The organism is Roseateles sp. PN1 (genome assembly GCF_038419725.1).
Lineage (GTDB): Bacteria > Pseudomonadota > Gammaproteobacteria > Burkholderiales > Burkholderiaceae_C > Paucibacter_A.
Genome location: NZ_JBCARA010000010.1, coordinates 113,532 through 228,874, shown reverse-complemented (window position 1 = coordinate 228,874; position 115,343 = coordinate 113,532). Strand labels below are relative to the sequence as shown.

The following is a 115,343-nucleotide window of genomic DNA, read 5'->3' as shown; positions in this document are numbered from 1 at the left end:
TCGTTCATGGCCTTGTCAATCATGGCCGGCGTGGCTTGGCTGACGTCACGGGTGTATTTCTTCAGCAACAGGCCGAAGCCGAGGTCACCCTTGGTGAGTTCGAGTGTTTTGCGTGCCTGGAGGTCGTCGCGGTGCTTGCGCAGCGTTTCCAGCGCCATCACGGCACTGATGCCATTCACAATGCGTTCGCGATTGCGGGCTTTGATGTCATGGATGCCCGGGATTTGCTTGCTGAGCGAGCGGGTGCCGATCATGCCCATCACATAAGGCACTTCGAGTGCCCAGTCGTTCTTTTGCTCGGCTTCGTTGATGCCTGCGATCACATTGAAGCTGGCCGGCGCAGGCTCGGTTTCCCACATGGCTTCCATGGCCGCCATCTTGGTCTGCTGGGCCTCGCCAACGGTGTAGCCGCTTTCATCGCCAAGCACGATGACCGAACAAACGCTGGCCAGCCCGAAAGCAGCTGCAACACGGAAACTGCGCTTCGCAAACTCAACATCGCGTCCGCGCAGCAAGTACCAACTGGAGATGGACAGCACAAACATGGCACCGGTCACATAGCCGGCCGACACCGTATGCACGAACTTGGCTTGCGCATCGGGGTTGAAAACGATGGCCCAGAAATCCACCATCTCCATGCGCATGGTCTGCCAGTTGAACTCAGCGCCGACCGGGTTTTGCATCCAACCGTTAGCGATCAAAATCCACAGTGCCGATAGATTTGTGCCGACAGCCATCAAGGTAGTGACCAACAGATGCTGAGTCTTGCTGAGGCGATCCCAGCCGAAGAAGAACAGGCCGATGAAGGTGCTTTCGAGGAAGAAGGCCATGAGGCCTTCAATAGCCAATGGCGCGCCGAAGATGTCGCCGACGTAGTGCGAGTAGTAGGCCCAGTTGGTACCGAACTGGAATTCGAGCGTGATGCCGGTGGTTACGCCAAGGGCGAAGTTGATGCCAAAAAGCTTGCCCCAGAACCGGGTCATATCCTTCCACACTGCCTTGCCGGTCATCACGTAGACCGTCTCCATGATCACCAGCAGCCAAACCATGCCCAGGGTCAATGGCACGAACAGGAAGTGGTACATCGCAGTGGCGGCGAACTGCAGCCGAGAGAGATCGACGAGTTGTTCAGAAATCATGGCTGAGCTCCAGAAGCGGGAAATGCGGAAACAGCAGTTCCAGCTAGGTGAGCAGCAGTACGCTGTGGATCAGTTGCGACCCGAAGCGGGCGCACGAAAAGGCCCCAAATCAGCAACAGTGCCAACAACTTGATGGCAATTGCTAGGGCGAGGTGATGGGTCAATGGCTTGTGCTTCATGCCTTCCCATTCGCAAGTGCCATGCCACCCCATCGCCCCTTGGAAAAGCCCGCTCACAGAGAGTGCTTTGCCCATAGAGGCGCATGGTGGGATCAAGCGCTTCTGCCAGAATTGCTGAATTGACAAGTGCCATAAATGGCAGTCAACTGACATTTGTGGCAGTTGATCGGTCGACGGCCGGGTCGAGCGCAAAGACAGTTGCAGCCAGTTCAGGGAGAACGCCATAGACAAGTTCACTACGCCAACGGTGCCGGCAGGCGCACCATTCGAGTTGCTGTCTTTTTTGGAGGAGATGCCCGAGCCACATATCCTGCTCGACGATCAATACCGCATCGTGGCGGCCAATCTGGCCTACCGACAGCGCTTCAGCCCCCACAACTCGGTGATCGGCCGTCACTGTTATGAGGTTTCGCATGGCATCAGCGTGCCCTGTGACCAAGCCGGTGAGTCCTGTCCATTGGCCCGTGCTCGCACCAGTGGCCGCCGCGAGCGTGTATTGCATCTGCACCATACGCCGCAAGGCGAAGCCTATGTGAACATTGAGCTGTCACCCCTGCGAGATGCCAGCGGGCGGCAGGTCTACTTTGCTGAAAAGATGGAGTCGCTGCCGGTGGCGCGCGGTGTGCCTGCGTCCGAGGGCTTGGTGGGGCGTTCCCCGTCGTTTCAGCACATGCTGGGCTTGGTCGCGCGGGTGGGCCCCTCCCCAGCCAGTGTGCTGCTGCTTGGTGAATCTGGTACCGGCAAGGAGCTGGTGGCCCGTGCGGTTCACGACGCCAGCGTGCGGGCGGCCAAGCCCCTGGTTGTTGTTGATTGCGCCAGCCTGCCCGATGCCCTTTTTGAGAGTGAGTTGTTCGGTCACGAAAAAGGGGCTTTCACCGGCGCCCATGGGGTCAAGGCGGGCTTGGTCGAGTCGGCGAGCGGTGGCACCTTGTTCCTCGATGAGGTGGGCGATATTCCACTGACCATGCAGGTCAAACTGCTGCGCTTTCTGGAGAGTGGCACCTATCGCCGCGTCGGCAGTACAGACTTGCGACACTCTGATGTGCGCTTGGTTTCGGCCACTCACCGTGACCTCGCCGCGATGGTGGCTGATGGGCGCTTTCGGCAGGATCTGTTCTACCGGCTCAGCACCTTTCCTATCCATCTGCCACCACTGCGCGAGCGGGGGGCCGACATTCCCTTGCTGGCGGAGTCATTGCTGGCCCGTGTTGCCGCCGGCCGCAAGCTAGTTTTAGGACCCGGGGCACAGCGTGTGCTGGCTGACTACGCTTTCCCTGGCAATGTGCGGGAGTTGCGCAATGTGCTGGAGCGCGCAGCGCTACTCAGTGACGGTGAGAAAATCGATGCGCTCACCATTCTGGCTGCCTTGCAAGTGGGCGCAACTGCTGGCGGCGGTTCGTGTTGCGCGCCGCAAGCGGCAATTAATGGTCGCAAGCTGCGTCAGCTCGAAGACGAGGCCCTACGCGCCGCCTTACAGCGGCATGGTGGTAGCCGCGACGACCTAGCGGCAGATCTGGGCGTTAGCGTTCGAACACTGTACCGGCGGCTAGCTAGATTGGACGCGGTTTCCTGAGGTTTGCTGCGGGGAGGCTATGGCGAGGGTGGCACAACACAAAAAGGGCGTTTCCAGAACGTGGGGCCGTGTGCCTATGCCAACGCAAGCGGCTCCGAGTGACGCCGGCGCCAAGACCCTGGCGGCATTGGTTCTGACGAGTACCCAGTAGACGCAGTGCGACGCCACATGACACTCCGAGCGGGGTCAGGCCCGGATCGCTACAGGCCTTGCCATGCTGCATCGGCAAAGTTGTTGCTCCAGCACCCTTTTGCTGACAGTGATGTTCAGCGTTTCTGCCCAAAAGCAGGATCGCATGGCCATTCTTGGAGGATGCGGAAATCGCCCTGGGTCAGCGCCTGATCAAGAAACATCGCTGTGCCGATTGCCATGCCGAAAGTTCGGCGGGGACAGTTCAGGCGTTTACCGAGCGATGGAGCGCGCAGAGACGGCGGGGCTTCGCATGGCTTGGTCGAGCAATGCCATACCGAAGCGAGTCCTCGGCATGTTCCCGGAGGAGTCATCAACGGCCAAGGCCGCAGCCTTAACAAGAAATTCTGCAGCTGCAAGTGAGCACGCTATAGGTCCCTGGGCGGCTATATCGTTAGATGCGAATATGATAATTCATCGGTCACCACAACAACAGAGAGCTATGGACCCGCGCAAAACCGAAGACAAGGTTTTTGAATCGGTCGCTGAACTGTTTTCACTCCTGTCCACACCGATTCGGCTGAAGATCATCAGCGCCGTCTGCCATGGCGAGAAGAATGTTTCCGAGTTGTTGAGCGAAATTGACACCACACAGCCGAATATGTCGCAGCACCTGTCGACGCTGTACCGCAGTGGTGTGCTGTCTAAACGCCGTGAAGGCACCCAGATTTATTACAAGCTGCAAAGCGACCGGGTCGCCGCGCTGTGCAGGGCGGTCTGCACCCAAGTGGCTGCCGAACTTGACCCTGAGACCGAAATCGAGACCAAGGAACGCTTGATGCCGGCGGTGGCACGCTAAAGGCTAAGCCTTGCTTGATTGCTGCAGTAAAACGGTTAGCCCGCCAGGGCTCTTTGCCCAAAGGCTCCTTGGTTTGCCTGCGCCAGGTAGCGCAGAAGATGATCGGCTCCGCTGCCGACAAGAAACCAAGCTGAACTAAAGACACCATGCAATCCGTCGCACTCGGTCCCCTGGCAATTCCACTTGCGCCACTGTTGATACTGCTGGCCGCGCTGCTTTCGCTTGGGATAAGTCACTTGCTGCTCCGTCGCCAGGTAGACGGGCCGAATCTAAGCAAGTTGGCTGGCGACGCGCTTCTGAACGCGGCCTTCATCGGGCTGCTATTTGCTCGGCTTGCTTACGTGGCGGAGTATGCGGGAGCCTATTTGGGCAGCCCTTGGGCACTACTTGACATTCGCGATGGTGGTTGGAACGCCATGGTTGGATGGCTTGCAGCAGCGGCCTTTTTGCTATGGATAGGACGTCGGCAAGCGGCCTTGAGGCCCACACTTGCTATCGCGGGTCTGGCTGCGGCAACTCTCTGGCTGACCATAACCGGCTTGATCCAAGCGTCCCTGTCGGACCGGCCAACCGAGGGCTTGTTCCAAACCTTGGATGGCGGGCCTGCAAAGAGCCTTGCTCAAGCATCACAGGGCAGGCCGATGGTGCTGAATCTCTGGGCCACTTGGTGCGGCCCCTGCCGGCAAGAAATGCCGCTGCTGGCTCAGGCCCAAGTCGAGCATCCTGAGTTGAGTTTTGTATTCGTCAATCAGGGGGAGTCGGCCACAGCGGTACACAGCTATCTTGCGTCCCAGCGTTTTGCTTTGAACGGCGTCCTGCTAGACCCCGCCTCTGCATTGGGACCCGCGTTAGGTTCACGAGGCCTGCCAACCACCATTTTCTACGATGCAAACGGGCGCTTGGTCGATGCGCATATGGGCGTACTGAATGCGGCGGCCCTGAACATAGCTCTGCGAAAAATTCAGAACTAAGGCAGCCGCTAGGCGAGGGCTCTTCGAAAGGGTCAAGGTGCTTCTCACGCACGGTGCAACAGTCCATTGCCGAGTTTTCCGGCCACGGTGGCCTGAATGGGCTGAGCCGAGACGGCTGGGACATTGCCCGACCCAAATGGCGCTAGGCCATCCTGCGCACTAAAGCCGAAGCTGAGCCACGATCAAGCTCTGCTGTGCTCCACTTCGTCGAACCCGCATGCTTCCGCTTGGCCGCTAAGTGGCTCTTCGGTCTGGCTTAAATCAGCGGCGGCTTATGGACGTTAATGACTGCAGTGGGTGGTGAGCCATGATGGCATCTGGCAGCTTCTGGGCGACTGACTTTGCGTGTGCGACCGACTGCTCCGGGCATGTTTCTGACGGTGGCGGCCGGCTGCAAGGTGCCCATAGCAGTCGACCATTGCATCAGGTAGTCCCACTCTGGACGGCTCTTTGCATATGCTCTTTCGCCACGCACCAAAGACCGTCGTTACCAGCACCGACCATTGAATTCTCCTTGCCGGAAGTCCGGTGCACTGCCCAAAGCCGAAGTTCGCTCAACTTCAGCTTTGGTTTATGTCTGCCCGGGCGGTGGCGCGCCTGCTGGCGATTTACTTGTGTCCAAGTTGATTTTGGATTCAAGGCGATAGAGATTCAATGAAAGTGGGCAGTGGCCGCCCCGAACCCTGTGCGCCGACGGCGGGAATCACCGTCCAGCTGTCTTGACCGAATTGGGCACCAAAAGTGCCGGGCGTCACCAGGCGAGTGCGGTCACCCGCGTGGCCGTTCAGCAGCCGCAACTCCGGGTGGTCAAACGGGGCCCGTTCATAACGCACACGCTCATCGGTCAAGGATTTCAGGAACTCCAGCAGGTCGCTGCGGGCCTGCGCATCCAACTGCAATTCAGACTGGCCAAAGATGGTTCCGAACTGCTTGGAGGTGCCCGCGAAATTGCCGCCGCGGGCATAGAACTCGATCACCTGTTCTAGCGTGGCCATGCTGCCGTTGTGCATATAGGGTCCGGTCAACTCCACATTGCGCAGCGTGGGGATCTTGAAGGCCGCGTCCGTCACCAGCAGCATGCGCTTGTTATTCACGCCTGCCGCCAATTCGGCCTGGGCTGCGGCAGCGGTGGGCACAAAGGCGCCGCTTGGATTGATGCAGCTTTGTGTGCTGTGCGGCTGCGGCTGCACGCCCTGGGCTTGCGTGAACACACTGGGATGAGGCTGTGGCCGGTTCAGCGCAATCGAGGTGGGTAAGTCGCAGGCCCGCACGCTCAGCACCCGGCTGTCTTTGACGGCGCTGCTGTCGCCGGTGAGCAGCTTCAGGTACTGGGTGGCATAGGCCAGCTCGTTGCCCCAGTCGTCCTTGCCGGCCAGGCCTATATCCCATTCATCACGGCCCACGCCAGTGGCGGCAAAGCCGGTGTCGACAAAACCAAAGCCTTTTTTGCCGGCCATGCGGCTGACGATATTGCTGGACGTGGTGTTGCGAAAGCCCGGGCCACTGAAGCCCCAGGGCTTGCTGGCCACCAGAGCGGCATTGGTGTCCACCGCTGCCGAGGTGAAGTTGGGCCCGATGTGGCAAAGCGCGCAATGGGCGCGGCGGAACACCTGCAAGCCGCGCGCCTGTGCCGGGCTCAGTTCCAGCGGCAGCCCATTGGTGTCGCGCGCGCTGCGGTCAAAGGGCGAGTCGTCCGAGACCAAGGTGGACTGGTAGACCTGCAGCGCCAAGCCGAAGAAGAGCCCGAAGTTGGCTTCCACCTGGCTGTAGGGCTGGCTCATCGGGCCTCGGGTGCTGACATTGGGCTTGCCAAAAGGGCCGCGCTGTTTGGAGGACCAAAAGCGAGGATGAAAGGCCTGTTGCACCAGGGCGATGTAGTCTTGGGTCAGACCGGCTTGACCTCGGCCGGCTGCGGACCAGGGGCCAAGCACGCTGTCTTGCGGATGTACTTGCTGGGTTTCCAGCGCACTGCGGTAGAGCAACTTGCGGCCAATGTCGGCCAAGCTGCGGCCCTGGCAGCTCATCTCCTTGTCGTTCAGCGGGGCGGTCATGGCTTGCGAGGCCAGGGCCGAGTTGACGAGCGCGAGCTTCTCGCGCTTGACCGTACCGTCGGCCTGCTGCACCCAGACGCCTGCGGCCGCATCGCGCTCGCCGCCTGCGCTGCTGCCATTGAAAACATTGCTGGCGCGGCCGTCCCACAGCAGGCGGTGGTTGAAAACCGCGTTGATCACGCTGGGGGCATTTCGATCGCTGACCCGGCGCGCGCCAATGCCGGCCACATGAAAGCTCGGGTCAGGGCTGCGCTTGCAGTCGTCATTGCTGCCGAGGGCGGCATCCACCGCCTTCAAGCCACCACCGAAGCTGCCGGCCGAGCCCGTGACGGTGGGCGAGATGCGAGCCAGCAGGCGCTCGTCCACATCGGCCAAGGGCTGGTAGGGCTGAGTGAAGGGGAAGTCGCTTTGCTTGAGGGTTTGGTTCGGGCCGCGTTGCAAACCATCGGGCCCGATGTCAAAGCTGGGCGCCAGCTGGCTTTTGCCGCCGGGCGCCAATTGATTGCGCACGCGCCGGTCGGCGCCTGCTGAGAAGTGGCATGACGCGCAGGCCATGCCATCGCTGCCCACATTGCTGTCCCAGAACAGCGCCTTGCCCAGGATCAGGGCTTTTTGGCGATCCACGATGATGGGCTTGGCGCCGTCACTCAAGCCGGGCACCGCCGGCAGCGGCACGCCTTTCAGGGGCATGGGCATGGGGCCGATATCGGCCTGGGCCGAAAGAGCGCTCAAGCCCAAGGCGAAAAAGAGCGCGCAGCGGTGACGCATCAAAGTGGACAGCATGGGGAGGACTCCAGATTCAAAGGGGCGACCGGGCGTTGCAGCAACCCTGCACACGCTCAGTCGCCCGGTACTGCGGGGCGATCAGCCCTCGTGGCGACGACGGCTGCGACGCAGGGCCAGCAAGCCCATGCCTGCCAACATCAGACCCAGCGAAGCGGGTTCCGGCACGGCCGCCACGGCACTCACGTCAAGGTTGTAGCTGGCTGCGGTCTTGCTGTTGTCGGTGCCACCGATGTAGAGGGTGTACCAACCGGCCTGCAATTGCTTGACCTGCAGGTGAATCTGGTTGCCGTTGGCTGTGCCGGTCACGCCTTGCTCGAAGGTGTTGTCGGTGCTGATGTCATTCACGCCTTGCTTGATGACCTCGCCCCAGCCGGTGGCGTCAGTGTCGGTATGGGCCGGGCCGGTTACGGCATAGGCCAGGGTCTGCAGCATATTGCCGTTGGCGCCGCTCATCCAAGCCGTGCCGAAGTCGCCAATCTGGCCGACCACATTGAAGGAGTGCGGATCGCCCCAGCCATTGTTGCCAGTCTCAATGCCTTCGCTGCCGCCGTCGAATTTTTGATTGCCCGAGGCCCACAGAGTCAAACCAGGTGCAAAGTTAGCGCTGGCAACTGCTGGAGTCAGGTTGATCGTGACGTCGGTGGTGGTGGCCAGTTGGAATGTGTACCAAGGCGTGCCACCTGCATGAGCCCAAGCGGAGAACATCAGGCCTGGGTTGTCCGAGTAATTGCTCTTGGCCATGGCTTGTACCGCGTTGATGCTGCCGCCAGCGGCCAGCAGCGGGGCGCTGCCGTCGGTGCCCCAGTTGCGGAAGTCGACCGCGTCTGCAGCCAGGGTTTGGCCGGCTGCGCTCAGCAGTGCGACGGCGCTCAGGATGTGCTTGATCGAGTTCAAGGTTTTCATCTTCAAGATCTCCAGTTCAGGTTTACGAGGTCAGGGAAAAAATGAAAGTCATGCGGCTCAGCGAGTGCGTGCTTCCGGTCGAAAGAGGTCTGGGTTTTCATGGTGATCACCAGTGCCAGGCCCAGAGCTGGTCGGGCGTCCAGACCAGTCGCAAGGCGCTGAAGTTGTTGCGCTGAGTGCCTTGGCGGTCGGTGCCTAACTCGGCAAACAAGCGCAGGCTGGGCCAGGGGGCGTAGCTGGCACTGGCGCTGGCGCGCCAGATGCGGGTGCTGCCCAGCAGGCCGGCGTCACGGGCCAGGGCCAGGGCGTTGGCGCTTTCCAGTGTTTGCACGCCGCGCACGGTTTCTCCGCGCAGGGCCAGGCCGATTTGCGGGCTGTACTGCCAGATCAGGTCCAGCCAGCCGCCGCCGGTGCTTCCGCGGTAATCGGTGTCGCCATTGAGGGAGTAGAGCTGGCCCCGGTCGCGGCGCAGCAGGCCGGCCAATTCCAGACGCAAATCCGCCGTGGTGGGCAAGACCCAGGCCAGGCTGCCGCTGAGCACCTCGCTGCGGCCATCGAAGCAGAAGATGCCGGTCAGGCCGCCGCGGCAGTCGGGGCGGTCATGGGTGTGGGCGGCGGTCGCGCTTTGCACATGAGCGCCTCGCAATTGCGGGCGCAGCAGGGCACCAAAACCGTCGAAGCTGAAATCGCCCCAGCTCAGGCGCAGATGGGCAGCAGGTGCGGCCGGGCCTTCAGCGCCGCCGGGGAAGCTGCGGGCGCGCCAAACGCCCAGGTCCAGCGTTTCCAGCGCCGGCCAGGGGCCGTCGTGGCTGCGCTGCCAGCGCAGCGAGATGCCGTCGTCGATCCAGTCGCCGCCCAGCACGGCCCGCTTGGCCAGCGGCATGCTGGCGAAGCGGTCAAAGTGACCACCGCCTTCTAGCAGCCGACCCATAGGCAGGCGATTGCGGCCCAGGCCGAGCAGCAGTTGGTCTTGACCCCAGGCGGTTTCGCCTTGCAGCCAAGCCGCTTCGACGTGCACGGGGTCGCGATCATGCCAACCCAGGGCCAGCAGCGCACCGAAATGCGTGCCCAGGCGCAGGCCCGCATCCAGGGTGCCGTGCTCCAGCGCGCCCCCGCGACGGTCCACCGGGGTTTCGCCATTGCTTAAGATGCCGGGCAGCTTGATGGCCGGCCAGGCTTGATCGGCCTGCGCTTGGCTCAGTGCCAAGCCGGCGCCTACGCGCAGGCCGGTACTCTCTGGCAAGGCTTTGGCGCCAAGCTCATGGGCCAGGGCGCTGCCTATTGCCAGGACGCTTGCCAGGCAGCTAGCCAGCGCGCAGGACAGGGCCCGCACGCTGGCACGGCGCAGCAGCCCGCGCGGCTCAGTTGCCTGAGGCTTTGGCGAAGGGGTCGGCATGTTTGGGATTGCTGAGGAATTCATGGTCGGTGAGGGTGCGAAGGAAGGCGACGATGTCGGCGCGTTCTTGCGCGTCCAGGCTGATGCGGGCCACCAGCGGGTCTTTGTTGGGGTTGAGGCGGCCGTCGCCGGCGTGCGGGCCGCTTTCGATGTTTCGGCCGCCTGCGGCATAGAAGTCCAACATCGCCTCCAGCGTGGCGATGGAGCCGTCGTGGGTATAGGGCGCTGTCACCTCGACGTTGCGCAGGCTGGGTGCGCGGAACTTGCCCATGTCCGAGGGCTTGGCGCTGAGCTCAAAGACCCCGCGGTTGGGCTCCGGGAAGGCGCCGGTGCCCCCAATATTGAAGAGCCCGGTGTTGTGGAAAGGTGTTTCCGCCAGGCGGCTGGTTTTGTGCACCACCTGGTCGTTGAAGTTGAAACCACCGTGGCAGTGAAAGCACTCGGCCTTCTCGCCGAAGAAGAGGTTGAGCCCGCGCTCTTCGGTGGCCGTCAGCGTGGCTTTGCCAGCAAGGTATTGGTCGTACTTGCTATTGCCCGAAATCAGGCTGCGCTGAAAGGCTGAGATGGCCTTGATGACGTTGTTCCAACTCACCACATCGGCGCCACTGCCAAAGGCCTGCGCGAACATGGCCGGGTAGGCTGTGTCACTGCTCAGGCGTGCCAGTACCGTGGCCTTGTTGGCGTCGTTCAGACCCATCTCCACCGGCCGGGTGCCGAACAATGGCACCAGCATCTGGGTTTCTAAATCCGTCAAAGCCGGGTTGGCCCAGGTCAGTGTGGCGTTGTAGGCCACATTGACGATGGACTGGGCATTGCGCGGATGCGCCTCGCCGGTGGAACCAATCGCGGTGAGCTTGCCGTCTGTGAAGGCCAGGCTTTGCACATGGCAGCCTGCGCAGGCCTGCGTGCCATTGCCAGAGAGGCGGCGGTCGTAAAACAGAAAGCGGCCTAGCTGCACTTTGTCGGCTGACATGGGGTTGTCGCCCGGCACGCGGGGTTCAGGGTACTGCGCGGGCAAGGCCCAGGCCCACAAGGCATTGGCCGATGGGCTGACCTTGACCTCGGTGCTGCTACCACCGCCACAGGCAGTCAGCAAAACCGCACAGGCCAGCAAAGCAAGAGAGGTGCATTTCATTTGTTGATGACCTTGAACACAGTCTGGCCGCGGCCTTCGTTGATGGGCAGGCCGCTGCCGCTGCCGTCGGTCTTCCAGTCGATGGCCAGGGCTTCAAAAACCTTCAGGCAGTCTGTGTCGGTGCCGGCCGACATGCAGCCTTGGGCGCCGCCCTGGTTGATGGTGATGTTGGTGCCGGCCAGCAAGGCCGCGATGTCGACCGCGATCTTTTGCGCCGCCGGGTCAAAGCTCGGGAACTGCAGCGTGGCGCGGTTGGGTTTGCTGCAAACCACCGTGCCCAAGCCCGCATTGCCGGTACAGCCGGTGGAACCGAGGTGGACGAAGAAGGAGTCGCTGCTCCAGGCGCCTGCACTGGACTGGGTCACTTCGATCTTGGCGAACTTGCGACCGGCCTGCCAGCTCCAGCCCATGGCGGCGCTGTCCAGCGGCGGAGGTACGGCCGATGTCTGGCTGTGATTGAGCGACTCCGGCACTCCCAGCGTGGCGCGCATGCCCACATAGCGCCCGGCTGGCACGGTGCCGCTGAGGAAGGCGTTGCTGGCAGCAGTCGTTTGCTCGGGCGATTCGGCGCAACTGGCGCTGCCGTCCTCCAAGTCAATCAGCGTGACGGCCGCGCCGCTGGCGGCGGTGTAGTTCCAGGCGTTGTTGGCGCTGAGTTTGATGGGCACGGCCGTGCCATCGGCGCGAATCATCGCGGCTTCAGAGAGGTAGAAACGGAAGTCCAAGAGCTTGGCCGGGGTTTGGGTGCTGCCCAGGGGCGGCAACAGGTTGCCGCAACTGACTTGGGTGCTGCCGGCCATGGCCGCAAACTGAACCGAAACCTGGCGGTCAGCGTTCAACATGGCGGGCAGGCTGCTGCGAGCTGCTGCGGTCTGGATGGCTGCGGCCAAGTTGCTCACCCGGTCGAACAGCAGCTGATTGAACGTCTGCATCAGCTGGCTGTCGCTTTCTCCGGCGCGAATTGGGCCTGCGAACAAATCGGCGGCGGGGCTGGGTAGGCTCAAGGCGCTGAGCTGCGTGCGCAGCCAGGTCTTGCCGGCCTCCAAAGCGCTGGCGGAGGGCACATCTGCCGTGCTGGCAAAGCGTGCAAAGACATTGGCCGGGCTGTCAGCAAAGGCATAGGCCAAGCTCAATTCCGACAGCGGGCTGAGTTGCACCGTGCCTCCGAGTTTGTCGACCCAACCGTGCAGCACCTGGGTGTTGGCCTGGCTGCCGACTTGCCCGCCGCGCACCTGGAACAGGCAGGGTGCGCTGGCGTTCAAGAGCTTGGCCGCAAAGCCCCCGTTGGTGTCGGTAATGAGATTGGCTGGCGTGCTGCCGCTGACGCAGCGCACCAGCACTTGGCCGCCTTGAACTGGCTGGCCATCAGCGGCCATGCCGGTCACGGTGGCGGCAACTTCGAGTGCGGCCAAGCGCGCAATTTCAGCCAAGCGGGCAGCTTCGGCCGCAGCGGCCTCAGCCTCAGCGCGGGCCTTGGCTTCGGCGGCAGCTATGGCGGCATCTGCAGCAGCCTTGGCTGCTGCAGCTTCGGCGGCGGCTTTCTCAGCGGCGATGCGGGCTTCTTCGGCGGCTTTGGCGGCGGCGGCGGTGGCTGCCGCCGTCGCTTCGGCCTGTGCCCGCGCGGCGTCGGCTGCGGCCTTGGCGGCGGCGTCCGCTTTGGCTTTGGCTTCGGCGGCATCCGCTTTGGCTTTGGCTTCTGCAGCGGCTGTCGCCGCCCGCGCTTCTTCCGCTGCCTTGGCTGCGGCAGCCGCAGCGGCCGCACGCGCTTGCTCGGCGGCCAGGGCTTCGGCTGCGGCTTGGGCCTGCTGGCGGGCGCGCTCGTCAGCGGCAGCCTTGGCCGTGTTCAGCGTGGTGGCAAAGCTGCTGGCGCTTTGGGCGCTCTCACGCAGTTGCCCCAGGCTGGCTTGGGCCGCGCTGAGCTTGGCGCCAAGTTGGTCCAGCAATAGATCGGATTCAGAACCCAGCACCAAAGCTTCGGAGAGCAGGTCCTGGCTGGGAGGCTTGAGGCCCAGAGCGCTGATTTGCGCGGCGATGAATTGCTGCGCGGCAGCCAGCTTTTGGGTACTCGGCAGATCGACTTGACCTGCAAAGCGGCTGAAGACCTGCGCCGGGTCCGCCCCAAAGGCGTAGGCCAACTGCAGATCAGTCAAAGGCGTGATGGCGGCAGCACCGGTGGATTGGCTGAGGCCATGCAAGTTGGTGCTGACCGGTGTGCCCAGGGCGGTGCCTCCCTTGGCTTGCAGCAGGCAGGGTGGCTTCAGGCCGTTCAACTCGATGCTGTACGCGCCTTTCACATCGGTGGGCGCCTGAGCAGTCGTCGCGCCGTTCAGGCATTTGGCATTGATGCTGGCGCCGATCACCGGTGCGCCGACCGCCACGGTGCCGTTGATGGAGGCACTGAAGGCCTGCGGTGTGGGCAGTGGTGTGGGCACTGGCTCGGTCACCTCGGGAGTGATGATCTTGTCTCCGCCTCCGCCGCCGCATGCGGCGAGCAGGGTGGAGAGCAAGGCGGCCAGCAGGGCCCCGTAGGACTTGCTCGTCATGACCTCGCTGGTCCATGTTTTCATGGTTCAGCCCCGGTTGCCGCGACGACGACTGAGCAAGCCGATGACGGACAGGCCGGCCAACATCAAGGCCCAGCTTTGCGCCTCAGGCACCGCCGCAGCCACGCTCAAGGTGGCGCTCAGGCCGTAGGCCTTAGCCAGGTCGGGATTGCTGGGGTTTTGCGCCCAGTAATCGGCGCCGCCGATGAAGATGGTGTAGTCGCCTGCGTCCAGCAAGAAGCTGCCCGCCACCTTGCCGTCGGCTAGGCCGCCGCCTTGCAGGCTGGGGCTGGCATTGCTGAAATTGGCGGAAGTACCGTCGACGGCATAGCCCTTGAAGACGAAGCTGCTCAGGGCGGCGGCGTAGTTGGCATTGCCGTCGTTGCCGACCTTCCAATCGCCAGTGGCGACCCACGCGCCTTCCTTGGCTTCGCCGGGCAGGCTGGCCAGATAGCTTTGGCTGATGGCGGCAAAGTCATGGTCGGCCGATTGCGGCGCCAGATGAGCTAGGCCTTGATAGATCGAGAAGCCGGGCAGCAAGCCGCCAATGCTGGTGGCGGTGGCATCGGCCTTGGCGGAGACTTGCAAGCTCACCGTGGCGGCATTGTCCAGGTGGAAGCGGAAGGCGCGGCCCTTGTGGCTGTCGCCGAAGTTGTAGTCGCTGGCATCGGCCCAGCCATAGTTGCCGGTGACGGTTTGGCTGCCGATGGTGACGCTTTGGGCGGCGAGGCCGCTGAAACTGCCGAAGTCGCGACCGCCGTAGCCAATATGGGCTTGAACGTTGGCGGCGGCCAGGGATGCGGCGCAGAGCGCGGCCAGACGGAATGAGGAACGAAGGTCCATAGATTTCTTTTGCTGCTGAGGTTGAGACGAGCTCACGTTTGCACAGCGAGTGGGCAGAGGCCGTCCGAAGGCGTTCTGTAGCCGCTGCGTCAAGCCTTGTGGGGGGCTCTGTCAGAGCCTCAGCAAGGACGAGCGAGCAGGACTTCAGGCTCGGCGACGCGCAAGCGCAGGCGGGCTGGGGGCGTCGAGGCAGGCTTCAGAACGGACGAGCCTATGCGGAGCAGCTCAGTTCGATCATTGGCTCAAGGGGTGCGGAACTCCGCCTCAAGGTCGAGGTTGGTTCCGGCTTAGACGAACCCGCAGCAAGGCTTGCGAGCCGCATAGACCGTACAAGCGCTGTTCAGCGCTGGCAAGGGCAACGCGAGCCCGACGACTCAGGCGCGGGTCGGTGGGGCGCGCGACTGCGCAGTGCTCCAGACATGGAGGCGGCGCGGCGCTTGGAAGAAAAGCGGAGGGAGCTGCGCATGGCGCAGCGGCAGGACCAGCACTTGTGGCACTGCGGGCAGACCGGGCGTGGTTTGCGATAGCGAGCAGTAACTGCAGTGGTCCAGTGAGCCAGTCAAGGACAGACCATCGTCAGGGACGCTGTCGCCATCAATGGCCGATGCAGGGGCAACGTCATTGACGGCAACCCAGCGTGAACCTTGTGCCGAGCAGATTTCGATCCAGCTCTTGCCACCGGCTTGAGAAGCCAGCGCACGCGACATCACCGGCATCAGCACAAGCGCCAGCATCGCGACGAGCGCGAGCCAAGTGCCGAAGCGTTGATGACGGGATGAGCGTGACATGGTTCGCGGATGTTAACTTGAAATTCTGGCGGTAGTCTTTGACCTGGCTCCAGAACAGGGCCTCGAATGTGGGGGCACGCTCAGCGGGGCTGCTCCACCCAGACCTGCACGCGGGCTTCTCCAGCACGCTCAAACTGCAACACTGCTTCGAAACGGTCGCCCGCCAGCAGCGGCTTGGCCAAGCCTCGCAAGCGCAAGCATTGCTTGTTGCTGTGGCGCCATTGCTGCGCGGTGCCGCCGGGCAGGGTCAGAGGCAAGGCCTGACCCTCGGGTGCGGCCACGCCTTGCGCTTGCTCTACTGATGCGGACAGCAGGCGATCCGCTTCGCTGCCGGTATTGCGCACTTCGCGGAAGCACAGCCAGCCTTGCCCGTCTTGCGAGGGCGGGGCGTAGGGGTGATCCATGCGCAGTGCACCGACCCGGAAATCATGAGCCTGGGCCGAGGTGATGGCCAGCATGGTGCACAGGCCGCCCAGGCGAGCGGCCTGCATGAACAGCCTGCGCATCAGTGCTTGTGCTCGTCTTTGGCGGCGGCAGGCGTGCTGAGTTGCTTGGCTTCGGCTTTCACTTCCACGGTTTCGCGCTGCTTGGCCGAGTTCTCGAACACCAGCGTCAGATCGACCTTGTCACCGGCCTTGATGGCCCCCTTCAGGTCCATCAGCATGATGTGATAACCGCCCGGCTTCAGTTCAACGGACTTGCCGGCTGGCAAGTCCAGGCCAGGTACGGCTCGCATCTTCATCACTGAGCCGTCCATGGCCATTTCATGGATTTCCACCACGCCGGCCACTGGCGACCGGGCTTCGACCAAGCGACTGTCACTCTTTGCCTTCAATTGCAAAAAGGCGCCCGTGGCCTTTTGCTGCGCCACGGTGGCGCGCACCCAGGCCTGGCTGACGTCAACTTGCGCAGATGCTTGGAGGGAAGCAACTAGCAAAGCGCAGCCAAACAGTACCTTAGCTATGTGACTCTTCAAAACGATCATCATTGATTCCTAAAGTGGGACGGCCAATTCGAGCGACGATAGCTCGTAGACGGCGATCAATCAAGATGACTTCCGGGCCACCAATGGCGCCTTGCCGGTGGCTGGGTGAGATCATCTCCACATGAATCGGGCGAAGCAGTTTGCCCGAACGGCAGTAGGACGTTCGAGACCGGACGTTGAGGTAGGAGTCCTGCCGCCTCAGCCGATGACGGCTTCATTTGACGAACAGTGAACTTGGTAATCATGCTGTTCATGAAGTCTTGACTTAAAGGCCGCCAACTTGAAAGTCCGCAATGGGCACGGAGCTGCCCGACGGCCATCTGCCTCGGATTTGCTCGGCCTATTGCTATCGGCAAGGTCGTAGGCGCGCCACCAAGCCGCAACTCAAAGGGGAATAGTTGCTAGCCGAGGTCAATCCGCAGGCGATCTACACGGGTGGCCAAGTCGATGGCGAGAAAGACGGTCAAGAATCTGGCGCATGGCCAATCGGCAAAAGCAACACCGCAATTGCTACTCGTAAGTTCGACAAAGTTGATTATGTCGAATTGAAAATTTCACTTCAGCCCAAGCTGCTGGTTTGTAATCGCGCTGCCTTCAGCCAGAAAGATATGCCCAATCAGCGTTGGAGATTTGCTCCCCTGCCCAAGCCACCAAAGGCTCAAAGCGTCCTGCGGCTTGTAAGTGTCATCCATGGCGACGCTTCCCCGCGATCTGAAGCACCAGCATCTCTTGCGCCAAGGCCTGCGAATCGCTTTCCGGAGCCGCCAGTTCCCGCAACGCGTCAGTAATCGAGGGCCTACTGACAGGGGAGCTTTCTTCACCGCAAGCCTAGCATTGCCGGCGCCGGCTCAATGCAAGCGGTATTGGTGAGCGTCTTCCCGGTTCCCGCGCACATTGACACCTTGCGCCTTCCAACGGGCAATATGCGGCGCCAAGCGCTTCACAAAGGCCTTGGGCTCGCTCTGGGCTTGCTGGCGCCACGCCACCTCGGCCACCGCCGCCATGCGCGGGTAAAGCATGAACTCCAGATAAGACTCGCTGCGCACGTTCTCGGTCCACAAAGGCGCCTCGATGCCCAGCACCTTTTCCTGCTGCGCTTCGCTCAAGCCCACCGGCATCGGCTCCCAGGCGACGATCTTCTCCACCGAGACCGGTCCGCCGGTATTGCCCTCCCAGGGTGCGCCCGGCTCACCCAGGCCGGCGGCGTAGTCTAGATACATGCGGTCCGAGGGCGACAGAATCACAGCCTGGCCTTGCTTCAGCGCGGCCAAGACCATCTCGGGGTGGTCCATGCGCCACCACTGCACGATCATGTTGTCTTGCAGGCCGGCAGCGATCACCTCATCCCAGCCAATCGGCACCCGCTTGTGCTTTTGGATCAGCTGCACCATGCGGCGCGCAAACTCGGCCTCGACGAACTTCATCTGCGGCGCCTGCCCGGCCGGGGTCAGGTCTTGCGCCATCGCCAAGACCTCGGGCATCTGCGCCCAACGGGTCTTTTCCACCCAGACCTCATCACCGCCAAAGTGGATATAGCGACCCGGGAACAGCTCGACCAACTCGCCCAAGAGGGTGTCGATGAAGCGGTAGGTCTCAGGCTTGGCTGGATTGAAGGTCACCAGGCCGTCGAAGAACTCCGGGTAAGCGCGCGCCGCAGCGCCGCTGTGGCCGGGCATATCGATCTCGGGAATCACCTCGATATAGCGCTCGGTGGCGTAGCGGACGATGCTTCGGATGTCTTCGGCGCTAAAGAACTGCGCCGGCGCATCGGGGCGCGAATGGTCGCCGCGCCCACCCACCGTGCTCAGCTTTGGGTAGGCCTTGATGGCCAAGCGCCAACCCTGGTCATCGCTGAGATGCAGGTGCAGGCGGTTGAGCTTGTAGAAGGCCATATTGTCGATGACCCGCTTGACGCGCCGCACATCATGGAAATGGCGCGCCACGTCCAACATGATGCCGCGCCACTCAAAGCGAGGGGCGTCGTTGATGTCTACGGCTGGCAGCTCGAAGCCAGCGGAAGCGGCGGTCAACTTGGCCTCTTGCGGCAGGAGTTGCAACAGCGTCTGCGTGGCGTAAAAGGCGCCGCTGTTTTCAGCGGCCTGGATGAGGATCTCATCGGGCTTGATTTGCAGCCGGTAAGCACCCGCCACCTTGCCCACCGAGGGGTCTTGCTCGAAGCGAATCCGCGCTGCACCCGCCGTGCTCGAAGGCGCAAGCTTCAGCCGCAAACCCAAGGTCTGGGCCAGCGATTGCGCAGGTCCAGCCAAACCCTCTGGGGCCAGCACCGGCACCTGGGCGTTCAAGAGAAATGGGGCTTGCCCCGTACCCGCCTTCACCATCTGCGGTTGCGGCAGCAAATTGCCCAGCGGAATGGGCACCGGCAGCGTCGCCGCCGCGGTCTTGGGCGTTGCCGCAAGGGCTGGCGTCAGACCACCCAAGCCAAGCTGCAAGCCCAGGGCCAGGGCCAGAGCGCTGAGCGCCAGGGCGCGAAACATGGCACGTGGCCGCGAGCACAAAGAATCAAAAGGCATAGCGTGCCTGCTCCGTCAGGCGCGGCCAGCGATCGGTACGGAAGGGCACCGCCGGCAGGCCCGCGCGGTTGAACAAGTTGTTGTGCTGCGGGTTGTCCACCCAACCGAAACGCACGGCCACCGGGTCTTGAATTGAATTGTGATGCACCCGCAGCGTCGATGGCCCCATGATTCGGGCCTGTGCCGGCTGAAACTGGCCGGAGGCATCGGCGATGGTGAAACCTTGCAGCGCGCCGCCCCCGCTCATCAAGCCGGGCAGCGCATGATCGAAATGCAATTCGATCTCGTGGCCAATCCGCTTCATGCGGCGGTAGACCGGGCCTTGCACTTGACCTTGGGCTTCCCATGCCTTTTTGACCTTGGGCTGCAAGGCCAGGCCGGCCAGGCGATCACCGACCACCTTTTTATTGCGGGGGTGCAGATTGCCATCGTCGGCCACATCACTGGTCACCACCAGGCCGGTGTGCGGCAGTCGCAGGGCCTGGGTCTGGGCCTCGCGCAACTCGGCCCAGGCGCTGCCACTCAAGGCGTTGAGCGCCGCGGGGTGCTCTGCTGCGATTTGCACCAGATGAAAGGGAAAGTCGCCCTGACCCCAGCGGGTGCGCAGGTCGGTGATGAAGGCGGGCAAGAGGCGTTCATATTGCGCCGCACGGGCTACATTGCTTTCGCCCTGGTACCAAAGCATGCCGCGTAGGCCCACACCCAGCACCGGATTCAACATGCCGTTGAACAAGAGCGATGGCAGCTCATTGGGGCCGGGCGCGGTTTTCCCGAGCAAAGACTCGACACGAGCCTGCCAGGGGCCGGCCAGGGTCAGGTCTTGCGCCCCGAGTTGAAGCCGCAGTTGCTCCGGCGTGCCGTGGATGCCGCCGCCCATGCCCTGGTCGGTCACGCGCACCGCGATCACATTGGCGCCGGCACGTAGGGTCCCAGCGGGCAATGAGTAGTGGCGCGGCCGGTCCCAGCCGCACTGGCTGCCCACGGGCTGGCCGTTGACGAAGGTCTCGTCGCAGTCGTCCACCTGGGCCAGGTGCAGCACCGCCTCGGGCGCTGCCGCCTGGGCTGCGCTGAGCTGCAGAGTCTTGCGATACCAAACCTTGCCGTCCAGATTCGCAAGGCCCTGGGTCTCCCAAATACCGGGGGTTTGCAAGCGCGGCCAGGCGCTGTCATCCAAGTCCGGCTTGGCCCAGCTTGCAGCCTCGGCGGCACCGGCCGGGCCTGTGCCCTGCCAGGCCTTCATTCGGCTCAGCATGCGGTCCTCTTGCTGGGCCACAAAGTCACGCTCCGAGGTCGGCAGCGGCGCCGCCAACAGCGGCGCGATATCGGCCAAGGTCTTCAAAGCCGCAGGGCTCATCCAGGCCTCGATCTGGGTGCCGCCCCAAGACACATTGAGCAGCCCCACCGGCACGCCCAACTCACGGCGCAGGCGCTTGGCAAAGTGATAAGCCACTGCGCTGAACTCGGCCGCATGGGCCGCAGTGGCGGGCTGCCAGGCCGCGGGGGCTATATCGTCCTGTGGCTGCAAAGCCGCGCGGTGGGCGACCTTGATGTGGCGGATGCCGGGGTCATTGGCGGCAGCGGCTTCGGCAGGGCCGTCCAGCGAATCCCGCAAAGCCCATTCCATATTGGACTGGCCCGAGCACAGCCAAACCTCGCCCACCAGTACATCGCCCACGGTCAGGGGCGCCCGACTCTGGTTGCCCTTGACCGTCAAGGTATGCGGCCCGCCGGCCGCCTCAGGTTTCAGGCGAAGGCGCCATTGGCCTTGCGCATCGGCCTTGACGGTTTGGCGCTGCTGGCGAAAGCTGACTAGCACCGTCTCGCCCGGTGCCGCCCAGCCCCACACGGGGATCGCCTTCTCGCGCTGCAAGACCATGTGCTCGCCGAACAGCCCATGCAGCCGTACCTCGGCATGCGCTGCAGCGCTCAGACCGGCCAAGCACAGCAGCGCTGCCGCGCGCCAGCTCATGGCTTGGACGACCAAGTGAAGGTCACCACGCTGTGCTTGGGCAAGCTGTAGGTGAAGCGGCGCTCGCCACCCTCCGCGCTACCCACACTGAAGCGACGGCTGCTGGCCTCGCCATTGCTGACGATCAGCACGATGGATCCATCATCGGCATTGCGAAACGCCACCGTCTCCATGCCGCCCACCTTGGCTGGCGAAGCAATGCGCTGGGCGCCGCGACGCACAAACTTGCTGGCGTGGCCCAGGGCGTAGTACTCCAGATTGCGGGTGACCGCGCCGGTCTTGCTGTCGATGGTGACCACGCCGCGGCAGTCATTGCAGCCCCCCAGATGCGGGCCGTATTTTTCATCCAGAGCCAGGTTCCACATCAGCACGCCCTTGGCCCAGCCGCGGGTGCTGCCAATGACCAGATTGCTCATCATCCAAGGCAAGGTCTTGTGCCACTCGGGCGCCCATTCGCCGCCCGAGCATTCGGTGAACCAAGTCTCTTTGTCGGGGTGGGCGGTGTGCACCACGGTCTGGGCGAACACATCACCCGCATAGCAATGCCAGCCCACGCCATCGACATAGGACCGCGCCACGGGATCGGACAAGACCGCCAGCGGCGACTTCACTTCGTCCCAGTTGTGATCCCAATCGATCAACTTGACCTTCATGCCGCGCTGCTTGAGCAGCGGGCCCAGATGCTGACCAAAGACGGCGGCACGCTCGGCCGGGTCCACCCGCATGCCGGGGTAATCGCCCGGCTCGTTATGCGGCTCGTTCTGAATGGTCAGCGCGAAGATAGGCACACCTTCGGCGGCAAATGCGTCGACGTAACGGACCAGATACTCAGAAAACACGCCGTACATCTCGGGCTTCAAGCGGCCCTTGATCATGCTCTCGGTCTGCTTCATCCAGCCCGGCGCGCTCCAGGGCGAAGCCATCACCTGCAAGCTGGGGTTGATGGCCAGGGCGCTTTTGACCACCGGCAGCACATCCGCCCGATTCGGCTCGATCGAGAAGGCCTTCAAGCCCATATCGGTCTGTCCGGGGGGCAGGTCCAGATAGCTGTAGTGGCTGCGCGAGAAGTCCGAAGCGCCTATGGTCAAGCGGGTCAGGTCGAAGCCCACACCGTTCGGCCCGCGCCCGAACAATTCCTCCATCAAGGCTTTGCGCTGCGCCTCGTTCATGCGCTGCTGGATCAACCAGGCCGAAGCGTCGGTGATTGCGGCGCCAAAGCCTTCCATGGTTTGGAAGCGCTGGCTCGCGTCGACCTCAATGTGCAGGGGCAAGGCTTTCTGCCCAGTTTTGAATCTGCTGTCAGGTTCGCGGGCCAAGAGGCGGCTGCGGTCGGCGCGGGTCTGCCAAGAAGATGCCGTGTCAGCCGCCTGGACCAGACTGGCCAGACTCAGCATGCACAAGCTCAGCGGAAGCGCGCGAAGACGTGAAGTCGAGAGTTTCATGAGAGGAAGCCTTGAAATAAAAGGAGCAGATCAATCCAGCCGCGCACGCAGCAGCAGCGGATGGTGGTCGGATGGGAAGCGGCCCGCCAGCGAATCGCTGAGCACGCCGTACTTGAGCACCGTGATGCCGGGGCTGAGGAAAACGTAGTCGATGCGCGCGTCCATGGGTGCGTCGATCTTGAAGCCATTGAAGGTGCCCACCGGCCCATAGGGCGGGCTTTGGCTGACCAGATAGGCATCGCGCAAACTGGCCTGCATCAGGCGGATCTGCTCGGTCTCCGGCGTGGAATTGAAGTCGCCGAGGCAGAACACCGGCGCCGCGCCCGCAATGGCCTTGACCTTTTGCAGCAAGAGCTTGGCCGATTCTTTGCGCGCCACTTCGCCTTCATGGTCAAAGTGCACCGAGAACACAAAGAAGTTGCGGCCGCTCTCTCGGTCGCGCAGCTGCACCCAAGTCGCCAGGCGATTGCAGCAACGGGCGTCCCAGCCCTTGGAAGGCTGATCCGGCGTCTGGCTGAGCCAGAAGTCGCCATGGCTGAGCGCTTCAAAGCGGGTCTTGCGGAAGAAGATGGCCGAGTGCTCACCGCCGCGCTTGCCGTCATCGCGGCCCACGCCCACAAAGGCGAACTCACCCATGGCGGCCAGCTCATCGATCTGCTCAGGCATGCCTTCCTGGGTGCCGAAAACATCGAACTCGTGATAACGGATCAAGGCCTTGACGGCCTCGGCACGTTTGGGCCAGGCGTTAGGGCCATCGGAGGCCAGATTCAGGCGCAGGTTGTAGCTGGCGATCTGCAGACTAGGGCCGGCGGCCAGGGCCGGTAGCGCGAGCGTTGTGCTCATCAGCACGGCAAGATGAAGCGCACAGCGAGAAAGAAATCGTGCGATCAACATGCCTGCTTCTCCATCGATGCCGCTTGGCAGTGCTCAGCAATGAAGTCGGCCTGTGTAGGCATCACCTGCACGCAGCGGGTGATAACCTGCTTGATGTGATCCAGCAGCTCTTGCGCCTCGGCCAGCGGTGTTTCCTCGGCCAGCGGGTGGTAGCCCTGGGGCCGCAGGCCTTGGCCGTTCATCACCTGCAACCAGCTGACCTCGGCGAAGAGCTCCTCGCCCTCGCGGAAGATGCGGCCATTGCTGCGGTAAAGGTCCATCTTGCGCTGCAGCGTCTCGGGCACCTCCATCTGGCGGCAATGGTTCCAGAAGGCGGAGTCATCACGGGCCGTGGCCTTGTAGTGCAGGATGATGAAGTCGCGGATGCGCTCCAACTCGAACTGAGTCTGGCGGTTGTACTCATCGATGTCGGCCGCACCGAGCCCGCCATGCGGGAAGAAGCTGATCAGCCGCGCCAGCGCGGTCTGGATCAAATGAATGCTGGTCGACTCCAAAGGTTCCAAAAAGCCCGCGGCCAGACCCACAGCCACGCAGTTCTGCTGCCAAGCCTTGTTGAGACGACCGGGCTGGAACTTGATCACCCTTGGCTCGGCCAGCGGCTTGCCGTCCAGATGGCGCATCAGCACGGCTTTGGCTTCAGCCTCGTCCATGAAGCGGCTGGCGAAGACATGGCCATTGCCGGTGCGGTGCTGTAGCGGGATGCGCCACTGCCAACCGGCGCTGTGCGCCGTCGCCCGGGTGATGGGCAACAAGGGGCCGGCGGACTCGCAAGGCACGGCGATGGCCCGGTCACAAGGCAGCCAGTGCGACCAGTCTTCAAAGCCCACGCCCAAGGTCTTGGCCATCAGCAAGGCATGCATGCCGGTGCAGTCGAGGAAGAAGTCGCCCTCGATCAAGACGCCGCTGTCCAGACGCAAGGCTTGAATCCTGCCGTCTGCTACAGCTTGCTGGACTTCAACGATGCGCCCCTCGCTGCGGCGCACGTCGCGCTGCTCGGCATATTGACGCAAATACTTGGCATAGAGCGAGGCGTCGAATTGGTAGGCGCTGGCAATATCGGCTAAGGGCGAGCCCACCATCTCGGGCCGGGCGCGCATGAACTTGGCTTGCAGCGGCGCCATGGTGTTGATCGAGTACTCGCCCAACTCCGCTGCCAGCCCAGCACGGCGTAACCTCAGCCATTGCTGGTGAAAGCTGACCGAACCAAAGTCCTGGCCAAACTTGCCAAAACCGTGGATGTAGCGCTCGCCGATGGCACCCCAATTGACGAACTCAATGCCCAGCTTGAAAGTGCCTTGAGTCGCGCGGATGAAGTCGTCTTCATCAATGCCTAAAGCGGCATTGAAGTTCTTGATATTGGGAATGGTGGCTTCGCCCACGCCGATCGTGCCGATCTCTTCGGACTCGACCAGATGGATCTCGTACGCGCCGGGCAGCAGGCGGGACAGCGCCGCAGCGCTCATCCAACCCGCCGTGCCGCCGCCCGCAATGACGATGCGGCGCAAGGGTGGAAGGCTCATCTGAAAACTCTCCGGTGATGGGGCTCTGGGCTTTGGTCTTAAAGCCGCTGCTCGCTGCGCTGATCAAACAGCGAGGCGCGCGCCAGGTCGAGCTGGAAGCTGACCGTTTGATCCGGCTGCAACTGCACATGGTCCTCGACGATGGCGGCCAAAAGCTGCTCGCCGGACTTCAGCCAGACCACCTGGTGGTTGCCCATGGGCTCAATCAGATGGACGACACCGCGCCAGGCGCCTTGCGGGTCCAAGCGCACATGCTCGGGGCGAACGCCCAGCAGCACTGGCTGATTCGCCTGTGGGCGATTCTGGAAGGGGTAAGCGCTGAGCTCGGCATTCAGGCCGCCGCGCAAAGACACCGCGCCATCGGCTGCAACGTCCAGCGTGCCCGGCACCAGATTCATGCCCGGCGCGCCCAAAAAGCCCGCGACGAAGAGATTGGCCGGTCGCTCATAGACCTCGGTCGGCGCGCCGATTTGCTGGATCACGCCGCCCTTCATCACCACGATGCGGCTGGCCAGGGTCATGGCTTCCACCTGGTCGTGGGTGACGTAAATCATGGTCGAACCGAGGTTTTTGTGCAGCAGCTTGAGCTCGCGGCGCAGCTCGGCGCGCAACTTGGCGTCCAAGTTGGACAGCGGCTCGTCAAACAACAGCACCGCCGCCTCCCGCACCAGGGCGCGGCCGATGGCCACGCGCTGGCGTTGGCCGCCGGAGAGCTGTCCCGGCTTGCGCTGCAGCAGCGGCTGCAACTGCAGCATGGTGGCCACGCGCTGCACGCGGCGCTGCAACTCGTCCTTGGGGCAGCCGCTGACGCGCAGGCCGAAGGACATATTCTTCTCCACCGTCATGGTCGGGTAGAGGGCATAGGACTGAAACACCATGCCGATGCCGCGCTCGCTGGGGTCGGCGAAGGTCATGTCCTGACCGGCAATCTCCACGGTGCCTTCGGCAATGCTCTCAAAATCGGTCAAGCCGGCAATGCTGTGCAGCAAGGTGGACTTGCCACAGCCCGAGGGGCCGAGCAAAACCAAGAACTCGCCCTCATGGATCTCCAGATTCAGGCCCTTGATGACCTCGTTGCCATCGAAGCGTATGCACAAGTCGCGGATGCTGACTCCACTCTTGGGCTGTGGGCTCGTCGTCGTCATCATTTTTCTCTCAATCAACCTTTGACCGCGCCGGCCGCAATGCCGCGCACAAACCAGCGTCCGGAGACGAAATAAACCAGCAAGGGCACCATGGAGGTGAGGATGGTGGCCGCCATGTTCACGTTGTAAAGCCGCTCACCGGTGGTGGTGTTGATCACGTTATTGAGCTGCACCGTCATCGGCAGATGCTCGCGGCCGGCGAAGACCAGGCCGAGGATGTAGTCGTTCCAAACCCCGGTCACCTGCATGATGGCCGCCACCACGATGATGGGCGTGGACATGGGCAACATCAGCTGCAAGAAGATGCGCCAGAAGCCGCCACCATCGATGCGCGCCGCCTTGAACAGTTCTTGCGGAATGGCGCTGTAGTAGTTGCGGAACAGCAGCGTCATCACCGGCATGCTGAAGATCAGGTGCACGAACACGATGCCGGGCAGCGAGCTGTACAAGCCCAGCGTCGCCATCACCTTGACCAGCGGATAAATCATCACTTGCACGGGAATGAAGGCGCCCAGCATCAAGATGCCAAACAGCAGGTTGGCGCCGCGCGGCCGCCAGAAGCTCAGCGCATAGCCATTCAAAGCCCCGATGAACACCGGCAGGATGGTGCTGGGCACCACGATGGCGACCGAGTTCCAGAAACCCGCGCTGATGCCCTCACAAGACACGCCCGTGCAGACCTCGCTCCAGGCTGCTCGCCAAGGGTCCAGCGTGGCCTGCATGGGCAGCGCGAACAACTGGCCCAGGCGAATCTCTTCCATGGTCTTGAAAGAGGTGACCAGCATGATGTAGAGCGGGGCCAAGAAGAACAGGGCGGCCGTCACCAAGAAGGCGTAGATGCCCCAGCGGGCTGGATTGAATTTCCCGCGTGCCTTGGCGCGGCGTGCGGCTTGTGTTTTCATCACAAGAGCTGAGTGGCTCATGCGCCCCTCCCCTTCATCGCCTTGCGGCTGCGGGCGTAGAAAAATGGCGCCACCAGGGCCAGGACGGTGAGCAGCAGCACGATGGCGCCGGCCGAGGCCAGGGCCACATTGGCGCGGCCGAACAGGTGGTCCATGATGAATTTGGCCGGCACATCGCTGGCTGTGCCGGGGCCGCCCTGGGTCATGGCGGCGACGGCGTCAAACACCTTGACCGCTGCGGTGAACAGCAGCACGAAGACGGTGGCAAAGGAGGCGCCGAGCATCGGCAAAACGATAGACAGGTACACACGCCAAGGCTTGATGCCGTCGATGCGCGCAGCCTTCCAGATGTCTTCATCAATGCCGCGCAGGCCGGCCAAGAGAAGCGCCATCACCAGGCCCGAGGCCTGCCAGACCGAAGCGATCACCACGGTGTAGATCACCTTGTCTTGGTCAATGATCCAGTCAAAGGTGAAGTTCTCGAAGCCCATTTGACGCACCGCTTGCTGGATACCGTCGGTGGGATTGAGCACCCATTGCCAGACCAGGCCGGTGGCCACGAAAGACATGGCGTAGGGGTAGAGAAAAATAGTGCGCAAGAGGCCCTCGCCCCTCACCTTTTGGTCGATGAAGACGGCCAACAAGAAGCCGATCACCATGCAGGCCAGGATGAACAGAACGCCATAGATGGCCAGGTTCTCCAGCGAGAGCAACCAGCGTTCGTTGCCAAACAGGCGCTCGTACTGGGCCAGGCCGACGAAGTCATCCTTGGGGAAGGTGCGCGAGCTGCTCAGCGAAACACGCAGGCTCCAGAGCACAGCGCCTAGATAGCCCAGCAGGACCGTCAGCGCCATGGGTAACAAGGCCGCCCAGGGCGTGAGCCTGCGGAAGATTGAAAGCCGTGGTTTGCTCGACATCAGTGGCTTGTCATCAGTTGCCATTGAGCGCCGCGATCAGGTCTTTTTGCACCTTCTCGACCGGGATGTTGCGGTTCCAGTAGGCAGTGACGATGTCTTGAATGGCGCCGTTTTGATCCGGCGTCAGGTAGACCTCGCCATTGCCCAGGTGGCGCGACTTGTCCTTCATGATGGCCACCCCCTGCTGACCGCAGATGTCCAGCTGACTTGCATCGATATCGGTGCGCGCCGGGATCGAACCCTTCTTGATGCTGAAAGCGATCTGCGTGGCCGGTGTGGTGGCCACGGTGGCAAGTAGTTTCTGCGCCTTGATGGCCTCGGGCTGATTGGTCTTGGGGAAGACCAAAACATCGCCCTGGATGATGTAGGGCGAGTTGGGGCCGAAGCCGGCGATGCAGCCGTAGTCGCGCCCGGCTTCTTGCTTGGCCAGGGCGAACTCGCCCTTGGCCCAGTCACCCATGAACTGCACGCCGGCCTTTCCATTGATCAGCAAGGCGGTGGCGTCATTCCAGTTGCGGCCCGGCGAGCCCTTGTCCACATAGCTCTGCAAGCGCTTGAAGCTCAGCAGCACGTTCTTGAACTCGGGCGACATGATGGCCTTGGGGTCGCGGTCGCGCATGACCTTGAGGTAGAGCTCGCGCCCGCCCACATTGCTGAGTACGGCGGCGAACACCGTGTTGTCCTGCCAGGGCTGGCCGCCATGAGCCAGGCCGATCAGGCCGGCGGCCTTGAGCTTGTCGAGCGCCGCGAAGAGCTCGTCCATGGTCTTGGGCTCGGCCGTGATGCCGGCCTTCTTGAAGGCGGCCTTGGAGGTCCAGATCCAAGCCGGCATATGGATATTGACCGGCGCGGCGTAGTAATGGCCCTTGACCTTGATGACCTTGAGCACAGTCTCGGGCAAGACCTGATCCCACTTGCCGGCGGCAGCGGCCTCGTCGATATTGTTCAACAGGCCTTGTTCCACCACATCCAGAAACTGCTTGGAGGTGTTGAACTGCGCAGCGGTTGGCGGGTTGCCGCCGACGATGCGGTTGATGGCCACCGAGCGGGCTTGCTCGCCCAGGGCCACGGCCGTGTCCTTCCAGGCGCCACCGGCGGCGCTATACGCATCGGCCAGGGCTTTGACGGCGGCCGACTCGCCGCCCGAGGTCCACCAGTGGATGACTTCGGCCTTCAGAGGCGCCGCCGGAGCAGCAGCAGGCTTTGCCTGCGCCTGTGCAATACCGGCGCTCCCGAGGGCTGCAAGCAAGCAAGCGAACTTGCGCAGTACAGGGCGAAGAACGGGGCGAGAAAGGGCTTTCACTTTTCAGCGTCTCCAGGCTGCAGGAACTGGGCGTACCACTGGCCGCTGGCCTTCAGGGTACGTTGCTGGGTTTCAAAATCAACATAACTCAGACCGAAGCGGCGCAGATAGCCTTCGGCCCACTCGAAGTTATCGAGCAAGCTCCAGGCAAAATAGCCCTTCAAAGGCACGCCGGCAGCCATGGAGCGCCGCGCGGCCGCCAGGTGGCGGGCCAGGTAGCTGCGGCGCTGCACATCCTCAACACGGCCGTCGGGCAGCATCTCGTCCTCGAAGGTCGAGCCGTTCTCGGTCAGGTAGACGCAATTCGGCGCGTAGTCGCGCTGGATGCGGGTCAGCAGGGTCACCATGCCCTCGGGGTCAACTTCCCAGCCAAAGGCGGTGCGCTCGACGCCGGGCGTCTCGACCACGCGGGTGGCGATGGGGGCCACACCGGGTGCGTTCTCAATCCGCTCAGGGAAGTAGTAATTGACGCCCAAGAAATCGGTCGGCGTGGCGATCTCGCGCAGATCGGTGCTGAGCGCGTGCGGCGCATCGTCGCCTAAGAGCGCCAAGATGTCTTGCGGATAGCCACGGTCATGCAAGGGGTCGAGGAACCAGCGATTGCGCAGACCGTCGTGGCGCTCAGCCGCGGCGGCATCGGCGGCGCTATTGCTGGCCGGCGAGATCGGGTGCAGGCTCAGCGTGATGCCAACTTGCGCATCAGGCACCAGACGCTTGATCAGCGGCACGGCGCGGCCATGCGAGAGCAGCAGATGGTGGCAGACCAGCAAGGCGGTCTTGTGATCCTTCAAACCCGGCGCGTGGTTGCCTTCGAAGTTGCCGAGGAAGGCGGTGCAATAGGGCTCGTTGTGGGTGATCCAGTGCTTGACACGGTCGCCCAGGCGGCGCGCCACCAGTTCGGTGTACTCAAGGAAGGCATCGATGGTGGCGCGATTGGCCCAGCCGCCTTTGTCTTGCAATGCTTGCGGCAGATCCCAGTGGTAGAGCGTGGCCCAGGGTTGCAGGCCGCGCTCCAGCATGCCGTCGACCAGGCGGGAATAGAAGTCCAAACCCTTTTCATTGGCGGCACCGCGCCCTTGCGGCAGCACGCGCGGCCAGGCGATGGAGAAGCGGTAGGCGTTGACGCCCAGTTGCTGGGCCATGTCCAGATCTTCGGGCCAGCGGTGGTAGTGGTCGCAGGCCACCTCGCCGCTGCTGCCGTCACGAATGCGACCGGGCTCGTTGCAAAAGCGATCCCAGATCGACTCGCCACGGCCGTCTTCATGGATCGCGCCTTCGATTTGGTAGGAGGAGGTGGAGCAACCCCAACGGAAGTCGCTGGGGAAGTCGCTGCGCACAATCAGCGGCATGGCGGTAGCGGCGCTCAGTTCGGAGTTCAGTTCGGCGTTCAAGGGCGAGGAAGTCGGCAATGTCATGGTTGAGAAGCGTTGGAAAACTGAGTGCAGCTGAGTGCGTCGGCATCGCGGGCAGCCCCCGAGACGACGCGGATGTTGGCGATGGCCGCAGCAAAAGGTGCGTCGGCACTGAGGCTGAAGGGTGAGCCGATGCGGCTCAGATTGGCGCCCTGTTCGGCAAAGCAGGCGAGCGGAATCTTCAAGCTCTGGCGCTGACCGACGGGCCGGCCGGCCAGGGCCGTATTCAGGTTCAGCGTGCCGGCGCAGGCGGGAGCGCCGGAGCCGCATTCCATGCGCAAGCGCACCGGCTGGGTGGCGGCTTGCTCGACGATCAGGTCGAACACCAGCGCTGGCGCGGGGTAAACCATCAGATCACTCAGCTGGTTCGCACCGATATGGAAGGTGGCCGGTCCCATCCAGACCAAACGCTTGGCGTCTTGCTGGGTGTTGACCTGGCTGCTGGAGACTCGAATAGCGGGCTGTTCGGCCGGCACCTCCAGCACCGCATTCAAATCCGAACCCAGGCCGCGATTCGGCCATGCCCCCGTGGGGCTGCCCACATGCATTTGGAAGGGGCCTTGACCGGTCTGGCGGAAGATCAAGAGCTCTTTGGATACATCGCAGCCGCCGCTCATCTGCCGCACAGGCAATTGCGACACATGGCCGGGCTTGGCGTAGCTCAGGCCGTAGCCGGCTTTGAACAAAGGCTTGCTCTTGGCGCTGACGCAAGGCGCGGCCGGCCAGGCAAACGGCAGCTTGGCGCGGAAGTCATGGGCCGGCTGACCGTTCGCGCCTTTGAACAAAACATCGGCCACGCCGCCGGCTTCGCTGCCTGGCAACCAGGCGGCCACAAAGGCGTCGGACAGGTTCAGCAAGTCGTGGGTGTAGACGGTGCGGCCACTCATGAAGACGGTGGTCACCGGCACGCCCTTGCCGCTGACGGCGCGCAAAACGGCCAAGTCTTCGGGGTAGCGCTGGCTGTGCTGCAAGCTGCTGGAAGGCGAGATGTCACCTACGCCTTCGGCATAAGGGGTTTCGCCAATCACCGCGATGACGGCATCGAAGCGGCTCACATCCACATCGGCGGCGTTGGCGCTGAAGGCAACTTCGGCCGCGCCGGCCACTTCGCGGATGCCCGCCAGCAGCGATTGTGAAGACGGGAAATCGGCGTATTGCGTATCGGTGCCCTGCCAGGTCAAGCTCCAGCCGCCGGCCTGGTTGGTCAGGTTGTCGGCGCTCTTGCCCACAACCAGGATTCGTTTGCCTTGAGCCAAGGGCAGCGTGCCACGCCCGTTCTTCAAGAGCACCAGGGTCTGGCGCACCGCACGGCGGGCCAAGTCGCGTTCCAGCAAGGCTTCGGACTTGCCGGCTACCGCGCTTTGCTTGGGGGCGGTTTCGAACAAACCGGCGCGCAGCTTGACGCGCAGGATGCGGCTCACCGCATCGTCAATGCGAGCCATCGGGATCTCGCCGCGCTCGACCTGGGCGATGGTGTTCTTGATGAAGGCGCGCCAGTCCTCGGGCACCATCACCATGTCCACCCCGGCCTTGATGGCCTGGGCGCAGCTGTTGTCGCTGCAGCCGGGGACTTGGCCGATGCCGTTCCAGTCGGAGACGACAAAGCCGTCAAAGCCCATTTTCTGCTTCAAGGCCTCGGTCAGCAGGGCGTGGCTGCCGTGCATCTTGCCGTAGTCATGGCCATTGGGTTTGGCGGCTGTCTTTGCGCCGACATCGGTCCAGCTGTGGAAGGAAGCCATCACCGTCTGCACGCCGGTGGCCAGGGTGGCGTAATAGCCCTGGCCGTGCACATTGATCATTTGCGCGCGGCTGATCTTGCTGTGACCCTGGTCGCGGCCAAACTCGGTGCTGCCGTCGCCGATGAAATGCTTGGCGGTGGCGACCACCTTGCTGTCACTCTTCAGGTCACCTTGCAAGCCGCGCACCGAGGCGGCGCCCAGACGGGCCACCACTTGCGGGTCGGCCGAAAAGCTCTCATAGGTGCGACCCCAGCGGGCATCTTGTGCCACCGCCAAGGTCGGGGCGAATACCCATTGAATGCCCGTGGCGCGCACTGCCTTGGCGGTGGCCGCGCCGATAGCTTCGACCAAGGCGGCGTCATTCGCAGCGCCCAGGCCGATATTGTGTGGAAACAGGGTCGCGCCACGCACATTGCCGTGGCCGTGGACCGCGTCGGTGCCCCAGATCAGCGGGATGGGCGTGCGCGCGCCGCTGGCCATGGAGGCCTCGTAATAGGCTTGCGACAAGGCCAGCCAATCGGCAGCCGAGGCATCGCGCTTATTGCCAGGCCAGGTGCCGCCGCCATTCAGCACCGAGCCAATGTAGTAACGCCCCACTTCAGCGGGGGTGATGGATTTGATCTCCGGCTGGGTCATCTGACCCACCTTTTCGGCCAAGCTCATGCCCGCCACGATGGCCGCAATGCGCGCCTCCATCGCCGGGTCTTGCGCTACCGCGCTTTTCACGGCGGGCCAGTCGCGCAAGGTGGGCGCGGCCTGGGTCTGCGCCGCAGCACAAACCAAGAAGGCCGCGGCACTCAGGCAAGACAAGAGCGATGGAAGTCGGGTTAAGTGCGTGGGCATGGGCATGGCGGCCTCAAACAATTTCGTGACTCGGCTGTGGCGCCGTGGGCAGGGGGATGAAGACAGCCTCCATCGTCAATCAAGGCTGAGTTCACCCCACCTGCCCAACGTTTCTTCCCTAAGGCTCACCGAAGGCGAGCGCTTTGGTGCTTAGAACTTGTAGTTCACTCCCATCATGATTTGACGGCCGTAAGTGGTGTACCGCTCGGGCATCAGGTTATCCGGGTTCTTGCCATTGCCGACGCTGACACTGGTCCGATAGGGCTCATCCGTCAGGTTGTTGACCTGCAAGAGCAGACCCAGACCCTTGAACATGCCGGCATCGAAGCTGTAGCCCACTTGCATATCGGTCACCGTTTCTTCGTTGATATTGCTGATGGCTTCCGAGTAGAAGATCCCGCGGGTCTTGGCGCTGAAGTCCGAGCGATAACGCTGGCCAAGTCGCGCCGAGAAGCCGCCCTTCTCGTAATAGACCGACAAGCTGCGCACGACGCCGGACAAGCCATCGATGCCGTTCTTGAAGCCGTCGTCCTTCACCGTGCTGCGGGTGTTGGAGTAGCTGGCCACCACGCCGAAGCCATCCAAGGCCTTGCTCAGCATCGACGCTTCCAAAGAGGCGGCCAACTCGTAACCCGCCACCATGCCGCCATTGCCGTTTTGCAGCGTGCTCAAGATACCGATGTTGGAGATCGGCTGCACCGGCGGCTTGCCGTTATTGGGGAAGCCGGTGAAGTCATACAGAACTTTGCCCTCGCCAATCCAGTTGAGCAGCTTCTTGTGAAAGATCGCGTAGGAGATGTAGCTGCGCTTGCCGATGTACTTCTCGATCGACAAGTCCACCGAGTCGGCGAGCCATGGCTTCAGAGTGGGGTTGCCACCGCTGCCGGTCCAGGTCTTGATGACGGGGTCCACGCTCACGCCGGTGAAGCCGGCACGCATATCGTTCATGCGCGGGCGAGCGTTGGAACGCGCCAGGCCGAAGCGCACGATGGTGTCAGCCGGCAACTCGGAGACCAAGTTCAAACTGGGCAGCCAGTCGACATAGTCGGTGCCGCCGGTGATGGGCACCGACTTGCTGCCGTCCCAAACAAAGCCGTTCGACTCCTGATGGGTGCGCACATACTGCACGCCCATATTGCCGCGCAGGGGACGACCGAACAGCGTGGTGTCGATATTGGCCTGCATATAGGCGGTGGAGACTTTCTCCGACACACCGTAGTGACGGGCAAACGTCTTGTCAGCACCCACCTCGACCTGGTTGTAGAGCGCATCCTTGGCGCCCACCACATCGTAGGAGAGCACCGCCGGAATGCCACCAAAGGCCAAGGAGGTGTTGCCCAACAAAAGGTTTGAGGGCACGGCCACCGGCACGCGGCCGTTTTTCAGATTGAGCTCGTACTCCATCATGTCGACGTCTTTGCTGCGCTGATTCAGGTTCAGCCCCAGCTCGACGCTGCTGAAGAAGCCTTCCAGATCACGCTTGGCCGAGAGGCGCAGCGCCTTGATCTCGTCATTCGACATCGGGTAGTTGCTGCGGCCGTCGCGGCCCCAGCCGCCCGGATCGCTCAACAAGATCTTGCTGGGGTCCGAATAGTTGAAGGGCGTGGTGATTTGCGAGATGCCGCTGCCGGTCTGCACATTGACGTCCAGCGTGGTCGGTAAGACCGAGCCAGCGCTGAGCTCCATGAACTGCTCTTGACGCTTGGCGCGCGAGTAGCTCAGGTCAGCCGCCGCGACCCAGGAATCGCCAATCTTCAGCTTGTTGTTCCAACCAAAGGCGCGGATGTCGTCATCGCGGGTGTTGAACTGGCTCAGATGCACCGGCTTCAAATTGCCGACGGTGGCGCTGGTCACGAACAGGTCGCCATTGACCTCGCCCGTCTTCACATTCGAATAGACCGGCTCGGTGGCATCATTCCAAGTGGGGCCGAGGTTGGACATCAGCCCGCGGTAATTGCGCTCTTGCTTGAACTTGCTGTAGTACAGGTCCAGCACGCTGTGGAACTTGTCATTGGGCTTGTATTCCAGCGCGGCCATCAAACCATTGCGCACCTGCTTGGAAGCGGTAACAGTGTCTTCAAAGCCGTTCAGCGTGGCCGCGCCCTTGGGCACGCCAGCGATCTGCTTGCCCCAAGGGCCGGTGTCGGCCCACCACCAGGATTTGTAGTGCTTCTCTTGGCCGGGGGAGTCCAGATGCGCAAAGCCAATCGCCACGCCGATGGTGCGATCGGCGAATTGATCGATGTAAGAAGCGCTCAGGCGGTTGCCGTTGGCGCCGGGTCCGGGGGTGACCTGGCCGTTCGAGTTTCTTTCGGCGCGGGCGTTGAAGACCAGCTGGCGGCCGCCGAAGTTCAGCGGACGCACGGTTTGCATGTCGATGGTGCCGGCCAGACCTTGGCCCACCAAGCTGGCGTCAGGCGTTTTGTAGACCTTCACCGCGCTCAGCAACTCAGAGGGGAACTGGTCGAATTCGACGCCGCGGTTATCGCTGGTGCTGACCATTTCACGGCCATTCAGCAAGGTGCCGGCAAAGTTGCCCGCCAGACCGCGGACCTGGATGCCTTGGGCACGACCGTCGACGCGCTGCGCGGTCAGACCTGGCAGGCGCGACAGCGACTCGGCAATGCTGGTGTCGGGCAGCTTGCCGATGTCTTCGGCCGAGATCACTTCCACGATGGAGTCGGAGTTGCGCTTGGAGGCCACTGAGGCCTCGATGCCGCGCCGAATCCCGCTGACCACAACGGTTTCCAGTTGCTGCGCGTTCTCAGCCTGTGCCTTGGTCTCTGCAGCAGTTGCAGACTGGGCTTGGCAGACTTGGGCTGTAAACAAAAGCATGGCGCAGGCGGCCGCGACCGGACTGATCTGCAAGGCCAAACCACGCCGGCGCACTGCGCTTTGCTGCGTGTCGCTGAATTGCTGGGAGTTCTTCATCTCGGGTTGTCTCCTGTGACTGTCCTGGGGCAAGGCATCGGCATCAGCGAACGGACATTACACTGCCCTGTCATAAAGCGCTGAAACTGGCATGCATTCTTAACGATGTTAATGTTTCGTTAATTTGGTATTAACCCTTGAACTGATGTTTTAAAACCATCACCTACGGCCAACCGCCTGACACCCCATGAACCTATTGCTAGCCGAAGACGATGCCATCCTGGCCGACGCCCTGACCGTGCAGCTGCGGCGCTCTGGATTTGAGGTCGAACATGCGCCCAATGGGGCGGTGGCCGAGTACCTGTTGCTGAAGTCGCCCTTTGATATCGCCATCCTGGATCTGGGCTTGCCCATGGTCGATGGCTTAACAGTGTTAAAGAAACTGCGTGCAGCGCGGCGTAATCTGCCGGTCTTGATCTTGACTGCGCTGGACAGCCTGGACGACCGGGTCTCCGGCCTGAACGCTGGCGCGGACGACTACCTGACCAAGCCTTTTGACTTCCCGGAACTGAAGGCGCGGCTGCACGCCCTGTTGCGCCGCGGCCGGCCGCTGACCGCCGGGCAGGAGCTGGGCAATCTGAACTTCGACCGCAATGCCCGGCGCGCCAGCGTGCACGGTGAATCGCTGGAGTTGAGCCCGCGCGAATGGCTCTTGTTAGACCTGCTCTTGCTGGAGCGCGACCGGGTCGTCACCAAGGAGCAGATCGTCACCGCCTGGGCTCAAGACCGTGGTGAGAACGGCGGCGGCAATTCAGTCGAGGTCTATATCCACCGCCTGCGCCGCAAGCTGGAAGGCACCGGCCTGCAGATTCGCACCGTGCGCGGCCTGGGCTATTTGCTGGAAGCCGAAGCCGGCGGCGGCTTGCACACACCGACTTGAGCCGCCCGACATGAATGCCCCCGAGACGGTGAGCGAAGCCCCCCATGTGAGCACGGCCGCCCGCTCGCTGCATCGGCAGCTGTTTGTCTGGCTGCTGATGCCGCAGGTGGTCTTGTGGTTGGCCGCTGCCTTGTTCACCTACAAGCTGGCCGAGCATTACGCCAATGCGGCCATTGATGCGAGCTTGTCGCAGACCTCGCGAACGCTGGCCCGGCAGGTCAAACCGCTGGACAACGGCCTGTTCATCGATTTCCCGCGCGCCGCGCAAGACATTCTGGAAGCCGACCCCAGTGACCGGGTGCTCTACACCGTCAGCATGCCGCCCGGCCAATTCATCCTAGGCAATCGCAATCTGCCTCCGCTGCCGCGCGGCGCCAAGCCGGTTTACGGCGAGCCTTTTTTCTACAACGGCAAGCTGGCCGCGCATGAGGCTGCGGCCTCGCCCGAATCCAGCGCCAGTGGCGCGCCGGCTAGCTCAGAGCCGCAGCGCCTGCGCGTGGCCGCCTTGCTGTTGCGCTACGGTACGCCCGACTCTCCCGGCCAGAGCATGCTGGTGCAAGTGGCCCGCTCCAGCACCAACCGCGAGTTGCTGGCGCGGCAAATCCTGCTCGACACCGTGCTGCCGCTGTCGGCCCTGATGGCCTTGATGACCATGATCGTCTGGGCCGGCGTACGTACCGGCCTGAAGCCGCTGGCCCTGCTGCAGCGCCAAGTGGAGGGGCGCGCCGCCAATGACCTGACCCCCATCAAGATCAATGCCGCGCCGCCCGAAGTGCGCTCGCTGGCCCTGGCCATGAATAGCTTGCTGGTCGAGGTGAACCACAATGTGGTGGCGCAAAAGCGCTTCATCAGCGACGCCGCGCACCAGTTGCGCACTCCGCTGGCCGGACTGAAAAGCCAGACCGAGCTGGCCCTCTTGGACGCTAAAGACCCGGCCCTGCAAGCCCGGCTGCAACTGGTGCACAGCAGCGCCACCCGCAGCGCTCACTTGGTGAACCAGTTGCTGAGCCTGGCGCGGGCCGAGCCCGAATCGGCCAGCCAGCAAGCCCGCAGCCGCTTGGACCTGAGCCAGCTGGCCCGCGAGATCAGCACCGAGATGGTTCCGCGCGCGCTGGCGGCCGGGGTGGATCTGGGCTTTGAGCCCTCGGAGCAAGGCGGCAGCTGCCCGGTGCGCGGCTTTGAATCCTTGTTGCGCGAGGCTCTGGTCAACCTGATCGACAACGCGATCCGCTACGCCGGCCGAGGCGCCAGCGTCACCGTGCGCGTCTATGCCAAAGATGGCCAAGCGTTTCTGGAGGTGGAAGACAACGGCCCCGGCGTGCCGGCCAGCGAGTCTGAACGCGTCTTCGAGCGCTTTGTGCGCGCCACCCATGACGGCACCGGCTGCGGCCTGGGCCTGGCCATCGTGCGCGAGATCGTCGAGCGCCACGCCGGGCGGGTCCAGTTGCTGCCAGTGCAACCGCATGGCGCACTCGCCCGCGTCAGCCTGCCGGTTGCTGCCCAGGGATAGCCCCCAAACCAACGCGTTAATTTATTGTTAATAATCCATAGCTTCCCTGCGCCGTCAGCGCCGGGCTCACGCCAGGAACTCATGCATCAATGAAGCCCACCCAAGCCTTGGAACGCCTGCACGCCGGTGAGCGGCAGGGCCTAGGAGCACCCATCAGACAAGTTTTGAAAGCAAGGCCGCAAACCCGCGCTGCCCTGCTGCTGGCCTGGGCTTGCTGTTCGCTGTTTGGCGTCGGCTCGGCTCGGGCGGGCGAAATCGAGGTTTTGCACTGGTGGACCAGCGGCGGCGAAGCCCGCGCCGCGCAGGCGCTGAAGGCCAGCATGCAAGCCAAGGGGCACAGCTGGAAGGACTTTGCGGTGGCCGGCAGCGGCGGCGACTCGGCCATCACCGTGCTGAAGTCGCGGGTGGTGTCGGGCAATGCGCCGGCCGCCGCGCAAATCAAAGGGCCCTCGCTGCAAGCCTGGGCGCATGAAGGCGTGCTGGCCAGCATCAATGATGTGGCCAAGACCGAGCGCTGGGACGAGCTGCTGCCCAAGGTGGTCAGCGAGCAAATGAAGTACCGCGGCGACTACATCGCCGTGCCGGTCAATGTGCATCGGGTCAATTGGCTGTGGGTGAACCCCGTGGTCTTTGCCCGCACCGGCGCCAAAGTGCCCAGCAATTGGGACGAGTTCTTTGCGGCGGCTGAAATCCTCAAGAAAGCCGGCGTGATCGCCTTGGCTCATGGCGGCCAGAGCTGGCAAGACCTGACCCTGTTTGAGACCGTGGCTCTGGGCGTAGGGGGGCCGGAGTTTTATCAGCAGGCCTTGGTGCAGCGTGATCTCGAGGCCCTGAGCGGCCCGACGATGGAAAAGGTCTTGAGCACTTACAAGCGCATCAAGCCTTACACCGATAAGAACTCCCCGGGTCGCGACTGGAATCTGGCGACCGCCATGGTCATCCGCGGCGAGGCGGGCATGCAGTTGATGGGCGACTGGGCCAAGGGCGAGTTCCTGGCGGCCGGCAGCCTGCCGGGCAAGGGCTTTATTTGCGCGCCGGCCCCGAGCACCAGCAAGGCCTTCATTTATGTGATCGACTCGTTTGCGATGTTCAAGCTAAAGAACCCGGCCAACACCGCCGCCCAGAAAGACCTGGCCAGCGCGGTCATGTCACCCGAGTTCCAAGAAGTCTTTAATTTGAACAAGGGCAGCATCCCGGTGCGAATGGGCATGAAGATGGACAAGTTCGACGACTGCGCCAAAGCTTCGACCCAAGAATTCACCGCGGCGGCCAAGTCGGCCGCCCTGCTGCCCTCGGTGGCCAATGGCATGGCCGTCACTTCGCCAATTGAATGGGCGCTGAAAGACGCGATCAGCCAGTTCTGGAACAGCGACAAAATGAGCAATGCCGAGGCGATTAAGCGCATTGTGGCCGCCGCTAAATCGCGTTGAAGCCGAAGCCGCAGGTCGAGTTGGCGGGCGGAAAGCTAGCGTAGTTTTTTTTCGACTTTGTACGCCCGCAACATCGGGCCAACTGCTGCAGGGCTTTCGCCGCAACAACAAGAATGCCAATGCCAATGCCAATGCCAATGCCAATGCCAATGCCGGCGACGGCGGCGGCGGCGGCGGCGGCGGCCTGAGCCTGCTGTGACGGTTCAATCGCCTCCCCCTTGCTCGCTGACATTGAGCAAGAGGCTGCAGCTGCAGATCAAGTCCACGCGGCCGACGGCGATGCCGGCGATCCAAAGCATGGTGGTGGCAATATTGCTGCTGGCCAGAGCGTCCAGCTGGGCCATGGTGGCTTAGATGTCGCCGAGGTAAAGCCCGGTGCCAATCATGCAACCCCAGCGCTCCAGTGGCGCCACTTAGCCCTTCAGCTCGGCGCGGCAGGAGTCCATATAGGCGCGCTCCACCAAGGCAGGCTCGCGTTGCATTAACTCGCGCACCTGTTGCCGAACCGCCAAGGCGATAGGGATGAGGCTGGCCACCAAGGCCAAAGTGGCGAGGAGGATGAACTCGGCGCGGAGCTGTAGGGATGGCAAGGACAGTGCCTTGCCTAATCCCCGCTGAGCAGCGCCGCAGCTCTTAGGCTTAGCGGCGCCGCAGCCCCCCAACCACAGCCAGCAGGCCAAAAGCCATCAAAGCGTAGCTCGATGGCTCGGGCACGGCAGAGGTGATGCCCACCTGAATTTGGCCAGCATCCCACTGCCCATCAGGCAAATCGGGGGCCAGGTCTTTCATGGTCTCGGCGAACTCCACCCGCAAGATGCCGTCGGACTGCACGTTAAAAGCCAGCCCTGCATCGAGCAGATTGACCGCGCCGATGTAGCTCATGGTGCCGGCCGAGCCCTCGCTGCCAGGCGTCAACCAGACCCCGTCATTGCCCGCGCTGCTGCTGAAGCGCACCTCCATATCGCTGAGCCAACTGGCGCCAAAAGCGCTCAGGGTCACGTTCCAATCCAGCGAGCTGATCAGCGCGCCGCCACCGACCTGGAAGTTCAGCACCGTGTTGCCGGGTGTGCCGGCCAAGCCCACGCTTTTTGCCTCAGCCACGTCAATGGCCAGGCTGCTGATCGATGCTTGGGGTGTCGACGTTGGCGCTGCGATCTTCGCGATCGAGGGTGCGGCGACCACTTGAGCCGCTTGGGCATGGCCTAGAGCCAGCAAGCTGGCGAGGGTCAAGGCGGTGGCCTGGAACATTTTCTTTTGCATGAGTTTCATGGTTTGAATCCTTGTGTGCGCTTGATTTGAAAGAGGCGAAGGCGTGACGAGCGATAGGCTCGCCCGCCTTGCTTAGGCCACGCTTCAGTTCACCTTCTTGACGATCAGATGGTTGATGTTCCAGCCGCCGCCGACGGCCTGCAGGCGCAAGCGATGTGGGCCTGCGCCCAGATTGAAGCTGGCGCCGCTGAAGGTCTTCCAAGACTGCCAGCCGCCGGTGTCGGGCACCGCCATCGCATCCACCTTGACGCCATCGATCAAGACCTCAAAGCCCGTACTGCCGCCGCCGCTGGCCAGGCGATAGTCGATGGCGAACTTGGCCGCGCTCGCACTGGAGACTTCAAACTCGATGTAACGGCCCGGCTCGAAGTGGCCGACGTCCTTTCCGCCACCGGTGTCGGAGCAGTCTTCCAGCTGTATGCCCAACATGGCGGAATAGTCCTCCGCTTCAATCTTGGCCGGCAAAGCCACGCTGTAGTTCGGCAGATTGGTGACTTCTTCGCTGCGATAGCTTTCGTCCTCAGCATCGATGGCACTGACCGTGTAGAAGTACCTGACGCCGGGCTCGACAGTGGTGTCCGTGTAGGTATTCAGTTTGTGCCCGCTGACCAAGCGAGTTGCGCCGCTGGCATCGCCACGCAGTCGGCTGCGGTAGACACGGTAGCCGGCCAGATCCAGCTCGCCATTGGCGGCCCAGCTGAGTTCTGCGCCGTTGGCGACGGGCGTGACTTTCAAGCCTTTGGGCTGGGCAGGCAAGCTGAAGATGCTGACGCCGGCCCCCGGCAAGTACTTGGCCAGACCTTTGTGGACCTCGTAAGCCTGGCTGCCATAGCTCTTGAACAAGGCCTCGATCTCTGCCACCGGCGCGCGGGTGAAGTCCACCTTGCCGGCTTGGTCCACCACGTCCACGCCCGGCGTTGGCTCTTGGGGCACCAGATAGACCTCGGCCCAGGCTTCCGTGCTGTTGTTGCTGCGGAAGCTGCCGCTCAAGCTGTAGCTCTGCCCACCTTGCAGGGTGACCGCTTGGTAGACCGCGCCATTGATCAAGCCACTTACACCGGCCGGGCGAGAAGCGCGCAAGACTGGACCATCGCCGCCCACCGGCGTCTTGTCGCCCACTCGGTAGTTGAAATCAAAGTTCTCTCGGCCGTTGATGGTCAGCGTGGTCCACCCGTTAGCGCTGCCAAATCCGCCATTGACCAGCATCTCGGCCTTGCTGGATTCATTGACCAGGCTGATATTGTCAAAGCTCACATCGGTTGAACCGCCGCCGGTGGCGCCGGTCTTGATCACCAAGTAATAGGTCTTGGCGCCGCTGCCGCCAATCTTGATGGTGCTGGGCTTCTTGGCGCAGGCGTCGGCGAAGCGGGCGTCCCATTTGGCGCAATCCCAGGTGCTGGCCTTGACCGCTAGGCCCAGGCCGGTGTCACGCTTGGTATCGACCGCATTGGTCACCATGCCCCAGGTGCCCTGCCCTTGCCCACCCGCGGTGCTGACAAACTTATAGGCCCAATTGGTGGCTGCCCAGCCATAGGAGCCATAGGTGTCATAGGTCGCGCGCCCGATGCGACCGCCCAAGTCCAGCCCGGCCGATTGCCAGGGTTGGAACTCACCCATCAGCATCGGTGTGTTGCTCGCCTTGACGCGCAGGTTCACATCGCAAACCCCGCCCGTGCCCTGCGGGCCGCAACGCAGCCAATCTCGATGGATGTCGTAGGGCGCGTCATTTGGCCGGTCGCCAAACAAGCCTGGATAGGGGTGCAGCTCAAAGGCCACATTGCTCATGCCCTTGGCTGCAGGGTCGCCATAGACCTCGAAGTTGCCGTAATGCGCTGGGAGCAAGACGATGTGCTTGTTGTCGATCCTTCGGATCGTCTGATAGAGCTCGGTCACGCGCGTGGCCATGTCTTCGGCGGTGGAGCCCCAGGGCTCGTTAAGCGGGTCGTAGGCGGCGACCGCCGGCTCGTCCTTGTAGCGCGCAGCGATCTGCTCCCACAGCCAGCGGGTGCGCTCCTGAAACTCAGGGCTGGTCCAGTACTTGTTCTGGCCCGAGCAGCCTGTGTGGTCATTGGGCGTTTGGCCACCTACCGCACCGTGCAGATCAAGAATTAGGTAGATGCCGCGCTTCTTTGCCTCGGCAATCGACCAGTCGATGTACTTCCAGGCATCGGCGCGCAGTGTCTTTGGCTTCTTCTCGTCCTCAATGACGCTCCAAAGAATCGGCAGCCGCACCAAGTTGAAGCCGAAGGCCTTGATCTGGTCCCAATCACGCTCTTTGATCCAGTTGTCGCGGTAGAGCTGGATCAGGCGCTCTTTCTCGGCGTAGCCAAAGCGAGTGGTCAGTTGCGCTTCTAGCGTGCATTGGTCGATGACACCATTGCCGCCCTGACCCATCATCCAAAACTCTTGCACGAGCCAATTGCCCAGATTGGTGCCCTTGAGTTGCACCGCCTCGCCATTGGCCTTGACCCACTGCGTACCGCTGCTGCGCAGAAAGCCCAACTCCGCAGCGGGCGGCGTGACCGGCGGAGTGATTTTGCCGATTGAAGCTGCCAAGGCTCGGGCATTCGCTGTTTGAACCTGGGCCGATTCATCCGGGGCGGATGAGCCGCCACAAGCAGACAAGCTGAGCAAGGCCATCACTGCCAGCCAGCCGGACGGTCGACTCGGCACAAGAGGGCTTGATTGGGTCGCAGGGACGTGACGCGCCAGGGCGCGGATAGGGCGGGATGCAGGCATGGTTTCAGTCCTCCGTTTGAGGCCCATCCCGATGACAGGCCGCTGGCGCTTTCGCCGGCGGATTATTGAAGTCGTTAATTTATTGTTAAACCCGCATTAACCCTGAATTCAATTCTGCAGGCCGCTCTGACGGCAACCGGGCAGCGTTTCACAAGGATTTCAGGCCACATGCTAAGCAGCCAAAGCCCCATTCGTTCGCAAGAGTGGATGAGGCAACTGACCTTAGGGTTAAAACGAAGTTAATAAAAAGTTAATTTCAATAAGATCAATTTCAACCCCATGCTTAACGAACTGCGGATCGGTCGGAACCGGGGTCTTGCGCAAGCGGCGCAAACTGATCTTGTTCGCTCTTCTAGGAAAGAACGCCCGATGAACTCAAAGTTTTCCCTTTGCCTCCTGGCTGCCGCGTGCATGGCGACCGCTGGTGCCGCTAACGCCGAATCACTGCTGATCGATGGCGACTTCAACAATGCGGCCTCATGGAACAAAAGCGCCGAAGGCGGTGGCTGGGCCAATGTGGAGAGCAACGCCGCCGTCAGCATGAATGGCTCGCAGTACCTGGTGACCGGCGCTGCCGGCAACGGCGGCGGTGGGCGCTTTTGGCAAACGGTGGCAGCCAGCTCCGGTTTGAACTACACCTTGGAAGTCTTCAGTGGCGCCGATGCTTGGTGGCTGCCCACCGGCACGATGACGCTGTACTTCCTGAACAGCGATTCGACGCTGCTGGGGACCGCATCCAGAAACACCGTCGACCCTGCCGTTTACGGGCCGAACTACGACATCCCCCACCCCTGGGAGGCTTACTCGCTCAGCGCCGTCGCCCCAGATGGCACCACTGCGGTGAAGGTCGAATTCGCTGCCAACAACGCCACCGGCAGCGTCTGGTTTGAGAACGCAGCGCTGAACGTCAGCGCCGTGCCCGAACCGAGCTCCTGGCTCTTGATGGGTCTGGGAGGAGCCGCCTTGCTTGGTGTTCGCCGCCGCCAGCTGGCCTCGCAGAACTGAGTTTCAATTAGGTTCGAGTATGAAAAATGGGCGCCCAGGCGCCCTTTTTCGTCGTCGAAGAGATCAATCGCTGCAAGGGCTTTGATGGGAAATTTCGACTGGCGGTGCGGTTCGGCCTGAGCCTCAGTGCACTGGACGATGTGTTGTCAGAAATACAGAACCGCCCTGACGTACGCGGTATTGCTATGGCCGACGCCGTGACTGCGAAACAGTGACAAGCGAAGCCAAGAACTAGCAGGCGCCAAATCGACCGGAGGTCGGACACACCCGAGAACTGCTGTCCTCCGCCACAAATGCCGCCTTGAAGTTCGACCCAGCGCTCAGCCGATTGAAGTTCAAATGAGTCCGGTTTAACGGTTCGTTACGTTTTCCGCTAACGACCCAAAGATCGCACTTTGCAACTACAGCTTGTGATTGGCAATCTTCGAGTACAAATCACAAGCTGTAAATTGTGTTTACAAATCAAAGACTGTATGCCGCCATTTACCGTCCGGACTGCTGAGCAGTTGCCACCCCTTTCGCAAGGAAGCTGGCCTCACCCAAAGCGAGGTCGCTTTGCGCCTGGGCGTCTCGCAACAGACCTATTCCGCCATGGAGCGCAACGCAGATAAGGTGGGCTCCGCGTGGCTGCTGAAATTGCTCAACATTCTTGGGGTCGAACTAAGCCTCGGGCAGACCTCGACCCAGCAGGCGCCTGATGCCTGCGGTCAGCCTTCGGCGACAGAAAACCCCATCTGGTAAGTCATGGGCCGCCACTCTCACACCCGCACACTGAATCTCTGGATGAACGGGGCTTTTGTTGGCACTTGGAGCTTGGCACCGAACGCCCCTGATACGTTTCAGTATGACCTGGCCTGGACCCGGTCAGAGCAGGGGCGGCCCCTGTCCTTGTCGCTGCCCTTCACCCCGGGCACCGCGGCGACCGGGTCCACGCCTACTTTGAAAACCTGCTGCCTGATAGCAAGGAAATCCGCGAACGCATGGCGCGCCGGTTCAGAACTGGCTCAAGCGATGCGTTTGAACTGCTGACCGAGATCGGCAGAGATTGCGTTGGCGCGCTCGAAATCCTCCCCCAGGGCGCGGTATCCGCCGGCACAACTGCGCTGCAAGCTGAGGCCTTGAACGAAGCAGGCGTTGCCCAAGTCCTGCGCGGTACAACGACCTCGAGTACCCGGGGCTGGGCGGGCGAAACCGAGAACTTCCGCATCTCCATTGCCGGGGCTCAGGAGAAAACCGCCCTGCTGCTACGAGACGGTCAATGGTGCCTGCCGCGAGGCAAGCTGCAGCCACTCATCTAGCACGCTAATTCCAGGCGGCAATATTGAATTGCTCGCTACGATTCAGTGGGCATAGCTAAGCTGCGCCGAAGCTAGACAACTTTGGTGGGCGCAGGAAGCACTCTCATGTACCGTGCCATGACGGCGGGGTCGGTGACACCAAGCCATTTTGCGACTTCAGCTGGTGCCGTGCCACGGCGAAGTTGGCGGAGCGCGAACGTGTGCCGCAGCCGAAAACTTCCTCCCTCGACGTCGTCAACGCCGGCTGCAAGCAGAACCTCTTTAGTTGCGTTGTATTGCGAAACCTTGCTCCAAACTTTGCCCGTCCTGGTCGACGGAAAGAGCGCTTTCCCTGGAATTTTCTGCTCAGCCCTGATATCGAGCCAGTACAACAGGAGCTGGCCAGCCCAGGGCGCTAATGGTGTCTCCCGCGTGACTGTGTCTGTGTGGCCAGAAACGCGCAGCTTCCAAGGAATGCCCTTTGGTCGGCCTCTATCGATGATCACATCGTCAATCTCGAGCGCCCTGACCTCTCCGGGCGTGACGCCGGCGCCGAGCATGAGCGCGACGGAAGCGCGATTTCGCACTTCCTGCCATGCCTGATTTATTGCTGAACGGCCGGGCCGAACAGCAGAGATGAATGTGAGCAAACGCTTCGCTTCGCCAGTTTGCAAATACGGCGGTAGCGGATCCTTTTCGGCCGCATTGGCGTAGCGATAGTCTGGACGTTGTTCGAGCAGTTGCGCGGCCGCTTGATTCGGCCTCACGCCAAGTTCTCGAGCTCGAAAGGCCAGTATGCGATCAACAAGGCGTAAAAAGCGCCAAGCATGACGCGCAGAAATATTCTCTTGGCCGCCACGTGAAGCCAGAAATCGTTCCAGACTCTCATCCGTCAAAGCGTCGATCGTGACACCTTCGGCGAGACACCATGCACTTAGCGCCGACCACATGTGCTCGTAGACGGTCACGGACGAATCGAGTTGCAAGCGCCCTGCCCTCTTCTCTCCATCCAACCAAGTTGAAAAACCTGTTGAAAACGACTCAGTGGTTGGTAGGGAAGTAGAGAGGTCCGGGAAGAGTTCGTAGTTGGCCACAAAAGTGAACTAACGGCATGGGATTTTTAAATTATAAAACTAGATCACCAGACTTTTACCAACTCCACTTGCAACACCAATGTCTAGACTAAAGGCTTCTGCTGTTAGTTCATTTTCTTGGTGGTTGGCTTGACCTCATCATCGGTTCTTGGCGACTCCTACGGAAATCGGCCACAGTCAGGCATTGGACGGTCGTAGCGGGTTTGGCGGCAATCTCAAACACATCAGCGGTACGGCAAGCTGAACGTGTCGAAACCTCCTGGAGCAATCGCCCCGCAATGGACGCCCTGTCCTCCTCAGACAGAAGATGCCTGGAGAGCCAGGCTCAACTCAACTGCTTGTTGAGCTTCACACCGCATGGTGTGTTGAACGGGCGGTTGGAACTTGACGGCGAACAACTGAGCCAGGATTACCCGGTTGATTTCGAGCAGAGCACTTCGGGGACGGCCCTGCCCTTCTTGTGCACGATCAACTCAATGCCCAAATACATTTCGGCGGCGCTCATTTCTTCTAGCGAGGCTTAGAATTTTCTCCACTCACGGCGCACTTTTGGCACGCAGCCTCAGTTAATGCCGCCTTTTTTAAGCATCTCCCATCTCAGCAGCAATTTCCAACAATTGCTCGCTCGTCGGCTTGTCCCAGCCATCACCGAAGGCTCCCGCAGCGTAGTACTTAACCATTTCATTGACGACCATCGGATGTTTCCACCCGCTCGTTTGCAGTCGCTTACGAATTGAGGGATGCACACTGCGAACAATCATGTCGTGCAGTAGATCCGTGACCAGTTGATCCTGTTCGGCGGTCGACATCTCAGCGATGGCTTTGACAGCTTTCTCCCGACCGCGCCGTATCCACTCTTCTGTCCATCGCGCCTGCCGCTTAGATCGATCGACACGACGTGCTTCGGTCAGTTCTTCAGGAGTCTCAATCTTGACTTCGACCTCAGCAGCGGCCGGTTGAACGGTTGAACCAGTGACCAGTGATTTGAAATAGCGATATGAGTCTCGCAGCGGAGCTGGGAACGAAGACGCGAGCCGCTTCTGCAGAGCGCCCAGTGCAGGCTCGAAGACTTTTGCCCCATGCTCGGCCAGAAGCTCTTCTGCCTTTTCAGAGTCGATGCCAAGCTCTGTTGCCTTTTGCACCAGTGACAAATCAATGGGCTCCGGAGGCACCTTCAATTGCAAGGCCGCCTGTCGTTTCGGTCGAACCAGAAACTGAATGTCGGCGATGTACCGGCCCTCTTTGTGTTCAACCAGTTCAATTTCCAAGTCGCTGATAGCCGAGACCTCGGCAATCGCAGTCTTGAGAGTGTCCCGTTTGAAAATCCGGTACTCAAGCTTCGCAGTCTTTTCTGTTACAGGCTGGCCGGACAAAACGGGATACCACCACCGCCAATGTTGACGGGCAGTTCGGCCGATGTCTTTGTACCTGGTGCAGATCTCATAAAGCGCGATGCCAGCATGCGATCGAAGTTGACTGATCACCTCCAACTTCAGCTTGGCAAAAACTGTCGGCTCTAATAACTCTTGCTTGAGGTTGACCGCGTAGGACCACTCGACCCAGACCTGGCCACGCTCTTTAGTGAGCTTTGCATGGGCCAGCAGACCGCTGACGTTCCACGCCCCGCCCTCACCTGACGTCGGTGACTGCCACTCGACCGTGGTCGACACCATGGCACGCAGGTGCTTTTTAATCAGGTCATGATCGTTGGAGCCAAAGTCAACGCCCTTCACGATCCGATCCAAAGGCGTTCGAAAAACGTCTTTCTCAAGTCCCTGTTCTTGCGCATCAAACAGCAGAACGTTGTAGGCCTTCCGCCCCAACGGTGTAATGCGAGCCGACCTAGGGACAATCGCCAAAGTGTTCACCGGCTTACGAAGAACGTCTTGTTGGATCGGCGCTATGGTGGTGACGGACGTCTTCCTCTTTCGGGTGGTCGCGGCTTTCTGATCTAGCGAAGAGTCCATCCTCGAATGTTACACGACATGTGAAACGTGAATTCACCTGAGAGTGAACTCAATGTGATCCTGATCGCGATCCCGAAAACTTGCACTTGAACACCAAATCCACCCGGAAAGAACATGCTGGGGTGCAAATTCAGATTCCCGAAAACTTGCACGTGAACACCGTCTCCTGCCAGATGGAGCGCGCCTTGCGGCAACTATTAGTTCCTGAAAACTTGCATGTGAAGAGCGCGAGCTGGCCAGGAGACCTTGCACTGGGTGTGCCTGGCTAAGGAACCGGCCATTCCAGCAATGAGGAATCACCCATCCCTCCAGCTTTCGCCCTTCCAAGAGACAAAAGCTCCCGAAAACTCTCACATCAAGGGCGTGCAATCACAGGAAATCCAAGATCAGGCCGCCGCAAGACAATGGCAGCGCCAAATCCTGTATCTACTCCCCTTCGATCCCGAAAAGTCTCCGCTTTGTCCTAAGTCCCCTCCAAGTCATCCCGAAAAGTCTCCAGATCCTCCCGTATCCTCTCACGCAAAAGCCGTTAAGTTGTTGATTTTAAAAAGGAAATTCGACCCTAAAGGTATTAAAGGGTTTGAAGAAATTGAATTTCTAAAAAACCCAGAAGGCGAACTTCAATCGTCAAACAAAGAAAAAGCAGCTGCCTTGACTGTCAAAGCTTTGCGGACAAAGAACTTTTTGACACAATGCTGGTTGAGCGTTCGATTTTCGTAAAATCTCTGAAAATCACGCATTGTTCCAAGGAGTCTAGAGTTGGACAGAATCAGTTTCAAAGCATCACAGTCAATTAGTCTCGGCGACATCAAAGACCAAGCAGAGCGCGCAACGTCGATGATGGGTCAAATCCGAGAAGCCATGTTGAATCCGACGTCTCGCAAGGCGTCCCCTACTTTCAACTTGTCCCAGCTCGCTGCCATGTGCGGCATTGAAAAAGGCTCTTTGAGCCATCGCTTGTCTCGAGGAGACCTGCCGGAGGGAAGAAAGAACGAATCCGGAAATCGGCGCGAGTTCAATCTCGCTGAGGCACGCACCTGGATTCGTGAGTACCGCAAAGACAGACTTCGACCAGAAGGTGCCGAAGCTGTCACCATCAGCATTGGCAACTTTAAGGGTGGCGTGGGTAAGACCACTACGGCCATGACACTCGCCCAAGGCTTAACGCTACTCGGGCATAAGGTGCTTGTCATTGATACTGATCCCCAAGGATCATTGACGACCCTCTTTGGAATTCTGCCCGACACAGAGGTAGAAGAAGAAAGCACCATCCTGCCTCTTGCGATGGGGTCGGAGACTTCAATTCGGTATGCCATCAGGTCAACATACTGGGACGGCATTGATCTTGTTGCCGCAGCACCAGTCCTGTTTGGTGCTGAATTCGCCCTCCCCGCTCGGCAGACAAATGAACCGGGCTTTGAATTCTGGGATGTTCTGAATCTGGGAATCGACGATGTTCGCCCGGACTATGACGTCATCGTGATCGATACGCCCCCGTCCTTGAGTTACACGACCATCAACGCCTTTATGGCGTCAAACGGCATTGTGATGCCCCTCCCCCCCAATGCCCTGGATTTCGCGTCAGCGGCGCAGTTCTGGTCGCTATTCTCCGACCTCACCAATGAACTGCTTGCTCAACGAGGACTTACCAAGGAATTTGATTTCATCAGCATCTTGTTGTCACGCGTTGACTCGTCGGACTCAACCGCGGCAATTGTTCGTCAATGGATTCAGTCCACCTATACCGACAAAGTCTTGCCGGTTGAAATTCCAAAAACGGCGGTAACAGCAACAACCTCAGCAGAATTTGGCACGGCCTATGACGTCAGTCGCTATGACGGAAGCGCCAAGACCTTTAAGAGAGCTAGAGATGCTTACGATTTGTTTGTCAGCTATGTTGAGGGATCGGTTCGTTCTGTGTGGCGCAAGCAAGTTGATGCCCTTGTGGCTGATGGATCTGGGAGCGTGAAATGAGCAAACGACTTCTTGAAAAAGCCGGGCTGATTGGTTTGCCGTCGGGTGGCAGAGATGCGGTGTTGAACCGTTCAACACCTCCGATTGACGCCAATCGTCCGAAGACTGCGCCTGGAACAATGCTGGGCTTTATGTCGGCACAGTCTGCGGCGGTGCAGGAGGTGGAGGCTCTCAGGGAGAAAGTAAAGGAGTTTGAAGGCGCATCGACAGTTCGCCCTCTCGATCCGAACAAGATCGCCCCATCAAAGTGGGCCAATCGCCATGATGCGAATTTTCATTCCCAAGAATTTTCTGATCTGAAGAATGAGATTCAGCAAGCCGGTGGAAACGTGCAGGCCATTAAGGTTCGACCGATCCAGGGTCTGTTGAACGGTTCAACATCCAAATTTGAGTATGAGGTGGTTTTCGGGCATCGCCGTCACCGTGCCTGTTTAGAGCTGGGACTTCCAGTCAACGCGATGATCGAGTCGCTCACCGATCTGCAATTGTTCGAGCAGATGGAGCGTGAGAACAGAAATCGCAAGAACTTGAGCCCTTGGGAGCAAGGCAATATGTATCGGCAGGCCTTGGACGATGGTTTGTTCCCATCCCAAAGAAAGCTGTCTGAGGCTCTTGGTGTTGACGTGTCCATGGTGTCAAAAAGCATCTCTCTCGCCAGGTTGCCGGTGCGAGTTGTTGAAGCCTTTCCTTCACCGTTGGACATTCAATACCGCTGGGCACAGCCTTTGGCCGACGCAGTTCAGAAGGACCCCGACGGCACCATTGCCAAAGCGGCAGTCCTCAAAGCAACAACGCCACGGCCAAACGCGTCCAGCGTATTTGCTTCGTTGACACAAGAGCCGTTGAACGGTTCAACACCTCAGGCTCCAATCACTGTTGGTGTCGCAGGAAAGAAACTGGCTTCGATTGAAAGCGACGCCAAGGGCAGAACGTTTGTGCGATTCGAGGCGGGGGTACTTCCGGACTCGAAGCGAGTGGCTTTGGCCAAGCTCATTGAGGACTTCTTAGCGAAGTAAAGTCCAGGAAGGCTAAGCACAGAAGGGGAAAGCGAAACGCTCTCCCCTCTTTTTTTGCCCAGCAAACCTGCAGTTGAAGGAACGGGCTGCCCAGAGCAATCTGCTCACAAAGAGCGTTGTGCAGTCCAACAGCACAAGGGACGCCCATTATTGGCACCGAAGCCTTGGCGCTCAAGTTCTTGTCCAAAGAGCCATGAATGCACCGCTAGGACCAGGCGCAGCGCATTGTTTGTTGGCCCATGCCGCAAGCACATCAATGAATGTTGACTTCAAGCCGCCGCGAACGGCGCGCTAGCTTCTTCGGAATCCACAGAACCACGAAGCAGGTCTGTGTGTTCATGGCTACCCGTTATTGAGGGGTGATGCTATCCAGGCGAGACCTGGGACCATCATGGGTAAAGAGCCACACTCCACTGCGTGACATGTTCGTGGGCATCCTCAAGATCGAACAGTCGTACTGTGATATCCATTCAAGGCGCCCTCCTCTATCAACGCCGGCTCCGTGCGTGCTCAACTGCGGCGCGTCGGAATGGGTGTACGTGGTGTGTTTGCCTTGAGTAGATGCACGGTTCTGCGGCGTGGCGAGGATGTAGTCCGGCCTGCTGCCACAAAGAAATGTTTGAGGTTTGTGGCGCTGCGCCGTGATCTGCGGCGACGTTTGCTTCACGTGGTGTGACGGCATTCCTATTCCCAGCGTGATGCCTGGAGCCTCGCGAATGGCGCTCTCGCTCATACAGAGACGTCGGCACGTATGTCCATCCTCCATCTGCTGCTCCTGCATGTCGTCATCGACCAACCCTCGTAGCGATGTTCGGGAACTGTGAGTGGTGCATGCATCGCCCGCGCCAGGCGCTCGCGCGGCGTGATGTTCAGCTTGAGCGCCAACTGCCCGTAGTCCGTTAGAGACAAGCCACTGCGCGACGAGCCACCGGGCACCAGCCCGCCAAAAACCAAGTCAAAGTGGCTCAAACCCTAGCTGCAAGATGGGCAGAGTCTTGATGAACAGCGCAGCAGTAAGGCCTGCGAGACTGAGGTCTTCAAGAGTCCAATTCCCATGGGGCCATCGTGCACGATGCAAAGAATCTCCGATGCTCCAAACACTGCGTGTTGACTCATCAACGGTCGGGCTTGAATCGGCAGCAAAGCCCGCCGGTCTGAGCAAGAGCCTTCAGTTGCCGAGCGAGTCGGGTGTTGGCTTTGATGGCTCGGTGGAACTTCAATGTGCCTTTGTCGATCAGAACGAAGCGGTTGTCGAGACCCGTTCCAGAGCTTGATGAACGTGACCTTCAGCCCCTTTGCCCGGGTAACTGGTTCGTCCGTGGCCCCGTGCGAGCGCGTGCGCGATCTTGCGCCCACAGGCACGAAAAAGGGTACTCGACGTCTCAAGCGCTCAAACGCGGGTAGTCGAAAACGCGTCTATGGAGGGACTAGACCCACGCTGACCCTCCTTGGACCAGGTGCCAGAACGGGGCGTGTTGAACGGTTCAACACGAGGGTCGCCCTGACCTCTAACCGTTCCGGTCACTGGTGAATGGGCTGCCAACGTGTGAGGCCGGTCTGCTCAAGAGTGCTACTCCACATCAATGAGGCAAGGCGTCTGTTGATAGCCAGACCAAGTTGCGCAGGGCAACATCAGTGCATACAGGAGTGGAATTCAATGGGCGTGTGATTCAAGATCGACTGCTGCATGGCCTTTCGATCGCGGGGGAGGGCATGGCTTTTTGCCTAAGCACCACCACGCTGAACTTCACGGAACCATGACGGGAAACCGATAGCAAGCTCTGCTGGGAGCGACTCCAACGGAAGTGCTCCAGAACATCGACACCGACCTTCGACACTCCTGCACTGGGGCCCCAGAAGACAGCGCGACGCGAATCATTCGGCCTGATGCCCAGTCAAACCGCCTCGCCGAAATGCCAGATTTGGCACACCAATTGTTCCGAATCAATGCAACCTGAAACGAGCTAGATGGCCTGTGGAGCTCAACTCATTTCCACTATCGTCACCTCGTAGGCGTCCTTTCCAATTCGAGCTTTCTGCGGGCTGTAGGTGAGGGCGGATGCGCCGATTTGGCTTGCCGTGCTTGTAGATGGCCGCCATAAGCGCTGGTCGTCAGGAGCGAATTCGAAGCAGCTGAAAAATGGCGAACAGTTCCGCAAGCCAGATCTCTTTAACCCGCCATCTGGTGGTCAAGGAGGTGAGGGCGCGCCACTCTCACAACTTGTGATTGCAGGGGCCGATGGGCCTTGCATTTGCCATCGAAAAAGCACAATTTTGGCTAAGCTGATCTGTACCACTGCATCCATCTGCCTATCGTCTACGACGACCTGCGAGACATCCGTAGCCCAGACTTTGTTGCCGAATTGAATGAGCCTGCACCGACGAAGTAGGTCTTCCAATCGACGGAAAGTGAAGGGGAGGGGAGTGCGAAAAAGCCGGAGCTCGCCTAGTAGGGCTTCGCGTTCGGAAGTCACTGTCTCTTGAAAAATAACCTTCCGCGGCTAATTCGGCGGGTACCGAACCTGCTGTAGCAGGCCACCTTGGACGTCGACCTCAACGCCAGTTCGATGTACTCCTGATGGTCTCGTCAGGCTGACACGATCACTGCAATGCTGAAGCAGGCGGCCAAAGCAAGGAGTAATACAAGGCGAACGAGAACATGAAAGTGAGCTCTCATTCCATTGGCCAGGTTCTTCGTCGTTGGGCCATTCAGGCCCTGAGGCTTCAATCGGGTCCAGAAGTTGGCGAATTGAACCGTCTAGATTTTGTTGACCAGGAAGGGGAGGGGGGCTCTACATGACAAGAGGATTTGACTTTGATCTAAGCGTGCGAGTCCTCCTACGACATTGCGGAGTACTCTTCAATCCTCTTCGAGGACCAAGACGGCTACACCTTACGAAGCCAATTCGCGCTCGTTCAACTCAAGGCGCGCCGCACAACTAGCCTTGACGTGCATTGACTTTTCCTCCGCAGCCTCGCGCTGTTCCTTTCCAACCAAGCTGATTTACGCGGATGGCTGTCGCCGGTTGATTAAGTGTCGTGAGGGCGGCACGCACCAGGAAATTCTGTAATTTCGTCGAGGCTCGCCTATCCACACCAGCGCACCACCTCGAGCCTCAACTCCTCCAGCTTGGTAGCCAGTTGAATCTGCCGTCTGATCAAACGGCCTAGCCTGAACTTACAGTGGCTCAACCCAGCCAAGTCAACTGGCGGTGATCGTGTAGCGGTTTGTTCCAAGGAACAGTGAAACCGGTTGATGAAAATCCGGACGACGAATTCAAGGATCGATTGGCGCCGGGAATTTGTACGAAGAAGCTCCAGGAGCTCGTTCTTCTAGGATGTGTGGCCAATCCAAAGGTCAAAACCGCTCAAAACGCCTTGTACGGGCTTTTGTGGTGTTGTGCAGCCCGACGCCTTGGTTGGGTCGAGAAAATCGATTCTGGGGCGTTCTGAGAGGTCGATTTTCGCCGTTGAGAAGGTCTAAAAAGGCTGTTTAGCGGCCCCAAAGCTCAGCGTGTACGAGCTCTAAATCCCCGCTTCATTCCACCTCCAGAGTTCGGAGACCAGGTGCGGTGAATGACCGTTCATTGACCGCCCTGGCGGGACGGTTGTGTGACAGCTGTGAGCGTGGCTGGAACATTGGCGTCTCGCAGCCACCCTGCCAAATCCATGCGCAGACACTTGCTATCAGGGAGAGCAGGGGATGGGCTTGGTGCCTTGCCACAAAAGGAGGCAGCCCAGCTCTAGCCAGCAATGACGCGGGATTGCGGCCTGGAGTGCCTGAGATATGCACAGCAAGTGTGGATATCTCGCTGGCCCAAGACTCACTCACAAAGGGATGTGGTCAAGACGGGGTTCAGGGCTTCAAGAAAAGTCCGGTGGCAAACAGACGGGCAGATGACAGATGCCTCCCTGTCAAAACATGATCGCAGCTGATACCGAATGCGGCTGATTGTTGGTGCAGCGCTGGAGGGCCGAGCGGCCGCAAACTCGAACTCAGATTCACGTTGATTCCGTCGATGTGGCGACGACAACCAATGAGTTGCCTACGGGTGGTCACACCGCTGAACGGCGCCACGAACCCTGCAACAGCAGGCAGATCAAAGTTTCCACGCACCAGACAGGTCAATCGTAAGGGCGTGATAACGTTTATTATCGCCCCTGCAATTTTTGTCTTACAAAACGGCATAAACTGAATAGCATCAGTCCAAGTTCTTGATTCGTAAAGAAATTCCAGCGCGGGCCCGTACGGGAATTGATGTTCACTAAGAAGTTAAGTTTTCAAAGTCAGTCCCGGCAAAGCCGCCGGCCATTGCTGTTTCCGTCGTCGGCAAGGGGCACGCGATGAAATCCGTCACGCGCGCGCCCAAGGTGTCAACCTGGGACTTCCGATTCCTGAGCGCCTTTGTGCAGGGGATCGACGTGAAGGAGGCCTGGGACCGTTACATGGGTCACCGCGGCTCGAACGATCTGCGCCATATCCGGTCCACTGTCCGCACCATGCTCGATGTGCTGGCGGCTGCGGCCAAGCGTCATGGTGATGCGGCAACGGCCAACCTTTTGAGGCGCGACCCACTGCGTATCAAGGCCTCGGCTGTCATGAACGCCCCATCAGCAGAAGGCGTCACTCTTTCGTCGCCAGCTGTGAGTTCATCGCACCTGGCTGTGAAGTCCAACGCACCACCTACCCTCGAAGCATTTCGCGAGGAGTTTGACGACCCAGATTTCTTTTCAGAGGCTGAGCTGATCGACCTCTGGGAGGAGCGCTACGGCATGGCCGGCGCACCCACCGCGGAGCCTGGCGTCGGGTCGGTGGCTAGGCCACGTGATAACCCGGAGTCTCGGGCTCGTAAGCGGCGAGGGCGCCTGGTTAAGCGGCAACTCGATGCTTTGCGGCGATTGGAATCGCTGGTCGCAGCGCCGCCCTTCCCGGCAGACCCTTTGGCAGCATGGCTCGACATTGAGCACTGCCGGCGACTCTCCGCGGTCGGCATCAACACGGTTGGCGAGCTCGTCGCCTATCTGAATGCGCACGGCTTCCGCTGGTACCGGAAGGTGCCCCGGGTGGGCGAGGAGGGCGCCAGACGGCTAGTGGCATGGCTCCAGCACCATGAGGGCAGCGTCGGTGGCCTGGACCCCTTTGCGCTGAAACCCGTAGACCAACTCGACATTGCCGCCTTGACGCCGCGGCCGATGGCAGACCTTGTGCCCTTGGAGCGACTGGTGGTGCCGCAGGCTCTCTCTGGTTTCGATGGCGAAAACAGGAAGCCTCTCGCTAGGTGCCGCATCAAGGCCTTGAATGACTATCAGGCTGTGGTCGCCTGGCTCGACATGTACCGGCCACGAACTGCTGCGGATGCCGCCGCCGCTGGAACGAAGCCCTTGTTGCTTTCAAGGGGCGCCGATGTGCCTTCACCAAAAGCCGAGATCGTCTCTGGCAACAAGCACACCTGGTCGGCCTACCGCAAAGAGGCTGAACGATTCCTGCTGTGGGCCATTTTCGAGCGCGGCAAAGCGCTGAGCTCGCTCGACTCGATTGACTGCGCCGCGTACCTGCACTTTCTGCAAGCGCCTGGTGCGCGCTGGATTGCGGGAAAAGGGATGCAGCGTTGGTCGCAAGACTGGCGGCCATTCGAAGGGCCGCTTGGCCCGCGATCACTGCGTTATGCCGAGACCGTGTGCAAGATGATGTGCAAGTGGTTGGCCAGTCAGAACTACCTAGACACCAACCCCTGGGACGGTGCGCCAAAGGGTTCGAAGAAGACGCCCTTGCGCGTGCTGCGTGCGCTGACTCAGGCTCAGTCAGCCGCGCTCAATGCTTGGCTGTCGGGGCTGCCGCGCACGCCGGCCAACGTGAGGCTGCGTGTCCTTTTTGAGTTGGGGCTGAATGCTGGTCTGCGCAAAGAGGAAATAGCCAATGCGGAATCGAGCTGGCTGAGGCAGGACCCAGATGCAAGCGGGCACGCAGGATGGTGGCTGCAGTTCTACGGCAAGGGAGGGAAGGAACGGAAGGTACCTCTAGACGAGATCTCGGTTGAAGCGCTAATCGACGCCATGGAATTCAAGGGCTTGTCGGCGCGGGATGCGAGGGGTGACATCGACCTTGAGTTGTTTGGGGCGTCGATACCGCTACTGTCCCGTTTGGACAATCCTTTTACCCCTTTGCCGCCAGCTCGCATCTACAACTTGGTGAAAGATGGCCTAGCAAAGTGCGCTCAGACGATTGAAGAAGCCAACCCGCGTATGGCACGGCAACTCGCCGCAGCTTCAACCCATTGGTTGCGACACACATTCGGCAGTGAGTGGGCCAAGACGGGGGGGGACCTCCGAGTTCTCGGCAGCATTCTTGGGCATACGAACCCTGCTACGACGGCTATCTACACCCAAGCTGAAGACAAGCTGATGCGGAGTGAACTTGAAATGGTTTCACGAAGGCGAAGAACTGGCGTGTGAGATCTGAGCTATTGGCGGAAGCTAAAAATTGCGTCAAGGTGTCATGTAAGTATTTACTTACTCATACGAACTTGTTTTAAACGAGAGGCGTAGAGCAGTGGCCTGGCCCGAGTTGACGAATTAATTGCTCGACCGGAACGTCGACATGTCCGTCCGGATCTTCATGCCTCATCAGTTTTCGGCCCATTCATCCGAGGCAAGGGGGGACCGTTCCAACCCCCCCCCTCACTGACTTCGGAGCGCGAGCCCAAGGTGATTCCGATCAAGCGCCCTTAACTGATTAACCAGTTGTAGCTGCAGGGTGACCAACTCGTGGCCAGCCGCGTGGCCAATGTGCTGCGCCAGTCGAGGTACCTGAACAACCTGATCGAGCCAGACCACCGCGCCATCTAGCGACGAACCCGGCCCATGATGGGTTTCAAGTCGTTCTGGTCGGCGCGCCGTTTGATTGCGGGCATCGAGACCATGCACATCATTAAGAAGGGGCAGTTGCGCAGCCTTGCGTATTGAGTTGCGGCGGTGTCAACGCCTTGCCGCGCCGTTACTTCGACTGAGCCAAGCAGCGCAGATAGGCGAAGTGCTGGGGCCCTAGCTTGGGAGGGAGCATGCCTTTGTCCACAAACGGCTTCGGCTCTTCCTCATAAACCGGTACGCGGCGGCGCCCCAGCGACTGTCCGCATGAATTGGCGCCCAGGGGAGGTACTGGACCGGGTACCAAAGGTCTTTGATCTCTGGCCAGAGCTCTCCAACCGTGGCCTCACGGTCGAGGCCTTGCTCGCTTTCGCGCAGGCGCTGACTTGGTCCCAACGGATCCATTGCCAAGTCGTCGTAAGTGCTTGTCACGCTGGGAATTTAGGGCAGGGCGCTGCTAACGGTTGGTTTTTACAGCAGGATTTTTCCTATCAACAAACGAAGTTATCTGTAGGCTGAATTTGAAAAGTTTAACGTATTAAACTTTTAGGGCGATGGCAAGACGGGGAGGGCGGCCGGGGCCGCCTGGCGGTGGTTTACGGTAAACCACCCTGTGCCAAGCAGCGCCTGGGTGAACCGCGTGATGGGGGTCGAGAAACTGACTCGGGCAGGTTTACTGTAGTAAACCGGGCGAAGGGGGTCGCCTTTTGGCGGAATGTGCTTTACGGTAAAGCGCTCATGTCGGAGCGTGCTTGGCGGGGCGGGCTAAACCCGAGCCACCCGTTGATTTCCAAACAGTTTAGTTAACTAAACCGGACTTCATCCGTTACATCTCGCCATGTAGGGGGGGCTAGGGGGCGCCGGACGAGTTGGCCACGTGCACTCATGGCGTCGTCCTGGGCCATACAGGGCCATCGGGGTGGCGGCAGGGTGCTCATTTCCGGCCTCCAAAGTGCGGCGCTCTATGTGAACGGTGCGAGCTATGACGCATTCGTCGGCTCACCGCCTAGAAAATCTCGACAAATTGAAGGAATGCAATGAGCGGCGAAATAGAAGAAGAGAAAAGAATGCTTCTCGAACTTTTTGAGACTGCAGAGGATCTGCAAGCCAGGGGAGTGATATCGGATCAGGAGTTGAAAACGCTTCATTTTCTCTGCTCGGTCCCATTCAAGGAACTAGACCAAGGGGCCCAAACAGACTGATCAATCCTTGCCGCCCATGCATCGCGTAGGGCGCCGAAGTAGTTGCACCTCGCGCCACAGGTCTGCGACTGGCGGGCGATAGTTGTTGTGACAGTCGTGCAAGCGATCCGGCTTCATTGATCGGCCTGAGCCAAAGGAGCCGGTCTGTCATCAGGCCTCAGCGGCAGCAACGTGCCCAAAGCGGTAAATTGCCAGCTCCCCGTCCGCTCATGCCAACTTCAGCCTGCCTAGTTGCTGTTACCCCTCAGCTCTGGAGCCGAACATGATGACCACCATCCCAAGGAAGCAAAGGCCGACACCGACCCAGTCGGTAGTGGTCGGGGTTATCTTGTCTACCAGCCACAGCCAAAGAATAGCTACGCCGATGTAGATGCCGCCGTAGGCGGCATAGACCCGGCCTGCCGCCGTCGGATGCAATGACAGCAACCATGCGAACAGCGCCAAACTGATGGCGGCCGGCACAAGCAGCCAGGCGGACTTGCCCTGCTTTAGCCAGAGGTACGGTAAGTAGCACCCGACGATTTCCGCCAGTGCCGTCACCACGAATAATCCGAACGTCTTGATGAGCTCCATAGGCAACATTGTCCCTTGCCGCTTCGGCAGAAAGAGCTTGCTCCTCAAGTGGCTTGAGGTTCTACCTTCTGGGTCTCACCACTCACGGGACATCTCATGAAATCATGGAAAGCAGCATTGGGCCTCGGTGCCGCCTGCGCGGCCTGCTGTGCCATCCCACTGCTGGGCCTGGCCGGAGGGCTTGCCGCAACGGGCTCGGCCCTGCTGGCCTGTGCCGATGAGTTGCTACCGCTGGCGGCGGCACTCCTGGCCGTTGCGTTGGCCGTGGCCACGGTGTGGTGGTGGCGTCGGCGCGAAGCGTCCCGAAGCGCAACGTGCGGCTGCGCCAGCACCTGTTCTACGAAGGCAATTGATGTCGGCAACTGAACAAGCGCCAATTGCCTGCACCCTTGGGCCGGCCGACATGGGCCCTCGGCTGGCTCGCATCCGCCAGCTTACGAAGCAGCACCTGCGCGCGCATCGCCTGGAAGACAGTTCGCTCCACCTGAGCTATGACGGTGCCGCCGCTTCCGAGGTCGAGCACATCGTCAAGCTGGAGCGCGAGTGCTGTGCGTTCCTCGACTACGCGTTAAGCCGGCGAGGCGATGACGTGGAACTGACCATCGTGGGGCCAGAGCAGTCAGGTAGCGATGCACAGCGGCTGTTCTCGCAGTTCTTGCCGGAGAACATGTCAGCGGCACAGCCGCCGGGGTGCGGTTGCCGCAAAGGCTAAGCTGTCGCGCATGAACACCACGGCATCCATCTCCATCGGCCTGCTGGCCCGGCAGGCCGGCTGCTCCGTGCCGACCATCCGTTACTACGAGGAAATCGGGCTACTGCCGGCGGTGCCACGCACCGATGGTGGACGTCGGGTCTACGGCACGGAGACCGTTCGACGGCTCAGCTTCATTCGGCGCTGCCGGGACTTCGGCTTTTCCATCGAGCAAGTGCGCGAGTTGGTAGGGCTGGTTGACGAGCCCAACCGGCCCTGTGTTGAAGTGCGGGAGGTGGCCGCCAAGCACTTGTCGCAGGTGCGAGACAAGTTGGCCGAGCTGCAAGCGCTGGAACGAAACATGGCGGCCTTCGTCGGGAGCTGCGACACGGCCTGCGCTGGCGGTGCGGCTGTCGATTGCACCATTCTTGAAGACCTGGCCTCACCAGGCGACGCGCCGATGCTGTCTGCATCGGAGTCACCGAGCGATAGAGCAAGTGGATGCTGCCGTTGATTGCTAGAAAACCTAGATTCGATGCAAGCGCCCGACGGATGAATCCAGCCTGGTAAGTTGGAGCGAGTCTGCGAACTCCAACAAAGCTGCGCGCCACCGACCGTTCTCACGGCCGAGACCGATGCTGGGGGGCATGGTGCTAAGCACCTACTTTCAAATCTGTCGATGACGGTTCATGGCCGATTTCGCGAGCGTACTTTGTGAATGCAACCGACCGCTTTGGGCACAGAACTGCCCTCCACAGCTACGCGTGTCGCCGCTGCACCACGTGGTCCAATCTCCTTTTGTTGCAGTAGCCCCTCAAATTCTCCCGTGCGTTCGTTCATCTCCCGGTCTCTGCTGACAGCAGCACTTGTTTGTGTTTCTACCTGGCATCTGCCTGGAAGCGGCGCTTCCATTGCTGAGCAGGTGGCCCAATTGCCTACCTCTTTCGCACGCTGCCCTGAGTTCTTTGTGCAACGGAAGGCTCCTGCCGTCGCTCCCAATCCGCGTCAGAGCGAGCTTTGCTACGACAGCTTTGCGGTGCTGCATAGCGGTGATACAAAGACGCCTATTTTTTCGGCTCAGCGACTCAATAAGCGGGCCCTGGGCGGCATCAAACGGCAGAAGTCAGATCGATTCTTCGCCGATGCGCGGCTCCCTCGGGCCGAGCGGGCCGAGCTCGAAGACTACAAGAGGTCTGGCTACTCCCGCGGGCACCTGGCGCCTTCGGGCGATATGGCCACCGAATTGGCGCTCGCACAATCATTCTCGTTGGCCAACATGGTGCCGCAGTCGATTCGGCACAATTCCGGCGCTTGGTCCAAGATCGAGCAGGACACGCGCAAGTACGTGCAGCGCGCCCAGGGCGATGTTTACGTAATCACCGGGCCTGTGTTTGATGCGAGCAGTCCGCAAATCGGTGACAACAAAGTCCGTGTGCCAAGCCACCTGTTCAAGCTGGTGTTTGACGGTCAAACTCGACAAGCCTGGGCTCACTGGCAAGCCAATCGTGATGAAGAAGTTGCCAGCAAGCCGATCAGCTACGAAGAACTAGTGAGACGCACGGGCGTCCAGTGGCTACCGCCAGGGGCCGTGAGACCTTGATCGAATTTGGCCCGCAGCACTGCGCCCTGCGGTAATGGAGGGCCTTTACCTTCATGCCAGGTCGCGGTAGGTTGCTGCCACCGAAGAAGCGGGACGCCGTCGTGCCGCAGGCGCAGACACCAGAGTCGATTAGGTTGCACACCTGCACTGTGCACACATACAGCCGCCCAAGTTGAAGCCTAGGCTCGGACATGCACCAGACGGCTCGGCCATAAAATATGACATCGGGCCTGGATAGATGGCGTGGGCCTATGCGCAACGGACAAAGGTATGACCGTAACCAAGGGCATTCTCGTAAAGGAAACTCGCGTGATGGCGTGGGCGACCCGCGCTATTGATCACTTGCCGGTTCATGTCCAAACGCTCGGGAGAGAGCAGACAGGGCTGGCGTGCGGGTGCGTTTGCCCAGGCTGCGGAGCGCCGGTTGAGGCCGTCAATGCGGGACAAGATGCCGCGCATTTTCTGAAGCCCAATTCGCACGGTATGTCTTTTCGACACAAGGCGGGCAATCAACGGGGCGACTGTATGGCCCTCGCGGCAAGGGCCGCTTTGATGCATCAATGGGTCAGTCAAGACTTCATCGAACTGCCGGCCGTCAAGGCCACGTCGTTTCTACGAGGTGTGAGTGGGCGAAGGTATAGCGCAAATGTCTCGGGTGAAACAGGGCTAGTGCAGGTGGTTGAGCGCCGGTGGTTGAACAGCCAAAGCGCCGAAGTGACGCTGGCTGATGGGCGAGTCATTCATATCCAGATCCGGTCTATCGTGTCGGTAGCGCCGGGGGCTGATGCGGTGCTGACGCTAGAGATTGACCATCCGGCGTTGGCGGGAATGGAGCCTGAGGAACTGCTCGCCTCAACCCGCCTCATTGGTGACAGCTCGTGCTGGGAAAGCCACCCGGACTTGGAGCGAATACAAGCTCTGGCGGAAAAGGCCGTCAAGCAGCAAGGCGCTGATGCCTTGGACGCGATCGAGCCGGACATGGATCCGACTTTTGATCTGTCATTGCTCGACGGCATGACCGCAGTGCAGCGCGGTGAAACTGCCTTGCACCTAGCGCTTAAGCGAATCTTGGAGCGTGCAGACAATATCCGTGTCGCCGGCGCAGTGTTCGATGTGGATTGCGGGCTCAAGGGTGGACGGGCAGTGGTCCCGCTAAGAATTCCGTCTTGCAGCTTCGAACTGAGCGATGTCCGCCTAGAACAGCACTTAGGAAACATCGTGCCAGATGTCCTGTGCTCGGCCTCTGAGTTTGACCGGGAGTTCGATGATTCGGAGCTGATGATTGAGGTTGCCGTGACTCATCGTGTCGATGCTGCCAAACTGGCCAAGATCAGAGAGCGCGGCACGGCTTGTTTGGAACTGGATGCGCAGCGGCTTTACGGATCTGGCCGGATGAATCACGCGGAGCTTGAGGAACTGGTGCATTCATCGCCGAACGCTTTCCGATGGGTTTACCACCCTGAGATTGAAAGCCGCATCAAAGCGGTTCAGGAAGCGGCCGAACGTAAGGAAGAAAGAAGGCGAAGGCTCGAAGACCTTGAGCGACAGGCCAAGGTGCGCCAGGCACAAGATATCCAGAGATACGCTGACCGCCTGTCAGCTCTCAAATTCGCGCCGCTACTGCAGAAATATGTATCCGATTTGCGCCCGGGCTTGCGCGGCGATCTTGTGGAGCCGCAGGCTTCGGCCTATCAGCAGTTGTTCCAGAAAATCAAGAAGCCTGAGCTGGCGACGGCAGAGTTTGCTCATCTAGTTTGGTGCTTGGATTGCATCCGATCAGCGGGGCTTGGTCACATGGCTCATCCAGGTTTCACGGGCGTCGCGGTCATCCTGACGCACAAAAAACTCCTCAGCTATGCACCTCTGATGCTCGCTGCCTATCGAACCTATCGGCCAAACCTCACGGACAGGGAAGCTCAAGAGCTGGCTCGCACGCGAACGCAGGTGCTGGAGTCCTTGGCGCAGGCAGAAGCGACCTATGCGCGAAACCCGAAAACCGACGAGGCGTTACGGCTGATATTCCCTGAGCTATCGCAGGCTTTGGGCCCGAACGCGACGGGCACGCTGGCGGGTGTCGAACGGCAGCGGCAAATCCTGCAGCGCAAGGCACATGAGGCCCGAGAAAGAAAGCTTGCAGAGCAAAAGAGGGAGGAAGAAGAGTGGCTGGAGCTACAGCGGAAGCAGCTCGACTCTCTCGTGGCACCTGCGAAAGCGCGCAACTGGACCCGAGGCGGGGGAGTTGCCTTCGAAAGGTGGTCTCGTTTCGACTCTGTGTCGAAAAGCTGCGGCCGCGGCCAATTCGAACTGATTCGACGCGCCTATCAGGCGCGAGAGTCTGGGGCCACGCCCGCTACATTCATCGCGTCAGAGAAGCCAGAGTCCGCCCAGCGTGTAGAGAGCCTGTTGGCCAGTCTGGATCAAGCGTTTCTACTCGCCTAGGGGCGGACTATCTCCTCCTCATCCAGCCTGTACGCCCATCACAAGCCAGGGAGCAGACGATGTTGCATCCGGTAATCCAGCGGTTTGAAGCGCAGGCAGAACTGCTCGAAGTGCAAGAAGCACGTGCGTCGTTGGACGATGCCGTTGTTCGACTGGCCGCGTGGATTGGGCTCGCGGAAAGCAAGCTGACCGAGGACGACATAGCGGCCTTGGTCGAGGTCGGAGGCATCCTCTACCGAGAAGGGCTTCGCAAGCGCCAAAGCTGAGACCAAAACAAGCGTGCGACTTTGCTTGCTGAGTTCAATGACTTCGACACGCATTTGGTCACTGTTGTGACTGTCTGGCTCTATGGAAGAGCTAGGAAGGGCAGGGCGATCACCCCTCGGTCTGCAGCCCGAGTGTGTCCGGCGTGCACATTGGCGAGCCCTTGGCCCTGCCCCGAGGCAAGCTTAGGTGTACTCAGAGGTAGCCGCAAGGACTTCCAGTAGCCTAGGTTGGCAACTAGCTTATACGGTGAGCTTCAATCGATTCAAACGGCAGGTGACTGGGGAGTTTCGTCATCACTGGGGCGCCAGACCTGCTCCGCTTCGACCGTGACAACGGCAATGGTCTGCAGGTCAGCTGCTAGGAACTCGACTTCATAGGCCTTGCCCTCCTGGTGAACATAGACCACCACGCCGCCATCACCTTTCCTCAAGCCGTGCTCAATCAGAGGCAGCTTCAATACGACATAGCTATTGATCTCGTACAAGGACACCTCCTGCATGCGTCAAGGTCGACTGCTCCTGCTCAGCTATTGCGCGCGCGGCAATGGCTTGCTGCCAGTCGTCAATGCGACCGAACTGAACGACTACATCGAGCCCCAAGTTTTCCAGCAAGCCGGCCAGCAGTTCGGACCTTTCAGCTTCACTGGCACACAGCTTCCCATCCAACAGTTCGAGACGCCCAGGCAGTCGGTCAAGTTTGGCTAGGCCGTCCTTGCCTGTCCACTGTCGGCCCGCGCGTCCAATATCCCATTCCATTTGCAAAGCCCCCCCGTTCAGCCTTGAGACGTCCTGATAGCTTTTCAAGTCTTCGATGGTCTCGGACAACTCGCGCAGCATCCGCGACTCTTCATTGCAATTCTTCTGCGCCATCGATTTCATTGCTCATGCTCTGTGGTCAGCATCAGTTGCCAGCCTTCAACTCTTACTCCAACCCCTGTTAGCTGCTTCATGCGAAGGTGCCTGGAGTGAGATCGTTTGGGGCCGGCCTGAATGAGCAAGTCCGTCACATGCCCTCCTGGTTGCCGGGCCCAAAACCCCCTCTGAATCCGGGGCGAAAAGCGACGCGCCACACGGGTCCAGTATCAGATCAATACCGGCCCCATAACGACAAATGTTACGTAAACCATTGATTTATATAGACATTATGATAGAGGAGGGTGTCTGAGTCACCAGCACCCGGCCAAAACCCATCAGCCGTCGGAGCTTTCATGCAGATCAAGGACGTACGCCCCGAATCCTTTGTCAAGCAGATCCGCTGTGATCGCTGCGGCCGTCTGGCCGACGTGAGCGAGGGCGAGGGCGAGTATCAGGAATTCGTCAGCATCGACTTGAAGGCCGGCTATGCCTCGATCTTTGGTGATGGCCGCGACGTCCAACTCGACCTGTGCCAGCACTGTTTGAAGACCGCCCTGGGCGCTTGGCTGCGGGTGAGCGATGCCGATGACCGTCGGCGACAGCTTGAGGATCGGCTGATGCAGTTCGATCCGGACAAGCATGGCGGTGAGTTCCCGACGGTTGCAGATTTCCCACTGCGAGAACCCAACAACTTGCCGCCACAAGACCGTCGTTCATTGAACTCGCCACTTGAGCACCGTCGTCGCCTCGCCCAAATGCGTCGAATCAGGCGGCACGGCATGCACCTGTTCTTCATGCCTACGACCCGTTCGTTTCGTGACAATCGGCAGCAGCAACAACGCTCGGCTTGTCTTGACCGGGCTCGCCAGCGCAGGCAAGCCGAGTTCGTGCGCCGTCGCCAGGCTTCCGACGAGCAGAGCGTCGATTCGTCATCCAGCACTGGTGCATCCCACCATTCAGAGGAATAGCCATGGCTGATTTCGCCAAGTGGCTTTTATGGACATGCCTGATCGGACTCAGCGCGGACGCGCCTGCCTTGGCCGACGAAATGATCCGCGGCCAGATTGTCAGCGTCTCAGGTGGCGATGTCCTCAAACTGGTCGACGCGCATAGTCGCGAGTACAGGTTGAGGCTGGCGTTCATTGATGCGCCGGAAGCCGGGCAACCCTTTGGGGATGAGGCGCAATCAGCGCTCTCTGCCATGGTCTTAGGCCGACAAGTGACTGCTCAACTGCACGGCCAAGGCGCAGACGGGCTCACCTTGGCCGAAGTGGTCGAACCCAATGGGCATCTGGTGAACCTGGAACTGGTGCAACGGGGGCTGGCTTGGCACGATTACTTCGATATGCAACTCAAGTCCGAGCAAGGCAAGTACCAGGGGGCAGTAGCCTCCGCTCAACAAACTCGCCAGGGCATCTGGACGCTGGATCTTCTTGAGCGCCCCCGAGATTACCGAGACCGCGCTGGGCAGGCCTTGCGCTGGTGGCTCTACGCTGTAGGTGCACTGTCGAGCGTTACCCTGTTGGGACTCATTTTTTCCGCATATGACACGCGCATTTCGGCCTGGATCGAAAGGCAAGATGAACTCATAAAGTCGTCTGCAGAAGCCCATCGCCTAGCCCGCATCCAGGATGACGCGGAGCAGGTGGAAAGGGATCGAAATCACAAGATTGCTAACCGCGAAATGGAGCGTCTTGCCGCACTACGACGGGCTGCCGAGCATCAGCGCTCAGGTTAATCCACGAAGCTGGCTGTCATCCGAACACCATAGTGGGTCCTGCTGAAGGACGCCAAGCCCTGTTCGATGCATTGGCCCCAGTCGGGCCCAATTCGAAGTGCTTCCAACCGGACTTCGCGGAGACGGCCCTCGCGGCCGTGATCAAGATGCCACTCGATCAATGCAGCCGCCTGCTCCAGTTCTTTGGCCGAGCCCCCCCGCTCGGAGGCCGGCAACTGGGTCGAAACTAAGATCATGTGCAGCGCCATGCGCGCTGGATCTGGAAGGTTGACTAGGCAGGCGCCGGACTTCCCGAAAACCACTCCTTGCGCGGTGTCCTCAAGCAGGAGTTCCAAGAACTTCCGTGGCTGCAACGGTATGCCCATCCCTGGCCTTGCGCCCACTATATCGCCCCTGAAGTCGGGAGTCAGAAAGTCGACTTGCAGGGCGCCCTCGTATGGCGCGCGCTGCGACCCCTTATAGCCGCGGAACTCCCGTACAGGCATCTGCCCCATTTCTAGGGCGGTGATCGTGTCGTGGCTGACAATCTCAGAAGCGAGGGGAAAACCGATGGTGATGTTGTGGCCAAGCTCTGCAGGGTCGCTGGCCCACCGTACGCCCAGCATGTTGCCAATGCTCAAAAACGCGTGCTGGCCTACTAGCACCCCGCCCGCTCGAAAGAATCCATAGCTGGCCAGTTTGTTTATGCCCCGAAAACCTTTGTCGGGCAAACCGAAGCAGCCAAGAGCGATGCAGGCCTTGGAGCGTTGAGAGAGTGCCTCTCTGCCGGCAAGAGCCTGGGATTTCTCGATCTCGCCGACGAGGCTCGCGACCTTTTCGGTTTCTGGGCCGACATATGTCGAGCGCCCCCGGCCATCAATGTCTCGGAAGTTGAAATAGACGTAGGTCTTGCCCTTGATCCGCCTCCGGTGAAAGGATCCCCGCAGCGCTGCGAACTTCGCTCTTGCGGCTGATTGGGCCATATCAAAGAGCTCGGCGTAGGAAGTCTGGGCGCCAAGCGAAAGAGGGGCGTGAAGACTGGGCATGATTACTATACGAAAGTCATTTACGTATAGTAACTTTCGAGAGTTGTTTGACCCGGGGCGGTTGCTGGCGATCCTCTGTTTGAGCCTGAACCTGATTGCTGGAGGTTTATACTGTATAAAAAAACAGTATGCAAACCATCGATTCGAATCAACCCACTGGCCTCGCTTTTGTCGAGGCTTCTCCGCTTCTCGTGCTCGAGCTGGGCGCGGTGGTGCATGCAGGCTTCCCAAGCCCGGCTGAAGATCTTGGCGCAAAACGAATTGATCTGACAGCACAGCTGATAAAACATCCCCAGGCTACGTTTCTCCTCCGTGCCCGAGGCGAATCGATGCGTGAGGCTGGAATCTTCGATGGTGATGTGCTGATCGTTGACAAGGCTGTGCCGCCACGGAGTGGCCACATTGTCATTGCGGTCGTCGATGGTGAGTTTGTGTGCAAGCAGTTGCACCTACGCGCCGGCCGCATGAAGCTCAAAGCAGCCAACCCCTGTTTCCCAGACATCGTCCCGCGCGATGGCCAGGTTGTGGAGATCTGGGGCGTCGTCACGGCGGCGATCAAAACCATGCGGCTGTAATTGCATGATCGCGCTACTCGACATCAACAACGCCTACGTCAGCATGGAGCGAGTTTTTCGCCCCTCCCTGAATGGTCTGCCAGTCGTGGTCCTGTCCAACAACGACGGGTGCGCAGTGGCCAGGTCGGACGAGGCCAAAGCGCTGGGCGTGAAAATGGGCCAGCCGTTCTTTGAGTTCCGCCACCTGGTGGACAACGCCGGTCTGGTGGCCCTGTCCGCGAACTTCGCGTTGTATGGGGATATGAGTGACCGGTTCATGAGCTTGGCCGCTGGCCTCGGGCCTGAGCAAGAGATTTACAGCATCGACGAGACCTTCATCTCGCTTGATGGAGTTCCCGGCGAACTTGTGGCGCGGGCACGCACGGTTCGCTCCCGTGTTCTGCAATGGCTGAGCCTGCCCTGCTGCGTCGGGATCGGCCCAACCAAGACCCTGGCCAAGTTGGCCAACCACATTTCCAAGTCCGCAGAGCGCAAGCCCGGCAGCTACCCGGCGGAGCACGCCCAGGTTTGCCATCTCGGCTGTCTATCTCCTGATGATCTCCATGAGCTGCTGGTGGGCACACCAGTGGGCGAGGTTTGGGGCGTTGGCCGCCGGATTGAAGAGCAGCTCCGTGCTGCCGGCATCGTGACGGCCGGCCAGCTGGCCCAGCTCGATCCAGTAACGGCGCGCACACGCTGGTCCGTCGTATTGGAAAGGACGGTGCGCGAGCTGCAGGGTGTGCGCTGTATCGATCTCGACGAAGCATCGGCCCCGCGGCAGCAGATCGCGTGCACCCGGTCCTTTGGCGCCCCGGTGCGCGATCTGCGACTGCTGGTCGAAGCCGTCACTTCGTTCGCCACGCGGGCGGCCGAGAAGCTGCGGCACCAGGACAGCCACGCGGCTCAAGTCCTCGTGTTTCTCAGGACCTCACCGTTCAGGAGGAAGGATGCGCAGTATTCGCGATCGATCGTCATGCCGCTGCGTCGGCCCTGTGCGGACACTGCGGCAATCGTGGCCAGCGCGGTGGCCGGGGTGCACGCGATCTACCGGCCGGGCTTCAACCTAGCCAAGGCAGGGGTGATGCTGCTGGACCTGCAGCCCGCGGCAGAGAGACAACTCGAGCTCGGCCTGCAGGATTGCGAGCCTGCGCGTGATCGGGTGGAGTTGATGAAGGCGCTCGACGCCATTAACGGTCGTTGGGGCAGGGGCACGATGCTCGTGGGCCAGGCTAAAGCGAACGACGCGACTGCCGGCGGTTGGCAGATGCGTCAGGAGCGGCGCACACCGGCCTACACAACCGAGTGGGCCTCAATGCCTTCGGTCCGATGCTGACCCTACGTATTCCGGTGAACGTGAGCATCCAGTTCATCGGCACCGGCGGCTGCCCCGCATCAGCGGCAGCTCTGCTACGAAAGCTGACAAGGTGTGAGGTACGCCTTAGCTAGCGGGGTCCTGAAATCTAGAATCCGCCCAGCGCCTTGCGGGCGGCTTGGTGCATCTCTAGATTTTTACGCGCTTCATCCACCGCTACTTGAACGGCATGCAGCGTTTGGTCGGCGTCGATGATTTGTTCCTGGATGGACTGAAGATCCTCGTTGCGGGTTTGAAGCCTTGCTTGCGCATCTTTGATGCGCCACTCCAACTCGGCCAACTCGGCCTCGGCTCGCTTGATGTGATCCTTTTCCTGCGTGGTGGCCCGGTCGATGATGTTCAAAGCCTGTTGGGTCGCGTCGAGGATCGTTGCAGTTGCTTCGTTCTTGGCCTGGTCCCGTTCGGCTCGCGCGAGGCCAACCTCCCGCCAGGCGCGACCACCCCAAAGAAGCCACCCAAAGTAGCCAAGAAGCAGCCCCATCAATGGAAAAACAATAACTGCGATGGCCTTGCCTACAAGCCAATAGTGCAGCTTCTTTTCATTTGGTAGTACCCCAGCCGTCAGCAATTCCCGGCCAGGTTTGGAAAGTGCTGACGGACATATTGGCACTAGAAAATCACATGAAGTTGCCAAAAGGACTGCTTTCTCTTGTTCGGCCTGCTTGAGGGCCTTCTCTTCAAACTGAGCCGCCCATTGGCGCAACTCCAAATTCTCTTTTTGCAGAGTTGCTATTTTCTCTTCTTGTTGCGCAATCTCTGCGCTGCTCTTTATTTCACAACCACTCAAAATTAGAGTAGCCACTATGATTACCGGCAAGATGAGTTTCATAGATCAATCTTGTGATAGATGAATTTCTGAGAGATCGACGCAGGAATCGTCATATTTCCAGATTCGACCCATTTCCGCTGGGAATCCCTCGTGTAAAGGCGAAGAGTTCGATTTGGTTTCAGCAGTTCTTTATAGGAGTCCAATATCGCATTTGAGTGGCTAACAATAATCACCATGTCCACCTTGCCATCACCCGGCTCTGTACTGATCGAACTCACCAGAGCGGCTACGGTTTGACTTTCTTCGAGTCCTGGTTTCTTTCTGGTTAGCTCCAGCTCGATGGCTGCACGCTGATCAGTATCCAGAATCCAGATCGCGTCAGGTTGTTTGATACCTGCACGAGATTGTTGTGAAACCTGTTTTGGGCTAAGCGCATCCTTAATCCGGCCGCCCTTGATCGCGCCGACCGAGGCCTGTTGCACAAGGTAGTCGTGCCGCAGTTGCCTCCACGGAATGTCATCCGCACGCTTCTGCGGCAGCAGGTCATGTCGGGTATCGAGGTAGCCCTCGACAAACGACTGGCCTTTCTCTGTCAGGCAGATTGCTTGCCTTGGATTACCCTTATCACCGCCTCCAGCAGGGTTCGGATAGCTCTCCAAGTAGCCCTGATCAACCAGCCCCTTGACCAGCCCACGCCGGCCAGGTGAGACGTAATCGTCCAGCAGCGTTGGAGAGGACCAGCCCCAGCGGTAGACCCAGCTCAGCGCCTTGGCCCGCTTCTCGGCGCCCAACTTGCGGCTTGTCGTTCCAGCATCCTTGATGCGTTGCGCAATGCCGACAATGTTCGGGCTTATTGCCTTGTTAGATTGCTCTATCATTCGCGCTCACTATTGGTTGTGTGGGTGCAATATTTGAGTCCATTATACTGGACTCGTCTGGCCAGCTTGGCATCCTTCAAGAACCACCGGCAAGGCGACGCCCTGCGGGGTCGTCTGGTGTCGCAGATTCCCTTGCCTGTCAGGGCTGAAACCCCCCCATCTCGCCTACGGCTCGACGGCTCCCCCGCCACCCCTGCGCAAGCGCAGGGTACCCTTCTCCCGCGGGTATCTATGCGCACGGAGTGCGCGTAGGTGGATCTTCGACCCGGCTGGACGCCGCCCTAAGAGCAGGGTTCCCTGCGCTTTGCTCGGGGTGGTGGCTTCGTCCCCAACCTCAACCGGGCCGCTGGGGCGCCTCCGAAGCCAGCCCGGGGCCTGCCGGCCTGACCGCTGGACGCGATCACCCTGTGCGGGTCGTTGGCAGGTTTCTGGCTGTCGGCTCCCTGTCCCTCGTCGTGGCCTCGGGATACTCGGCCTGAACGCCGTCGTCCCGCTGTCCATTGGCACCGGCGAATTCACAAATAGACGTTCCGAGTCTGCCGAATTAATTTGAATTTTGGCAGTTTTCCAATATTTTTAAAATTCTGAAGCGGGATTGCTAGACCTAGTACTTTTAGTGTGGTGGCATGCTGCGAACGAGGCTGCATCGGATTACAATCATCACGTCTGATGGTATTAATATATTTACCTAACATGACCTGCTCGGATTTTTCGAGCTAGTTATTCATGTAAAACGGCGGGGTTGGGGTGAACTGGCTTGGGTAACTTGAATTCATTTGCGGTAATGTAGTTGAGGCTGCTGTGTGGAATTATGAAATTTTATATTAAGATAATATGGCACGAGCACGAGCGTATGAATTATTGTCGTTCTAAGAAAATGCATCATTTCCTAAGCGCTCACTCAAATTAATATTATGAAGCTTCGGCACCACAGCGACAGGGAGATATAGCCGCCAGACCGGCTCTGCCGAGCTTGGGTATTCCCTTCGAAGCATCGACCAGGCTCTCGCACATGAGAGTAACCGTTCAATTGATTACTATTTTCGTACTTTGAGTAGTCTTTCAGCTGCGCGACTTGCGCAATAGGTTTCGGTCGACCACGGGTCAGCCGCTACTTCCACTTTTTTATTCCACCAGGGTGGTATCTCAAGCATTCAACGCCGGCTACGTTGTTAACATACTGAGGGCCAATGACAGCGGTCAGCAATTGGTTGGCTTGCGCCGTAAAGCCCTACTTGATGGCTACCTTTCTACAGGCGGATCCACGCGACGCTGTGCGATCAGTCGATGAATTTCTCGGAGAAGGTGGTGCTCCGTCTGATGAAGCAGGAGTGCTTGGTCGTCTCCACAGGCAAGCGCCGACGATATGGCTCGTACATGGGCGAGATCAGTCCGGCACCAGAAAACCTGCTAAACCGCGACTTCAGAGCCGCGGCTCCAAACGAGAAGTGGCTCACCGACATCACGGAGTTTCAGATCCCGGCGGGCAAGGGTTACTTGTCGCCCTTGATCGACTGCTTCGACGACATGGTCGTGATTTTTTCGATCGTAACGCGACCGAATGCCGAGTTTGTCAACACAGTGCTGGACGCCGCCATCGACTAGATCTATGTCGCTGGCGAGTGTCCCGTGGTTCACTCGAATCGCGGCGGGCACTATCGCAGGCCAAACTGGATCGTTCGATGTCGCGCACGGTCTGCTCACCGGACAATGGCGTATGCGAAGGCTTCTTCGGTTGACTGAAGGCCGAGATGTTCTTGTCGCGCGACTGGCTCTCCACGAGCATTGAGGAGTTTGTGACTGCCCTAGACGCCTACATTCGCTGGTCCAACGGCGCACGGATCAAGAGTTCACTCGGCTTATGCAGCCCGATTGAATACCGCAAACGCCTAGGGAAAGCTGTTTGACCAGTCCAAGAAATCATCCGCATCCCCGCCATGCCGTTTGAATCGTGAGCCAGGGACGGAAGCCGACGAGGTGATGGTCGGCTGTGGAAAGTTGTGCGGTGTGATTGGTCAACTCGGCGTTGAGATGCCATGCGGCCTCACCAAATTTGCCTATCCCGGCACTCGCGAGGCTTGGTCCAGGGCAAATATTTGATCTACCGGTGCCCGCCTCGCATCATGTCCATGAAGGACTGGCTTGCTATGGGCACCTGCACTTGGTGTTTGTCGTAGGCATAGACAGGGGGCGCCGTCTGGGCCTTGAATTCGTCGGTCGCTCTGTGTGCCTGAGTGGTGTTACCACTAAAGCCATAGGAGAGGAGCCCGATCGCAAGGAGTGCGAGGCATGTCCGACCGAGTCGGCGGGTTTTTCTGCTGTCTGGCATGGTTGTCTCCTCTTCCGTGTTTCAGCCCCTCGCGTTCGCATCTCTGTGCGGACTTTGTCTTTGTGGGTGCCGGCTTCGGAAGTGGGGCTAGATTTGCACTCATGCCGGGGTGCCGCCTCGTCCAAACGGACTAGATGGCGATTTGCTCGCCTTCGGCAACCCGGCCCAAAGCCGCCGGCTGCGGCAAACATCAACTGGCTCAATCAACGCTGAAACCTCCAGTCCCTGAATTTGGGCTGCCCCTATCGCTCTAACCTTGGCTGGAACTGCCCGCCGATTTAGTCCCCTCGGACGATGGCGCGCCATAGCGCGTTCGTTAGTGTGACCGTCATGACCCCAGGCGGGATGACATGGCAAACGAGCGAGACAAGGATATGAAGCTGACAGGCAAAGTGGCGCTGGTAACTGGCGCAGGGCAGGGCATGGGCCGCGCGATTGCGCGCCGATTCGTGGCTGAGGGGGCGACCGTTGTCGCGCTGGATTTGAATCTGCAGGCGGCCCAACAGAGCTTGGACGGACTGCCCGGGCCGCACTTGGCACTGGCTCTGAATGTGGCGGACTCCGCCGCTGTCAATGCGGCCGTGGAGGAAGTGCTTGCGAAGTTTGGCCGTATTGACGTGTTGGTCAATAACGCAGGCACTGGCGGCGTCGACAGCTTCACCGAAATCAGCGACGAGTCCTGGGCGCGCGTGATCGGCGTCAACCTCAATGGTGCCTTCTATTGCGCCCGCGCGGCGGTGCGGGCCATGCAGAAGACGGGTGGCGGCGTGTTGATCAATCTCGGCAGCACGGCCGCCGTCAGCGGCGACGGCCCGGCGCACTATGTGGCCTCCAAAGCCGCGCTGATGGGCTTGACCCGCAGCATGGCCAAGGAATTGGCCAAGAGCGGCATCCGCATCAACACCCTGGTGCCGGGCCCCACCAATACGCCCATGATGCAGGGCATCCCTCAGGAGTGGGCTGACGCCATCGTGGCCGGCGTGCCCATGGGGCGCATGGGCGAGCCGGACGACATTGCCAAGGTGGCTGTGTTCTTGGCCAGCGATGACAGTGGCTTTGTCACCGGGCAAAACCTGGCCGTCAACGGCGGCAGTGCCTTCATCTGAGGAGCCACGCAATGAGCAATAAACGCATGCAAGGCAAGGTGGCCTTTGTTTCCGGTGGTGGCAGCGGCATTGGTGCTGCCACCGCCATTCGGCTGGCGCAGGAGGGTGCCACGGTGGTGATCTGCGGTCGCCGGCAGGCGCCGCTCGACGAGGTGGTGGCGCAGATCCGCGCGGCCGGTGGCCAAGCGGAGGCGGTGCTGGCCGATGTCGGTGACGAGAGCCAGTACGTTGGCGCCATCGAGGCCGCGGCGCAGCGCCATGGCCAGCTGGACGTGTTGGTCAACAATGCCATGGCCTATACCTGGGGTGCCATCGACGCCACGTCGACGGCCGATTGGCTGGCCAATTTCAAGACCACGGTGGACGGCACCTTCTGGGGCACGCGCACTGCCCTGCAGTTGATGAAGGCGGGCGGCAAAGGCGGCGCCATCGTCAACGTCTCCTCGATCTGCGGACAGTTGGGCACGTCGTGGATGGCGGGGTATTCGGCGGCGAAAGCTGCCGTCGACAATTTCTCTCGTGCGGCCGCGGCTGAAGGCGCGGCGTTTGGCGTTCGTGTCAATGTGGTGATTCCGGCGGTGGTTGAAACCCCGGCCACGGCGGGCATGTTGGCCGACGAGGCCAGCCGCAAGAACACCGAACGATTGATCCCCATGGGGCGAGTCGGTCGGCCCGAGGAACTGGCCAATGCCATCGTGTTCCTGGCCAGCGATGAAGCCAGCTACATCACCGGGGCTGCACTGCCGGTCGATGGTGGCCGCTCGGCCGTACTGGTGACGGCGCTGTGAGCGAGGCCAAGATGAATTGGCCCACCACGCTGGAAGAGCGCATCGACAGGCTGGAGTCACTGGACGCGATTCGTCAGCTGGCGGGCAAGTATTCGCTGTCGCTGGACATGCGCGATATGGACGCGCATGTGAACCTGTTCGCGCCGGACATCCGCGTTGGTCGCGACAAAGTGGGGCGCGAGCATTTCAAGGCCTGGCAGGAAAGCACCTTGCGTGATCAGTTCACCGGCACCTCGCACCATCTGGGCCAGCACATCATCGAGTTCGTCGACGCTGACCATGCCACAGGCGTCGTCTACTCCAAGAACGAACATGAGTGCGGCCCTGAGTGGGTGATTATGCAGATGCTCTATTGGGACGACTACGAGCGCATGGACGGCGTGTGGTACTTCCGGCGCCGCTTGCCTTGCTATTGGTATGCCACTGACCTGAACAAGCCGCCCATCGGCGATATGAAGATGCGCTGGCCGGGCCGTGAGCCTTACTGGGGGACCTTTCAGGAACTCTTCCCGAGCTGGAAAGAGTTCTGGGCCCAGCGCCCCGACAAGGACCAACTGCCCCAGGTGGCACCCGCCGCGCCGCTGGAGCAATTCCTCAAGACCATGCGCCGCGGCACGCCGGCGCCCAAGATGCGCGTGCGCTGAAAGCAAACATGTCCCTGAGCAAAATTTTTGAGCCCGTCCTGCTGGGCGATTTGCAGCTGGCCAATCGAATCGTGATGGCGCCGATGACGCGCAATCGCGCCGACGTTGATGGCACACCCAATGCGCTGATGGCGGAGTATTACGCGCAACGCGCCGGCGCGGGCTTGATCGTCGCCGAAGGCGCTTGGCCCAGCCCTGAAGGCCAGGCCTATTGCCGCCAACCCGGCATCGCCACGACCCGCCAGGTTGAAGCCTGGCGTCAGGTGACCGATGCGGTGCATGCCAAAGGTGGGCGCATCGTGCTTCAGCTGATGCATTCGGGCCGCATTGGTAGCCGGCACATCAAGCCGGGCGGCGTTGAAACCTTGTCCTGCTCGGCCCTGCAGGCCAGCGGAGAAATCTGGACCGACGCTGCTGGTATGCAGCCCTTTGACATGCCGCGTGCGCTCAGCACCGATGAGGTTCGCGCGGTGGTGAGCGAGCATGCGCAGGCGGCGAAGAATGCCTTGGTGGCTGGCTTCGACGGTGTTGAGTTGCACGGCACCAGCGGCTATCTGGCCATGCAGTTCCTCAGTTCGGCCACCAATCAACGAAGCGATGAATACGGTGGTGCGGCGCCAGCGCGCGCGCGCTTTGCTCTTGAGTGCCTGCAGGCGATGGCGGCTGCCATCGGTGCCGGCCGCGTGGGCCTGCGCCTGAACCCAGGCAATACCTATAACGACACGGCCGATGAAGACTCGGCGGCCACCCATGCCGAGCTGATGCGTCAGGCCTCGACCTTGGGCCTGGCCTATCTGCATGTGATGAAGGCCCCGACGGTCGAGATCGATGCCTTTGCCTTGGCTCGCACGCATTTCAAAGGGCCGCTGATTCTCAACGACGGCTTCGATGGCGACAGCGCCGAGGCGGCGGTGCGAGCCGGGCAGGGCGAGGCCGTGTCCTTCGCGCGGCACTTCATTGCCAACCCGGATTTGCCGGCACGGCTGGCGCGTGAGCAGGCGCTGGCACGCTTTGATCGCAAGACCCTGTACTCGGCCGGCCCGGCCGGCTACACCGACTATCCGCAGGCCTGAGGGCCTTTTTGCGGTCGCATCGGCGGCTATGCCGCAAGCTCGTTCCGGCGCGATGACGCGTTAGTCTCAACGGACGATGTTGTGTCTGACCTGCCTCAACAGAATGCGTCTTATGGGGTTTCTCTGTGAAGCCCGTTGGGGACAAGCAATGATGGACATTCGCGGACTGGCTTATGTGGTGGCTGAAACCACCGATCTGGCCAAGTGGAAGAACTACGCCGAGAACGTGCTCGGCATGATGACCGTCGCAGCACCTGATGGCGGCTTGTATGTGCGCATGGACGAGCGCCAGTTCCGATTCGCCATTCAAGCCGGCCAGCGCAATGCCTATGTGGCATCGGGCTGGGAAGTGGCGAATCAACAAGCCTTCGACGCCGCCGTTCAGACCTTGCGTGATGCCAAGGTTGAACACACGCTTGAAGACGCCGCCCTCTGCGCGCTTCGCCGCGCTCAGCAGGTGGTCAGCTTCCAAGACCCTTCCGGCAATCGGCATGAAGTCAGCTGGGGTTTCACTTCAGACTTCGCGCACTTTGCTTCGCCCGCAGGTGTGTCCCGCTTTATCACCGGCAATATTGGCATGGGCCACACCGTGCTGCCGGCGCCGAACTTTGCGCAGACGGCCGAGTTCTTGAAGGCGGTGATGGGCTTTGAGCTCTCGGACATCTTCAACTTCAAGCCGCCTGGCACCGAAGGCCTGGTGCTGCCGATTCACTTCCTGCACTGCAATAACGCGCGTCACCACAGCCTGGCCATCGCGGGCTTCCCAGTGGAGAGTGGTTGCGTGCATGTGATGGTCGAGGTGGAGGACATGCCCGAGGTGGGTCGCGCCATGGATCGCATGGCCTCCCACAAGGTGCGCCAAAGCGCCACGCTGGGCCAACACACCAATGACCGAATGACTTCCTTTTACATGCGTACGCCGTCTGAGTTCGACATCGAGTACGGCTATGGCGGCGCGGTGGTGGATTGGCAAGAGCACATCGTCCATGAGTTCACCCGTGTGAGCCTGTGGGGCCACGATTTCAGCGTTTCACAGAGCGATCTGCTCAAGCAAGAAGGTTGACTCGGCGATGGCAAATAAGCAGATGAGCGCAGCGGCAGTCGTTGCGCAGCTCAAAGACGGCATGACCATCGGCATTGGTGGTTGGGGACCGCGGCGCAAACCCATGGCTTTGGTGCGCGAGATCCTGCGCAGCCCCCTCAAGGACCTGACCATCGTGGCCTATGGCGGCGCAGATGTCGGCATGCTGTGCGCGGCAGGCAAGGTTAAAAAGCTGGTGTTCGCCTTCGTTTCGCTGGACTTCATTCCGCTGGAGCCTTACTTCCGCGCCGCCCGTCAGTCCGGGCAGCTGGAGGTGATGGAGGTGGACGAAGGCCTGTTCATGTTGGGCCTGAAGGCCGCAGGCATGCGGGTGCCCTTCATCCCAACGCGGGTGGGTCTTGGCACCGATGTGCTCAAGCGTAACCCTGAGCTGAAGCTGACCGGCTCGCCCTATGACGGCAAAGACTGGGTTGCTATGCCGGCGCTGCGTTTGGATGCCGCTTTGCTGCATGTGGACCGCGCCGATGTGCGCGGCGTTTGCCAGATCAAGGGCCCCGATCTGTACATGGACGATCTGTTTGCGCGTGCCGCCAGACAGACCTTCGTCAGCTGCGATGAGTTGGTCGACAGCAGCTTCTTCGAGACGGGGGACGAAGCGCGCTACGCGTTCTGGGAGCGTTCCGAGACCAGCGGCGTCGTGCATCTGCCCTTTGGCGCACATCCCAGCTCTTGTGCGCCCTTGTACGGCTTTGACCTCAAGCACTTCAAGGAGTACGTGGCCAGTGCCAAGGAAGAGGGCGGTTGGCAGAGCTACGCAGACCGCTATGTGAATTGCTCGGAGGCCGAGTACATCGATCGCGTCGGCGGTGCCGAGGCGATCAAAAAACTGCCGCTGCCGGTGTTCTGAGGGCTGATGACGATGAGTGCTGAATTCTCTTTGGTTGACCGCATCATTTGTGCGGCAGCCCAGTCCTGGAAGGACGACGGCGAAGTGCTGGCTACCGGCATTGGCATCGTGCCTCGCCTAGCGGCTTCGCTGTGCATGCTGTCGATCAATCGCGATTTGATGATGACCGACTCCGAGGCCTGGTTGGTCAGCGAGCCGGTGCCGGTAGGCCCGCGCAATGGCTACCAGCCCAAGCGTGAGACCTGGATGGGCTTTTCGCGCATCTTCGACAACGTCTGGGGCGGCAAGCGCCATGCCATGGTTGGACCGACGCAAGTGGACCGCTTTGGTCAGGCCAATATCTCCATGGTGGGCAGCGACTACGCCCGCCCCAAGTCGATGATGCTGGGCGTGCGTGGCTTCCCCGGCAACTCGATCAACCACGCCAACAGCTTTTTCGTGCCCAACCACAGCCCCAAGGTGTTTGTGGCGGGTGAGGTCGATATGGTGGCCTCGGTGGGCTATAACCCCGCGCGCTTGGAGCGCGGCTGGAGTCTTGAAGAGACCACCGATATTCGCTTCATCTTCACCAATCTGTGCGTGATGGATTTCGGTGGCCCCGAGCATCAGGTGCGCTTGGTGTCGCTGCATCCGGGCGTCACGGTCGAGCAGGTCCAGGCCGCCACCGGCTTTGCGCTGCACATCCCCGCCGATGTGCCGCTGACGGCCGATCCCTCGCCTGCGCAACTGGCCTTGCTGAACCAGCTCGACCCCAGCCATCTGCGCGCCAGCGCACTGGGCTGATCGCCAAGGAGCCGACATGAGCAGCAGCACCGACCCGGGCGACGCTTTCGTCCAGCGTGAGGACAAAGCCGTCTACGAGACCGATGCACCGGTGCTCTATGAGGTCAGCGAGGGCATCGCCACGCTGACCATGAACCGGCCCACGTTCAACAACGCGCAGAACTCGCAGATGACTTATGCGCTGGACGCGGGCTTTCGCCGCGCCGTGGACGATGACAGCGTCAAGGTCATCGTCTTGCGCGGTGCCGGCAAGCACTTCAGCGCCGGGCACGATATCGGCACGCCGGGGCGCGACATCAACAAGCCCTTCGAGCGCGAGAGCCTGTGGTGGGACCATACCAACAAGCCGGGCGCCGAGCAGCTCTTCGTGCGTGAACAAGAGGTCTATCTGAGCATGTGCCGGCGCTGGCACGATGCGCCCAAGCCCACCATCGCCATGGTGCAGGGCGCCTGCGTTGCCGGTGGCTTGATGTTGGCCTGGGTGTGCGATCTGATCGTTGCCAGTGACGACGCCTTCTTCCAGGACCCCGTGGTGCGCATGGGCATCCCGGGCGTCGAGTACTTCGCGCATGCGCATGAACTCAACCCCCGCGTGGCCAAGGAATTTCTGTTCCTGGGCGAGCGCATGACGGCCGAGCGCGCCTACCAGATGGGCATGGTCAACAAGGTCGTTGTGCGTGACGCGCTAGAAACAGCTTGCTACGACTGGGCGCGCAAGATCGCCCAGCAGCCACGCCTTGGCTTGGCCCTGACCAAGACCGTCATCAACCGCGCCGAAGAGCTGCAAGGCTTGCGCACGACGATGGATGTGGCCTTCGGCTACCACCACTTCGCCCATGCCCACAGCCAAGTGCTGGGTGCAGGTGCTCTGGGCGGGCATGACGCCAAGTCCATGGTGCAGGCCAATAAGAAAGACGAGAGCCAGGCGTGAACTCCGAACAAGTTATCCGTACGCCCCTGTGCGATCTGCTGGGCTGCCAGTACCCAATCGTTCAAACCGCGATGGGCTGGGTCGCTGGCTCATCCCTTGTGGCTGCCACGACCAACGCAGGCGGCTTCGGCTTTCTGGCCGGGGCCACGATTGCGGCTGACCAGATCGAGGCTGAGATTCTGCGCGTCAAGGCACTGACGAATGACAAGCCTTTCGGCCTGAACTTCCATATGTTTCAGCCGAACGCGCAGCAGTTGTTGGACCTGGCGGTGAAGCACAAGCTGCGTGCGGTCAGCTATGGCCGTGGGCCCGACAAGAAGACGATTGCGCGGCTGCGCGATGCTGGCATTCATTGCATGCCCACGGTGGGGGCGCTCAAGCACGCGCAGAAAGCCATCGAGATGGGCGCCAACATCATCACCATCCAGGGTGGCGAGGGCGGCGGTCATACCGGTAGCGTGCCGACGACGGTCCTGCTGCCCCAGGTGGTGGATGCGGTGCAAGTGCCTGTGGTGGCCGCTGGCGGCTTTTACGATGGCCGCGGCCTCGTCGCCGCCCTGGCCTACGGTGCCCAGGGCATCGCCATGGGTACGCGTTTTCTGATGACGCGCGATTCCGGCGTACCGGAAGCGACGCTGCAGCGCTATCTGGCGACCAAGGACGCCGAGAAGATCCAGGTCTCCTATCTGGTGGACGGCATGCCCCAGCGCATGATCCCGAACGAATACCTGGCCATGCTGGAAAAGGCCTCGGCCTTCAAGCGCCTGCGCATCGCGCTGAACCTGGCCTTGCAGTGGAAGGCCCAAACCGGCATGACCCTGGGCCATGCCTTCGGCGTGATCTGGCAGGCGATGCGCGAAGACTCAGCCAGCGTGGCCCAGACCGTGATGGCCGCCAACGCGCCCATGCTGCTGCAGAAATCGATGGTCGACGGCAAGCCCGCCGAAGGCGTGATGTCGGCCGGCCAGGTGGCCGCGCTGATTGGTCGGCTCGATAGCTGCGATGAACTGATCGGCGCCATGGTCAAACAGGCCAGCGAGCGTCTGGCAGGCCTGCAAACCCTGGCCGCCTGAAGAAAGAAGCGAATGACAAGTACAACTCAGCAGTTTTCTTCCCTCTTGCACGATAACGGCGTGGCCGAAGTTGTCATCAACAGGCCACCCGTCAATGCGCTGAATGCGGCCGGCTGGTACGGCTTGGCGGCCGAAATCGAGGCCCTGGGTCAACGCGCCGAGGTGCGCGTGATCGTGATCCGTGCCGAAGGGCGCGGCTTCTGCGCCGGGGTCGACATCAAGGAGTTGGCCGCCAATGACAAACTCATCGTCGACGTCAATGCCGGCAACTACGCCACCTTCAAGGCGGTGCATCTGAACAAGGTGCCGGTGATTGCTGCGGTGCATGGCTTCGTGCTGGGTGGCGGCATCGGTATCTGCGGCGCGGCCGACATCGTCATCGCGGCTGAGGACGCCAGCTTTGGCCTCCCCGAGGTGGATCGCGGCGCCATGGGCGGTGCGGCGCATCTGCAGCGCATGTTCGGGGTGCAGAAGACGCGCTATCTCTTCTTCACCGGCGACATGATCGGCGCGCCCGAGGCGCTGCGCCTGGGGGCCATCGAACGCGTGGTGCCCAAGGAGCAATTGCGCGATACCGCCATGGCTGTTGCCGCCAAGATTGCCGCCAAGAGCCCGGCCATGATCCGCATCGCCAAAGAGGCGCTGACCGGCATTGAGGACGGCGATCTGGAGGCCAAGTACCGCTGGGAGCAAGGCTTCACTCTCCAGGCCTATATGAGCCCGGATTCCTCTGAAACCCGCCACGCCTTCGTCGAGAAGCGCGACGCCAAGTTCTGATCGAGGCCGCTGCATGCATCTGAGTTACACCCCTGCGCAAGAGGCCTTCCGTGCCGAAGTCCGCGACTGGCTGCGTCAACATGTCCCGCGCCAAGCCTTTGCCAGCTACGACACCCGCGAAGGCTTTGAGCAGCACCGGCAATGGGAAGCCACGCTGGCCGAGGCGGGCTGGAGCAGCGTCACCTGGCCGACCGAATTGGGCGGCCGCGGCTGCGACTTGATCGAGTGGCTGATCTTCGAAGAGGAGTATTGGGCCGCCGATGCGCCGATGCGGGTCAACCAAAACGGCATCCTGCTGCTGGGTCCGACGCTGATGGAGTTCGGCACGCCCGAACAGAAGGCCCGCTTTCTGCCCGCCACCGCACGCTGCGAGGCCATGTGGGCGCAGGGTTGGAGCGAGCCCAACGCCGGCTCGGACATGGCCGCGATCAGCAGCCGTGCCATCCTCAGCGCGGATGGAAGCCACTACGTGCTGAACGGCCAGAAGACCTGGTCCACCCGCGCCCTCTTTGCCAACTGGTTGTTCGGCCTGTTTCGCAGTGACCCGGCCTCCAGTCGCCACCATGGCCTCACCTATTTGATGGTGCCTTTGGATGCGCCCGGCATCACCATTCGGCCTATCCAGGCCCTCAACGGCAAGCAGGCCTTTGCCGAAGTGTTCTTTGACGATGTGCGGGTGAATGTGGACAACCGCCTGGGCGAGGAGGGCCAAGGCTGGAATGTCGCCATGGCCACCGCAGGGTTTGAGCGCGGCCTGCTGCTGCGCTCGCCAGCCCGCTACCAACGTACCGCGCAAAAGCTGATGCAGCTCTACCGCAAGCACCAGGCCGAAGCGGACCGCGATCCTTCCATCCGCGATGCGGTGCTGCGCGCCTGGATGGGCGCGGAGGCCTACAACCTGGCTTCGCATCATGTGGTCGGGCGCTTGCTCAAAGGCGCCCATATCGGCGCCGAGGCCAGCACCAACAAGATCTTCTGGTCAGAGCTGGATCTGGAGATGCACGAAACCGCGATGCGCATTCTGGGGCCGCGTGCCGAGCTCTGCGAGGACCCCGAAGTGGAGGAGTGGCTGGAAGGCTTTCTGTTTGCGCAAGCCGGCCCGATCTACGCGGGCAGCAACGAGATCCAGCGCAACATCATTGCCGAGCGTCTGCTCGGCCTACCCAAATCCTGAGCAGGCGAGCGAGACATGGATTTCACCTTCAACGCGGACCAGCAAGCCTTCCGCGACTCGGTCAGTCGCTTTCTGATGGTCGAGGCCGCGCCGGAGAAGCTGCGCGACATCTGGCAAACCGATGTCGGCCGCTCGCCCGAGATGCGCGCCAAGATCGCCGAGCAGGGGCTGACGGCGCTGTCGGTTCCTGAGGACTTTGGCGGTCTGGGCCTGGGCGATGTGGACTGGGCCTTGATGACGCAGGAGCTGGGCTATTTCGCCATCCCAGACTCACTCGCAGACAGCGCCTATTTGGCGACCGGCTTGCTGAACGCATTGCCCGAAGGCCATGAGCTGCGCCAGACCTGGCTGCCGCGCATGGCAGATGGGAGGGTCCGCGTTGCCGTGGGGCATGCGGTCAACCCTTGGGTGGCCGACGCCCACTTGGCCGATCTGCTCTTGTTGCCCCATGTCAGCGCGGCCGGCACGCAGTGGCATGCCTTGACCCCGGCGCAAGCCCGCATCACGGCGCTGCCCAGCATCGACTCCTCCCGGCGCTTAGCCACAGTGGAATGGACGCCGAGCGAGGCGACCCGGATTGCTGATGCCGAATCGGGTCAGGTCTTGGCCGACGAACTGCTCGACCGTGGCGCGCTGAATGTCTCGGGCCAGTTGTTGGGTCTGGCTCAGCGCATGCTGGACTTGACGGTGGACTATGCCGCCCAGCGCAAGCAGTTCGGCAAGGCCATCGGCTCTTTCCAGGCCGTCAAACATCAGCTGGCCGATGTGGTCACCAAGATCGAATTTGCCAAGCCGGTGTTCTATCGCGCGGCCTGTGCCTTGGCCAAGGGCGAGCCGAATCGCGCTGTGCGTGTTTCGCATGCCAAGCTGGCTTGCGCCGAGGCTGCTTGGCTGGCAGCGCGCAAGGGCATTCAGGTGCATGGCGCCATGGGCTACACCTGGGAGGTGGACCTGCAGATGTTCATGAAGCGGGCCTGGGTGCTGGACTCCGCCTGGGGCGACCGCACGTTTCACAAGGCCCGCCTGGCCGACGTGCTGCTTGCCGATGGCGCGCCGCTGGGGCCCGGCAATACCTTCCTCAACCTCTGATTCGAGCGAGTACCCTGATGGCTCAAGCCTATATCGTCGACGCGCTGCGCTCCCCCACTGGCAAGCGCAAAGGTTCATTGGCCGATGTGCATGGGGCCGATCTTGGCGCCCATGTCATCAAGGCCTTGGTCGAGCGCAATGACATCCCCCCGGCCGACTATGACGATGTGATCTTTGGTTGTGTGGACACCATCGGCGCCCTGGCCGGCGACATCGCCCGCACCAGTTGGCTGGCCGCCGGCATGCCGCTGAATGTGCCCGGCACCACGGTGGACCGCCAGTGCGGCAGCTCCCAGCAAGCCGTGCATTTCGCGGCCCAGGCGGTGATGAGCGGCACTCAGGATGTGGTGCTGGCCGGTGGTGTGCAAACCATGAGCGCCATCCCGATTTCTTCGGCCATGCTGGCCGGCCAGCCGCTGGGCTTCACTACCCCATTCGCCGAAAGCCTGGGTTGGCAAAAGCGCTTTGGCAATGCACCCGTCAATCAGTTCTATGCCGCACAGCGCATTGCCGACCATTGGGGGGCCAGCCGCGAGGCCATGGAAGTGTTCGCCAAAGAAAGCCATGACCGCGCTCTGCGCGCCATCGCTGAAGGCCGCTTTGACCGCGAGATCGTGCCCTTTGTGCGCGCCGACGGCAGCGTGTTCAGCATGGACGAAACGGCGCGCGCCAGCACGCTTGAAAAGATGGCGACGCTGCAGCCGGTGGACCCGGCCTATCCCGGCATCACCGCAGCGGTTTCCAGCTCCACTTGCGATGCGGCCGCCGCGGTGCTGGTGGTCTCGGAAGCCGCTCTCAAGCGCTACAAGTTGACGCCGCGCGCGCGCATCCATCACCTCAGCGTCTTTGGCGATGACCCGATTTGGCATTTGACGGCACCGATCCCGGCGACCGCCCGGGCGCTGAAGAAGGCCGGCATGAAGATCGAGGACATCGATCTGGTCGAGATCAACGAGGCCTTCGCCTCGGTGGTGATGGCCTGGCTGAAGGAAACCGGCTATCCGCATGAGCGCACCAATGTCAATGGCGGCGCGATTGCGCTGGGCCATCCGCTGGGCGCTTCCGGGGCCAAGCTGATGACCACGCTGCTGTATGAGTTGGAACGCCGAAGCGCCCGCTATGGCCTGCAAACCATGTGTGAGGGCGGCGGGCAGGCTAATGTGACCATCATCGAGCGCCTATGAGGAGCTCGGCGGGTGAGGCGGCGCTGGCAATTCCAGCTCTGCTCTACCGATATGCCGACGCGATCGACAGTGGCAGATTTGCTGAGGCCGCGGCACTGTTTGAGCACGCGAGCTTGTTGGTCGAGGGCCGGCGCATCCAAGGCGCCGCCGCCATGGAAGCCATGTGGCAGCGGTGGGTGCGCATTTATGAGGATGGCACGCCGCGCACGCGGCACCTCATCAGCAACCCCTGCATTGAACTCGACGCTGACCTGAAGGGGGCGAGTTGCCGATCGCAGTGGACGCTGCTGCAAAAGGCGGGCGCGGCACTGCCGCTGCAATTGCTGGCGACTGGCCGTCACCACGACCGATTTGCCTATATTGATGGGCATTGGCGTTTTACCGAGCGCTGCTATGCCGGCATCGACCTTGCCGGCGATTTGAGCGCGCACTTGCTGCTACCGCCTGAGGGCGGGAAAGGAAACTGACTATGCGAATTTGCGAAGCACGAACAGTCATCATCACAGGCGCCGGCGCCGGCTTGGGCCGCGCCTACGCCCTGGCCTTTGCGGCCGAGGGCGCTAACGTGGTCGTCAACGACATTCGCCTGGACGCGGCCGAAGCCGTCGCCGCCGAAGTGCGTGCAGCCGGCGGCCACGCCCTGGCCAATAGCGGCGACATCTGCAGCATTGAGGGTGCCCAGGCCATCGTCGACGCGGCCCTCGCCGCCTTTGGCGAAGTGCACGTGCTCGTCAATAACGCCGGCATCCTGCGCGACCGCATGTTTCTTTCGCTGACCGAGGATGACTGGGATGCCGTGATGCGCGTGCACCTGCGCGGCCACTTCTGCCTGGCCAATGTGCTGGGGCGGCGCTGGCGCGATGCCGCCAAGGCCGGCCAGAAGGTGGACGCCCGCATCATCAACACCAGCTCCGGCGCTGGTTTGCAGGGCTCAATCGGGCAGAGCAACTATGTCGCGGCCAAGGGCGGCATCGCTGCCTTGACCCTGGTGCAAGCCGCAGAGCTTGGGCGTTACGGCATCACCGTCAACTGCTTGGCCCCGGCGGCACGCACGGCCATGACCGAGGCAGGCATGCCCGATATGGTCAAAAAGCCGGAGAGCGGCTTTGATGTTTGGGACCCAATGAACGTGGCCGCCATTGTGGTCTGGCTGGGCAGCCCCTTGTCGGCACGCGTCAGCGGGCGCTGCTTCGAAGCCAAGGGCGGCGAGATCTCCGTTGCCGAGGGCTGGCGCACCGGCAAGATCCGCGACAAACGCGCTCGTTGGGAGCCGGCCGAGCTGAGCCAGGTGGTTGAGGAGCTGATCAGCGAAGGCATTCCCCCGCAAAAGGTCTACGGCAGCTGAAGGGCGGGCGCCAGGTGGCCCAGGGTGCGCCTTGGTGGCCGGTGGGTGGCCACCGCGCTGGCGCCTAGGCGACGTGAATGCCCAGCTCTTGGACCAGGGCGGCAGCCTGACGTGCCGAGATCGTTGCGCCTTTGAAGAGCGCGGCGTTGGCGAGTTTGAGGCCGCCTAAGTCCGCTTCCCGCAGGTCCGCGCCTTCGAAGCGCGCGAGTTTTAGATGCGCATTGCGCAGGCTGCCACCCTCGAACACCGTCTCGCGGAAGTCGCAGGCCGACAGCTCTGCTTCTGAAAAGTCCAGCGCTTGCAGTGTTTGCTTGCGGAAGGAGAAGCCGCGCAGGTCGGCGCCTATCAGCAAGGACTCCTTGAAGGTGAGGCCGAGGCTGCTGTTGTCGCCAAACTGCGCGCCGGTCAGCTTCACGCCGGTGAAGCTGGCGGAGGCCAGCTTGGCGCGGCCCCAGCGGCTATTGTTCAGATCACAGTTGAGGAACTGCGCGTCACTCAGATCAGCCAGGCCGAAGTCGGCCTGACGGGCGCGGCAATTACGCCAGCGGCTGCCAGCCAATTGGGCGCGGCTGAGGTCAACTTCGGCCATCTGGCAGTCCATGAACTCGGCGCCCCGCAGGTCCAGGCGGCTGAGATCCAGGCCTTCAAGATCGCAGCGCTGGAACCTTGGTGCCTGCTCGCCTCTTGTGTTCAATAGCGCTTCGATGGTGGCGCGGCTCGGGTTTTGGTCAAGCAGGACGCAGGATGTGATGGGGCTCATTCTTTGGGGCGATGGAAGGTGTTGTGCGTTGCGGGCCGTGCGGCTTGGGCCGACAGCATGCCATGTCGCGCCTGGCCCCGGCGCCAGTTCGCGCTGCACTGTGCCTCGCTAGTCTCATCAGACGATGAGTGTGAAGGCGCCAGTTGTGACACTGGGCAGCCCAGCAGTGCCGCCGCTTGCGGCCACTGTTGCTCGCTCCACTTTTTGCGTCGCAGCCAAGGCCATCATGAATTTTTCTTTGACAGACGACCAGCGCATGATTCGCGATGCGGCGGCCGACTTTCTGGCACAGACCCACGACAGCGCCGCCTTGCGTGCCGCGGCGGACAGCGCAGGCGGCTTTGATGTGCGCCTATGGACTCAGATCGGTGCAGAGTTGGGCTGGTGCGCCACCGCCATTCCCGAGGCCTATGGTGGCCTGGGCTTAGGGCAGGTGGAATTGGCGCTACTGCTTGAGCAAATGGGGCGGCGCCAACTCTGTTCGCCGTTTTTCTCTAGCGTGGTGCTGGCGGCCACGGCCTTGCAGTCGCTCGGCAGCGCGGCGGCGCTGAGTCAATGGCTGCCCCCAATCGCGTCTGGTGAGCTGCGTGCCACGCTGGGCTTGGCCGCACATGGCGTGGCGGTGGCCGAACCGGGTGTCAGGGCGCGTCGGGAGGGGCAGGGCTGGCGCCTCGACGGCGATCTGGCCCATGTGCCCGATGGCGTAAGCGCCGAGCTTTTACTCGTGCTGGCGCGCCTTGATGAGTCCGAATTGGCGCTGTTTGCGCTTCCTGCAGGGACGCCCGGATTGAGCTGCAGCCCATTGCAGACCTGGGACCAGACCCGCCGCCTGGCTCATGTGGGATTGAAGGATGTGCAGCTTGAAGCGGCCGCGCGTGTCGACCGAGGTGATCTCAGTCTGGCGGCGCTGCAGGACTTTGAAGCCTGCGCTGCTTTGCTACTGGCGGCCGAGCAGTTGGGCGGCGCCCAACAATGCTTGGATCTGACGCTGGCCTACACGGCCGAGCGTGCCCAGTTCGGCCAAAAGATTGCTGCATTTCAGGCCGTCAAGCACCGCTGTGCCGAAATGATGGTGGCGATCGAATCCACCCGCTCCTTGGTCTATGGGGCCGCAGCGCAGGCCGACTCGGGCGCCGAGCCCCAAGCCCAATACCTGGAAGCCGGTGCCGCCAAAGCGCTGGCCAGCGAGACCTTCTTCTTCTGCGCCCAAGAGGCCATTCAGCTGCATGGCGGTGTGGGCTTCACCTGGGAGTACGACCCCCAGCTCTATTTCAAACGCGCCCAGGCCGGTAGCCATTGGCTGGGCACTCCCGAACAGTGGCGTGAGCGCATCGCCGCCGCCTTGTTCGATTGACTCTTGCACCTAGGCACTGTCATGCGACTCGATTTCTCTCCTGAAGATGAAGCCTTCCGCCGCGAAGTTGCGGGCTGGCTGAGCGAGCATCTGCGCGGCCCATTTGAAGCTCTCAAGCATCGCGGCGGGCCCGGCGATGAGGGCGCTGACCCAGCCTTGCGCAAGGCCTGGGAGCGCGAACTGGCTCAAGGTGGCTGGACCTGTGTGGCATGGCCCACCGCTTGGGGTGGCCGAGGGCTGAGCATCGAACAGCAGCTGATCTTTCACGAGGAATACGCGCGCGCTGGTGCCCCCGGGCGCCTGGGGCATTTGGGTGAGGGCTTGCTGGGTCCTACGCTGCTGGCTTTGGGGACAGAGGCGCAGCGCGAGCGCTTTCTGCCCGGCATCCGCGCGGGCACCGAGTATTGGTGTCAGGGCTATAGCGAACCGAGCGCCGGCTCCGATCTGGCCAATGTGCAGACGCGTGCTCAGCAGGATCCGCTCAGTGGCGACTGGCTGCTGCATGGCCAGAAGGTTTGGACATCCTGGGCGCTTGAGTCGGATTGGATCTTCGTGCTGGCGCGTAGCGAGCCCGGTTCCAAGGGGCACAAGGGCTTGAGCTTTCTGCTGCTGCCGCTGGATCAGCCGGGCGTGGAGATCCGCCCGATCCGGCAGATGACGGGCGGGGCTGAATTCAACGAGGTGTTCTTTGATGGCGCGCGCGCCCAGGCGGCCGACATCATCGGCAAGCCCGGTGAAGGTTGGGCGGTAGCCATGGCCTTGCTGGCTTTTGAGCGCGGTGCCTCCACCTTGGGTCAGCAGATGCATTTCACGCAGGAACTGACCCAGGTGATTGAGCTGGCGCGCAGCAACGGTGCGGCCCGCGACCCGCATCTGCGTGGTCGCATCGCCCAGGCGTGGTCGGGCTTGCGGGTGCTGCGCTACAACGCCTTGCGCATGCTCTCGGGGGCGCAGGACGGCAGCTTGCGCCCGGAGGCCATGATCTACAAATACGGCTGGTCCAACTGGCACCGCGACCTGGGCAAGCTGGCCTTGGACGTGATGGGCGTGGCGGGTGATCTGCGTGAGCAGCCCTTGCCGGTGCAATTGCTGCAGCAGTCGGCGCTATTCGCACGCTCGGACACCATTTATGCCGGCACCAATGAGATCCAACTCAATCTGATTGCCGAGCGTGCCTTGGGCATGCCTAGGGCGAGTCGGCCGGGCTGAAGCCGCCCGAATCGTCCGCCTGGACGATGTGCGCGGGTGCGGCCACCGCGACCATGGTGGACAAAGTCAGAGAAGGATCTCCCCGTGTCGATGAAGCCCGCTCCCGAATACGTTCCCGCGCATGGTCTGCTCAAGGGCAAGTCCGTGCTGGTCACCGCCGCTGCCGGCGCCGGCATCGGCTTTGCCGTCGCCAAGCGTGCCGCCGAGGAGGGTTGCCGCGCGCTCTTCATCTCTGACGTCCATGAGCGGCGCCTCAGCGAGGCCGTGGAGGCCATCAAGCGCGAGACCGGATTGCAGCAGGTGTTCGGTCAGCTTTGTGATGTGAGTCAGCAAGCGCAGGTCGATGCCCTGATCGCTGCTGCCGAGACACAGCTCCAGGGCATTGACGTCCTGATCAATAACGCCGGCTTCGGTAGCGCCAAGCGCCTGGTCGATATGAGCGACGAGGACTGGCAGCGGGTGATGGACATCACCCTCACCGGCACCTTCCGCATGACGCGGGCGGCGCTGCAGCAGATGCAGCCGCGAGGTCGTGGCGTGATCGTCAATAACGCCTCGGTCCTGGGCTGGCGCGCGCAGGTGGAACAAGCCCATTACGCGGCGGCCAAGGCTGGCGTCATGGCGCTGACCCGTTGCGCAGCGCTGGAGGCCGCTGAATTTGGTGTGCGCATCAATGCGGTGGCCCCGTCCATCGCTATCCATGCCTTTTTGAAGAAGTCGGCTTCGGAGGAATTGCTCAGCCAGTTGTCCGCCAAAGAAGCCTTCGGCCGTGGCGCCGAACCTTGGGAAGTGGCCAATGTGATGGTCTTCCTGGCCAGCGACTATTCCAGCTATATGACGGGCGAAGTCGTATCGGTCTCCTCGCAGCAGGCCTAAAGCGCATGAGTACACAGTTTGATTCAGTGGCTGCCGTGCTGGCGGCAGTCGGCCAGGCGCTGGGCTCGACCGAATGGCTTGATATCGACCAGCAGCGCATCCAGCAGTTCGCCGACGCCACCGGCGACCATCAATGGATTCATGTGGACCCTGAACGCGCAGCGCAAGGCCCATTTGGGGCTTGCGTGGCGCATGGCTATCTGACCTTGGCTCTGGCCAACTTCTTTCTGCCCCAACTTGTCAGCTATCAGCGCCTGAAGATGGGCGTGAACTATGGCTGCGAAAAAGTCCGATTCCCGTCGCCGGTCAAAGTGGGTGCGCGGGTGCGCGGCCGCGGCGAGGTGGTGGCCGCTGAGCCCATCAAGGGGGACGGCGTGCAGGTCACGGTGCGCATCAGCGTCGAGATCGAGGGCCAAGACAAACCGGGCTGTGTGGTGGACACCATCAGCCGTCTGTATTTCGAATAAGGATCCGTTTCCATGAATGAAGCAGTCATCGTTTCGACCGCACGCACGCCCATTGGCAAAGCCTACCGGGGCGCTTTCAATGACACCGAGGCACCGGTACTGGGCGGCCATGTGATCCGCGCCGCGTTGGCCAAGGCCGGCGTTGAGGGCAAGGATGTCGATGATGTAATTCTGGGCATTGCCGCTCAGCAAGGCACGCAGGGCTATAACCTGGGGCGCTTGTGCGGCTATACCGCCGGCTTGCCCGAGAGCGTGGGTGGCATGGCGATCGACCGCATGTGCGCGTCCGGCCTGATGAGCATCGCCGCAGCGGCCAAGGGCATCATGTGTGGCGAAATGGATGTCGCGGTGGCGGGTGGCCTGGAGTCGATTTCGCTGGTGCAGAACAAGCACAAGAACAGCTACCGCGCCCAGTCGCAGGCGGTGCTGGCTGCGGCGCCTACTGCCTACATCCAGATGATTGAGACGGCTGAGATCGTCAGCCGCCGCTACGGTGTCGCGCGCAGCGCCCAAGACGAGTACGCGCTGCGCAGCCAGCAGCGCGTGGCTGCAGCGCAAGCAGCGGGACTGTTCGCGGATGAAATCGTGCCGCTGAGCAGCACCAAACAGCTGTTCGACAAAGAGGGCAATGTCATCGGCAGCGAAGCGGTTACGCTGAGCCAAGATGAGGGCAACCGTGCTGACACCACGCTGGAAAGCCTGGCCAAGCTCAAGCCGGTGTGGAAGAGCGGCCAGTGGATTGCCGAGGGTGAGTTCATCACCGCCGGCAATGCCTCCCAACTCTCCGATGGTGCGTCCGCCTCGGTCTTGATGAGTGCGGCCGAGGCCAAACGTCGCGGCTTGAAGCCACTGGGCATTTACCGGGGCTTGGCGGTGGCGGGATGCGGTGCTGATGAGATGGGCATTGGCCCGGTGTTTGCCATCCCCAAGCTGCTGCAGCGGCACGGCCTAAGCGTCAACGACATCGGCTTGTGGGAGATCAACGAGGCCTTCGCTTGCCAGGTAATTCACTGCCGCGATCAGCTGGGAATTCCGGACGAGCGCCTCAATGTCAATGGCGGTGCAATTGCCATTGGCCATCCTTTCGGCATGTCGGGGGCCCGCTTGGTCGGCCATGCTTTGCTGGAGGGGCGCCGCCGCGGTGTGCGCTATGCGGTCGTCAGCATGTGCATTGGCGGTGGCATGGGCGCTGCAGGCCTGTTTGAGATCGATTAGATGTGCGCTACCAGGCCCAAAACGGCACATTCCAGGGTTGTCTCTGATGGTGAATTTTTGCCTTGCGGGCTTGAATGGTGTCATAACCATTCAAAGGCCATAACGGCATGACAACAGAGACAAGCTTCTTCGAAAAGTTGCGCGAAGAATCGTGCGCGAACTTTGATTCATCAGCGCCACCTTCTATGACTCAAATGATGATCCAGGCGCCCTTGTCCTCGGTCGAGCGATTCAGTGAATTGCTGGGATTGATCTACGAAGTGGCCATGGATACCTCGGCCTGGGGCCGCGCTTTGGAGGCGATTTTGCATGCGCTGGGGGGCAACTATGTCTCCCTGATCGTGCGCCCGGGCAGTGGTGACGATTTGGGCTGGATCGTCTCCGCGTCCAGCGATCGTCGCGAGGTCAATTCCCACCATCCGCAGATTGCGCTGAGCCCCTTTACTGGCTTGCAGCCGGACAAGCTGGTGACCATCGCCGACATCCTGCCCGAGGCCGAATGGCGGTCTTCGCAGTACTACCGCGATTGGTGCGAGCCGCATGGCGTGTTCCATGTGCTGGCCTGCGATATCGCCACCAAGGACGGCGGCATTTACGGCTTTCGCGTCACCCGCCCCGAAGGCGCACCAGCTTTCTCTTTGCAAGATCGCGCAGACGCGAAGTTGCTGCTGCCGCACCTCAAGCGGGCGCTGAATCTGCACCTGTCCATCAATCAGGATCGCAAGGTCAGTGCCTTGTACAGCCATGCGATGGCGCAGCTGATGGTGGCCGCGGTGGTGCTCGATGAAAACGGTCTGGTCTTGGATTGCAATCCAATGGCCAAGGGCGTGCTGGAACTCGGCGACGGGCTGCGCATCGTCGGCAATCAGCTGGAAGCCACCTACGCCAACGACAACCGCAAGTTGCAGCGCCTGGTGCGTGATGCGCTGTCGGGCAAACAACAGTCCGTGGGCCTGATCGAAGCCATGTCGGTGAGCCGCCCGTCGGGCAAGGTCAGCTGGGGTGTGGTGGTGCAGGCCATGACACCGGACCAGTGGACCGTGGGCAAGCATCGCCCCTGCGTGGCCGTGTTTGTGCGCGATGCCGAAGGCAAGGCGCATCCACCTGTCAAACTGGCACAACAGTTGTTCCAGTTGACGCCGGCCGAGACCGCGTTGGCCATTCAACTGGCCAATGGCTTGTCGCTCGAAGAAGCGGGTGAGGTGCTCAACATCCGCCGCAACACGGCACGCGCGCATCTGCGCTCGATCTTCTCCAAGACGGGCGTGCGCCGGCAGACCGAGTTGGTGCGCATCTTCCTCAATAGCGTGGCCTGGTTGGGTGTGCACGATTCTGAGTAAGGCGCCAAAGCGGCAAAGCCCAGTGTTCTTTGTATGTTGAAAGCCCGGCCTGCCGGGCTTTTTCTTGCCTGATGGTTTGGTGCGTTAGTCTCTTCGGACGATGAGGGGCTGCGGTCCCGGCGGCAAATTCGGCTTTGAAAAAAACGCCTGTGCCAAACGGCGGCAGGTGCCATAAAGCCGGAGACCCCACCCATGTACACCCCACTCAAGCAGCCGCGGCTGCGTCCCATCGCGCTGGCCCTGGCCAGCCTCTTCCTGCTCGATGCGAGCCATCAGGCTCACGCCCAGACTCAGCCTGAAGCGCAGAGCGAGGCCAAAGACATGGCCAAGCTCGATGCGGTGGTCGTGACCGTGCAGCGCCGCAAAGAGAAGCTGCAAGATGTGCCGGTCGCAGCCACGGCCATCACCGCTGCTGACATCGATGCACGGGGCATCAGCAATGTGGCCGATCTGGCTTCGCTGGCGCCCAATCTGCAAATCAGCCCCACGCCCGGCAATTCCACCGCGGTGCAGATCGCGATCCGAGGCTCGGTGACCACCAACCCGGCCCTGTCCTGGGATCCGACCGTGGGCATGTATGTGGACGGGGTTTACGTCGGTAAGAGCCAGGGCTCGGTGTTTGATCTGGTCGACTTGGAACGCGTGGAGGTTCTGCGCGGTCCGCAGGGTACGCTGTACGGCCGCAATACCTTGGCCGGCGCCATCAACCTGGTGACCAAGAAGCCCAGTGGCCAGTTTGGTGGTCAGGTCAGCGTGGACGTCGGCAACTACAAGGCCCGTGTGACCAAGCTCTCGCTGGATCTGCCCTCGGCAGGGCCGCTGAAGGTCTCCGTGGGTGGCCGTACCGAGCAGCGTGATGGCTGGGTCAAAACCGCGCCCGGCAGCTCGGTGACGCAGCTCAACAATCGTGACAACCAGGCCGCTCGCCTGGCCGCGACCCTGGAGCTGAGCCGCGATCTGGTGCTGGACTACCGCTACGACAAAACTAAGGTTGACCAGAATTCGCGCTTCTCGCAGGTGGTGCGATCCACGGTGGACAAGGACTTCGGCTTCCCCTCTGGCATCGTGGTGTCCACAGGGGGGCGGGTCGAAAACGCAGCCGTGGACGGCCCAAGCTTTGAGCGCATGAATATCCAGGGTCATGCCCTGACGGCCGAGTGGAAGCTCAATGCCGACAACACGCTCAAGTACATCGCCGCCAAGCGGGACATGGACTGGAAGGATGCCTTGGATCTGGACGGCTCACCGGTGGCTTTTGCGCACACGCAGCGCCTGTCGGACTTCAAGCAGACCTCACACGAGCTGCAGTTGATCGGCGCTGCCGGCCCGGTGAACTATGTGGGCGGCCTCTACCGCTTCGAGGACGAGGGCTTCACTTCCAACCCGCAGACCTTCTTCTCTGGCGGCGCCAATTTTGATTCGCGCTATGGCTTCAGCACCAAGGCCGATTCCGTCTACGGCCAGGCTGACTACAGGTTTGCGGACGCCTGGACGCTGACCGCTGGCCTGCGTCACACCAGTGAGACCAAGAGCACCGAGCGCTACAACGCCGCGGTGTCGCCCACAGGCGCGGTGTTGGCGGTGATCGTTCCGCAGGGTACGGCCGCCAGTACCAAGTTCACCGCCACCACGCCGCTGCTGAGCCTGGGCTACAAGCTGAGCAATGAGGTCAGCGTTTATGGCCGCTATTCGGAGGGTTTCAAGAGCGGCGGCTTCAATGGTGAGGCCGGCACGGTGCAAGAGGCCACCACGCCCTTCAAGCCCGAAAAGCTGAAGTCCTTTGAGCTGGGGGCCAAATCCACACTCTTGGGCGGTCGCATGATGCTCAATGTGGCGCTGTTCAATAACGACAGCACCGATCTGCAGCAGGCGGTCTTCACGGCCACCGGCGCGGCGGCTTCGGACATTCGCAATATCGGCAAGGCCAACTCGCGGGGCATTGAGCTTGAGGCGGTGGCGCGTGTCACCCGCGACTTCAAATTGCAGGCCGGCTATGGCTATCTGCAAACCCGTTACAAGGAATATCCCGACGCGACGGGCAAGAACGTGGCCGACAACGTGGCGGTGGTGCATGCGCCGCGCCACACCCTGAACTTGGTGGCCAGCGGTACCTTGCTGCGCACCAGCCTGGGCGAGTTGCGTGGCACGGCGGACTACAGCTTCACCAGCAGCCACTACCTCTATCCCTACCAGCTCACCACGGTCAATCCGGCTTTGCAGACGGCGGCGAACACGCGGGTGGATGGTGTTGGCCTCGTCAACTTACGCCTGAGCCTGTCCGAGATCGAACTGGGCAGCCAGGCCAGCGGTGAGCTGGCGCTTTGGGCACGCAATGCCATGGACAAGCAGCACATTGCCAACAAGATTGACTTCGGCCCGGGCTTCGGCAATCTGACTCAGGCCTACTACGTCGATCCGCGCACCGTGGGCGTTAGCTTCAACGTGCGCTGGTAAGGCACTTTTGCACCGGCCGCGGACGCGGCTGGTGCAAGGACGAGCGGATCCGTCACAGATCCGCGCGATGACTCGCCCTTTGCGCGGTCTCAAGTGCGGGCGGCGCATAGGGCTCAGTGGGCGCAGCGGGTGATATCCCCTCTATGGGCGCTGGCAGTGGCGTGCCCTCGAAACAAGCGCGCAGGTTGGCAATGGCCAGCTCCAGCATGCCTAGAACGGTAGCGCCCGTGGTGCTCGCCATATGAGGTGAAAGCACCACGTTGTCCAGCGCAAGCAGCGCCGCTGGCACATCGGGCTCATGGCAGAACACGTCGAGGCCAGCGGCCAGAATCCGGCGCTCTCGCAATGCCTCCACCAAGGCCTCTTCATCGACGATGGCGCCGCGCGCTATGTTGATCAGGATGCCACTTGGACCAAGCGCGTTGAGCACCTCGCCGTCAATGAGCGCGCGTGTCCCTTCGCCGCCGCTGGCGCAGACCACCAGGAAATCGACGCTTGCAGCCAAGCTGCGTGCATCCGGGCACCAGCGGTAGACGAGGTCTGAGCCTTGTGTCCGGCCGGTGTAGGCAATGCTCATGCCGAATGCCTGTGCACGCAGGGCCACTGCACGTCCGATGCGGCCAAGGCCGACTATGCCCAGGCGGCTACCGGAGACGCGCCGCGTCATCGGATATCGACCCGCAGCCCAATCGCCTCGGCGCACAAAGCTGTCGGCGCTCACGACCTGTCTCGCGGCCGACAGCAATAGCGCCATGGCGAAATCGGCGACGTCGTCGGTCGAGACGCCTGGCGTGTGGGTGACGCAAATCTTGCGCTCCCGCGCGGCCTCAATGTCGATGCCGTCGTAGCCGACACCGAGCACCGAAACGATCTCCAGCGCAGGCAAGCGCGCGATCATCTCCCGGTTCACGACGGATTCACCCGTTGCCAAGATGCCGCGCATCAGCGGCGCTAAGGCTTGCAGCTCGGCGCTTGCTAGTTGCGCGTAGTCATGACAATCGAAGTGCAGATGCAAGCGCTCGGCCAGGGCTGCCGGCAATTTGGCGAGCAGCAAAACCTTGGGCTTCATTGCTCACTCCAGAACGCTTGGGTCGCGGCGAATTTCCTCACGCGCCATGGCTTCCCAAAGAAAGGGGAAACCATTCGCATCCGGCCGCTGGCCAGTCGCTGTAGCGACGGCAGCGGGTAGGGGGTTGCCGCCGCCCAAGTGCTCAACGCGCCAGGCCATCCGGCAACGCCACTCCAGCGTGATGGCCCGCAAATGCGCTTGACGGATTCCGTTGGCGACCAGCAGCACGCCGTGGTTTGCCAGCAAGGCCCACTTGCTTTCGCCCAGGGCGTCCGCAGCGGCGCGGCCAAGCGCGCCGTCTTCGACCGTGCCGCGGTATTCGTCATAGAGAACCGGATCGCTATCGACCAGAGCCGAGGTTTGATCGTAGATCGGCGGAACGCGGCCCACCGCAGACCAGACCGAGCCCCACTCCGGATGGTTATGAATCACCACGCTGACGTCGTGCCGGGCGGCATGGACATCCATATGCAGATTGATAGCCGGCGTGATGTTCCAAGCACCCTCGATGACCTTGCCCGTTTGATCGAGTCGAAGGATGTCGGAGGCGGTCAACTCGCCCCAAGTCAGCTCCCAAGGATTGGCCAGGTAGCTGCCATCGTCCTGTCGGACTGTGATGTGGCCGGCAATGTGATCGCTATAACCCTCGCGATGCAAGACCCGGCACAGCAGCGCAACTTGCTGCTGAGGGCTGAGTTCGGGCAGCAGTGCATGCCGGCCAGGCCGAGGGGCGTAGCGGGCGAGCATTTTAAGGTTCAAGTCAGGCTTCATCTTTTTCTCCTTCCAAACGAGGCGGGGTCGACAAGCTGTCGATCAAGAACTGGTGGACGCGGTCGCAAAGACAGAGGCGCGATGCATACGCCGCTGATGCGGCTTGTAGTCAAGGATGGCGTTGTGGAGCACGCTGCGGTTGTCCCACAGCACCATGTCGCCCAGCGCCCAGCGATGGCGGAAGCCGAATTGAACTTGCTGGCAGTGCCGGTGCAAATAGGCGAGGATCGCGTCGCTTTCCTCGGGTGCGAGGCCATCGATATGGGTCGTATAGGTCGGGTTGATGAACAGCGCTTTTCGGCCGGTGATGGGGTGGACGGTGACCATGGGATGCAGATGGCGCTGGCCAGCTTTGATCACTTCGACATAACGGTCATGTGTGACGACACCCTGGCGCAAGGCAGTCGTCATCGGGCCATTCATGTCGTGCCATGCCATTTGGCCATCGAGATACTGCTTCATGCGCGCGGAGAGTGCGTCGTACGCCGTGGTCATGCTGGTCCAGCATGTATCCCCGCCAATGGGCGGCAGGATCTGGGCGTGCGTCATGGTCACGATGGGCGGGCTGGGGAGAAAGCTCTCGTCGTGGTGCCACATATCGGCCCGGTCACCGAGCTTTGAATCGATGACGGTGATCTGCTCGAAGCCAGCACCCAGATTCGGGAAATAGGTGTGAACTTCCGGGTCACCGAAGTGCTTCGCAATCGCGAGATGCTGTTGCGGCAGCAGGTCGGGAACATGCAGCACAAGTGCTTCATGTTTGACCAGTGCCGCTTCGATAGCTGCCAGCGACTCTGCTGCGAGCAAATCGGCAAGATTGAGGTCCAGCACTTCGGCGCCAATGGCCGTACCGAGTGGGCGAACATTCAAGGGTGAGGGCACGCTTGTCTCCTGGTAAATTTTTTTGACTTTTTAGGCAGTTGGCCCGAAGCTGCGCCGCGCAGGACCTTGGCTAAGGTCGATCTTTGGCGGCTTATGGATGCCAATTGCAGGTGTCGGCCAGCCCACATGCGCTTGTCCGCGAAGTGAGGCGGCGGGGCCACGCGGTGCTGATCGACGGCGCTCAGTCTAGGGTGGCCATCCGCTTTGCAATAGTCGCGTTCCTAGGCAATAGCCAACCTGCCTAAGTCAATGATTTGATTGGTAAATTAACGGCCGGTGGCTACCTCAGAAAGCAGCACTCGCATTTCCATGCTCAAGAAACGAAACACACGCTCTGCCGCTAGCGGCCCGTCCGCTGAGCCACTGCCCGCACCACGCAAACGCCCGAATCAATCGCGCTCCCGCGCGCTGGTCGATGCCGTCGAGCAAGCTTGTCTGCGGATTCTTGATGAAGCGGGTGAAGAGGCGCTGACCGTCGCACGCATCGCTGAAGTTTCAGGGGCCGCGGTTGGATCGATCTACCAGTACTTTCCGAACAAGGACGCCATCGTTGCGATGCTTTATGAGCGCGTGCTGGACGAGGAGTCTGAGCAACTGCTGGTGGTCCGAGACCGGCTCATCGGCGTGCCCTTGTCGAGCGCTTTGCGCGAAGTTCTGGCCAACATCATTCGCGTGGAGTTGCGGCTCTTCAAATTGAACCAAGCCTTTCATCTGCGCTATCACTCGGCTCTCCATCTGGGCATGTGGCGCGGTCCCTACCAAACGGCCGGCGAATTCATCGAGGCGACCTGGCTGCCGTTCCTGAAGATGTACGCGCATGAGATCGACACGCCCCATCCTGAGCTAGCGGCCTTTCTACTGGGACAGGGATTGCGTAGCGTGATCCGCTCGCTGCTGGAGGAGAAGCCCGGCGAGCTGGAGTCCGGCGCCTTGCTGGACTGCTTGGTCGCCATGGCCCTGGGCTGCCTGCGCCCAATGGCCTTGCAAGAGCAGCAAGTCCTCCCCTGAGCTGGCTGAAGCGCTTGAGGCTTGAGATGGGCAGGCCTGCTACCGCGCAAAGGCTCTCAGGCGCAGGCGCCCTGGTCGCGCAGGGACTTGATGTCTGCACTGTCCAAGCCCAGCGCTATCAGCAGCTCATCGGTGTGCTCGCCGCAACGGGCTCCGGGCGTGGGTCTGCGGGCCGGTGTGCGTGAGAGGCGGGGCGCCGGGGCCGGCTGACGTTGTGGCTTGCCATCGACCTTGATGTCAACAAACACGCCGCGCGCGGCATTGTGCGGGTGCTCCGGGGCTTCGGCCAGACTCAGCACCGGGGCAAAGCAGACATCACTGCCTTCCAGCCGCGCGCACCAATCGGCGCGTGTGCGGGTCTTGATCTGCGCCGCGACACGGGCTTTCATCGCAGGCCATTCGCGTGTGTCGTATTGCCGCTTGGGGTCAGCGTCCAGCCCCAATCTTTGCAGCAGCTCGGCATAGAACTGCGGCTCAATCGCCCCCAGCGAAATCTGGCCACCGTCGGCGCATTCGAAGACTTCGTAGAAGGGCGCGCTGTTGAGAAAGAAGTTGTGCTCCGCCTGGTCTTGCCAGTAGCCGATGTGGCGCATTTGATGGATCAGGCCGCTCATGGCTGAAATGCCGTCAACCATGGCGGCGTCCACGACCTGGCCGCGCCCAGAGCGCTGCGCCTCAAAGATGGCGCACATCAAGCCGAAGCAGAGAAACATGGCGCCGCCACCCATATCTCCGACCAAGGTGGGCGCAATGCTTGGACGCTCGCCCGGCCGGCAAGAGGTCGACAGCGCGCCACTCAATGCGACGTAGTTGATGTCATGCCCGGCGGCCTGCGCCAAGGGGCCGTCTTGGCCCCAACCGGTGATGCGCCCGTAAACCAAGCGGTGATTGCGCGCCGCCACCTGCTCAGGGCCAAAGCCCAGGCGTTCCATCACGCCGGGGCGGAAGCCTTCAATCAGTGCGTCAGCCGATGCCAGCAAGCGCCAAACGATGTCGCGTCCGGCCTCGGACTTCAGATCGACGGCGATGGAGCGCTTGCCCCGGCTCATGGCCGAGCGTGGATAGGCCGCCGCCTTGGCCGCGTCGGCCGCACGCTCCACCACGATCACGTCGGCGCCCATATCGGCCAGCATCATGCCGGCGAAGGGGCCTGGGCCTATGCCCGCGAACTCGATCACGCGCAGGCCCGCCAGGGGGCCGCTCGTGTTTGCAGGTGCTTGGGCTTGAAGTGGCATGGGAATTCTGGCTCAGGTTTTTGAGGAAATTCGAGCCCACGTCACTGGGCCTAACTGGGGATTACCGCGGTGGCAGCTCCAAGCGTCGATGCTAGAGTGATTGAGGCGTAAAGCATTGTCGAAAACCCATTCTGAGCAATCTCGATCGAATCAGCACCATGGCCCTAGTGAAGCCCCCGACTGCCCAGATGGAGCGGCATGCCTACCAAATTTCGCATCTGATTTCAGCCTTCACCGTGCCCATGATGGGGCGGCTTTACCGTCAGTTCGACGGCGACATGGTGCAAATCATTGTCTTGGGCGAGATCTCACTGCGGAATGTGGACCAGTTCTTCCGCAAGGGCGGCGCCGACGTGCCTGAGAAATTGCTCGACGACGCCGAGCGGCGCGGCAAGCTGATGCAGTCCTGCAATGTGCTGTCCATCGCCGAGGCGACCGGCATACCGCGTGAGACCGTGCGACGAAAAGTGGCCCAGTTGATTGACAAAGGCTGGCTGGCACGCGATGAGCGCAAGCGCCTGATCGTCAAAGCGGGCTCGGGCGAAAAGTTCGTCAAAGCCAATGCCAAGACGGCGCTAGAAATCATTGAGCTGGCCGCCAAGCTGCACGAGCTTTTGCGCCAAGTGGACACCGACCAGGACTGATTTCGTCGGTGTGCCCAATTTGGGTCGCAGCCATCCCGGAAGGGCCGAACAAGCCCGAGACTTTGCCTCATCTGCTGATGAATTGAAGAAACGCCGAGATGGAAAACACATTGATTTACGACCACGTGCGCACGCCGCGTGGCAAGGGCAAGCCTGATGGCAGCCTGCATGAAGTGACGCCGGTCTGGCTTGCCAGTCGCCCGCTGGTGGCGCTGCGCGAGCGCAATGGCCTGGACACCCGGGCGGTGGACGATGTGGTCTACGGCTGCGTCGTGCCGGTGGGCGAGCAGGGCGGCAATATCGGCCGCATGGCCGTCTTGCAGGCTGACTTTGACCAAAGCGTTCCGGCCTTGCAGATCAATCGCTATTGCGGTTCCGGTCTGGAAGCGGTGGCGTTTGCCGCGGCCAAGGTGATGGCGGGCCAAGCCGACCTTGCGATTGGCGGTGGCGTCGAGATGATGTCGCGTGTGCCCATGGGATCGGACGGTGGCGCCTGGGCGCAAGACCCGCAAGTCGCCAACAAGACCTATTTCGTGATGCAAGGCATCTCGGCCGATCTATTGGCTTCGCTGCGTGGCCATAGCCGTGCCGATGTGGACGCCTACTCGGCCGAGAGCCACCGCCGTGCTGCCCGCGCCTGGGGCGAGGGTCGATTCGACAAATCGGTGCTGCCAGTCAAGGATTTCCTGGGTCTCGAATTGTTGGCGCGTGACGAGACCATTCGCCCCGACACCAGCGTGGAAAGCCTGGCCGCGCTCAAGCCTGCTTTCACCGAGATGGGCCAGAAGTACGGTTACGACAGCGTGGCCTTGCAACGTTACCCGCAGGTTGAGCGCATCGAACACATCCACCATGCGGGCAATAGCTCGGGCATCGTGGACGGTGCGGCGGCCGTGCTGCTTGGCAATGCGGAGGCGGGCACGCGCCTCGGGCTCAAGCCGCGCGCGCGCATCCGCGCTTTTGCGGCGGTGGGCTCGGAGCCGACGCTGATGTTGGATGGCCCGGCCATCGCAGCACGTCGTGCGCTCGCACGCGCCGGCATGCAGGCGAGCGATATCGATCTGTGGGAACTCAATGAAGCATTCGCCTCGGTGGTGCTGACCATGATGGAGGAGCTGAACATCCCTCACGAGCGCATGAACGTCAACGGCGGCGCCATCGCGATGGGCCATCCGCTTGGCGCCACCGGCGCCATGATTCTCGGCACCGTGCTCGACGAGTTGGAGCGCACCGGCAAGCAGACCGCACTGATCGCGCTGTGCGTGGCGGCCGGCATGGGCTCGGCCATGATCATCGAACGCGTTTGAGTGAGACAAGAACAATGAGCCAAGAAATCATTCGCTACGCCGTCGATGCCGACGGTATCGCCACCCTGACCATCGACTACCCCGGCAAGACGATGAACGTCATCGATCAAGCCTTCATGGACTGCCTGGATGCGGGCATTGCCCGCCTGGTGGCCGACCCCGCCGTCAAGGGCGGCATCATCACCTCCGGCAAAGAGGCCTTTGTGGCCGGCGCCGACTTGGTGACGATGGAAGAAAACCTGGATGGCATGGCCGAAGACAGCATCCAGGCGATGTTTGAAAAGTACGCCTCGCTCTCCCGCGTTTATCGCCGCGTTGAGACCTGTGGCAAACCACTGGTCGCAGCGATCAACGGCATTGCCATGGGTGGCGGCTTTGAGCTTTGTCTGGCTTGCCATCACCGCGTGATGGCTGACGCACCCGGTGTGGTGGTGGGCCTGCCCGAAGTGCAGGTGGGCTTGGTGCCCGGTGCCGGTGGCACCCAGCGCTTGCCGCGCCTGGTCGGGGTGAGCGCCGCGCTGCCTTGGTTGCTGGAAGGCAAAAGTGCGGATGCGGCAACGGCCTTGAAGACTGGCCTGGTGCATGAAGCGGTGGCGCCGGACCAGTTGATGGCGGCTGCCAAGCGCTGGCTGCTGGATGCACCCAAGGCCGTGCAGCCTTGGGACGAGAAGGGCTTCAAGATTCCCGGCGGTGGCCCGCTGGACCCCCGCGTGGCACCGGCCTTTGTGGTTGGCAATGCCATGGTGCAAGCCAACACGTATCACAACCTGCCTGCGCCGCTGGCCATTCAGAGCTGTGTCTACGAAGGCAGCCTGTTGCCGATCGACAAGGGCCTGCGCATCGAGAGCAAGTACCTGCTGCAAACGGCCCAGCTCAGCCCGGTGTCGCGCAGCATGATTCGCACGCTCTTCATCAACAAGAGCAAGGCCGAGAAGGGCCTGCACCGGCCTGCCGGCTTCGCGCCTTTCAAATGCGCCAAGCTCGGCATGATTGGTGCGGGGATGATGGGCGGCGGGATTTCGCTGAATGCGGCGCAGCGCGGCATTCAGGTCGTGCTGATCGACCGTGATCTGGAGGCCGCCGAGCGCGGCAAGGCCTATGCCGCCAAGGCCCTGGCCAAGCAAGTGCAGCGCGGCCGCATGACACTGGACAAGGCCGACGCCATCCTGGCTCGCATCATGCCCAGCACCGACTACGACTTGCTGCGCGACGCCGATATGGTGGTGGAGGCGGTGTTCGAGGACCGCGCCATCAAGGCCGAGGTGACCAAGAAGCTCGACGCAGTGCTGCCACCGACCTGTGTGCTGGCCACCAACACCTCTGCGCTGCCCATCACCTTGCTGGCCCAGGCCAGCAGCCGGCCTGACCGCTTCATTGGCCTGCACTTCTTCTCGCCGGCAGACCGTATGCCCTTGGTCGAGGTGATCCGCGGCAAGGCAACCTCGGACGCCACCCTGGCCCAGGCACTCGACTTTGTCGGCCAGTTGAAGAAGACGCCCATCGTCGTCAACGATAGCCGGGGCTTCTTCACCAGCCGTTTTATCGGCGCCTTTGTGGACGACGCGATCGGCATGGTGGCCGAGGGCATCAATCCGGCCCTGATCGACAACTGCGCGCGCCATTGCGGCATGCCGGTCGGGCCGCTGGCTATCACCGATGAGCTGTCCATCGAGTTGTCGGTGCACGCGGGTGAGTCGCAGAAGAAGGAGTTCCCTGAGAGCTACAAGGAAGGCCGCTCGGTGCCTGTGCTCAAGCGTTTGTACGAGTTGGGCCGTCTGGGCCGCAAGAACGGCAAGGGCTTTTACGACTACGACCCCGAGAGCGGCGGCAAGCGCTTGTGGACGGGTTTGGCCGAGCTCTATTCGCGCCGCGCCATTCAACCCTCGCCGCATGATCTGAAGCAACGCATTCTGTATGTGCAGGCGGTCGAGGCTGCGCGTGCGATGGAAGAGGGCGTTTTGCTGAACCCTGCTGATGGCGATGTGGGTGCCATTCTTGGCGTGGGCTATCCGGCCTATACCGGTGGCCCGTTCTGCTTCATCGACGGTGTGGGACTGAAAGCCTTTGTCGCCGAGGCCGACCGTTTGGCCGATTTATTCGGCGAGCAGCTCCGCCCACCCTTGTTGTTGCGCGACATGGCCGAGTTGGGCCAAACCTTTTATGGCAAGACCGCCCGCCCCGTGGCGGCGGCGCTTTCCTGAACTTTGCCGCGACCTAGACGCCATGAACTTTGAGTTTTCTGCTGACCAAGATGCGCTGCGCGAGCAGCTGCGCAAATATCTTTCCAAAGAGTGTCCGCTAGGGCTGTCGCGCCAACTGATGGACGGTGAGGCTGGCGCCGTTGAGCGTGCCGACGCGGTGTGGCGCGGCCTGGCCGACTTGGGCGTGACCGCGCTGATGCTGCCCGAGGATTGCGGTGGCATTGGCCTGGGCGCCATGGACTTGTGTGTGGTGGCCGAGGAAATTGGCCGCCAGCTCTGCCCGGTTCCCTTGGCTTCGACGCTTTACTTGGCCACCCAGGCCGTGCTGCTGGGGGCGAGCGCGGCGCAGCGGCAGCGTTGGTTGCCGGCGGTGGCGGCTGGCGCGGCGGGTACGCTGGCGGCACCGCTGGACGGCGTGATCGATGCGCCCACGCTGCCCCGCTTCGATGCGCAAACCCTCAGCGGCAGCGTTGCCTTGGTGGCCGATGGCTTGGCTGCGCAATGGGCAGTGGTGCTGGCGGCCGACGCCGCCATGCAGCCCTGCTGGGTGCTGGTGCGCCTTGATGCGTGTCTGAGGGGGCGCAGCTTGGCGACGCTCGATGCCGCCAAGCCTTTCGCCGAACTGCGATTCGAGTCCACGCCCGCCGAGCGACTGGACGGCGTCGCTGATGCCGCCCAGGCGGCCGCGCTGCTGGCGCGTGTGCGCAACCGCGCCGCTGTGCTGCTCGCCTTCGAGCAACTGGGCGCGGCCGAGGTGGCGCTGGAAATGGCCAGCGCCTATGCCCGCGAGCGCAAGGCCTTTGGTCGTGCCATCGGCTCTTATCAGGGCATCAAGCACAAGCTGGCTGATCTCTATACCGACATCCAGATGGCTCGCTCGCACTGCTACTACGGTGCCTGGGCGCTGGCGGCCGATGCCGCGGATGATGCGGCTGCGCAGGGCGCGCCTGAGCTGGCAGCCGCAGCGGCAGCCGCACGCGTCAGCAGCAGCCGCGCCTTCAGCCTGATGGCGCAGGAGAACCTGCACATCCATGGGGGCATGGGCTATACCTGGGAGCTGGACTGCCATCTATTCCTGCGCCGTGCGCGCCAGCAAGCGGTGTTGCTGGGCCATGAGCAGCAGTGGAGCGAGCAGTTGGCGACACAGCTGGCGCAGTGGCTGGAACAGCCTCTGCCCAAGCGCCAGCGCGCGCTGGCCGGCGAGGGGGCAATGGACTTTGACGACGCGCCAGAAGAAGCCGCGTTCCGCGCCGAGTGCCGCAGCTGGCTGGATGCCAATGCCTCGCTGAAGCAGCGCCCGGATGACTTCTTCGAGCCACATCTCGACGCGGCCCAGCGTATGCAGCTGGCGCGCGCCTGGCAGGGCCGCAAGGCGGCAGCCGGCTTCGGTGCCATCACCTGGCCCCAAGTGCTGGGCGGGCGCGGCGGCACGCCCATGCAGGAGTTGATCTGGCGCCAGGAAGAGGGGCGTTACAACGTCCCCACCGGCTTCTTCAATGTCAGCCTGGGTATGGTCATTCCTTCGGTGATGTCGCACGCGTCCAAGGAGGTGCTGGCAGCGCACATCGCGCCGGCGCTGACAGGTCGGCATCTGTGGTGCCAGCTGTTGTCCGAGCCCGGTGCCGGCTCTGACCTGGGCATGGTTCGCACGCGCGCTGAGCGTTGCAACGACGGCCGCGATGGCTGGATTTTGAATGGTCAGAAGGTCTGGACCTCATTGGCGCAGTTCGCTGAATATGGTCTGGTGCTGGCACGCACTGACCCGGAGCTGCCCAAGTTCGACGGCCTGACGACCTTCTTCATCGACATGAAAAGCCCCGGTGTCACGGTGCGGCCGATTCGCCAGGCCAGCGGCGAGGCGGAGTTCAACGAGGTCTTTCTCGAAGATGTGTTCGTGCCCGACGCGCAACGCGTTGGCGCGCTGAACGCAGGTTGGAAGACCACCTTGACCGGCTTGATGAATGAGCGCTTGTCCATCGGCGGCGTGATGCCAGCCGAATTGTGGAAGCTGGTCGCTGAGTTGCTGCGCGATGCGCGCTTTTTGGGTCGCAGCGCCTTGGCTGATGGCCGCATGCGTGAGCGGCTGACTGACTTCTATTTGAACGCCCAGGCCTTGTGGCTGCTGCAGTGCCGCGCGCTGACCGCGCTGTCCAAAGGCCGCATGCCGGGGCCGGAGATGAGCGGGGCCAAGAATGTGGCGGCCCTGACTTTGCAGCGCATCGGTGCCTTTGCCATTGATATGCAAGGGCCGCGCGGCGTGCTGGCGGCCAGCGAGTTGGGTGAGCGCTTTGCGCTGATCGAGCGGCTCTGGTTCGGCGCTGCCGGTATGCGGATTGCGGGCGGCACCGACGAGATTGTGCGCAACAGCATTGGCGAACGCGTGCTGGGCTTGCCTGGCGAGCCGCGCACCGACAAGGGCGTGCCCTTCAGCCAGCTCGCGCCTTAAGCCAACAAAAGAAAACAAGCCGGCGCAAAAGCAGCTGGCACGGAGACAAACGCATGAGCAAGCCTGCCAAGACTTTCAATCTGGCTGATATTTTCAGCACTGTGGCCGAGCTGCACCCGCAGCGCCTGGCCTTTATCTGCGGTGAACAGCGCCTGACCTTTGCCGAGTTGGACCAACGCTCCACCCGCTTGGCCAGCGCGCTGCGCGCTCAAGGCCTGCGCCGGGGTGACAACGTCGGCATCGAGCTGCACAACTCTGCCGCCTATCTGGAGAGTTACTTCGCCTGCTGCAAGATTGGCGCGGTGCCGGCCAATGTCAACTACCGCTACGTGGCCGACGAGCTGCGCCAGCTGTTCAATTCCTTGCAGTTACGTGGCCTCATCTATGGAGGTGAGTTTGCGGCCGAGGTGGCGAAAGTGGCGCCCCAGGTAGACAGCCTGCGCTGGCTGGTTCAGGTGGGCGCTGGCGCGGGCCCGGCCCAGGCGCTGGACTATGACAGCTTGCTCGCTGGTGGCAGCGCCGAGCTGAGTGATCCCGAGCGCAGTGATGAGGACCTGACCCTGCTGTGCACAGGCGGCACCACCGGCCTGCCCAAGGGCGTGATGTGGCCGCACAAGAATCTCTTCATGGGTGCGCTGGGCGGTGGGGGCATGTACTTCCGCCGCGGGCCGGTGCAGAGCCTGGAGGAGCTGGCTGCCCTGGTGGCTCAGGCGCCGGAGGCCCGGTACTTCGCGCTGGCCCCGATGATGCACGGCGCGGCCATGTGGGCCTCGCTGATCAGCTTGTTCGCGGCGCAGACGGTGGTGGTGAATGACCAGCAGCACTTTGACCCCGAGCATGTGTGGCAGCTCACGCAAGACCAGCAGGTCAACATCCTGTCGGGCGTTGGCGACGCGATGGCGCTGCCCTTGGTGCAGGCGCTGGAACGTCACCCCGGGCGCTGGAATCTGCAGCGTGTGATGGTCTACGGCAATGGTGGCGCGCCGCTGTCGGCCCATGTGGTGGCGCGCATTCAGGCGGCCTTGCCCAAGGTCATGGTGAATAACGGGCTGGGCTCATCGGAGGCTGGCTTCATGGGCGGTGGCGACAAGCCCACGGACGGTGAGGGTTTGTTGGTCCTGGCCCCGAGGCCGGATCTGGCCTTGATCGACGCTGCCCATCGCATGGTGACGTCGCCCGGCGGCCGAGGCATTCTTTCGCGCACCGGCTTCACCCCAGTTGGCTATTACGGCGACCCGGTTAAGTCGGCGCAGACCTTTGTCACCATCGAGGGACGCCTGTGGGTGCTGACCGGAGACGAAGCGCGGGTGGACGAGCAGGGCCGCTTTGTGCTGCTGGGTCGTGGCTCGCAGTGCATCAATACCGGCGGCGAGAAGGTCTTCCCTGAGGAGGTGGAGGAGGCCGTGCGCCGCTACGCCGCGGTGCAGGATGTGCTGGTGGTGGGCTTGGCTGACGAGCGTTGGGGCCAGCGCATCACGGCCGTGGTGGAGTTGGTGCCTGGCGCCGACTTTCAGGCCGCTGAGCTGGATCGCATCTGCCGTGAGCATTTGGCCGGCTATAAGGCGCCGAGGTCGGTTTTTGTGGCCGAGAAGGTCGTGCGCAGCCCGGCCGGCAAGGCGGACTACCGCTGGGCCAAGGACTTTGCAACGCAAGCCGCCAGCAACGCTGAGTCCTTGAACTGAACGCGCCCGGCCCCAGGAGAACTCCAGAATGCAAAGCAACTTCGCGGATGGCAGCGACTACATCATCATCGGCTCCGGCTCAGCCGGCGGCACCCTGGCCGCTCGGCTCAGCGAGGACGCACAGTGCCAGGTCTTGCTGCTGGAAGCCGGCAGCGGCAGCCACAAGCAACTGATGGTGGACATGCCAGCGGGTTGGGGTGCGATGACCTACAGCCCGCGCTATTCATGGATGCACGAAACCGAACCAGAGCGCTGGGCCGGCGGGCGCCGCATGGCCATGCCGCGTGGCAAGCTGCTGGGCGGCTCCTCATCGATCAACGGCATGATCTATATCCGCGGCCACCGCCAGGACTATGCCGATTGGGTGAGCGCCGGCGCGACAGGCTGGAGCTGGGAGGAGCTGCTCCCCCACTTCGTTCGCACTGAAGACCAGCAGCGCCTGCAAGGGCCACTGCATGGCCGCGGCGGCCCACTGACGGCGACCGATTTGCCGAGTGTGCACCCGGTGACGCGCGCCATGATCGAGGCCGCCCGTCAGTCCGGGCTCAAGGTGGTGGACGACTTCAATGATGGGCAGGCCGAGGGCGCGGGTACCTTCCAAGTCAACTTCCGCAATGGCCGTCGCTCTTCGATTGCCAGCAATGCCATCGAGGTGGCGATGCGCCGCAGCAATCTGCGCGTGCAGCAAGGCGCGATGGTGGAGCAGATCTTGTTCGAGGGCCGGCGCGCGGTGGGCGTGCGCATGCGCTTGTCGGACGGCACGGTGCATGAGGCGCGGGCGCGCCGCGAGGTGCTGCTGTGCGCCGGCGCGATCCAGTCGCCGCAGCTGCTACTGTGCTCGGGTCTGGGCCCAGCGGCGCAACTCCAGCAGTTCGGCCTGCCAGCGGTGGCCGATCTGCCCGGCGTGGGCGAGAACCTGCAAGACCATGTCTGTGCGCCCATGTCTTGGCGCCTCAAACCCGGCGTGCGGGGCATGAACGGGCGTTTCCGTGGCCTGGGCCTGCTGGGCTCGGTAATGCGCTATCTGCTGCTTCGCAGTGGGCCGATGATGAGTCCGCCGGCCGAGTTCGGCGCTTATCTGAAAAGTGATCCCGCCCTGCCGTATAACGACATCCAAGTCTTTGGCCTGCCTGTCACCGGCAAGCCTGAGATCGGCGGGGCCAAGACCAAGGCCCCGGTGCCTGATGCCTGGGAGGGCATGACGTTGGCGCCCTTCCAAGTGCGGCCCTATTCGCGTGGCCATGTGCGGCTGAAAAGCCCGGACATTCATCAACACCCGGCGCTGACGATGAACTATCTGGACGATGAGCGCGACCGCAAGGCGCTGCTGTGGGCCTTGCGCCAGATGCGCGAACTGGCACGCCAGCCGGCACTAGCGGCGCTGGTGGAGGCTGAAGCACGCCCTGGACCCGAGGTGCAGACCGACGCGCAGTGGTTGGACTGGGCCGCGCCCATGCTCTCGACGGGCTATCACCCGGTCGGCAGCTGCCGCATGGGCCGCGACGACGATGCCATGGCCGTTTGCACGCCCGACCTGCGCGTGCGCGGCGTCGAGGGTCTGCGGGTGATTGACGCTTCGGTGATGCCCAATCTGATCTGCGGCAACACCAATGCCACGGCGGTGGCGATTGGTGACAAAGGGGCCGACTTGGTGTTGGGGCGCGCGCCACTGCCGGCCTTGCAGGGCTAGGGCTGAGTCCTGTTTGGTGCGCCAGGCACACCGACGACTTGCATCAGCAGCAGCCCCTAGTCTGTTTGCAGGGCGTGCGTCTCGCACGACTTTGACAGAGTCGCGTCATTCCCGGGCTATCGTCTCCGGGTTCCATTGACTGCTTACACCGAACCCATCGATGCAACCCACTTCCGCCCACGGCTGGCGTAGCCACTACACCTTGGTTCTTTTGATGCTCGTCTACATGATGAGTTTCATCGACCGGCAGATCATGGGCATTCTGATGGAGCCCATCAAGCGGGAGTTTCAGGTCAGCGACACCGCCATGGGCGTGCTCAGCGGTTTGACTTTTGCGCTGTTCTACACCGCGCTATCGATTCCCTTCAGCCGCTATGCGGACCGTGCCAACCGGCGCAACTTCGTGGCCTGGTGTTGTGCGGCCTGGAGCGCCATGACGGCGCTGTGCGGCGCGGCCACCGGCTACTGGTCTTTGGCCTTGGCTCGGGTGGGGGTGGCTGTGGGTGAGGCCGGAGGCACAGCGCCTTCTTTGTCGATGGTGGCCGACCACTATCCGCCCGCTCGGCGCGGCCGCGCCATGGGCGTGTTCTGGTTGGGGCCGCAACTGGGCATTCTGTTTGGCCTGACCCTGGGTGGCTGGATTGCGCAGAACTACGGCTGGCGTGCCGCCTTCGTCTGGATGGGGCTGCCGGGTGTGGCCCTGGCGCTGCTGTTGCGCTACACGGCGACTGAGCCGGGCCGCGGGCGTTGGGAAGGCACCAGCGGTGATGCCAAGGAACCGATTGGCGTGCTGATGCGTGATCTGATGGCTTCAAGCGCCTTCAAGCGCATCACCCTGGCTGGCCTGATGATGGGCCTGGCCGGCTACGGCATCGGCATTTGGACGCCGGCCTTCCTGGTGCGCTCGCATGGCATGAGCTTGCAGGGTGCCGGCATCGTGATGGGCCTGCTGGGGGGCTTGATGGCGGCCTTTGGCGCGCTGATCAGTGGCTGGTTGTGCGATGTGCTGGCCAAGCGTGATGCGCGCTGGCGCGTCGGCGTGCCGGCGCTGGGCTGTGCCATTTCCTTGCCGTTCGCGCTGGCCTTCTACACCTGGCCGGCCGGCGATGTGTGGATGCTGGGCAGCTTTGCGGTGCCCAAGGCGGTAGCCTTCTACATGGGCTTTGGCATCACCGCCGCATGGTGGACAGCACCGGTCTATACCGTCTTGGCGGATCTGGTGCCGGCCCATCGCCGCGCCACCGCCATCTCTATCTTCAATCTGGGGCTGACCATGGTGGGCGCTGGCTTGGGGCCCTTGATGGTGGGCATGTTCAGCGATGCCCTGGTTCCGCAGTTCGGCCAGGAGGCACTGCGCTGGGCCCTGGCCATCTGCGTGGTGGCCTGCTACGGCATGGGGCTGATGGCCTTTGTAGCGACGCTGCAGCCTTATGGGCGCGAGCGGCAAGCGGCAGCGGCCTTGGCGGTATCCGCCCGCTGAGCGTTTTGCATCAAGAAAGCTTCGTCCTTCAGGCGGCGTTTGGCCAGGCGTGAATCGTCGTTGATGGCCTGGGTGGCGCCATCTTTCTTGGCCTGCTGCTTGTCGTTGACATGGATGTAGCCGCTGAACACCGCACGCATATCGCGGGCCGCTGCTGACACCGGTGTGCCGGCGAATGCGACGAATGTGGCAT

The 115,343-nt window shown here is 61.6% G+C and carries 95 protein-coding genes and 5 pseudogenes (2 of these 100 cut by a window edge); 56 read left to right on the top strand and 44 right to left on the bottom strand.

Annotated features, from left to right (window positions below; genetic code table 11):
• Together AABB87_RS16555 and cydP are read right to left on the bottom strand one after the other, a co-directional pair.
• A protein-coding gene (locus tag AABB87_RS16555; protein WP_341972338.1) for a cytochrome ubiquinol oxidase subunit I crosses the window boundary here: on the bottom strand, positions 1–1,139 show its 5' portion. The gene continues 418 nt to the left of window position 1, outside the view; only the first 1,139 of its 1,557 coding nucleotides appear in the window; it begins with the start codon at positions 1,137–1,139; its stop codon lies off the left edge, out of view.
• Entirely contained in the window at positions 1,136–1,318 is a 183-nt protein-coding gene (gene cydP / locus AABB87_RS23120) for a cytochrome oxidase putative small subunit CydP (protein ID WP_445944881.1), read from the bottom strand. Before cydP ends, AABB87_RS16555 begins: the two co-directional genes overlap by 4 nt.
• A 292-nt stretch (positions 1,319–1,610) precedes the next feature.
• Here cydP and AABB87_RS16550 point away from each other — a divergent pair, with 292 nt between their 5' ends.
• The 3 genes from AABB87_RS16550 (at position 1,611) to AABB87_RS16540 (ending at position 4,850) form a co-directional block, all read left to right on the top strand.
• The gene (locus tag AABB87_RS16550; protein WP_341972336.1) at positions 1,611–2,891 is read left to right on the top strand and encodes a sigma-54 interaction domain-containing protein; all 1,281 of its coding nucleotides are present in this window, start codon (positions 1,611–1,613) and stop codon (positions 2,889–2,891) included.
• Between the two features lie 631 nt (positions 2,892–3,522).
• Positions 3,523–3,879: an ArsR/SmtB family transcription factor gene (locus tag AABB87_RS16545; RefSeq protein ID WP_341972334.1), complete on the top strand. Its 357-nt coding sequence runs from the start codon at positions 3,523–3,525 to the stop codon at positions 3,877–3,879.
• Between the two features lie 146 nt (positions 3,880–4,025).
• Positions 4,026–4,850 carry a TlpA disulfide reductase family protein gene (locus AABB87_RS16540; protein ID WP_341972332.1) on the top strand — a complete coding sequence of 275 codons (825 nt, stop codon included), beginning with the start codon at positions 4,026–4,028 and terminating at the stop codon, positions 4,848–4,850.
• Positions 4,851–5,485: 635 nt separating this feature from the next.
• Here the strand turns inward: AABB87_RS16540 and AABB87_RS16535 are convergent.
• From AABB87_RS16535 to AABB87_RS16430, 22 genes are all read right to left on the bottom strand, one after another.
• Positions 5,486–7,684, bottom strand: a complete 2,199-nt coding sequence (locus AABB87_RS16535; protein ID WP_341972330.1) for a cytochrome-c peroxidase — start codon at positions 7,682–7,684, stop codon at positions 5,486–5,488.
• Positions 7,685–7,765: 81 nt separating this feature from the next.
• Positions 7,766–8,590 carry an FxDxF family PEP-CTERM protein gene (locus AABB87_RS16530; RefSeq protein WP_341972327.1) on the bottom strand — a complete coding sequence of 275 codons (825 nt, stop codon included), beginning with the start codon at positions 8,588–8,590 and terminating at the stop codon, positions 7,766–7,768.
• A gap of 106 nt (positions 8,591–8,696) precedes the next feature.
• On the bottom strand, positions 8,697–9,833 hold the full coding sequence (locus AABB87_RS16525) for a hypothetical protein (RefSeq protein ID WP_341972325.1): 1,137 nt from the start codon (positions 9,831–9,833) through the stop codon (positions 8,697–8,699).
• 118 nt (positions 9,834–9,951) lie between these two features.
• Complete coding sequence (locus tag AABB87_RS16520) at positions 9,952–11,121, bottom strand: MbnH family di-heme enzyme (protein ID WP_341972324.1); 1,170 nt, start codon at positions 11,119–11,121, stop codon at positions 9,952–9,954.
• Entirely contained in the window at positions 11,118–13,688 is a 2,571-nt protein-coding gene (locus tag AABB87_RS16515; protein WP_341972320.1) for an MbnP family copper-binding protein, read from the bottom strand. Before AABB87_RS16515 ends, AABB87_RS16520 begins: the two co-directional genes overlap by 4 nt.
• 3 nt (positions 13,689–13,691) lie before the next feature.
• Positions 13,692–14,507, bottom strand: coding sequence for a PEP-CTERM sorting domain-containing protein (locus AABB87_RS16510; RefSeq protein ID WP_341972318.1), 816 nt, complete (start codon positions 14,505–14,507; stop codon positions 13,692–13,694).
• Between the two features lie 374 nt (positions 14,508–14,881).
• A complete protein-coding gene (locus AABB87_RS16505) occupies positions 14,882–15,295 on the bottom strand; it encodes a DUF2946 domain-containing protein (protein WP_341972317.1) in 414 nt (137 codons plus the stop codon).
• A gap of 80 nt (positions 15,296–15,375) precedes the next feature.
• Entirely contained in the window at positions 15,376–15,801 is a 426-nt protein-coding gene (locus tag AABB87_RS16500) for a copper chaperone PCu(A)C (RefSeq protein WP_341972315.1), read from the bottom strand.
• On the bottom strand, positions 15,801–16,280 hold the full coding sequence (locus AABB87_RS16495; protein WP_341972382.1) for a copper chaperone PCu(A)C: 480 nt from the start codon (positions 16,278–16,280) through the stop codon (positions 15,801–15,803). The genes AABB87_RS16500 and AABB87_RS16495 overlap by 1 nt, the downstream gene beginning before the upstream one ends.
• 554 nt (positions 16,281–16,834) lie before the next feature.
• Positions 16,835–16,972, bottom strand: coding sequence for a hypothetical protein (locus AABB87_RS16490; protein WP_341972313.1), 138 nt, complete (start codon positions 16,970–16,972; stop codon positions 16,835–16,837).
• 156 nt (positions 16,973–17,128) lie between these two features.
• Positions 17,129–18,811: a beta-N-acetylhexosaminidase gene (locus AABB87_RS16485; RefSeq protein WP_341972311.1), complete on the bottom strand. Its 1,683-nt coding sequence runs from the start codon at positions 18,809–18,811 to the stop codon at positions 17,129–17,131.
• A complete protein-coding gene (locus AABB87_RS16480) occupies positions 18,801–20,780 on the bottom strand; it encodes a sialate O-acetylesterase (RefSeq protein WP_341972309.1) in 1,980 nt (659 codons plus the stop codon). The genes AABB87_RS16485 and AABB87_RS16480 overlap by 11 nt, the downstream gene beginning before the upstream one ends.
• Positions 20,777–22,051 carry a glycoside hydrolase family 30 protein gene (locus AABB87_RS16475; protein WP_341972307.1) on the bottom strand — a complete coding sequence of 425 codons (1,275 nt, stop codon included), beginning with the start codon at positions 22,049–22,051 and terminating at the stop codon, positions 20,777–20,779. The genes AABB87_RS16480 and AABB87_RS16475 overlap by 4 nt, the downstream gene beginning before the upstream one ends.
• Before the next feature lie 201 nt (positions 22,052–22,252).
• Positions 22,253–23,065: an endonuclease/exonuclease/phosphatase family protein gene (locus tag AABB87_RS16470; RefSeq protein ID WP_341972305.1), complete on the bottom strand. Its 813-nt coding sequence runs from the start codon at positions 23,063–23,065 to the stop codon at positions 22,253–22,255.
• A 44-nt stretch (positions 23,066–23,109) separates the two neighbouring features.
• Positions 23,110–24,636, bottom strand: coding sequence for a tryptophan halogenase family protein (locus AABB87_RS16465; protein WP_341972303.1), 1,527 nt, complete (start codon positions 24,634–24,636; stop codon positions 23,110–23,112).
• 38 nt (positions 24,637–24,674) lie between these two features.
• Positions 24,675–25,784: an ABC transporter ATP-binding protein gene (locus tag AABB87_RS16460; RefSeq protein WP_341972301.1), complete on the bottom strand. Its 1,110-nt coding sequence runs from the start codon at positions 25,782–25,784 to the stop codon at positions 24,675–24,677.
• An 11-nt stretch (positions 25,785–25,795) separates the two neighbouring features.
• Positions 25,796–26,683 carry a carbohydrate ABC transporter permease gene (locus AABB87_RS16455; protein WP_341972299.1) on the bottom strand — a complete coding sequence of 296 codons (888 nt, stop codon included), beginning with the start codon at positions 26,681–26,683 and terminating at the stop codon, positions 25,796–25,798.
• A 17-nt stretch (positions 26,684–26,700) separates the two neighbouring features.
• On the bottom strand, positions 26,701–27,600 hold the full coding sequence (locus AABB87_RS16450) for a carbohydrate ABC transporter permease (protein ID WP_341972295.1): 900 nt from the start codon (positions 27,598–27,600) through the stop codon (positions 26,701–26,703).
• A gap of 13 nt (positions 27,601–27,613) precedes the next feature.
• Complete coding sequence (locus AABB87_RS16445) at positions 27,614–28,849, bottom strand: ABC transporter substrate-binding protein (protein ID WP_341972293.1); 1,236 nt, start codon at positions 28,847–28,849, stop codon at positions 27,614–27,616.
• A gap of 50 nt (positions 28,850–28,899) precedes the next feature.
• Positions 28,900–30,318: a GH1 family beta-glucosidase gene (locus tag AABB87_RS16440; protein WP_341972291.1), complete on the bottom strand. Its 1,419-nt coding sequence runs from the start codon at positions 30,316–30,318 to the stop codon at positions 28,900–28,902.
• Positions 30,315–32,897 carry a glycoside hydrolase family 3 protein gene (locus tag AABB87_RS16435; protein WP_341972289.1) on the bottom strand — a complete coding sequence of 861 codons (2,583 nt, stop codon included), beginning with the start codon at positions 32,895–32,897 and terminating at the stop codon, positions 30,315–30,317. The genes AABB87_RS16440 and AABB87_RS16435 overlap by 4 nt, the downstream gene beginning before the upstream one ends.
• 150 nt (positions 32,898–33,047) lie before the next feature.
• Positions 33,048–35,828: a TonB-dependent receptor gene (locus AABB87_RS16430; RefSeq protein ID WP_341972287.1), complete on the bottom strand. Its 2,781-nt coding sequence runs from the start codon at positions 35,826–35,828 to the stop codon at positions 33,048–33,050.
• Positions 35,829–36,015: 187 nt separating this feature from the next.
• Here AABB87_RS16430 and AABB87_RS16425 point away from each other — a divergent pair, with 187 nt between their 5' ends.
• From AABB87_RS16425 to AABB87_RS16415, 3 genes are all read left to right on the top strand, one after another.
• Positions 36,016–36,708 carry a response regulator transcription factor gene (locus AABB87_RS16425; RefSeq protein ID WP_341972285.1) on the top strand — a complete coding sequence of 231 codons (693 nt, stop codon included), beginning with the start codon at positions 36,016–36,018 and terminating at the stop codon, positions 36,706–36,708.
• A 10-nt stretch (positions 36,709–36,718) separates the two neighbouring features.
• The gene (locus AABB87_RS16420; protein ID WP_341972283.1) at positions 36,719–38,218 is read left to right on the top strand and encodes a sensor histidine kinase; all 1,500 of its coding nucleotides are present in this window, start codon (positions 36,719–36,721) and stop codon (positions 38,216–38,218) included.
• A gap of 89 nt (positions 38,219–38,307) precedes the next feature.
• Positions 38,308–39,648: an ABC transporter substrate-binding protein gene (locus AABB87_RS16415; protein ID WP_341972281.1), complete on the top strand. Its 1,341-nt coding sequence runs from the start codon at positions 38,308–38,310 to the stop codon at positions 39,646–39,648.
• On the opposite strand, the gene AABB87_RS16410 is transcribed toward AABB87_RS16415, so the two are convergent.
• From AABB87_RS16410 to AABB87_RS16390, 5 genes are all read right to left on the bottom strand, one after another.
• Positions 39,635–39,880, bottom strand: coding sequence for a hypothetical protein (locus tag AABB87_RS16410; RefSeq protein WP_341972279.1), 246 nt, complete (start codon positions 39,878–39,880; stop codon positions 39,635–39,637). The genes AABB87_RS16415 and AABB87_RS16410 overlap by 14 nt on opposite strands.
• The gene (locus AABB87_RS16405; RefSeq protein WP_341972276.1) at positions 39,852–39,992 is read right to left on the bottom strand and encodes a hypothetical protein; all 141 of its coding nucleotides are present in this window, start codon (positions 39,990–39,992) and stop codon (positions 39,852–39,854) included. Before AABB87_RS16405 ends, AABB87_RS16410 begins: the two co-directional genes overlap by 29 nt.
• A gap of 69 nt (positions 39,993–40,061) precedes the next feature.
• On the bottom strand, positions 40,062–40,238 hold the full coding sequence (locus tag AABB87_RS16400) for a hypothetical protein (protein ID WP_341972275.1): 177 nt from the start codon (positions 40,236–40,238) through the stop codon (positions 40,062–40,064).
• Positions 40,239–40,287: 49 nt separating this feature from the next.
• Positions 40,288–40,917, bottom strand: a complete 630-nt coding sequence (locus AABB87_RS16395) for a PEP-CTERM sorting domain-containing protein (RefSeq protein ID WP_341972273.1) — start codon at positions 40,915–40,917, stop codon at positions 40,288–40,290.
• Positions 40,918–41,001: 84 nt separating this feature from the next.
• A complete protein-coding gene (locus AABB87_RS16390) occupies positions 41,002–43,656 on the bottom strand; it encodes a cellulase family glycosylhydrolase (protein WP_341972271.1) in 2,655 nt (884 codons plus the stop codon).
• Positions 43,657–44,067: 411 nt separating this feature from the next.
• On the opposite strand from AABB87_RS16390, the gene AABB87_RS16385 reads away from it, so the two are divergent.
• The 4 genes and pseudogenes from AABB87_RS16385 to AABB87_RS23115 all read left to right on the top strand — a co-directional run bounded on the left by AABB87_RS16385 (position 44,068) and on the right by AABB87_RS23115 (position 45,959).
• Entirely contained in the window at positions 44,068–44,661 is a 594-nt protein-coding gene (locus AABB87_RS16385) for a PEP-CTERM sorting domain-containing protein (protein WP_341972270.1), read from the top strand.
• A 26-nt stretch (positions 44,662–44,687) separates the two neighbouring features.
• Positions 44,688–44,876: a hypothetical protein gene (locus AABB87_RS16380; protein WP_341972268.1), complete on the top strand. Its 189-nt coding sequence runs from the start codon at positions 44,688–44,690 to the stop codon at positions 44,874–44,876.
• 258 nt (positions 44,877–45,134) lie between these two features.
• Positions 45,135–45,402: pseudogene (locus tag AABB87_RS16375) on the top strand (helix-turn-helix domain-containing protein).
• A 3-nt stretch (positions 45,403–45,405) separates the two neighbouring features.
• Positions 45,406–45,959: pseudogene (locus AABB87_RS23115) on the top strand (HipA N-terminal domain-containing protein).
• Positions 45,960–46,030: 71 nt separating this feature from the next.
• On the opposite strand, the gene AABB87_RS16360 reads toward AABB87_RS23115, so the two are convergent.
• Entirely contained in the window at positions 46,031–47,032 is a 1,002-nt protein-coding gene (locus AABB87_RS16360) for a tyrosine-type recombinase/integrase (protein WP_341972264.1), read from the bottom strand.
• Positions 47,033–47,310: 278 nt separating this feature from the next.
• On the opposite strand from AABB87_RS16360, the gene AABB87_RS16355 reads away from it, so the two are divergent.
• Positions 47,311–47,556: a hypothetical protein gene (locus AABB87_RS16355; protein ID WP_341972262.1), complete on the top strand. Its 246-nt coding sequence runs from the start codon at positions 47,311–47,313 to the stop codon at positions 47,554–47,556.
• A 57-nt stretch (positions 47,557–47,613) separates the two neighbouring features.
• On the opposite strand, the gene AABB87_RS16350 is transcribed toward AABB87_RS16355, so the two are convergent.
• On the bottom strand, positions 47,614–48,999 hold the full coding sequence (locus AABB87_RS16350) for a replication initiation protein (protein WP_341972261.1): 1,386 nt from the start codon (positions 48,997–48,999) through the stop codon (positions 47,614–47,616).
• A 363-nt stretch (positions 49,000–49,362) separates the two neighbouring features.
• On the opposite strand from AABB87_RS16350, the gene AABB87_RS16345 reads away from it, so the two are divergent.
• From AABB87_RS16345 to AABB87_RS16320, 6 genes and pseudogenes are all read left to right on the top strand, one after another.
• A complete protein-coding gene (locus tag AABB87_RS16345; RefSeq protein ID WP_341972259.1) occupies positions 49,363–49,719 on the top strand; it encodes a hypothetical protein in 357 nt (118 codons plus the stop codon).
• A gap of 39 nt (positions 49,720–49,758) precedes the next feature.
• A complete protein-coding gene (locus tag AABB87_RS16340; RefSeq protein ID WP_341972257.1) occupies positions 49,759–50,973 on the top strand; it encodes an AAA family ATPase in 1,215 nt (404 codons plus the stop codon).
• A complete protein-coding gene (locus tag AABB87_RS16335) occupies positions 50,970–51,989 on the top strand; it encodes a ParB/RepB/Spo0J family partition protein (protein WP_341972255.1) in 1,020 nt (339 codons plus the stop codon). The genes AABB87_RS16340 and AABB87_RS16335 overlap by 4 nt, the downstream gene beginning before the upstream one ends.
• Before the next feature lie 1,088 nt (positions 51,990–53,077).
• Positions 53,078–53,263 (top strand): hypothetical protein, encoded by a 186-nt coding sequence (locus tag AABB87_RS16330; RefSeq protein WP_341972252.1) that lies wholly within the window; start codon positions 53,078–53,080, stop codon positions 53,261–53,263.
• A gap of 3,070 nt (positions 53,264–56,333) precedes the next feature.
• Positions 56,334–58,442 carry a phage integrase family protein gene (locus tag AABB87_RS16325; protein WP_341972250.1) on the top strand — a complete coding sequence of 703 codons (2,109 nt, stop codon included), beginning with the start codon at positions 56,334–56,336 and terminating at the stop codon, positions 58,440–58,442.
• Positions 58,443–58,778: 336 nt separating this feature from the next.
• A pseudogene (locus AABB87_RS16320) lies at positions 58,779–58,952 on the top strand (DDE-type integrase/transposase/recombinase); the annotation flags it as partial.
• A 1,340-nt stretch (positions 58,953–60,292) separates the two neighbouring features.
• On the opposite strand, the gene AABB87_RS16315 reads toward AABB87_RS16320, so the two are convergent.
• Complete coding sequence (locus AABB87_RS16315) at positions 60,293–60,628, bottom strand: YnfA family protein (protein WP_341972249.1); 336 nt, start codon at positions 60,626–60,628, stop codon at positions 60,293–60,295.
• A 352-nt stretch (positions 60,629–60,980) separates the two neighbouring features.
• On the opposite strand from AABB87_RS16315, the gene AABB87_RS16310 reads away from it, so the two are divergent.
• The 4 genes from AABB87_RS16310 to AABB87_RS16295 all read left to right on the top strand — a co-directional run bounded on the left by AABB87_RS16310 (position 60,981) and on the right by AABB87_RS16295 (position 65,358).
• A complete protein-coding gene (locus AABB87_RS16310; protein ID WP_341972248.1) occupies positions 60,981–61,340 on the top strand; it encodes a hypothetical protein in 360 nt (119 codons plus the stop codon).
• Between the two features lie 10 nt (positions 61,341–61,350).
• Complete coding sequence (locus AABB87_RS16305) at positions 61,351–61,833, top strand: MerR family transcriptional regulator (protein WP_341972247.1); 483 nt, start codon at positions 61,351–61,353, stop codon at positions 61,831–61,833.
• A 375-nt stretch (positions 61,834–62,208) separates the two neighbouring features.
• Positions 62,209–62,919 (top strand): DNA/RNA non-specific endonuclease, encoded by a 711-nt coding sequence (locus tag AABB87_RS16300; protein WP_341972379.1) that lies wholly within the window; start codon positions 62,209–62,211, stop codon positions 62,917–62,919.
• Positions 62,920–63,402: 483 nt separating this feature from the next.
• Positions 63,403–65,358: a hypothetical protein gene (locus AABB87_RS16295; RefSeq protein WP_341972245.1), complete on the top strand. Its 1,956-nt coding sequence runs from the start codon at positions 63,403–63,405 to the stop codon at positions 65,356–65,358.
• A gap of 38 nt (positions 65,359–65,396) precedes the next feature.
• Here AABB87_RS16295 and AABB87_RS16290 read toward each other — a convergent pair whose 3' ends face one another.
• The 3 genes from AABB87_RS16290 to AABB87_RS16280 all read right to left on the bottom strand — a co-directional run bounded on the left by AABB87_RS16290 (position 65,397) and on the right by AABB87_RS16280 (position 66,503).
• Complete coding sequence (locus AABB87_RS16290) at positions 65,397–65,678, bottom strand: hypothetical protein (protein WP_341972243.1); 282 nt, start codon at positions 65,676–65,678, stop codon at positions 65,397–65,399.
• A 209-nt stretch (positions 65,679–65,887) separates the two neighbouring features.
• Positions 65,888–66,109 (bottom strand): DUF4926 domain-containing protein, encoded by a 222-nt coding sequence (locus tag AABB87_RS16285; protein ID WP_341972241.1) that lies wholly within the window; start codon positions 66,107–66,109, stop codon positions 65,888–65,890.
• Positions 66,093–66,503: a hypothetical protein gene (locus AABB87_RS16280; RefSeq protein ID WP_341972239.1), complete on the bottom strand. Its 411-nt coding sequence runs from the start codon at positions 66,501–66,503 to the stop codon at positions 66,093–66,095. The genes AABB87_RS16285 and AABB87_RS16280 overlap by 17 nt, the downstream gene beginning before the upstream one ends.
• Before the next feature lie 329 nt (positions 66,504–66,832).
• Here AABB87_RS16280 and AABB87_RS16275 point away from each other — a divergent pair, with 329 nt between their 5' ends.
• Together AABB87_RS16275 and AABB87_RS16270 are read left to right on the top strand one after the other, a co-directional pair.
• On the top strand, positions 66,833–67,447 hold the full coding sequence (locus AABB87_RS16275; protein WP_341972238.1) for a hypothetical protein: 615 nt from the start codon (positions 66,833–66,835) through the stop codon (positions 67,445–67,447).
• Between the two features lie 2 nt (positions 67,448–67,449).
• Complete coding sequence (locus AABB87_RS16270; RefSeq protein ID WP_341972237.1) at positions 67,450–68,217, top strand: thermonuclease family protein; 768 nt, start codon at positions 67,450–67,452, stop codon at positions 68,215–68,217.
• Here AABB87_RS16270 and AABB87_RS16265 read toward each other — a convergent pair.
• Positions 68,214–69,242, bottom strand: a complete 1,029-nt coding sequence (locus AABB87_RS16265; RefSeq protein WP_341972236.1) for a GSU2403 family nucleotidyltransferase fold protein — start codon at positions 69,240–69,242, stop codon at positions 68,214–68,216. The two genes, AABB87_RS16270 and AABB87_RS16265, sit on opposite strands and share 4 nt — an antisense overlap.
• Positions 69,243–69,370: 128 nt before the next feature.
• On the opposite strand from AABB87_RS16265, the gene AABB87_RS16260 reads away from it, so the two are divergent.
• Positions 69,371–69,817 carry a LexA family protein gene (locus tag AABB87_RS16260; protein ID WP_341972235.1) on the top strand — a complete coding sequence of 149 codons (447 nt, stop codon included), beginning with the start codon at positions 69,371–69,373 and terminating at the stop codon, positions 69,815–69,817.
• Between the two features lie 4 nt (positions 69,818–69,821).
• Positions 69,822–71,129: a Y-family DNA polymerase gene (locus AABB87_RS16255; protein ID WP_341972234.1), complete on the top strand. Its 1,308-nt coding sequence runs from the start codon at positions 69,822–69,824 to the stop codon at positions 71,127–71,129.
• Between the two features lie 127 nt (positions 71,130–71,256).
• On the opposite strand, the gene AABB87_RS16250 is transcribed toward AABB87_RS16255, so the two are convergent.
• Both AABB87_RS16250 and AABB87_RS16245 read right to left on the bottom strand, forming a co-directional pair.
• The gene (locus AABB87_RS16250) at positions 71,257–71,997 is read right to left on the bottom strand and encodes a hypothetical protein (RefSeq protein ID WP_341972233.1); all 741 of its coding nucleotides are present in this window, start codon (positions 71,995–71,997) and stop codon (positions 71,257–71,259) included.
• A complete protein-coding gene (locus tag AABB87_RS16245) occupies positions 71,994–72,815 on the bottom strand; it encodes a hypothetical protein (RefSeq protein ID WP_341972232.1) in 822 nt (273 codons plus the stop codon). Before AABB87_RS16245 ends, AABB87_RS16250 begins: the two co-directional genes overlap by 4 nt.
• A 1,251-nt stretch (positions 72,816–74,066) precedes the next feature.
• Between AABB87_RS16245 and AABB87_RS16240 the strand changes: the two are divergent.
• The 16 genes and pseudogenes from AABB87_RS16240 to AABB87_RS16165 form a co-directional block, all read left to right on the top strand.
• A pseudogene (locus AABB87_RS16240) lies at positions 74,067–74,722 on the top strand (IS3 family transposase); the annotation flags it as partial.
• Between the two features lie 772 nt (positions 74,723–75,494).
• The gene (locus AABB87_RS16235; RefSeq protein ID WP_341972231.1) at positions 75,495–76,250 is read left to right on the top strand and encodes an SDR family NAD(P)-dependent oxidoreductase; all 756 of its coding nucleotides are present in this window, start codon (positions 75,495–75,497) and stop codon (positions 76,248–76,250) included.
• Between the two features lie 11 nt (positions 76,251–76,261).
• On the top strand, positions 76,262–77,038 hold the full coding sequence (locus tag AABB87_RS16230) for an SDR family NAD(P)-dependent oxidoreductase (RefSeq protein ID WP_341972230.1): 777 nt from the start codon (positions 76,262–76,264) through the stop codon (positions 77,036–77,038).
• A gap of 11 nt (positions 77,039–77,049) precedes the next feature.
• Positions 77,050–77,682, top strand: coding sequence for a nuclear transport factor 2 family protein (locus AABB87_RS16225; protein WP_341972229.1), 633 nt, complete (start codon positions 77,050–77,052; stop codon positions 77,680–77,682).
• 8 nt (positions 77,683–77,690) lie between these two features.
• Positions 77,691–78,755: an alkene reductase gene (locus AABB87_RS16220; RefSeq protein WP_341972228.1), complete on the top strand. Its 1,065-nt coding sequence runs from the start codon at positions 77,691–77,693 to the stop codon at positions 78,753–78,755.
• A 148-nt stretch (positions 78,756–78,903) separates the two neighbouring features.
• On the top strand, positions 78,904–79,818 hold the full coding sequence (locus AABB87_RS16215; RefSeq protein WP_341972226.1) for a VOC family protein: 915 nt from the start codon (positions 78,904–78,906) through the stop codon (positions 79,816–79,818).
• Between the two features lie 7 nt (positions 79,819–79,825).
• Positions 79,826–80,704 (top strand): CoA transferase subunit A, encoded by an 879-nt coding sequence (locus tag AABB87_RS16210; RefSeq protein WP_341972225.1) that lies wholly within the window; start codon positions 79,826–79,828, stop codon positions 80,702–80,704.
• Positions 80,705–80,710: 6 nt separating this feature from the next.
• Positions 80,711–81,487 carry a CoA-transferase subunit beta gene (locus tag AABB87_RS16205; protein WP_341972224.1) on the top strand — a complete coding sequence of 259 codons (777 nt, stop codon included), beginning with the start codon at positions 80,711–80,713 and terminating at the stop codon, positions 81,485–81,487.
• Between the two features lie 16 nt (positions 81,488–81,503).
• Positions 81,504–82,418 (top strand): enoyl-CoA hydratase, encoded by a 915-nt coding sequence (locus AABB87_RS16200; RefSeq protein ID WP_341972223.1) that lies wholly within the window; start codon positions 81,504–81,506, stop codon positions 82,416–82,418.
• Positions 82,415–83,491, top strand: a complete 1,077-nt coding sequence (locus tag AABB87_RS16195) for an NAD(P)H-dependent flavin oxidoreductase (RefSeq protein WP_341972222.1) — start codon at positions 82,415–82,417, stop codon at positions 83,489–83,491. The genes AABB87_RS16200 and AABB87_RS16195 overlap by 4 nt, the downstream gene beginning before the upstream one ends.
• A 12-nt stretch (positions 83,492–83,503) precedes the next feature.
• Complete coding sequence (locus AABB87_RS16190; RefSeq protein WP_295130314.1) at positions 83,504–84,268, top strand: enoyl-CoA hydratase family protein; 765 nt, start codon at positions 83,504–83,506, stop codon at positions 84,266–84,268.
• 13 nt (positions 84,269–84,281) lie between these two features.
• Complete coding sequence (locus AABB87_RS16185) at positions 84,282–85,442, top strand: acyl-CoA dehydrogenase family protein (protein WP_295082080.1); 1,161 nt, start codon at positions 84,282–84,284, stop codon at positions 85,440–85,442.
• A gap of 15 nt (positions 85,443–85,457) precedes the next feature.
• Positions 85,458–86,531, top strand: coding sequence for an acyl-CoA dehydrogenase family protein (locus AABB87_RS16180; RefSeq protein WP_341972221.1), 1,074 nt, complete (start codon positions 85,458–85,460; stop codon positions 86,529–86,531).
• 17 nt (positions 86,532–86,548) lie between these two features.
• Positions 86,549–87,715: an acetyl-CoA C-acetyltransferase gene (locus AABB87_RS16175; RefSeq protein ID WP_341972220.1), complete on the top strand. Its 1,167-nt coding sequence runs from the start codon at positions 86,549–86,551 to the stop codon at positions 87,713–87,715.
• Positions 87,712–88,182, top strand: coding sequence for a nuclear transport factor 2 family protein (locus AABB87_RS16170; protein WP_341972219.1), 471 nt, complete (start codon positions 87,712–87,714; stop codon positions 88,180–88,182). Before AABB87_RS16175 ends, AABB87_RS16170 begins: the two co-directional genes overlap by 4 nt.
• Positions 88,183–88,184: 2 nt before the next feature.
• Positions 88,185–89,060 carry an SDR family oxidoreductase gene (locus tag AABB87_RS16165; RefSeq protein ID WP_341972218.1) on the top strand — a complete coding sequence of 292 codons (876 nt, stop codon included), beginning with the start codon at positions 88,185–88,187 and terminating at the stop codon, positions 89,058–89,060.
• A gap of 64 nt (positions 89,061–89,124) precedes the next feature.
• On the opposite strand, the gene AABB87_RS16160 is transcribed toward AABB87_RS16165, so the two are convergent.
• Entirely contained in the window at positions 89,125–89,820 is a 696-nt protein-coding gene (locus tag AABB87_RS16160; RefSeq protein WP_341972217.1) for a pentapeptide repeat-containing protein, read from the bottom strand.
• Positions 89,821–90,046: 226 nt separating this feature from the next.
• Between AABB87_RS16160 and AABB87_RS16155 the strand changes: the two genes are divergently transcribed.
• The 7 genes from AABB87_RS16155 to AABB87_RS16125 all read left to right on the top strand — a co-directional run bounded on the left by AABB87_RS16155 (position 90,047) and on the right by AABB87_RS16125 (position 98,735).
• Positions 90,047–91,174: an acyl-CoA dehydrogenase family protein gene (locus AABB87_RS16155; protein ID WP_341972216.1), complete on the top strand. Its 1,128-nt coding sequence runs from the start codon at positions 90,047–90,049 to the stop codon at positions 91,172–91,174.
• A 21-nt stretch (positions 91,175–91,195) separates the two neighbouring features.
• Positions 91,196–92,383 carry an acyl-CoA dehydrogenase family protein gene (locus AABB87_RS16150; protein ID WP_341972215.1) on the top strand — a complete coding sequence of 396 codons (1,188 nt, stop codon included), beginning with the start codon at positions 91,196–91,198 and terminating at the stop codon, positions 92,381–92,383.
• 90 nt (positions 92,384–92,473) lie between these two features.
• Positions 92,474–93,259: an SDR family oxidoreductase gene (locus AABB87_RS16145; protein WP_341972377.1), complete on the top strand. Its 786-nt coding sequence runs from the start codon at positions 92,474–92,476 to the stop codon at positions 93,257–93,259.
• 5 nt (positions 93,260–93,264) lie between these two features.
• A complete protein-coding gene (locus AABB87_RS16140) occupies positions 93,265–93,726 on the top strand; it encodes a MaoC family dehydratase (protein WP_341972214.1) in 462 nt (153 codons plus the stop codon).
• A gap of 12 nt (positions 93,727–93,738) precedes the next feature.
• Positions 93,739–94,941: an acetyl-CoA C-acyltransferase gene (locus AABB87_RS16135; RefSeq protein WP_341972213.1), complete on the top strand. Its 1,203-nt coding sequence runs from the start codon at positions 93,739–93,741 to the stop codon at positions 94,939–94,941.
• 185 nt (positions 94,942–95,126) lie between these two features.
• Positions 95,127–96,281 carry a helix-turn-helix transcriptional regulator gene (locus AABB87_RS16130; protein WP_341972212.1) on the top strand — a complete coding sequence of 385 codons (1,155 nt, stop codon included), beginning with the start codon at positions 95,127–95,129 and terminating at the stop codon, positions 96,279–96,281.
• 192 nt (positions 96,282–96,473) lie between these two features.
• Complete coding sequence (locus tag AABB87_RS16125) at positions 96,474–98,735, top strand: TonB-dependent receptor (protein WP_341972211.1); 2,262 nt, start codon at positions 96,474–96,476, stop codon at positions 98,733–98,735.
• Between the two features lie 52 nt (positions 98,736–98,787).
• Here AABB87_RS16125 and AABB87_RS16120 read toward each other — a convergent pair whose 3' ends face one another.
• The 3 genes from AABB87_RS16120 to AABB87_RS16110 are packed head-to-tail and all read right to left on the bottom strand — an operon-like array spanning position 98,788 to position 101,457.
• A complete protein-coding gene (locus AABB87_RS16120; protein WP_341972210.1) occupies positions 98,788–99,804 on the bottom strand; it encodes a 2-hydroxyacid dehydrogenase in 1,017 nt (338 codons plus the stop codon).
• A gap of 3 nt (positions 99,805–99,807) precedes the next feature.
• On the bottom strand, positions 99,808–100,575 hold the full coding sequence (locus tag AABB87_RS16115; RefSeq protein ID WP_341972209.1) for a class II aldolase/adducin family protein: 768 nt from the start codon (positions 100,573–100,575) through the stop codon (positions 99,808–99,810).
• 42 nt (positions 100,576–100,617) lie between these two features.
• Positions 100,618–101,457: a TauD/TfdA dioxygenase family protein gene (locus AABB87_RS16110; RefSeq protein ID WP_341972208.1), complete on the bottom strand. Its 840-nt coding sequence runs from the start codon at positions 101,455–101,457 to the stop codon at positions 100,618–100,620.
• A gap of 309 nt (positions 101,458–101,766) precedes the next feature.
• On the opposite strand from AABB87_RS16110, the gene AABB87_RS16105 reads away from it, so the two are divergent.
• Positions 101,767–102,465 carry a TetR/AcrR family transcriptional regulator gene (locus tag AABB87_RS16105; protein WP_341972207.1) on the top strand — a complete coding sequence of 233 codons (699 nt, stop codon included), beginning with the start codon at positions 101,767–101,769 and terminating at the stop codon, positions 102,463–102,465.
• Positions 102,466–102,521: 56 nt separating this feature from the next.
• On the opposite strand, the gene AABB87_RS16100 is transcribed toward AABB87_RS16105, so the two are convergent.
• Positions 102,522–103,700, bottom strand: a complete 1,179-nt coding sequence (locus AABB87_RS16100; protein WP_341972206.1) for a CaiB/BaiF CoA transferase family protein — start codon at positions 103,698–103,700, stop codon at positions 102,522–102,524.
• 158 nt (positions 103,701–103,858) lie between these two features.
• Here AABB87_RS16100 and AABB87_RS16095 point away from each other — a divergent pair, with 158 nt between their 5' ends.
• The 7 genes from AABB87_RS16095 (at position 103,859) to AABB87_RS16065 (ending at position 115,150) form a co-directional block, all read left to right on the top strand.
• A complete protein-coding gene (locus AABB87_RS16095) occupies positions 103,859–104,344 on the top strand; it encodes a hypothetical protein (protein WP_341972205.1) in 486 nt (161 codons plus the stop codon).
• 98 nt (positions 104,345–104,442) lie between these two features.
• Entirely contained in the window at positions 104,443–105,651 is a 1,209-nt protein-coding gene (locus tag AABB87_RS16090) for an acetyl-CoA C-acetyltransferase (protein WP_341972204.1), read from the top strand.
• Between the two features lie 14 nt (positions 105,652–105,665).
• Complete coding sequence (locus tag AABB87_RS16085) at positions 105,666–107,852, top strand: 3-hydroxyacyl-CoA dehydrogenase NAD-binding domain-containing protein (protein ID WP_341972202.1); 2,187 nt, start codon at positions 105,666–105,668, stop codon at positions 107,850–107,852.
• 22 nt (positions 107,853–107,874) lie between these two features.
• Complete coding sequence (locus AABB87_RS16080; RefSeq protein ID WP_341972201.1) at positions 107,875–110,298, top strand: acyl-CoA dehydrogenase; 2,424 nt, start codon at positions 107,875–107,877, stop codon at positions 110,296–110,298.
• Between the two features lie 53 nt (positions 110,299–110,351).
• A complete protein-coding gene (locus AABB87_RS16075; protein ID WP_341972200.1) occupies positions 110,352–111,980 on the top strand; it encodes an AMP-binding protein in 1,629 nt (542 codons plus the stop codon).
• A 28-nt stretch (positions 111,981–112,008) separates the two neighbouring features.
• On the top strand, positions 112,009–113,670 hold the full coding sequence (locus AABB87_RS16070; RefSeq protein WP_341972198.1) for a GMC family oxidoreductase: 1,662 nt from the start codon (positions 112,009–112,011) through the stop codon (positions 113,668–113,670).
• 160 nt (positions 113,671–113,830) lie between these two features.
• Positions 113,831–115,150 carry a spinster family MFS transporter gene (locus AABB87_RS16065; RefSeq protein WP_341972196.1) on the top strand — a complete coding sequence of 440 codons (1,320 nt, stop codon included), beginning with the start codon at positions 113,831–113,833 and terminating at the stop codon, positions 115,148–115,150.
• 20 nt (positions 115,151–115,170) lie between these two features.
• Here the strand turns inward: AABB87_RS16065 and AABB87_RS16060 are convergent.
• A pseudogene (locus tag AABB87_RS16060) lies at positions 115,171–115,343 on the bottom strand (hypothetical protein) (its annotated part continues 31 nt past the right edge of the window); the annotation flags it as partial.

What these genes read in the sequence shown, in the direction of transcription:
- AABB87_RS16090 (WP_341972204.1), top strand. Translation starts at nt 104,443, where the DNA reads ATGGAAAACACATTGATTTACGACCACGTGCGCACGCCGCGTGGCAAG.
- AABB87_RS16235 (WP_341972231.1), top strand. Translation starts at nt 75,495, where the DNA reads ATGGCAAACGAGCGAGACAAGGATATGAAGCTGACAGGCAAAGTGGCG.
- AABB87_RS16550 (WP_341972336.1), top strand. Translation starts at nt 1,611, where the DNA reads ATGCCCGAGCCACATATCCTGCTCGACGATCAATACCGCATCGTGGCG.
- AABB87_RS16125 (WP_341972211.1), top strand. Translation starts at nt 96,474, where the DNA reads ATGTACACCCCACTCAAGCAGCCGCGGCTGCGTCCCATCGCGCTGGCC.
- AABB87_RS16200 (WP_341972223.1), top strand. Translation starts at nt 81,504, where the DNA reads ATGAGCAGCAGCACCGACCCGGGCGACGCTTTCGTCCAGCGTGAGGAC.
- AABB87_RS16460 (WP_341972301.1), bottom strand. Translation starts at nt 25,784, where the DNA reads ATGATGACGACGACGAGCCCACAGCCCAAGAGTGGAGTCAGCATCCGC.
- AABB87_RS16265 (WP_341972236.1), bottom strand. Translation starts at nt 69,242, where the DNA reads ATGCCCAGTCTTCACGCCCCTCTTTCGCTTGGCGCCCAGACTTCCTAC.
- AABB87_RS16485 (WP_341972311.1), bottom strand. Translation starts at nt 18,811, where the DNA reads ATGCCTTTTGATTCTTTGTGCTCGCGGCCACGTGCCATGTTTCGCGCC.
- AABB87_RS16225 (WP_341972229.1), top strand. Translation starts at nt 77,050, where the DNA reads ATGAATTGGCCCACCACGCTGGAAGAGCGCATCGACAGGCTGGAGTCA.
- AABB87_RS16510 (WP_341972318.1), bottom strand. Translation starts at nt 14,507, where the DNA reads ATGGACCTTCGTTCCTCATTCCGTCTGGCCGCGCTCTGCGCCGCATCC.
- AABB87_RS16250 (WP_341972233.1), bottom strand. Translation starts at nt 71,997, where the DNA reads ATGAAACTCATCTTGCCGGTAATCATAGTGGCTACTCTAATTTTGAGT.
- AABB87_RS16075 (WP_341972200.1), top strand. Translation starts at nt 110,352, where the DNA reads ATGAGCAAGCCTGCCAAGACTTTCAATCTGGCTGATATTTTCAGCACT.
- AABB87_RS16115 (WP_341972209.1), bottom strand. Translation starts at nt 100,575, where the DNA reads ATGAAGCCTGACTTGAACCTTAAAATGCTCGCCCGCTACGCCCCTCGG.
- AABB87_RS16295 (WP_341972245.1), top strand. Translation starts at nt 63,403, where the DNA reads ATGTCTTTTCGACACAAGGCGGGCAATCAACGGGGCGACTGTATGGCC.
- AABB87_RS16450 (WP_341972295.1), bottom strand. Translation starts at nt 27,600, where the DNA reads ATGTCGAGCAAACCACGGCTTTCAATCTTCCGCAGGCTCACGCCCTGG.
- AABB87_RS16270 (WP_341972237.1), top strand. Translation starts at nt 67,450, where the DNA reads ATGGCTGATTTCGCCAAGTGGCTTTTATGGACATGCCTGATCGGACTC.
- AABB87_RS16215 (WP_341972226.1), top strand. Translation starts at nt 78,904, where the DNA reads ATGATGGACATTCGCGGACTGGCTTATGTGGTGGCTGAAACCACCGAT.
- AABB87_RS16275 (WP_341972238.1), top strand. Translation starts at nt 66,833, where the DNA reads ATGCAGATCAAGGACGTACGCCCCGAATCCTTTGTCAAGCAGATCCGC.
- AABB87_RS16495 (WP_341972382.1), bottom strand. Translation starts at nt 16,280, where the DNA reads ATGATCGTTTTGAAGAGTCACATAGCTAAGGTACTGTTTGGCTGCGCT.
- AABB87_RS16335 (WP_341972255.1), top strand. Translation starts at nt 50,970, where the DNA reads ATGAGCAAACGACTTCTTGAAAAAGCCGGGCTGATTGGTTTGCCGTCG.
- AABB87_RS16100 (WP_341972206.1), bottom strand. Translation starts at nt 103,700, where the DNA reads ATGCCACTTCAAGCCCAAGCACCTGCAAACACGAGCGGCCCCCTGGCG.
- AABB87_RS16070 (WP_341972198.1), top strand. Translation starts at nt 112,009, where the DNA reads ATGCAAAGCAACTTCGCGGATGGCAGCGACTACATCATCATCGGCTCC.
- AABB87_RS16355 (WP_341972262.1), top strand. Translation starts at nt 47,311, where the DNA reads ATGGACGCCCTGTCCTCCTCAGACAGAAGATGCCTGGAGAGCCAGGCT.
- AABB87_RS16415 (WP_341972281.1), top strand. Translation starts at nt 38,308, where the DNA reads ATGAAGCCCACCCAAGCCTTGGAACGCCTGCACGCCGGTGAGCGGCAG.
- AABB87_RS16220 (WP_341972228.1), top strand. Translation starts at nt 77,691, where the DNA reads ATGTCCCTGAGCAAAATTTTTGAGCCCGTCCTGCTGGGCGATTTGCAG.
- AABB87_RS16065 (WP_341972196.1), top strand. Translation starts at nt 113,831, where the DNA reads ATGCAACCCACTTCCGCCCACGGCTGGCGTAGCCACTACACCTTGGTT.
- AABB87_RS16245 (WP_341972232.1), bottom strand. Translation starts at nt 72,815, where the DNA reads ATGATAGAGCAATCTAACAAGGCAATAAGCCCGAACATTGTCGGCATT.
- AABB87_RS16380 (WP_341972268.1), top strand. Translation starts at nt 44,688, where the DNA reads ATGGGCGCCCAGGCGCCCTTTTTCGTCGTCGAAGAGATCAATCGCTGC.
- AABB87_RS16435 (WP_341972289.1), bottom strand. Translation starts at nt 32,897, where the DNA reads ATGCCCACGCACTTAACCCGACTTCCATCGCTCTTGTCTTGCCTGAGT.
- AABB87_RS16095 (WP_341972205.1), top strand. Translation starts at nt 103,859, where the DNA reads ATGGCCCTAGTGAAGCCCCCGACTGCCCAGATGGAGCGGCATGCCTAC.
- AABB87_RS16470 (WP_341972305.1), bottom strand. Translation starts at nt 23,065, where the DNA reads ATGAGCACAACGCTCGCGCTACCGGCCCTGGCCGCCGGCCCTAGTCTG.
- AABB87_RS16135 (WP_341972213.1), top strand. Translation starts at nt 93,739, where the DNA reads ATGAATGAAGCAGTCATCGTTTCGACCGCACGCACGCCCATTGGCAAA.
- AABB87_RS16130 (WP_341972212.1), top strand. Translation starts at nt 95,127, where the DNA reads ATGACTCAAATGATGATCCAGGCGCCCTTGTCCTCGGTCGAGCGATTC.
- AABB87_RS16230 (WP_341972230.1), top strand. Translation starts at nt 76,262, where the DNA reads ATGAGCAATAAACGCATGCAAGGCAAGGTGGCCTTTGTTTCCGGTGGT.
- AABB87_RS16490 (WP_341972313.1), bottom strand. Translation starts at nt 16,972, where the DNA reads ATGGATGACACTTACAAGCCGCAGGACGCTTTGAGCCTTTGGTGGCTT.
- AABB87_RS16505 (WP_341972317.1), bottom strand. Translation starts at nt 15,295, where the DNA reads ATGTCACGCTCATCCCGTCATCAACGCTTCGGCACTTGGCTCGCGCTC.
- AABB87_RS16150 (WP_341972215.1), top strand. Translation starts at nt 91,196, where the DNA reads ATGCGACTCGATTTCTCTCCTGAAGATGAAGCCTTCCGCCGCGAAGTT.
- AABB87_RS16280 (WP_341972239.1), bottom strand. Translation starts at nt 66,503, where the DNA reads ATGAAATCGATGGCGCAGAAGAATTGCAATGAAGAGTCGCGGATGCTG.
- AABB87_RS16545 (WP_341972334.1), top strand. Translation starts at nt 3,523, where the DNA reads ATGGACCCGCGCAAAACCGAAGACAAGGTTTTTGAATCGGTCGCTGAA.
- AABB87_RS16155 (WP_341972216.1), top strand. Translation starts at nt 90,047, where the DNA reads ATGAATTTTTCTTTGACAGACGACCAGCGCATGATTCGCGATGCGGCG.
- AABB87_RS16390 (WP_341972271.1), bottom strand. Translation starts at nt 43,656, where the DNA reads ATGCCTGCATCCCGCCCTATCCGCGCCCTGGCGCGTCACGTCCCTGCG.
- AABB87_RS16540 (WP_341972332.1), top strand. Translation starts at nt 4,026, where the DNA reads ATGCAATCCGTCGCACTCGGTCCCCTGGCAATTCCACTTGCGCCACTG.
- AABB87_RS16255 (WP_341972234.1), top strand. Translation starts at nt 69,822, where the DNA reads ATGATCGCGCTACTCGACATCAACAACGCCTACGTCAGCATGGAGCGA.
- AABB87_RS16160 (WP_341972217.1), bottom strand. Translation starts at nt 89,820, where the DNA reads ATGAGCCCCATCACATCCTGCGTCCTGCTTGACCAAAACCCGAGCCGC.
- AABB87_RS16515 (WP_341972320.1), bottom strand. Translation starts at nt 13,688, where the DNA reads ATGAAAACATGGACCAGCGAGGTCATGACGAGCAAGTCCTACGGGGCC.
- AABB87_RS16405 (WP_341972276.1), bottom strand. Translation starts at nt 39,992, where the DNA reads ATGGCCCAGCTGGACGCTCTGGCCAGCAGCAATATTGCCACCACCATG.
- AABB87_RS16480 (WP_341972309.1), bottom strand. Translation starts at nt 20,780, where the DNA reads ATGAGCTGGCGCGCGGCAGCGCTGCTGTGCTTGGCCGGTCTGAGCGCT.
- AABB87_RS16425 (WP_341972285.1), top strand. Translation starts at nt 36,016, where the DNA reads ATGAACCTATTGCTAGCCGAAGACGATGCCATCCTGGCCGACGCCCTG.
- AABB87_RS16205 (WP_341972224.1), top strand. Translation starts at nt 80,711, where the DNA reads ATGACGATGAGTGCTGAATTCTCTTTGGTTGACCGCATCATTTGTGCG.
- AABB87_RS16350 (WP_341972261.1), bottom strand. Translation starts at nt 48,999, where the DNA reads ATGGACTCTTCGCTAGATCAGAAAGCCGCGACCACCCGAAAGAGGAAG.
- cydP (WP_445944881.1), bottom strand. Translation starts at nt 1,318, where the DNA reads ATGAAGCACAAGCCATTGACCCATCACCTCGCCCTAGCAATTGCCATC.
- AABB87_RS16395 (WP_341972273.1), bottom strand. Translation starts at nt 40,917, where the DNA reads ATGAAACTCATGCAAAAGAAAATGTTCCAGGCCACCGCCTTGACCCTC.
- AABB87_RS16535 (WP_341972330.1), bottom strand. Translation starts at nt 7,684, where the DNA reads ATGCTGTCCACTTTGATGCGTCACCGCTGCGCGCTCTTTTTCGCCTTG.
- AABB87_RS16530 (WP_341972327.1), bottom strand. Translation starts at nt 8,590, where the DNA reads ATGAAAACCTTGAACTCGATCAAGCACATCCTGAGCGCCGTCGCACTG.
- AABB87_RS16085 (WP_341972202.1), top strand. Translation starts at nt 105,666, where the DNA reads ATGAGCCAAGAAATCATTCGCTACGCCGTCGATGCCGACGGTATCGCC.
- AABB87_RS16430 (WP_341972287.1), bottom strand. Translation starts at nt 35,828, where the DNA reads ATGAAGAACTCCCAGCAATTCAGCGACACGCAGCAAAGCGCAGTGCGC.
- AABB87_RS16260 (WP_341972235.1), top strand. Translation starts at nt 69,371, where the DNA reads ATGCAAACCATCGATTCGAATCAACCCACTGGCCTCGCTTTTGTCGAG.
- AABB87_RS16080 (WP_341972201.1), top strand. Translation starts at nt 107,875, where the DNA reads ATGAACTTTGAGTTTTCTGCTGACCAAGATGCGCTGCGCGAGCAGCTG.
- AABB87_RS16185 (WP_295082080.1), top strand. Translation starts at nt 84,282, where the DNA reads ATGCATCTGAGTTACACCCCTGCGCAAGAGGCCTTCCGTGCCGAAGTC.
- AABB87_RS16440 (WP_341972291.1), bottom strand. Translation starts at nt 30,318, where the DNA reads ATGACATTGCCGACTTCCTCGCCCTTGAACGCCGAACTGAACTCCGAA.
- AABB87_RS16520 (WP_341972324.1), bottom strand. Translation starts at nt 11,121, where the DNA reads ATGAAATGCACCTCTCTTGCTTTGCTGGCCTGTGCGGTTTTGCTGACT.
- AABB87_RS16105 (WP_341972207.1), top strand. Translation starts at nt 101,767, where the DNA reads ATGCTCAAGAAACGAAACACACGCTCTGCCGCTAGCGGCCCGTCCGCT.
- AABB87_RS16180 (WP_341972221.1), top strand. Translation starts at nt 85,458, where the DNA reads ATGGATTTCACCTTCAACGCGGACCAGCAAGCCTTCCGCGACTCGGTC.
- AABB87_RS16455 (WP_341972299.1), bottom strand. Translation starts at nt 26,683, where the DNA reads ATGAAAACACAAGCCGCACGCCGCGCCAAGGCACGCGGGAAATTCAAT.
- AABB87_RS16120 (WP_341972210.1), bottom strand. Translation starts at nt 99,804, where the DNA reads ATGAAGCCCAAGGTTTTGCTGCTCGCCAAATTGCCGGCAGCCCTGGCC.
- AABB87_RS16210 (WP_341972225.1), top strand. Translation starts at nt 79,826, where the DNA reads ATGGCAAATAAGCAGATGAGCGCAGCGGCAGTCGTTGCGCAGCTCAAA.
- AABB87_RS16310 (WP_341972248.1), top strand. Translation starts at nt 60,981, where the DNA reads ATGTCGGCAACTGAACAAGCGCCAATTGCCTGCACCCTTGGGCCGGCC.
- AABB87_RS16170 (WP_341972219.1), top strand. Translation starts at nt 87,712, where the DNA reads ATGAGGAGCTCGGCGGGTGAGGCGGCGCTGGCAATTCCAGCTCTGCTC.
- AABB87_RS16420 (WP_341972283.1), top strand. Translation starts at nt 36,719, where the DNA reads ATGAATGCCCCCGAGACGGTGAGCGAAGCCCCCCATGTGAGCACGGCC.
- AABB87_RS16290 (WP_341972243.1), bottom strand. Translation starts at nt 65,678, where the DNA reads ATGCGTGTCGAAGTCATTGAACTCAGCAAGCAAAGTCGCACGCTTGTT.
- AABB87_RS16165 (WP_341972218.1), top strand. Translation starts at nt 88,185, where the DNA reads ATGCGAATTTGCGAAGCACGAACAGTCATCATCACAGGCGCCGGCGCC.
- AABB87_RS16140 (WP_341972214.1), top strand. Translation starts at nt 93,265, where the DNA reads ATGAGTACACAGTTTGATTCAGTGGCTGCCGTGCTGGCGGCAGTCGGC.
- AABB87_RS16325 (WP_341972250.1), top strand. Translation starts at nt 56,334, where the DNA reads ATGAAATCCGTCACGCGCGCGCCCAAGGTGTCAACCTGGGACTTCCGA.
- AABB87_RS16500 (WP_341972315.1), bottom strand. Translation starts at nt 15,801, where the DNA reads ATGCGCAGGCTGTTCATGCAGGCCGCTCGCCTGGGCGGCCTGTGCACC.
- AABB87_RS16465 (WP_341972303.1), bottom strand. Translation starts at nt 24,636, where the DNA reads ATGAGCCTTCCACCCTTGCGCCGCATCGTCATTGCGGGCGGCGGCACG.
- AABB87_RS16410 (WP_341972279.1), bottom strand. Translation starts at nt 39,880, where the DNA reads ATGTCAGCGAGCAAGGGGGAGGCGATTGAACCGTCACAGCAGGCTCAG.
- AABB87_RS16190 (WP_295130314.1), top strand. Translation starts at nt 83,504, where the DNA reads ATGACAAGTACAACTCAGCAGTTTTCTTCCCTCTTGCACGATAACGGC.
- AABB87_RS16315 (WP_341972249.1), bottom strand. Translation starts at nt 60,628, where the DNA reads ATGGAGCTCATCAAGACGTTCGGATTATTCGTGGTGACGGCACTGGCG.
- AABB87_RS16305 (WP_341972247.1), top strand. Translation starts at nt 61,351, where the DNA reads ATGAACACCACGGCATCCATCTCCATCGGCCTGCTGGCCCGGCAGGCC.
- AABB87_RS16330 (WP_341972252.1), top strand. Translation starts at nt 53,078, where the DNA reads ATGCTCCAAACACTGCGTGTTGACTCATCAACGGTCGGGCTTGAATCG.
- AABB87_RS16175 (WP_341972220.1), top strand. Translation starts at nt 86,549, where the DNA reads ATGGCTCAAGCCTATATCGTCGACGCGCTGCGCTCCCCCACTGGCAAG.
- AABB87_RS16145 (WP_341972377.1), top strand. Translation starts at nt 92,474, where the DNA reads ATGAAGCCCGCTCCCGAATACGTTCCCGCGCATGGTCTGCTCAAGGGC.
- AABB87_RS16385 (WP_341972270.1), top strand. Translation starts at nt 44,068, where the DNA reads ATGGCGACCGCTGGTGCCGCTAACGCCGAATCACTGCTGATCGATGGC.